Source organism: Geodermatophilus sp. CPCC 205761 (assembly GCF_051383655.1).
GTDB lineage: Bacteria > Actinomycetota > Actinomycetes > Mycobacteriales > Geodermatophilaceae > Geodermatophilus.
Window position 1 is genome coordinate 1 of sequence record NZ_JALPKQ010000002.1, and the last position, 115,343, is coordinate 115,343.

The 115,343-nt window shown below is 73.5% G+C and carries 100 protein-coding genes (1 of these 100 running past the window's edge); 61 read left to right on the forward strand and 39 right to left on the reverse strand.

Going from position 1 to position 115,343, the window contains the following annotated elements:
• Positions 1 to 137 precede the first annotated feature (137 nt).
• Together cofC and MY526_RS01580 are read left to right on the forward strand one after the other, a co-directional pair.
• Positions 138 to 1,007 carry a 2-phospho-L-lactate guanylyltransferase gene (cofC, locus tag MY526_RS01575; protein ID WP_436703073.1) on the forward strand — a complete coding sequence of 290 codons (870 nt, stop codon included), beginning with the start codon at positions 138 to 140 and terminating at the stop codon, positions 1,005 to 1,007.
• 107 nt (positions 1,008 to 1,114) lie between these two features.
• Positions 1,115 to 2,377, forward strand: a complete 1,263-nt coding sequence (locus MY526_RS01580) for a multidrug effflux MFS transporter (RefSeq protein ID WP_436703074.1) — start codon at positions 1,115 to 1,117, stop codon at positions 2,375 to 2,377.
• Between the two features lie 159 nt (positions 2,378 to 2,536).
• Here MY526_RS01580 and MY526_RS01585 read toward each other — a convergent pair whose 3' ends face one another.
• Positions 2,537 to 3,718 carry an MBL fold metallo-hydrolase gene (locus MY526_RS01585; RefSeq protein ID WP_436703075.1) on the reverse strand — a complete coding sequence of 394 codons (1,182 nt, stop codon included), beginning with the start codon at positions 3,716 to 3,718 and terminating at the stop codon, positions 2,537 to 2,539.
• Positions 3,719 to 4,148: 430 nt separating this feature from the next.
• On the opposite strand from MY526_RS01585, the gene MY526_RS01590 reads away from it, so the two are divergent.
• Positions 4,149 to 4,454: a hypothetical protein gene (locus MY526_RS01590; protein WP_436689668.1), complete on the forward strand. Its 306-nt coding sequence runs from the start codon at positions 4,149 to 4,151 to the stop codon at positions 4,452 to 4,454.
• A gap of 926 nt (positions 4,455 to 5,380) precedes the next feature.
• Here MY526_RS01590 and MY526_RS01595 read toward each other — a convergent pair.
• A complete protein-coding gene (locus tag MY526_RS01595; protein ID WP_436703076.1) occupies positions 5,381 to 7,045 on the reverse strand; it encodes a DUF4407 domain-containing protein in 1,665 nt (554 codons plus the stop codon).
• A 240-nt stretch (positions 7,046 to 7,285) separates the two neighbouring features.
• Between MY526_RS01595 and MY526_RS01600 the strand changes: the two genes are divergently transcribed.
• The 4 genes from MY526_RS01600 to MY526_RS01615 all read left to right on the forward strand — a co-directional run bounded on the left by MY526_RS01600 (position 7,286) and on the right by MY526_RS01615 (position 10,049).
• Complete coding sequence (locus MY526_RS01600; RefSeq protein ID WP_436703077.1) at positions 7,286 to 8,053, forward strand: ParA family protein; 768 nt, start codon at positions 7,286 to 7,288, stop codon at positions 8,051 to 8,053.
• Complete coding sequence (locus tag MY526_RS01605; protein ID WP_436689661.1) at positions 8,050 to 8,349, forward strand: hypothetical protein; 300 nt, start codon at positions 8,050 to 8,052, stop codon at positions 8,347 to 8,349. Before MY526_RS01600 ends, MY526_RS01605 begins: the two co-directional genes overlap by 4 nt.
• Before the next feature lie 459 nt (positions 8,350 to 8,808).
• Positions 8,809 to 9,105 (forward strand): hypothetical protein, encoded by a 297-nt coding sequence (locus MY526_RS01610; RefSeq protein ID WP_436703078.1) that lies wholly within the window; start codon positions 8,809 to 8,811, stop codon positions 9,103 to 9,105.
• A 164-nt stretch (positions 9,106 to 9,269) separates the two neighbouring features.
• The gene (locus MY526_RS01615; RefSeq protein WP_436703079.1) at positions 9,270 to 10,049 is read left to right on the forward strand and encodes an FkbM family methyltransferase; all 780 of its coding nucleotides are present in this window, start codon (positions 9,270 to 9,272) and stop codon (positions 10,047 to 10,049) included.
• Positions 10,050 to 10,179: 130 nt separating this feature from the next.
• Here MY526_RS01615 and MY526_RS01620 read toward each other — a convergent pair whose 3' ends face one another.
• On the reverse strand, positions 10,180 to 12,114 hold the full coding sequence (locus tag MY526_RS01620; protein WP_436703080.1) for an acyl-CoA dehydrogenase family protein: 1,935 nt from the start codon (positions 12,112 to 12,114) through the stop codon (positions 10,180 to 10,182).
• A gap of 125 nt (positions 12,115 to 12,239) precedes the next feature.
• On the reverse strand, positions 12,240 to 12,854 hold the full coding sequence (locus MY526_RS01625; RefSeq protein WP_436689653.1) for a hypothetical protein: 615 nt from the start codon (positions 12,852 to 12,854) through the stop codon (positions 12,240 to 12,242).
• A gap of 370 nt (positions 12,855 to 13,224) precedes the next feature.
• Between MY526_RS01625 and MY526_RS01630 the strand changes: the two genes are divergently transcribed.
• From MY526_RS01630 to MY526_RS01645, 4 genes are all read left to right on the forward strand, one after another.
• Positions 13,225 to 14,052, forward strand: a complete 828-nt coding sequence (locus tag MY526_RS01630; protein WP_436689651.1) for an MOSC domain-containing protein — start codon at positions 13,225 to 13,227, stop codon at positions 14,050 to 14,052.
• 152 nt (positions 14,053 to 14,204) lie between these two features.
• Positions 14,205 to 14,675 carry a Fur family transcriptional regulator gene (locus tag MY526_RS01635; RefSeq protein ID WP_436689649.1) on the forward strand — a complete coding sequence of 157 codons (471 nt, stop codon included), beginning with the start codon at positions 14,205 to 14,207 and terminating at the stop codon, positions 14,673 to 14,675.
• Positions 14,672 to 16,891, forward strand: coding sequence for a catalase/peroxidase HPI (katG, locus tag MY526_RS01640; protein ID WP_436689647.1), 2,220 nt, complete (start codon positions 14,672 to 14,674; stop codon positions 16,889 to 16,891). The genes MY526_RS01635 and katG overlap by 4 nt, the downstream gene beginning before the upstream one ends.
• Positions 16,892 to 17,448: 557 nt before the next feature.
• Positions 17,449 to 18,801 (forward strand): diacylglycerol/lipid kinase family protein, encoded by a 1,353-nt coding sequence (locus MY526_RS01645; RefSeq protein WP_436703081.1) that lies wholly within the window; start codon positions 17,449 to 17,451, stop codon positions 18,799 to 18,801.
• Here MY526_RS01645 and MY526_RS01650 read toward each other — a convergent pair.
• A complete protein-coding gene (locus MY526_RS01650; RefSeq protein ID WP_436703082.1) occupies positions 18,798 to 19,205 on the reverse strand; it encodes a hypothetical protein in 408 nt (135 codons plus the stop codon). The two genes, MY526_RS01645 and MY526_RS01650, sit on opposite strands and share 4 nt — an antisense overlap.
• A 10-nt stretch (positions 19,206 to 19,215) precedes the next feature.
• Between MY526_RS01650 and MY526_RS01655 the strand changes: the two genes are divergently transcribed.
• The 3 genes from MY526_RS01655 to MY526_RS01665 are packed head-to-tail and all read left to right on the forward strand — an operon-like array spanning position 19,216 to position 22,582.
• The gene (locus tag MY526_RS01655) at positions 19,216 to 19,941 is read left to right on the forward strand and encodes an amino acid kinase family protein (protein ID WP_436703083.1); all 726 of its coding nucleotides are present in this window, start codon (positions 19,216 to 19,218) and stop codon (positions 19,939 to 19,941) included.
• Positions 19,938 to 20,630 (forward strand): cysteine hydrolase family protein, encoded by a 693-nt coding sequence (locus tag MY526_RS01660; protein WP_436689642.1) that lies wholly within the window; start codon positions 19,938 to 19,940, stop codon positions 20,628 to 20,630. Before MY526_RS01655 ends, MY526_RS01660 begins: the two co-directional genes overlap by 4 nt.
• 50 nt (positions 20,631 to 20,680) lie before the next feature.
• Positions 20,681 to 22,582: an allophanate hydrolase-related protein gene (locus MY526_RS01665; protein ID WP_436703084.1), complete on the forward strand. Its 1,902-nt coding sequence runs from the start codon at positions 20,681 to 20,683 to the stop codon at positions 22,580 to 22,582.
• A gap of 694 nt (positions 22,583 to 23,276) precedes the next feature.
• On the opposite strand, the gene MY526_RS01670 is transcribed toward MY526_RS01665, so the two are convergent.
• From MY526_RS01670 to MY526_RS01680, 3 genes are read right to left on the reverse strand one after another with little or no spacing between them, the layout of a single operon-like run.
• Entirely contained in the window at positions 23,277 to 24,236 is a 960-nt protein-coding gene (locus MY526_RS01670) for a hypothetical protein (protein WP_436703085.1), read from the reverse strand.
• Between the two features lie 11 nt (positions 24,237 to 24,247).
• Positions 24,248 to 25,417, reverse strand: a complete 1,170-nt coding sequence (locus tag MY526_RS01675) for a hypothetical protein (protein WP_436703086.1) — start codon at positions 25,415 to 25,417, stop codon at positions 24,248 to 24,250.
• Positions 25,414 to 27,633: a hypothetical protein gene (locus MY526_RS01680; protein ID WP_436689632.1), complete on the reverse strand. Its 2,220-nt coding sequence runs from the start codon at positions 27,631 to 27,633 to the stop codon at positions 25,414 to 25,416. The genes MY526_RS01675 and MY526_RS01680 overlap by 4 nt, the downstream gene beginning before the upstream one ends.
• A 703-nt stretch (positions 27,634 to 28,336) precedes the next feature.
• On the opposite strand from MY526_RS01680, the gene MY526_RS01685 reads away from it, so the two are divergent.
• The gene (locus MY526_RS01685) at positions 28,337 to 29,056 is read left to right on the forward strand and encodes a hypothetical protein (protein ID WP_436703087.1); all 720 of its coding nucleotides are present in this window, start codon (positions 28,337 to 28,339) and stop codon (positions 29,054 to 29,056) included.
• Positions 29,057 to 29,168: 112 nt separating this feature from the next.
• On the opposite strand, the gene MY526_RS01690 is transcribed toward MY526_RS01685, so the two are convergent.
• Complete coding sequence (locus tag MY526_RS01690) at positions 29,169 to 29,948, reverse strand: alpha/beta fold hydrolase (RefSeq protein WP_436703088.1); 780 nt, start codon at positions 29,946 to 29,948, stop codon at positions 29,169 to 29,171.
• 417 nt (positions 29,949 to 30,365) lie between these two features.
• Between MY526_RS01690 and MY526_RS01695 the strand changes: the two genes are divergently transcribed.
• From MY526_RS01695 to MY526_RS01795, 21 genes are all read left to right on the forward strand, one after another.
• A complete protein-coding gene (locus MY526_RS01695; RefSeq protein ID WP_436689626.1) occupies positions 30,366 to 31,223 on the forward strand; it encodes an AfsR/SARP family transcriptional regulator in 858 nt (285 codons plus the stop codon).
• A 176-nt stretch (positions 31,224 to 31,399) separates the two neighbouring features.
• The gene (locus tag MY526_RS01700; RefSeq protein ID WP_436689625.1) at positions 31,400 to 31,594 is read left to right on the forward strand and encodes a hypothetical protein; all 195 of its coding nucleotides are present in this window, start codon (positions 31,400 to 31,402) and stop codon (positions 31,592 to 31,594) included.
• 139 nt (positions 31,595 to 31,733) lie between these two features.
• The gene (locus MY526_RS01705) at positions 31,734 to 32,273 is read left to right on the forward strand and encodes a Pvc16 family protein (protein ID WP_436689623.1); all 540 of its coding nucleotides are present in this window, start codon (positions 31,734 to 31,736) and stop codon (positions 32,271 to 32,273) included.
• Entirely contained in the window at positions 32,270 to 32,833 is a 564-nt protein-coding gene (locus MY526_RS01710; RefSeq protein ID WP_436689621.1) for a hypothetical protein, read from the forward strand. Before MY526_RS01705 ends, MY526_RS01710 begins: the two co-directional genes overlap by 4 nt.
• A 21-nt stretch (positions 32,834 to 32,854) precedes the next feature.
• A complete protein-coding gene (locus tag MY526_RS01715; protein WP_436703089.1) occupies positions 32,855 to 35,413 on the forward strand; it encodes a phage tail sheath subtilisin-like domain-containing protein in 2,559 nt (852 codons plus the stop codon).
• Between the two features lie 16 nt (positions 35,414 to 35,429).
• Positions 35,430 to 35,876 (forward strand): phage tail protein, encoded by a 447-nt coding sequence (locus tag MY526_RS01720; RefSeq protein WP_436689617.1) that lies wholly within the window; start codon positions 35,430 to 35,432, stop codon positions 35,874 to 35,876.
• On the forward strand, positions 35,873 to 36,340 hold the full coding sequence (locus MY526_RS01725) for a phage tail protein (RefSeq protein WP_436689615.1): 468 nt from the start codon (positions 35,873 to 35,875) through the stop codon (positions 36,338 to 36,340). Before MY526_RS01720 ends, MY526_RS01725 begins: the two co-directional genes overlap by 4 nt.
• Positions 36,337 to 36,534 (forward strand): hypothetical protein, encoded by a 198-nt coding sequence (locus tag MY526_RS01730; protein WP_436689613.1) that lies wholly within the window; start codon positions 36,337 to 36,339, stop codon positions 36,532 to 36,534. The genes MY526_RS01725 and MY526_RS01730 overlap by 4 nt, the downstream gene beginning before the upstream one ends.
• A complete protein-coding gene (locus MY526_RS01735) occupies positions 36,522 to 37,235 on the forward strand; it encodes a CIS tube protein (RefSeq protein WP_436703090.1) in 714 nt (237 codons plus the stop codon). Before MY526_RS01730 ends, MY526_RS01735 begins: the two co-directional genes overlap by 13 nt.
• Positions 37,232 to 38,962, forward strand: coding sequence for a phage baseplate assembly protein V (locus MY526_RS01740; RefSeq protein ID WP_436689609.1), 1,731 nt, complete (start codon positions 37,232 to 37,234; stop codon positions 38,960 to 38,962). Before MY526_RS01735 ends, MY526_RS01740 begins: the two co-directional genes overlap by 4 nt.
• 26 nt (positions 38,963 to 38,988) lie before the next feature.
• Complete coding sequence (locus MY526_RS01745; protein WP_436689608.1) at positions 38,989 to 39,264, forward strand: PAAR domain-containing protein; 276 nt, start codon at positions 38,989 to 38,991, stop codon at positions 39,262 to 39,264.
• Entirely contained in the window at positions 39,261 to 39,680 is a 420-nt protein-coding gene (locus MY526_RS01750; protein ID WP_436689606.1) for a GPW/gp25 family protein, read from the forward strand. Before MY526_RS01745 ends, MY526_RS01750 begins: the two co-directional genes overlap by 4 nt.
• Complete coding sequence (locus tag MY526_RS01755; RefSeq protein ID WP_436703091.1) at positions 39,677 to 42,379, forward strand: baseplate J/gp47 family protein; 2,703 nt, start codon at positions 39,677 to 39,679, stop codon at positions 42,377 to 42,379. The genes MY526_RS01750 and MY526_RS01755 overlap by 4 nt, the downstream gene beginning before the upstream one ends.
• Positions 42,376 to 44,016 (forward strand): hypothetical protein, encoded by a 1,641-nt coding sequence (locus MY526_RS01760; RefSeq protein WP_436703092.1) that lies wholly within the window; start codon positions 42,376 to 42,378, stop codon positions 44,014 to 44,016. Before MY526_RS01755 ends, MY526_RS01760 begins: the two co-directional genes overlap by 4 nt.
• Complete coding sequence (locus MY526_RS01765; protein ID WP_436703093.1) at positions 44,009 to 44,839, forward strand: hypothetical protein; 831 nt, start codon at positions 44,009 to 44,011, stop codon at positions 44,837 to 44,839. Before MY526_RS01760 ends, MY526_RS01765 begins: the two co-directional genes overlap by 8 nt.
• Before the next feature lie 12 nt (positions 44,840 to 44,851).
• Positions 44,852 to 46,906, forward strand: coding sequence for a hypothetical protein (locus MY526_RS01770; RefSeq protein ID WP_436703094.1), 2,055 nt, complete (start codon positions 44,852 to 44,854; stop codon positions 46,904 to 46,906).
• Positions 46,903 to 48,195, forward strand: a complete 1,293-nt coding sequence (locus tag MY526_RS01775) for a contractile injection system tape measure protein (RefSeq protein WP_436703095.1) — start codon at positions 46,903 to 46,905, stop codon at positions 48,193 to 48,195. Before MY526_RS01770 ends, MY526_RS01775 begins: the two co-directional genes overlap by 4 nt.
• Positions 48,192 to 49,520 (forward strand): ATP-binding protein, encoded by a 1,329-nt coding sequence (locus MY526_RS01780; RefSeq protein ID WP_436703096.1) that lies wholly within the window; start codon positions 48,192 to 48,194, stop codon positions 49,518 to 49,520. Before MY526_RS01775 ends, MY526_RS01780 begins: the two co-directional genes overlap by 4 nt.
• A complete protein-coding gene (locus tag MY526_RS01785) occupies positions 49,517 to 54,481 on the forward strand; it encodes a hypothetical protein (RefSeq protein WP_436703097.1) in 4,965 nt (1,654 codons plus the stop codon). The genes MY526_RS01780 and MY526_RS01785 overlap by 4 nt, the downstream gene beginning before the upstream one ends.
• Entirely contained in the window at positions 54,478 to 55,002 is a 525-nt protein-coding gene (locus MY526_RS01790; protein ID WP_436689590.1) for a hypothetical protein, read from the forward strand. The genes MY526_RS01785 and MY526_RS01790 overlap by 4 nt, the downstream gene beginning before the upstream one ends.
• Positions 54,999 to 55,457 (forward strand): hypothetical protein, encoded by a 459-nt coding sequence (locus tag MY526_RS01795; protein WP_436689588.1) that lies wholly within the window; start codon positions 54,999 to 55,001, stop codon positions 55,455 to 55,457. Before MY526_RS01790 ends, MY526_RS01795 begins: the two co-directional genes overlap by 4 nt.
• A 62-nt stretch (positions 55,458 to 55,519) precedes the next feature.
• Here MY526_RS01795 and MY526_RS01800 read toward each other — a convergent pair whose 3' ends face one another.
• Complete coding sequence (locus MY526_RS01800; protein ID WP_436689586.1) at positions 55,520 to 57,661, reverse strand: DEAD/DEAH box helicase; 2,142 nt, start codon at positions 57,659 to 57,661, stop codon at positions 55,520 to 55,522.
• Positions 57,662 to 58,036: 375 nt separating this feature from the next.
• Here MY526_RS01800 and MY526_RS01805 point away from each other — a divergent pair, with 375 nt between their 5' ends.
• The gene (locus tag MY526_RS01805) at positions 58,037 to 58,630 is read left to right on the forward strand and encodes a hypothetical protein (RefSeq protein ID WP_436703098.1); all 594 of its coding nucleotides are present in this window, start codon (positions 58,037 to 58,039) and stop codon (positions 58,628 to 58,630) included.
• Positions 58,631 to 58,648: 18 nt separating this feature from the next.
• Here the strand turns inward: MY526_RS01805 and MY526_RS01810 are convergent, their stop codons facing one another.
• Positions 58,649 to 59,098, reverse strand: coding sequence for a hypothetical protein (locus MY526_RS01810; protein WP_436689582.1), 450 nt, complete (start codon positions 59,096 to 59,098; stop codon positions 58,649 to 58,651).
• A gap of 169 nt (positions 59,099 to 59,267) precedes the next feature.
• On the opposite strand from MY526_RS01810, the gene MY526_RS01815 reads away from it, so the two are divergent.
• The 3 genes from MY526_RS01815 (at position 59,268) to MY526_RS01825 (ending at position 61,825) form a co-directional block, all read left to right on the forward strand.
• A complete protein-coding gene (locus tag MY526_RS01815) occupies positions 59,268 to 59,753 on the forward strand; it encodes a DUF6653 family protein (RefSeq protein WP_436689580.1) in 486 nt (161 codons plus the stop codon).
• Between the two features lie 140 nt (positions 59,754 to 59,893).
• On the forward strand, positions 59,894 to 61,186 hold the full coding sequence (locus tag MY526_RS01820; protein WP_436689578.1) for an MFS transporter: 1,293 nt from the start codon (positions 59,894 to 59,896) through the stop codon (positions 61,184 to 61,186).
• Between the two features lie 93 nt (positions 61,187 to 61,279).
• Complete coding sequence (locus tag MY526_RS01825) at positions 61,280 to 61,825, forward strand: hypothetical protein (protein WP_436689577.1); 546 nt, start codon at positions 61,280 to 61,282, stop codon at positions 61,823 to 61,825.
• 14 nt (positions 61,826 to 61,839) lie between these two features.
• On the opposite strand, the gene MY526_RS01830 is transcribed toward MY526_RS01825, so the two are convergent.
• The 3 genes from MY526_RS01830 to MY526_RS01840 are packed head-to-tail and all read right to left on the reverse strand — an operon-like array spanning position 61,840 to position 64,612.
• Positions 61,840 to 62,118, reverse strand: coding sequence for a hypothetical protein (locus MY526_RS01830; protein WP_436689575.1), 279 nt, complete (start codon positions 62,116 to 62,118; stop codon positions 61,840 to 61,842).
• Between the two features lie 2 nt (positions 62,119 to 62,120).
• A complete protein-coding gene (locus tag MY526_RS01835) occupies positions 62,121 to 63,167 on the reverse strand; it encodes a PD-(D/E)XK nuclease family protein (RefSeq protein WP_436703099.1) in 1,047 nt (348 codons plus the stop codon).
• Positions 63,164 to 64,612, reverse strand: a complete 1,449-nt coding sequence (locus tag MY526_RS01840; RefSeq protein ID WP_436703100.1) for a hypothetical protein — start codon at positions 64,610 to 64,612, stop codon at positions 63,164 to 63,166. Before MY526_RS01840 ends, MY526_RS01835 begins: the two co-directional genes overlap by 4 nt.
• A gap of 247 nt (positions 64,613 to 64,859) precedes the next feature.
• Here MY526_RS01840 and MY526_RS01845 point away from each other — a divergent pair, with 247 nt between their 5' ends.
• Together MY526_RS01845 and MY526_RS01850 are read left to right on the forward strand one after the other, a co-directional pair.
• The gene (locus MY526_RS01845) at positions 64,860 to 65,705 is read left to right on the forward strand and encodes a DUF222 domain-containing protein (RefSeq protein ID WP_436703101.1); all 846 of its coding nucleotides are present in this window, start codon (positions 64,860 to 64,862) and stop codon (positions 65,703 to 65,705) included.
• Between the two features lie 270 nt (positions 65,706 to 65,975).
• Complete coding sequence (locus MY526_RS01850; RefSeq protein WP_436689567.1) at positions 65,976 to 66,167, forward strand: (2Fe-2S)-binding protein; 192 nt, start codon at positions 65,976 to 65,978, stop codon at positions 66,165 to 66,167.
• Positions 66,168 to 66,716: 549 nt separating this feature from the next.
• Here the strand turns inward: MY526_RS01850 and recD2 are convergent.
• Positions 66,717 to 68,966, reverse strand: coding sequence for an SF1B family DNA helicase RecD2 (gene recD2, locus MY526_RS01855; protein ID WP_436703102.1), 2,250 nt, complete (start codon positions 68,964 to 68,966; stop codon positions 66,717 to 66,719).
• Positions 68,967 to 69,148: 182 nt separating this feature from the next.
• On the opposite strand from recD2, the gene MY526_RS01860 reads away from it, so the two are divergent.
• On the forward strand, positions 69,149 to 69,637 hold the full coding sequence (locus tag MY526_RS01860; RefSeq protein ID WP_436689563.1) for a single-stranded DNA-binding protein: 489 nt from the start codon (positions 69,149 to 69,151) through the stop codon (positions 69,635 to 69,637).
• Between the two features lie 38 nt (positions 69,638 to 69,675).
• Here MY526_RS01860 and MY526_RS01865 read toward each other — a convergent pair whose 3' ends face one another.
• Positions 69,676 to 70,965, reverse strand: coding sequence for a hydroxyacid-oxoacid transhydrogenase (locus MY526_RS01865; RefSeq protein ID WP_436689561.1), 1,290 nt, complete (start codon positions 70,963 to 70,965; stop codon positions 69,676 to 69,678).
• Between the two features lie 137 nt (positions 70,966 to 71,102).
• On the opposite strand from MY526_RS01865, the gene MY526_RS01870 reads away from it, so the two are divergent.
• From MY526_RS01870 to MY526_RS01905, 8 genes are all read left to right on the forward strand, one after another.
• Positions 71,103 to 72,068, forward strand: a complete 966-nt coding sequence (locus tag MY526_RS01870; RefSeq protein ID WP_436703103.1) for a cyclase family protein — start codon at positions 71,103 to 71,105, stop codon at positions 72,066 to 72,068.
• An 8-nt stretch (positions 72,069 to 72,076) separates the two neighbouring features.
• Positions 72,077 to 73,747, forward strand: a complete 1,671-nt coding sequence (locus MY526_RS01875) for an AMP-binding protein (protein ID WP_436689557.1) — start codon at positions 72,077 to 72,079, stop codon at positions 73,745 to 73,747.
• 152 nt (positions 73,748 to 73,899) lie between these two features.
• Positions 73,900 to 74,925, forward strand: a complete 1,026-nt coding sequence (locus MY526_RS01880; RefSeq protein ID WP_436689555.1) for a 3-oxoacyl-ACP synthase III — start codon at positions 73,900 to 73,902, stop codon at positions 74,923 to 74,925.
• 62 nt (positions 74,926 to 74,987) lie between these two features.
• Positions 74,988 to 77,531 (forward strand): alpha/beta fold hydrolase, encoded by a 2,544-nt coding sequence (locus MY526_RS01885; protein WP_436703104.1) that lies wholly within the window; start codon positions 74,988 to 74,990, stop codon positions 77,529 to 77,531.
• The gene (locus MY526_RS01890) at positions 77,528 to 78,517 is read left to right on the forward strand and encodes an NAD-dependent epimerase/dehydratase family protein (protein ID WP_436703105.1); all 990 of its coding nucleotides are present in this window, start codon (positions 77,528 to 77,530) and stop codon (positions 78,515 to 78,517) included. The genes MY526_RS01885 and MY526_RS01890 overlap by 4 nt, the downstream gene beginning before the upstream one ends.
• 56 nt (positions 78,518 to 78,573) lie before the next feature.
• A complete protein-coding gene (locus MY526_RS01895) occupies positions 78,574 to 79,338 on the forward strand; it encodes an esterase/lipase family protein (RefSeq protein ID WP_436703106.1) in 765 nt (254 codons plus the stop codon).
• A 128-nt stretch (positions 79,339 to 79,466) separates the two neighbouring features.
• The gene (locus MY526_RS01900; RefSeq protein WP_436703107.1) at positions 79,467 to 79,874 is read left to right on the forward strand and encodes a YciI family protein; all 408 of its coding nucleotides are present in this window, start codon (positions 79,467 to 79,469) and stop codon (positions 79,872 to 79,874) included.
• Between the two features lie 7 nt (positions 79,875 to 79,881).
• On the forward strand, positions 79,882 to 81,027 hold the full coding sequence (locus tag MY526_RS01905; protein ID WP_436703108.1) for an RNA polymerase sigma factor: 1,146 nt from the start codon (positions 79,882 to 79,884) through the stop codon (positions 81,025 to 81,027).
• On the opposite strand, the gene amrB is transcribed toward MY526_RS01905, so the two are convergent.
• Genes amrB through MY526_RS01920 form a run of 3 tightly spaced genes read right to left on the reverse strand, consistent with a single transcriptional unit; the run spans position 81,005 to position 83,490 of the window.
• Positions 81,005 to 81,856 (reverse strand): AmmeMemoRadiSam system protein B, encoded by an 852-nt coding sequence (gene amrB / locus MY526_RS01910; protein ID WP_436703109.1) that lies wholly within the window; start codon positions 81,854 to 81,856, stop codon positions 81,005 to 81,007. The genes MY526_RS01905 and amrB overlap by 23 nt on opposite strands.
• 3 nt (positions 81,857 to 81,859) lie before the next feature.
• Complete coding sequence (amrS, locus tag MY526_RS01915) at positions 81,860 to 82,960, reverse strand: AmmeMemoRadiSam system radical SAM enzyme (RefSeq protein WP_436703110.1); 1,101 nt, start codon at positions 82,958 to 82,960, stop codon at positions 81,860 to 81,862.
• A gap of 35 nt (positions 82,961 to 82,995) precedes the next feature.
• Positions 82,996 to 83,490, reverse strand: a complete 495-nt coding sequence (locus MY526_RS01920; RefSeq protein ID WP_436689540.1) for a hypothetical protein — start codon at positions 83,488 to 83,490, stop codon at positions 82,996 to 82,998.
• 267 nt (positions 83,491 to 83,757) lie between these two features.
• On the opposite strand from MY526_RS01920, the gene MY526_RS01925 reads away from it, so the two are divergent.
• Complete coding sequence (locus MY526_RS01925) at positions 83,758 to 84,750, forward strand: rod shape-determining protein (protein WP_436703111.1); 993 nt, start codon at positions 83,758 to 83,760, stop codon at positions 84,748 to 84,750.
• A 6-nt stretch (positions 84,751 to 84,756) separates the two neighbouring features.
• Here the strand turns inward: MY526_RS01925 and MY526_RS01930 are convergent, their stop codons facing one another.
• The 6 genes from MY526_RS01930 to MY526_RS01955 all read right to left on the reverse strand — a co-directional run bounded on the left by MY526_RS01930 (position 84,757) and on the right by MY526_RS01955 (position 95,188).
• Positions 84,757 to 87,705, reverse strand: a complete 2,949-nt coding sequence (locus MY526_RS01930; RefSeq protein WP_436703112.1) for an FtsW/RodA/SpoVE family cell cycle protein — start codon at positions 87,703 to 87,705, stop codon at positions 84,757 to 84,759.
• Positions 87,706 to 87,723: 18 nt separating this feature from the next.
• Positions 87,724 to 88,881: a hypothetical protein gene (locus MY526_RS01935; RefSeq protein ID WP_436703113.1), complete on the reverse strand. Its 1,158-nt coding sequence runs from the start codon at positions 88,879 to 88,881 to the stop codon at positions 87,724 to 87,726.
• Between the two features lie 174 nt (positions 88,882 to 89,055).
• A complete protein-coding gene (locus MY526_RS01940) occupies positions 89,056 to 91,776 on the reverse strand; it encodes a PEP/pyruvate-binding domain-containing protein (RefSeq protein WP_436703114.1) in 2,721 nt (906 codons plus the stop codon).
• Positions 91,777 to 91,806: 30 nt separating this feature from the next.
• Positions 91,807 to 92,928, reverse strand: coding sequence for a thiolase family protein (locus MY526_RS01945; protein ID WP_436703115.1), 1,122 nt, complete (start codon positions 92,926 to 92,928; stop codon positions 91,807 to 91,809).
• A 20-nt stretch (positions 92,929 to 92,948) separates the two neighbouring features.
• Positions 92,949 to 93,965, reverse strand: coding sequence for a hypothetical protein (locus MY526_RS01950; protein ID WP_436703116.1), 1,017 nt, complete (start codon positions 93,963 to 93,965; stop codon positions 92,949 to 92,951).
• A gap of 74 nt (positions 93,966 to 94,039) precedes the next feature.
• The gene (locus MY526_RS01955) at positions 94,040 to 95,188 is read right to left on the reverse strand and encodes an FUSC family protein (protein WP_436689526.1); all 1,149 of its coding nucleotides are present in this window, start codon (positions 95,186 to 95,188) and stop codon (positions 94,040 to 94,042) included.
• 78 nt (positions 95,189 to 95,266) lie between these two features.
• Here MY526_RS01955 and MY526_RS01960 point away from each other — a divergent pair, with 78 nt between their 5' ends.
• Positions 95,267 to 95,464 carry a hypothetical protein gene (locus MY526_RS01960; RefSeq protein ID WP_436703117.1) on the forward strand — a complete coding sequence of 66 codons (198 nt, stop codon included), beginning with the start codon at positions 95,267 to 95,269 and terminating at the stop codon, positions 95,462 to 95,464.
• A gap of 25 nt (positions 95,465 to 95,489) precedes the next feature.
• On the opposite strand, the gene serA is transcribed toward MY526_RS01960, so the two are convergent.
• Positions 95,490 to 96,701: a phosphoglycerate dehydrogenase gene (gene serA, locus MY526_RS01965; RefSeq protein ID WP_436689524.1), complete on the reverse strand. Its 1,212-nt coding sequence runs from the start codon at positions 96,699 to 96,701 to the stop codon at positions 95,490 to 95,492.
• Between the two features lie 263 nt (positions 96,702 to 96,964).
• Between serA and MY526_RS01970 the strand changes: the two genes are divergently transcribed.
• From MY526_RS01970 to MY526_RS01980, 3 genes are all read left to right on the forward strand, one after another.
• Positions 96,965 to 98,020 carry a Gfo/Idh/MocA family protein gene (locus MY526_RS01970; protein WP_436703118.1) on the forward strand — a complete coding sequence of 352 codons (1,056 nt, stop codon included), beginning with the start codon at positions 96,965 to 96,967 and terminating at the stop codon, positions 98,018 to 98,020.
• A 50-nt stretch (positions 98,021 to 98,070) separates the two neighbouring features.
• Positions 98,071 to 98,241: a hypothetical protein gene (locus MY526_RS01975; RefSeq protein ID WP_436689520.1), complete on the forward strand. Its 171-nt coding sequence runs from the start codon at positions 98,071 to 98,073 to the stop codon at positions 98,239 to 98,241.
• 211 nt (positions 98,242 to 98,452) lie between these two features.
• A complete protein-coding gene (locus MY526_RS01980; RefSeq protein ID WP_436689518.1) occupies positions 98,453 to 99,919 on the forward strand; it encodes an MDR family MFS transporter in 1,467 nt (488 codons plus the stop codon).
• Positions 99,920 to 99,929: 10 nt separating this feature from the next.
• Here the strand turns inward: MY526_RS01980 and MY526_RS01985 are convergent, their stop codons facing one another.
• Together MY526_RS01985 and MY526_RS01990 are read right to left on the reverse strand one after the other, a co-directional pair.
• On the reverse strand, positions 99,930 to 100,676 hold the full coding sequence (locus tag MY526_RS01985) for an HpcH/HpaI aldolase family protein (protein WP_436703119.1): 747 nt from the start codon (positions 100,674 to 100,676) through the stop codon (positions 99,930 to 99,932).
• Positions 100,673 to 101,911 carry a low temperature requirement protein A gene (locus tag MY526_RS01990; RefSeq protein WP_436703120.1) on the reverse strand — a complete coding sequence of 413 codons (1,239 nt, stop codon included), beginning with the start codon at positions 101,909 to 101,911 and terminating at the stop codon, positions 100,673 to 100,675. The genes MY526_RS01985 and MY526_RS01990 overlap by 4 nt, the downstream gene beginning before the upstream one ends.
• 120 nt (positions 101,912 to 102,031) lie before the next feature.
• Here MY526_RS01990 and MY526_RS01995 point away from each other — a divergent pair, with 120 nt between their 5' ends.
• Entirely contained in the window at positions 102,032 to 102,298 is a 267-nt protein-coding gene (locus tag MY526_RS01995; protein WP_436689510.1) for a DUF1876 domain-containing protein, read from the forward strand.
• Between the two features lie 21 nt (positions 102,299 to 102,319).
• On the opposite strand, the gene frdD is transcribed toward MY526_RS01995, so the two are convergent.
• The 11 genes from frdD to MY526_RS02050 all read right to left on the reverse strand — a co-directional run bounded on the left by frdD (position 102,320) and on the right by MY526_RS02050 (position 112,398).
• Complete coding sequence (frdD, locus tag MY526_RS02000; RefSeq protein ID WP_436689509.1) at positions 102,320 to 102,676, reverse strand: fumarate reductase subunit FrdD; 357 nt, start codon at positions 102,674 to 102,676, stop codon at positions 102,320 to 102,322.
• 13 nt (positions 102,677 to 102,689) lie between these two features.
• On the reverse strand, positions 102,690 to 103,121 hold the full coding sequence (locus tag MY526_RS02005) for a hypothetical protein (protein ID WP_436703121.1): 432 nt from the start codon (positions 103,119 to 103,121) through the stop codon (positions 102,690 to 102,692).
• The gene (locus MY526_RS02010; RefSeq protein ID WP_436689505.1) at positions 103,118 to 103,867 is read right to left on the reverse strand and encodes a succinate dehydrogenase/fumarate reductase iron-sulfur subunit; all 750 of its coding nucleotides are present in this window, start codon (positions 103,865 to 103,867) and stop codon (positions 103,118 to 103,120) included. Before MY526_RS02010 ends, MY526_RS02005 begins: the two co-directional genes overlap by 4 nt.
• A 2-nt stretch (positions 103,868 to 103,869) precedes the next feature.
• A complete protein-coding gene (gene frdA / locus MY526_RS02015) occupies positions 103,870 to 105,621 on the reverse strand; it encodes a fumarate reductase (quinol) flavoprotein subunit (protein ID WP_436703122.1) in 1,752 nt (583 codons plus the stop codon).
• Positions 105,614 to 105,841 carry a hypothetical protein gene (locus MY526_RS02020; protein WP_436689501.1) on the reverse strand — a complete coding sequence of 76 codons (228 nt, stop codon included), beginning with the start codon at positions 105,839 to 105,841 and terminating at the stop codon, positions 105,614 to 105,616. Before MY526_RS02020 ends, frdA begins: the two co-directional genes overlap by 8 nt.
• Positions 105,842 to 105,941: 100 nt before the next feature.
• On the reverse strand, positions 105,942 to 106,988 hold the full coding sequence (locus tag MY526_RS02025) for a Gfo/Idh/MocA family protein (RefSeq protein ID WP_436703123.1): 1,047 nt from the start codon (positions 106,986 to 106,988) through the stop codon (positions 105,942 to 105,944).
• Positions 106,985 to 107,998: a Gfo/Idh/MocA family protein gene (locus MY526_RS02030; protein WP_436689497.1), complete on the reverse strand. Its 1,014-nt coding sequence runs from the start codon at positions 107,996 to 107,998 to the stop codon at positions 106,985 to 106,987. Before MY526_RS02030 ends, MY526_RS02025 begins: the two co-directional genes overlap by 4 nt.
• A 34-nt stretch (positions 107,999 to 108,032) precedes the next feature.
• Positions 108,033 to 109,130, reverse strand: coding sequence for a maleylacetate reductase (locus MY526_RS02035; protein ID WP_436689495.1), 1,098 nt, complete (start codon positions 109,128 to 109,130; stop codon positions 108,033 to 108,035).
• A complete protein-coding gene (locus tag MY526_RS02040; protein ID WP_436689493.1) occupies positions 109,127 to 110,101 on the reverse strand; it encodes an intradiol ring-cleavage dioxygenase in 975 nt (324 codons plus the stop codon). The genes MY526_RS02035 and MY526_RS02040 overlap by 4 nt, the downstream gene beginning before the upstream one ends.
• A 117-nt stretch (positions 110,102 to 110,218) precedes the next feature.
• Positions 110,219 to 111,238 (reverse strand): Gfo/Idh/MocA family oxidoreductase, encoded by a 1,020-nt coding sequence (locus MY526_RS02045; protein ID WP_436703124.1) that lies wholly within the window; start codon positions 111,236 to 111,238, stop codon positions 110,219 to 110,221.
• A 116-nt stretch (positions 111,239 to 111,354) separates the two neighbouring features.
• Positions 111,355 to 112,398 carry a LacI family DNA-binding transcriptional regulator gene (locus MY526_RS02050; RefSeq protein ID WP_436703125.1) on the reverse strand — a complete coding sequence of 348 codons (1,044 nt, stop codon included), beginning with the start codon at positions 112,396 to 112,398 and terminating at the stop codon, positions 111,355 to 111,357.
• A gap of 100 nt (positions 112,399 to 112,498) precedes the next feature.
• Between MY526_RS02050 and MY526_RS02055 the strand changes: the two genes are divergently transcribed.
• The 4 genes from MY526_RS02055 to MY526_RS02070 all read left to right on the forward strand — a co-directional run.
• Positions 112,499 to 113,686: a phytanoyl-CoA dioxygenase family protein gene (locus MY526_RS02055; protein ID WP_436689487.1), complete on the forward strand. Its 1,188-nt coding sequence runs from the start codon at positions 112,499 to 112,501 to the stop codon at positions 113,684 to 113,686.
• A 19-nt stretch (positions 113,687 to 113,705) separates the two neighbouring features.
• Positions 113,706 to 114,584: a sugar phosphate isomerase/epimerase family protein gene (locus tag MY526_RS02060; protein WP_436703126.1), complete on the forward strand. Its 879-nt coding sequence runs from the start codon at positions 113,706 to 113,708 to the stop codon at positions 114,582 to 114,584.
• Between the two features lie 80 nt (positions 114,585 to 114,664).
• Complete coding sequence (locus tag MY526_RS02065) at positions 114,665 to 115,084, forward strand: VOC family protein (RefSeq protein WP_436689483.1); 420 nt, start codon at positions 114,665 to 114,667, stop codon at positions 115,082 to 115,084.
• Positions 115,081 to 115,343, forward strand: the 5' end (the start) of a protein-coding gene (locus MY526_RS02070; protein WP_436703127.1) for a dihydrofolate reductase family protein. 307 nt of this gene lie beyond the right edge of the window; 263 of the gene's 570 nt are visible here — the first part of the coding sequence; its start codon is at positions 115,081 to 115,083; the stop codon falls past the right edge of the window. Before MY526_RS02065 ends, MY526_RS02070 begins: the two co-directional genes overlap by 4 nt.

The following is a 115,343-nucleotide window of genomic DNA, read 5'->3' on the forward strand; positions in this document are numbered from 1 at the left end:
CCCGCCCGCCAGCGCACCACCGAGTACGGCACCCCCACCGCCGAGCGGATGGCCACCGCCCGCTCCGACGAGGGCCGGCGCCGACTCACCCTCTCGGTCAGGGTTCTGTGATACCGAGCCGCAGGTGGTCGGTCATCGTGCCGCTGAAGCGCCTGGACATTGCCAAATCACGGCTGGCGGGGCTGCGTCCGCTTCTCCGGAGAAGGCTGGTGGTCGCCATGGCCCGCGATGTTCGGGATGCCGTCCTCGCCTGTCCGGAGGTCGACGAGCTGGTGATCGTCACGAGGGACAGCCGCTGGCCGGAGCTCCTCCACTCCGAGCGGACGCGGTTCGTCGCCGACCTTCCTACGGATTCCCTCAACGACGCGCTACGCCGTGGAGTCGAGTCGAGCGGATCCGCTCGGAGCAATCGGATCGCAGCCTTGCCGGGAGATCTCCCGGCGCTGCAGCCGGCTGAACTGCAGCACGCCCTCGACATTGCCGGGGATACGCCGAACATCTTCGTACCCGATGCTCGAGGGGACGGCACGACCCTGTTCACGGCGACCTCCGTTGTCGGGTTCCGGCCGCGTTACGGCGAGCGGTCGCGAGCTGCCCACCGTCACACAGGCGCGCAGGAGTTGCTTCTGCCGGCGCTCACCGGCCTCCGTCAGGACATCGACACCATGGATGATCTGTCGACGGTCCGGGCACTCGGCCTGGGCGCTCACACGACTGCGGTCACGGCGGCGTTCATGACCGCGACTCCGCGCGATTCAGCGAAGCTACCGGGGCAGTTTCGGAGCAGCCTCAGTTCAACCGCGTCCACTGCTGAACTCGACGAAGCGCCTCGGGCAATCAACCAGGGGCGGCCCGATGACGCGCCGAGGCCGTCAGCTCTCTCGTCGACGAACGCTCGAGCTTCGTCCTCAGGCAGGTCACCTGTGTGGCGAGAGGACCACGAGCTCGAGTGGCAGGTGAGGAGCCCTGCGTCCTCATCGGGCCGGGCATCGACTGATCCCGTTTGAGGAGGGGGAGTCCCGCTGTCCGACAGCCGAGCCACCCAATCCACTTCTCGTCCCAGTCCATCCCAGGGGGAGCCCGGCCGGGCTCATACGCCGGCTTGTGCAGGCACATGACCATCGGCATCGGGCGACTCATCGCAGGACTGCGCGGTCGCCAGCACCGACGTCGCGACAGGGCGTGCGCACGGCGAGACGAGCGGAGAGCCGGGGGCCTCCGCGGTCGAGGCCTGATCGCCCTTCTGGGCGCCCTATCGGCGTTCGGACCGCTGTCGATGGATCTGTACCTTCCGGCGCTACCGTTGGTGCAAGCGGAGTTGGCCACAGGCCAGTCGGCGGTGCAGCTGACCCTGTCCGCGGTGGTGATCGGTCTCGCGGCCGGCCAGCTGATCGCCGGCCCGCTGTCGGACCGGTTCGGCCGCCGCGGACCGGTGCTGTTCGGGGTTGGCGCGTGGACGCTCGCCTCGTTGCTGTGCGCTCTGTCGCCCACCGTGCAGCTTCTGGTGGCAATCCGCCTGCTTCAGGGCTTGAGTGGAGCGGCAGGGATCGTCCTCGCCCGGGCCGTGGTCCGCGACCGCTATGAGGGGACGGAAGCGGCGCGGATGTTCGCCGTCCTCGCCTCCATCGCCGGAGTCGCTCCGGTGCTGGCACCGATCCTCGGCGGGCAGCTGCTGCGGCTGACAGACTGGCGCGGACTGTTCGTGTTCCTCGGCGGTGTCGGGCTCCTGATCCTCCTCGCCGTGGCTCGCCGCCTGCCGGAGACATTGCCGTTCGAGCTCCGAGTCAGAGGCGGGCTGCGGACGACCCTGGCCAACGCGCGAGAGCTCATCGGCCGGCGGGCTTTCCTAGCCGCCGTGCTCGCCCAGGGGCTGGGTTTCGGAGCACTGTTCACCTACATCTCGAGCTCCTCATTCGTGCTTCAGGTCGGCTATGGTCTGTCGGCACAGCAATTCAGCGCAGCGTTCGCCATCAACGCCGTCGGGCTGGTCCTGGGCGGTCAGGCGTCTCGGCTGCTCGTGCAGCGGACCGGCCCCCGCAGTCTGCTGCTCGCCGGCCTCACGCTGCAGGCGCTGGCCGGGGCGGCCCTCCTGATCACCACGCCGATCGGCGCGGGGCTACTGGTAGTGCTGCCTGCTCTGTTCATCCTCGTCTCGGCCACCGGGCTGGTGCTGCCCAACGCGACGGCGCTGGCAATGGCCGAAAGCGCACGAATGGCCGGCACCGCCTCAGCCCTCGTGGGCGTCGGGCAGTTCGCCCTCGCCGGCATGGGGGCCCCACTGACCGGCCTGGGGACGCCCGCCACGGTGTTTTCCATGGCGGTGGTCATCACGTCCTTCGCCATCCTCGGCACCGTCGCCGCAGCGTGCACAGAGTGAGAGGCGCGGCGGCACTGCGGGAGGCAGCCGGCGAGGTGCTCAGCACGTACTGCAGTCGGTTCTCGAACTCAAGCCATGAGGCACGACCTGTCGCGGAGCCAGCGAGTAGCCGCGGGTGCTACTCCCCCACCCGCCGGCTCCGGCGCTCACAGCCGTGGCCTAGCGACGAGGTCCCATGCCGAACTGCATGAGGTCGCGGCCGACGACAACCGGTCGGGACGACGTCTGATGGGCCTCGAGCCAGCGGCTTTCAGGGTTGTCCCCAGGCACCAGGTGGTTCAGGACCAGAGTGCCCGCGTTCACCCGGTCGGCGACCGGGCCGACGTCCTCGATCGTGGTGTGGGAGCCCAACAGATGATCGATGAGGGCCTCGATGGCTGGCGTGTGCGGCTCCGGGAAGCGGCTCTCGACCCAGGCCTCGTCGATGACCTCGTGCACCAGGTAGTCGGTGTCGCGCGCAAGCTCGACCAGGTTGTCGCTGGGCGCGGTGTCGCCGGAGAACGTGATGGAACCGTCCTCGGTGTCGAACCGGAACCCGAAACTGGGGAACACTGGAGCGTGGTTGACCAGGGTCGCCGTCACCCTGACTCGGTCGTCCTCGAACACCGGGAACGGAGCCACTGGCGGCATCGGGTTGGTGTCATGTGGGATGGGCGTGCCGGCCGGTAGGGCGATGTCGTGGGTGATCAGGATGCCGGCCGGGTCGGTGGCCCCGCTGCTGCGGATCCGGTCGTTGAGGTCGGTGGCGAACGCACGGTGGAGGTGCTCGGTCATCTCCACCGTGCCCGGGGTGGGGGACTCGCCGGGCCCGGGGAGCACCGGTGCCTCGGGGCGGGCGCCGAAGACCGGTGGCAAGCCACCTCGATCGCCCGGGCCGTGGATGTGCACCGGCCTCGCGGGATCGTCCAGCCCGTTCCACATGCCGGTGAGCTGCAGCGCCGCGTACTCGGCGATGTGGTCGGAGTGCAGGTGGGTGAGAAAGACCCCGGCCAACCCCTCCATCGGCCGGTTGGAGAGACTCGCTGAGCCGATCCCGGCCTGCACGAAGCGGGTCTGGGAACCGTGCCCGAGGTCGACGAGGTACACCGCGTCCTCGACGACGACGGCGGAGGAGACGCCGTAGCGGTCGGCGTACACGGTGGGTCCCCCGGCGGTGCCGAGCAGGACGAGTCGCGTCCGGCGGCCCTCGGCTCCCTCCTGGTGGGGCAGGTGGGCTCCGGCAGTGGAACCGGCGGTGAGCCCGCCGTAGAAGACGGCGCCGGCCGCGAGCGCGCCGGCCGACTTGAACAGGTTCCGGCGAGAGGTCGACATCTCCACGGCCCGCCCCACGACATCACACATGGGCCCTCTCCTCGCTGCACCGATCGATTTCCATGACGACGAAACGGTGATTTGCGCCCCAGGGGAACACAAGTTACAGGCTCCGTGGCTGCGACAGTGACCCGTGGCCGGGATGGCGGCGAATCAGGGCACCGCCCGGCGAAGTGGTACGCCGCATTGGGCAATGCTGTTCCGGCGTCGACGCGGCGGGGGGAGTCACGCCACGATTGGCGCTCAACGCCGATGGACTTCGTCCAGCTGCCGGATGCCGAGTTGCCAAACCATCGACGCCGATTCGCTGTCGTATTTCGATGATGCGGACGCGGCACGTCCATCGATCTTCTGCGGCGCCCCTGTCAACTCTTGCTGCGGTCCAGTGTCCTCGCGCGCCACGCCGACATCGGGGCATCGGGGCGGAGCAGCTCAAGCAGACGCCGACCTCGAGAAGGGCGTGCTGACCGTTCGTCGCGGCCTGCACCGCGTCGGAGGACGGGGCCTCCTCTACGAGGAGCCGAAGGCCGAGCGCAGCCGGCGCACCCTGGCGCTACCCGGGCGACTCGTCGAGGCCCTCTGCGCCCACCGAGCCGCCCAACGGCAGAAGCGCATCGCCGCCGGTCCCACTTGGGAGGACAACGACCTGGTCTTCGCGCAGGCGAACCCAACCGATCGAGTGGAAGTCGGGTCCGACGGCGTCCATCCCCGCGTCGTCATAGAGGTCCTGGGCCACGCACAGATGCGCACGACCACAGACACCTGAGCCACGTCATGCCGGCCCTCGGCCGCGATGCCGCTGACCGCATGAGCAACGCCCCGTGGCGCCGCTGCACAGGGCGCCGGCCGACGGTGAGCACCCAGCCGGCAGCGGGGCGGGTGTGCACCCCGTCGGGCCCGACGATGGCCACGCCGTCGGGGATCGCCGCGTCCCGTGGGGTCGCTCTCGGGCCGCCGGTAGTCGAACCGGTTGCACCCGATGGTGCTCCTTGCTGACCGGCCGGCTGGCTGGCTGCGAATCTCTCTCGTCCCAGCCTGGTCTCGACCGTCGTCAGGCCGAGCCATGATCGGGAAGGTCACCCCCCGCGTCGGTGCGCGCCGCTCCGGCGGACCTGATAGCAGCTTTTCCGGGCCGGAGTGCGCTGCGAGGCTTTCGGTATGCCGCCCAACACCGCGGGTCCACCGTTCGATCAGTTCCTGGCAACCGCCGATGCAGTCGCCCAGGCAAGTCCCGAGGTGGATCTCGCGACAGCTCGTGAGGTGTTCCTCGAGGTGGCGACTCTGCTCCACAACGGCCTCGCGCTCGACGGTCTCGACGGTCTCGACGGTCTCGACGCCGCAGCCGTGGTTGCCGGTCTGTGCGTCGATCTCGTTGCTGCAGATCCCGGCGCCGCGGTGCGCGCACGGTCCCGAGCGACGTCAGGAACTCCTGGAGATCTGCACGACCCGGAGGGGCGCAGCCGCGGCCTACCTGATCGCTGCAGCGATCCTGCAGCTCTGATCTGCGCGGCGGGGAGAGCGCGTCGGCATCAACCGGGCGCTGCTGGAGTCTCGCCGCGCGCTAGCTGCCCCGCTCGGACGCGGCGGCCCCGCGGTCGGTGACCGCGGGGCCTCCTCCGTCGACGTGACCGACTCGGCCGCCGACTCCTGGGCACGAGGGGCGCCGTCGAGGTTCACGGCGCCCGACCGGCGTCAGACCGACGTCGGGACCCGGTTGGAGGTTCGACGGGTGACCGTCCGGACAGTCCGCACGGCGGCGTCGCGGGCGAAGCCGAACGGGCCCATGTCCCACGGCCAGCGTGCGCTCTCCTCGGCCGCGGCGTCCCTCGCCGCCTGCTGCTCCAGCTCGAGCCTCGCGGCCTCCAGCTCCGCCCTCGCCGCCTCCAGCGCCTCGGCTGCCCGCCGGGCCTCCGCCGCCTTGCGCGCCTCGGCCGCCCTGCGAGCCTCGGCCGCCTTGCGCGCCTCGGCTGCCCGCCGCGCCTCGACGGCCTTGCGCGCCTCGGCCGCGTCCCGCGCCTCGGCCGCGCGCCGCGCCTCCGCCGCCTCCTGCCGGGCGAGGATCACCTGCTTCTGGCGCTCCACCCGCCGCGCCTCGGCCGCCTCGGCCGCCTCGCGCTCCTCGGCCGCCTTCACCGCCTCGGCGGCGTGCTGCCGCGCGAGGATGCCCTGTCTCCTTGTCTCCACCCGTTCGGACTCGGCCATGAGGAGCAGCTCCGCCTGCGCCTGCTCCACCCCCAGCCGCACCTTCTGCTGCAGCCGCATGGCCTCGACGTCGTCGTGGTCGCGCAGCGCGGTGACCTGGTCGTAGGCACTCGGAGGGGCGAAGTTCAGCAGCACCTTCATCAGCACCGGCAGCAGCTCGATGCAGACGAAGAGCAACGAGAGCATCAGGTGTGCCATCTGCAGCGTGCTGTCGCGGTCACTCAGGCGGCTCAGCGCCTGCAGTCGGATCAGGATGCCGTCAGCGTTGTCGTTCGTGGCCTCGAACGTGGCCTGCAGGCGGTCCTGCTCCGCGGTGAGGCCGGCGATCGTGGCCTCGTCGGCGGCGAGGCCGGCCTGTGCCTGTGTGGCGCTGCGAGCCCAGGCACCCTCGGCGGCGGTCACCGCGGCGTCGAGACGGGCCTTCGCGGCGGTGACCACCGCGGTCTGCGCCTCGGCCGCCGCCTTGGCGCTCTGGTAGGCCCCACCATCCCCGGCGTCCCCCGTGCCGCACGTACCGTCCATCTCGCACTGCGCCTTCGCCGCCAGCTGCTGGTAGCCGTTGACCGCCGTGTCGTAGGCGGCCTGCTCGGTCGCCAGGCGGTCGTTCACCGGCTCCAACGCCGGGTCCGCGTGCCCGCCGCTGGCGACGACCGCCTGGTGGGCGGCGATCCGCTCCCGCAGTGCAGGGATCTGCCGGAACCGGGCGTCGGACTCGAGGCCGGTCCTGTAGGCATCTGCCGCCTCGGCCTGGATCGACACGACCTCCGTGTCGATCTCGGGGCCGAACACCCGCAGGGTCAACGGCGTCGCGATGACCGCGCCGAGCACCAGCGCGAGCCCGATCCTCGGCACCGCCAGGACGACGTTCCGCCGGAGCGACGGGTCGTGCGACATCCCCACCAGCAGCATCCGGTCGAGGTTGACGATCACCGCACCCCAGCCCAGCCCGATGAGCAACGCCACCGGCCACGAGGCGCCCAGCGCCATGTGCACCGCGAACGACGCCGACAGGACGGCGAGGGCGCCGGTGCTCAAGAGGACGCCGCCCAGCGCGACGAACCGCGCACGGGCGCGAGGCGCCGCCTCCAGGACATCCGGGTGGGCGCCGGCGAGCACGGCCAGTGCGTTGCCGATCCGCCGGACTGGAACAGTCATCGCTGCGCTCCCCGGGCGACGGAGGTCGAGGGTCGGCCGTCGCCTCCCCTGCCTCATCGGCGGGCAGTGCGGAGAACGTGATCGCGCCTGGGCGCGATCCCGGCTGTGAGCACTCGACAACCCCGCGCCGGGCACCCGCTGGTGGTGACATCGAGCACAGTGCGTCGGCTGGGGCAACGACCACCCCGTCGGCGGCCCGGCACCCGCCCGTGGCCGCGAGCAGTCCGCACACTTTCGCCCATGCGATTGGCTGTCTGTTCCTCCAAAGGCGGTGTGGGCAAGACGGCGGTGGCCGCGAACCTGGCCGTCGCCCTCGCCCGACGCGGCAGGGTGCTCGCCGTGGACGTCGACCCCCAGGACAGCCTGGGTCGAGCCTTCGGGGTCGTTGCCAAGTCCGGCGACGACAGTTTGGCCGCACTCCTCGAGGACCCCTCTGCCGATGCGCGCGCCGTGGTCCGGCACGACGTCACGCCGGGGCTGGACCTGTTGCCGTCCCACCCGTCGCTGGAGACGGCGGCCACCCACCTGGCCACGACCGGCGGGCTGGTGACGAGCGTGCGGCGGGTGCTGCGACCACTGATGGGCGAGTACGAGCACGTCGTCCTCGACACCCGCGGGGACCTCGGTGGCCTCACCCTCGCCGCCGTCTGCGCGGTCGACGCTGTCCTCACGGTCTTCACCAGCGATCCCGGGTCGGCGGTCGGCGTCGCACGCGTCGCGGCCTTCCTGGAGCAGCAGCGCACGTATGAGAACACCTCGGCCGTGCTCGTCGGGGTCGCGTGTGCGGTCTGGGACCAGCACGGTCGCGCGGCTCGTGAGGTCGCCGGTGCGCTCGACGGCACGGACCTCCCCCTGCTCCGGACGCGCGTGCCGCTGTCCCGTCGCGTACCGACCAGCACGCTGGCCAAGCGTCCTGTCGTGCTCTCCCACCCCACGAGCCCGGTGGCGACCGCGTACCTCGCGCTCGCCGACGAGGCCCTGACCGCCGCCGAGAGGGTCCAGCGATGACGACTGCCGACAAGGTCCGTCCACGGGCCAAGCGCCCCGGTGCCCTGAAGGACGACCTGCTCGACGACCTGCGCCGGGCTGCGCCGATGCCCGTTCCGCATCCGGTGCAACGCGCGGCTCCGCCGCCGGAGGAGCGACGCGGCACGGCCTGGGTGCAGACGCCGACGCCGAGGCCGACGCTGGAGGTGCGAGTGACGCTCTGGCAGTGGTCGGCGCCCGGTGTCCGGCGTCTGCGCGGTGGCGTCGTGGTCAGCGCGGGGCCGGTGCGGATCTCCCTGACGGGCCTCGTCCGCTGACCGGCTCCCGCACCGGGTTCGCCGGCCGACATGGCAGGGCGACCGATCGGGTGCGGGCGCACGCGGAGATGCGGACGGCCCGCTTCCAGGACCGGCTATCGGGCTACCACCACGGGGTGTCCGACACCGGACTCTGACGATCCGCCCCTCGGGCTGGGATCACCGCCAGGTCAATCCCTGGATGAACGACTTCTCCCCTGTGGTTCGCTCCTCGACCGGATCGGGCAGGTCAGCCCTCTCCTCACGACAGTCGTGTGCGGATGTAGCGAGTCAGCCCTCCGCGGACCGCCCGGTAGGTGCGCGCGCGGCCACGGTGCCCGCGTCCCAGGTCGACCACCAGCGACCATCCGGACCGTGCGCCGGGATCGACGGCCAGCAGGGTGCGTGCACCGGCGAGGACCGCCCTCGACGGCCGGCGACCGCGTGTCGTCCATGGCGCGCTGCGCTATCAATGGCGTCGTGCACGAGACGGGGTTCGCTCTGGAGGTGCGCGCCTTCCACGTCCTGCCGGACATGCCATCCCCGGAGGGCGAGCGGCGCTCGCACGCCCACCGGGTCGACGTCGTCCTCCGTCGGGACGACCTCGACGAGCGGAGCACGGTGGTCGACCTCGAGCTACCGGACCGGGCGCCGGCGGACCCCGCCGACCGCTGGCTGCACGACAGGCTCCCCGCCGCCTCGGGCGGGCCGCCCGGCGCGACGCCGGCCATGCGGGTTTGGGAGTCACAGGTCGGCGGCTACCCGTCGTGCCCGTGACTCCGGTCGGACGACGCTTCGCCCGAGCCGTCGTCGGTCCGTTGCCGATCCCGCTCGCGGACGGGCTCCGGCGGGCCCTGGCGCCGGGCGCCGGGACGTCCCCGTTGACCCGCCTGCGCCGGGCGGCGCTGCGCGGGCTGTATCAGGGTGGGATTCCTCGGGCGGTGTCGAGCTTCCGCCTGATCGACAACCCGGATCTGGAGTTCCTGGCCATCGACTCGCAGGTCCTGGAGCAACTCTACTGGTGCGGCGAGCAGGGCTGGGAGCCCGAGCTGTTGCCCTGGTGGCGGGCTTTCTGCCGTAGTTCGCAGTCGGTTCTGGAGCTCGGCACCAACATCGGCTACTTCGCCGTGCAGGGCGGCCGAGCTGCGCCGGGTGTGCGTTACGTCGCCGTGGAGCCGCACCCGGTGTCCGCGCAGATCTGCCGGAGACACCTCACCCTCAACCAGGTCGCCTCCGTCGAACTCCTCGAGGCCGCTGCGGTAGCCGACCCCGCCGTCTCGACGGTGTCCCTGCTCGTCCCGGAGGAGCAGGCGGCCACCCCGACGGTGGCATTCCTGCCGGTCGACACCGAACTCCCGCCGGAGATGGCGCGGAACGTCACCAGCGCGCACGAGGTACCGGCGATCGACGTCCGGCGCCTGCTCGACGGCGTGGACTTGATCAAGATGGACGTCGAGGGGCAGGAGCACGCCCTGCTCGCCGCCATGCGGCAGCACCTTCGTCGGAGGCGACCGACTCTCTTCGTCGAGGTGCTGCCCGGAACGGTGAAGCTCCGCGCGCTGCTGGCCGGACTCTGCACCGAGGACGGGTACCGCTGCTACGCCGTCACACCTCGACGGCTGGTCGAGCTGCTCCCGGAGCAGCTGGCGACCGTGCGGCTCAGGGACGAGTTCGGCGGCCAGGACGTCATCCTCTGTGCCGCTGATGCGGCGCTGCCGTGAGGCAACCCCTTCCGCGCCGGCCCAGCCGGGATCACCTCGCCGCTCACGCAGGCGGTGGCCTCGTCGCTGGCCTGGGCGGGATGACCCCACGGGTCGTCCACGCGGGACGCCGGCCCGCCCCGGCAGCCTCCTACCGGGTGACCGTGGCCGCCACCGGGGCCGGAGGCGCCCCGAACTGCTCGGCGGCCGGCGGGGCGTGGGTCGGCATCATCGGACCATCACCGGCCGGGTCGAGCACGTCCTCGTCGAACCATGCATATCGGCCGGAGAGCACCTGCTGCGCGGCCGCGTACTGAGCGGAGTCGTCATTGGCCCACAGCTCCGCGAACAGGCGGTCGGCCCGACGGCGGGCCTGGCCGCAGAACAGGTCGGCCAGTTCCACCGCCTCCTGCCGGCGGTCGGGTTGCTCGCGCCCGATCGTGTGCGCGTAGACGCACGCGCACGCGATGGCGTAGAGCTCGGCTCCGATGTCGACGATCCGGCCGAGCAGGTGGCCCTTCTGCTCGAGGCGCGCCTGGTAGCGACCCATCGCGTAGAAGGTCGACCGCGCGAGCTTGCGGGCGTGGCGCTCGACGTAGCGCACGTGCCTGGCCAGCTCCCCGAACTCGGAGAAGGAGCCGGGACGCTGACCGGCGCCCACGGTCAGCGTCGGGAACCACTTGGCGTAGAAGGCGCCCGCCTTCGCGGCGGCCTTCGCCTTGTCGGCCGGTCGGACCTCGCCGCGCACCAGGTCCCCCGCCACCTTCAGGTGCTCGTCGACGGCCTCACGGGCGATGAGCAGGTGCATGATCTCCGTGGATCCCTCGAAGATGCGGTTGATGCGCATGTCGCGCAGCATCTGCTCGGCCGGTACCGGCTTCTCGCCCCGCCGCGCGAGCGACTCGGCAGTCTCGTAGGCGCGACCACCACGGATCTGGACCATCTCGTCGACGGCGGTCCAGCCGAGTTCCGACCCGTAGAGCTTGGCGAGGGCGGCCTCGATGCGGATGTCGTTGCGCTTGTCGTCGGCCAGCCGGCTGGAGACGTCGAGCATCGCCTCGAGACCGAACGCCGTGCCCGCCAGCCAGGCGAGCTTCTGCGCGACCGGGTCGTGCTTGCCGATCGGCTGACCCCACTGCTTCCGTTCGGCCGACCACTGGCGCGCGATCTTCAGGGAGTACTTGGTCGCCGACAGGCAGAACGCCGGCAGCGACAGGCGGCCGGTGTTCAGCGTGGTGAGCGCGATCCGCAGACCCTTGCCCTCGCCGCCGATGACGTCCTCTCGGGGGACGAGGACGTCGTCGAAGCGCGTCACCGAGTTCTCGATGCCTCTGAGCCCCATGAACTCGTTGCGGTGCTCGACCGTGATGCCCGCGCGGTCGCACGGGCAGAGGAACGCGGTGATACCGCCCCTGTGGCCGTCGGACTTCGGGACGACGGCCATGATCACGACCACGTCGGCGATGGCGCCGTTGGTCGCCCACAGCTTCGTGCCGTTGATCCGGTAGCCGGTGCCGTCCTCGGTCGGGACCGCGGTCGTGCTCATGCGCGCCGGGTCCGAGCCGACGTCGGGCTCGGTGAGCAGGAATGCCGAGACGTGGTCCCTCGCCAGCCTGGGCAGCCATCGGCGCTTCTGCTCCTCGGAGCCGAACAGCCGCAGCGGCTCGGGCAGGCCGATCGACTGGTGCGCGGAGAGCAGCGTCGAGATCGACGAGTGCCACGTGCCGGCCATGGCCAGCGCCTTGTTGTAGTAGACCTGGCTCAGCCCGAGTCCCCCGTACTCCTCCGGGATCTTCATGCCGAGCGCACCCAGGTCCTTGAGGCCCTGGAGGACGTCGTCGCCGATCTTGGCGTCGCGCTCGATCTGCTGCCGGTCGACCTGCTCGGTGAGGAAGGCGCGGAGGCGCTCGAGGAACGCCTCGCCCTTCTCCGTCGCGGCCGCGTCGAGCTCTGGCTGCGGGTGGATCAGGTCGAGGCGGAAGTTGCCGAGGAAGAGCTCCTTGCCGAACGACGGCTTCGCCCACTCGGTCTCGCGGCTGGCCTCGGCGACGTGCTTCGACTGCTCGTACGACGGATGCGACGCCATGCACCACGATCACCCCTGTCGCCTCGTGAGACAACGGAACTCGGCGTCGTCCTGCGCGGCCGCCTGGCGCTCGGGGCGGGTCATCGGGAGGTCACGCGGTCACCCGCGCGGTTGGCAGACGCGCGTCACGACGAGGCCCGCACGAACTCCTGTCCGTCGAAGCGCCAGCGCACGGTGAGGGGCACGGAGGGTCCGGTGGCGTGGGAGTCGTCCGGCCCGTAGTCCATCATCCCCGCCACGATCGCGCCGTCCTGGACCGACAGCCCCGCCGGGTCGTACACGGGGGGCGGCTTCACGCCCCGTTGCAGGGTGAACGGGCTGGGCAGGGCGCCCAGCGGGCGACCGGTCGACGAGAAGACCTGGACCTCCTGGAGGACGCCGTTGGACGGCTGCGGTGAGCAGTCCAGCAGGACGACGGCGTCGGGCGCACCGTCGCCGTCCACGTCACCGCCGGCCGTGGCCCTGACCCGGATGTCGTAGTAGTCGTAGTGCGGGGGGCGGCTGCCCTCGGCGGGGACCCGCGCGCTCCCGTCGACGACGGTCGCGCGGAAGCCGTCCGGGACGATGCCGTCGCAGGTCACGGTGTACGTCGTGTTCAGCCAGTCGACCGCTGCGCGCGCCCGCACCGGCTCGGTACCGGTCCGCTCCGCGGCGGCGCACCCGGTGAGGAGGCAGACGAGGGCGACGACCGTGCGGCCACGGAACACCGCTGCGCCGGAGCCGCTGCGCGACATGGACATCGGCGATCACCTCGCCCGTGACGTACAGGACGGTGGGATCCCCGTCGCCACCAGAGAGTCCCACCGGCGTCGCCCGCCGTGCGTGGGCGGAGCGGCCCGCCGGCGCCGGCGGGCGAGCCGGTGCATCCGCCCGGCCGGGTGACTGCGGACGGTGACGGACCGACCCGCTGGCGCGTCGGACGCGGAGCTGCTGATCCGGAGGGCGTGCGCGCCCAGGCGTGAGCCCCCGAGCGTGGGCGTGTGCACCGGGTCGCCCTCGCGACACTTCCTCGCCCCGGTGTCCCTGCGGGCCGCGGACGAGCCGGGGACGACGCGTCGGGGCACGCTGCTCCCTACGCTCGGTCCTCCACGCACCACCGGAAGGACACCCATGCCCGTCGTCTCGCGCCTCTCGATGACGCCCGTCAAGGGCACCGCCCTCCACCACCCGGCCGGCCTGGTGCTCACCGGGAACGGCGTCGAGGACAACCGGCGCTTCCACCTCGTCGATGCCCGGCACCGGCTGTTCAACGGCAAGCACCACGGCCCCCTGGTCCGGATCACCGCGCAGTACGACGGCCACCGGAGACACCTGTCCCTGCAGATCCCCGGTCGCGAACCGGTGCAGGGGACGACGACCGAGCTGGGTGAGCCGGTCGTCACCGACTTCTACGGGCGCGACGTGGCCGGCCGTCTGGTGAGGGGTCCGTGGTCAGCAGCGCTCACCGAGTTCGTCGGCGAGCCCGTCCACCTGGTCGCCGCCGACACCCCGGGCGACGCGGTCGACGTGCACGCGGTGACGCTGATCTCCTCGGCCACCATCGAGCACCTCCGCAGCGTCACCCCCGGTGGCGAACGGCTGGACCACCGGCGCTTCCGGATGCTCGTCGAGGTGGACGGGTGCGGCGTCCACGAGGAGGACACCTGGGCGGGCCGGCGGCTCCGGCTGGGCGGGGCCACGGTGCGGGTGGTCGGCCCGGTCCCCCGCTGCGTGGTCACCAACGAGAACCCCGACAGCGGCGAGGTGGACTTCAGCACCCTCAGGTCGATCGCGCGCTACCGCGGCGAGCTGGCCGCGGACCTCACCACTCCGGTCGCCCACCTCCCGGACAACGGCGCGGTGGTCTTCGGCGTGTACGCCACGGTCGAGGAACCGGGGTCGATCGGTGTCGGCGACCGCGTCGAACCGTTCGCGGCCGAGCCGACCGACGACTCCTGACCGACCACACCACACGCGGCTCGGCCCCGCGGCGGTCGGGCGTCGGCTCGGCCCCTGGGCGTCTCCTGCAGCCGCGGCACGGGTCCCCTCGCCGGCCGACCTCCCCGGCGCCGTCTCTTGACTCGATCAAGGGAAGCGGGGAAAATCGAGCCGTGCCACCGGACGCCGCAGAACTCGAGCGTGCACTGCGCGCGGCGGGTCTGCGGGTCACCCGGCCGCGCCTCGCGGTGCTGGACGCCGTCCACGCCCAGCCGCACCTCGACACCAAGGCACTGATCAGCGCGGCGCGTGTCCGCCTCGGCGCGGTGTCGCACCAGGCGGTGTACGACGTGCTGCGCGCACTCGAGGACAGCGGCCTCGTGCGACGCATCCAGCCGGAGGGCTCCGACGCCCGCTACGAGGCCCGCGTGGGCGACAACCACCACCACCTGGTCTGCCGCGACTGCGGGGCCATAGCCGACGTCGACTGCACGACCGGCGCCGCTCCCTGCCTGACCCCCTCCTCCGACGCAGGCTTCGTCATCGACGAGGCTGAGGTCCTGTTCTGGGGACGCTGCCCGTCGTGCGCAGCCGACCCTCCTCCCGCCCCCGCCCCCCGCACCGCACAGAGAGGTACGTCGTGACCAACGAGATCGACAAGAACCAGAGCGAGAGCACCAGCGAGAGCGAGAACCCGGCGATCCCCGGGCCGACCCAGGTCACCAACCGGCGGCCGCAGAGCAACCGGGACTGGTGGCCCAACCAGGTCGACCTGTCCGTGCTGAACAAGCCCTCGAAGGACTCCGATCCGCTCGGCGCGGACTTCGACTACAAGGCCGCGGTCGCGACCCTGGACGTCGAGGCGGTCAAGCGCGACGTCGTCCAGGTCATGCGCACCTCGCAGGACTGGTGGCCGGCGGACTGGGGTCACTACGGCCCGCTGTTCATCCGGATGTCGTGGCACGCAGCCGGCACCTACCGCATCGCGGACGGCCGGGGCGGCGGCGGCGAGGGCGGGCAGCGCTTCGCGCCGCTGAACAGCTGGCCGGACAACGCCAACCTCGACAAGGCCCGCCGGCTGCTGCTGCCGGTCAAGCAGAAGTACGGCCGCGCGCTGTCCTGGGCCGACCTGCTGCTGCTGGCCGGCAACGTCGCGCACGACGACATGGGCCTGAAGACCTTCGGCTTCGCCTTCGGCCGCGCGGACAACTGGCAGCCCGGCGAGGTCTTCTGGGGTCCCGAGGACACCTGGCTCGGCGACGAGCGCTACGCCGGCGACGACCCGCTGGACCTGGACGAGGGCCCGCTGGCCAACGTGACCATGGGGCTGATCTACGTCAACCCCGAGGGCCCGAAGGGCCGGCCCGACCCGCTCGCCTCGGCCCACGACATCAAGGTGACCTTCCGTCGCATGGGCATGACCGACGAGGAGACCGTCGCCCTCGTCGCCGGCGGGCACACCTTCGGGAAGACGCACGGCGCCGGCAACCCCGAGCTCGTCGGCCCGGAGCCCGAGGGCTGCCCGGTGCACGGCAACGGCCTGGGCTGGATCAGCCAGCACGGCACCGGCAAGGGTGCCGACACCATCACCAGCGGCCTCGAGGGCGCCTGGACGCCGACGCCGACGACGTGGGACAACTCCTACTTCGAGACGCTGTTCGGCTACGACTGGGAGCTCACCGAGAGCCCCGCCGGCGCCAAGCAGTGGCAGCCGGTGAACCCCGAGGCGCAGGAGCTCGTGCCCGACGCGCACATCGAGGGCAAGAAGAACCCGCCGATGATGTCGACCGCCGACATGGCGCTCGTCAAGGACCCCGAGCTGCGCGCGATCGCGGAGCGCTACCGCAACGACTTCGACCACTTCGCCGACCAGTACGCGCGGGCCTGGTTCAAGCTGCTGCACCGGGACATGGGCCCGAAGACCCGGTACCTCGGCCCCGACGTCCCCGCCGAGGACCTGATCTGGCAGGACCCGCTGCCCGCCGTCGACCACGAGCTCGTGGGCGAGGCGGAGATCGCCGACCTCAAGCAGCGAGTGCTCGCCTCGGGGCTGACAGTCTCGCAGCTGGTGCACACGGCCTGGGCCGCCGCCGCGTCCTACCGCAGCACGGACAAGCGTGGTGGCGCCAACGGCGCCCGACTCCGCCTCGAGCCGCAGATCAACTGGGCGGTCAACGAGGGCGTCCGGGACGTGCTGCCGGTGCTCGAGCGGGTGAAGGGCGAGTTCGAGCAGCAGACCGGCAAGAGGGTCTCGCTCGCCGACCTGATCGTCCTCGGCGGCAGCGCCGCGGTGGAGAAGGCCGCGGCGGACGCCGGCGTGCAGGTGACCGTGCCGTTCACGCCCGGTCGCACCGACGCCTCGCAGGAGCAGACCGACGTCGACAACTTCCGCTGGCTCGAGCCGCGGGCCGACGGCTTCCGCAACTGGATCGCGCCGGGGAGCAAGCTGGAGCCGGAGACGCTCCTGGTCGACCGGGCGTACATGCTCGAGCTCACCGCCAAGGAGATGACCCTGCTGGTCGGCGGCCTGCGGGTCCTCGGCGCCAACACCGGTGGTGTGCAGCACGGCGTCTTCACCGACCGCCCCGGCGTGCTGTCGCAGGACTTCTTCCGCAACCTGCTCGACCTGGGCATCTCCTGGCGGACCTCGGTGGCCACCGAGGGCGTCTACGAGGGGCTGGACGCCGGCGGCGACGTCGTGCGCACGGCCACCGCGGCCGACCTGGTGTTCAACTCGAACTCGATCCTGCGCGGCATCGTCGAGGTCTACTCGGCCGACGACGCGAAGGAGACGTTCGTGCAGGACTTCGTCGCGGCCTGGGTGAAGGTCATGGAGCTCGACCGCTACGACCTGCGGTAAGCACCACCTGTTCGGACGCCCCGGACCGCGCTCCGCGGTCCGGGGCGTCCGCGTGTCCGTCACGGCCGCCGTACCGGGACACGCCGGCGCGACGACGGCGCTCGTGCGCCTCCGCCGGTCGACCGCGCGACTCCGCACGCCCCGATCCGCCCCCGGCGGGTCCCCCAGGCCGGGCCGGCCCCCTGTCGAGGCGGTCGAGCCGGGTGGACACTCGAGGCCGTCCCCTCATCCCGCCCCTGGGGGCCGCCATGTCCGGCACGGAGCCCGGGAATCGGTCCGCCTGTCGGGCCGGCGTGGCTGTTGACCGCGGAGCTGCGCGCGAGCAAGGCGCCCTCCGCGATCGCCGCCGACTGGCAGGCACCGGCGGACGGCCTCGAGCGGATGGCCGACGCGTTCGCCGACGTCGACCTCTCCGATCGCTCGACGCTCGACGCCCTCGACGACGCCGCGGGAGACCTGTCCGCGACCGGCGACCGCATCGAGACCCACCTCCGCGACGAGTGCGGCACCGCCCCCTGGGCGGCCACCGCGCAGCGAGGTGACCGATGGGGGCGTCGATGTCGAGTCCGAGCCGCATGTCGCCGGTGCGCCGGCGCCGCAGCGCCGCCGCGCTGGCGCTCGCCGCCGCGGCGTGGGTCGTCCTGCTGACGGTCATCGTGGCGGTCGACGACTTCCCACGCGGCCTGCTCCTGCTGCTGTGTACCGCCCTGGTCGCGGCCGGTGCCTGGGAGGGGGTCCTGCGGCGGGGCTGGGGGCGCGTGGCCGCCCTCGCCGTCGCCGGCGTCGCCCTGGCGGGCGGGGTCCTCGTGCTGGGTGACGAAGGCTACCGGCAGAGCCTGGTGCAGCTCGGTCTCGGTGCGCTGATCTGGCACGCGGCGGCCCGGGTGGCCTTCCAGCCGGACGTCGTCCTGCCGGCCGCGGCACGACCGAAGCGGCCGGTGCTCGTCGTCAACCCCCGGTCCGGCGGCGGCCGGGCGGCCCGGGTCGGCCTGGCGGCCGCGGCCGGGGAACGGGGCATCGAGGTGGTCGAGCTGCACGCCGGGGCGGACCTCGAGGCACTCGTGCGCGAGGCGGTCGACGCCGGTGCGGACGCGCTGGCCATGGCCGGTGGCGACGGCTCGCAGGCCGTCGTGGCCGCGCTCGCCGCCGAGGCGGACCTGCCCTACGCCTGCATCCCCGCAGGTACGCGCAACCACTTCGCCCTCGACCTGGGCGTGGACCGGGACGACGTCGTGGGGGCGCTCGACGCCTTCGTCGACGGCGGCGAACGGGTGGTCGACCTCGCCGAGGTCAACGGTCGGGTCTTCGTCAACAACGTCTCCCTGGGCGTCTACGCGGAGGCCGTGCAGCAGGAGGGCTATCGCGCGGCGAAGCTGCGGACGCTGCTGGACACGGTGGCCGCCTCGCGGGCCCCGGAGGGCGCCTCGCACGACCTGAGCTGGACCACCCCGGGTGGCCGCACGCTGCGGGGTGCGGCCGTGATCATGGTGAGCAACAACCAGTACCGGCTGACCGGGGCGGCCGGTGCGGGCACCCGGCCGGCCGTCGACCAGGGGCTCCTCGGGGTGACCGTACTCGACCCGCCGGTCAGCGGGGAGCGGCGCCGGCGCCGCCCCTGGCGACAGTGGGTGACACCCGACTTCCGCGTCGAGGCGACCCGTCCGGTGCCGGCGGGGATCGATGGCGAGGCAGCCCTGCTCACTCCCCCGGTCGTGTTCCGCACCCGGCCTGCGGCGCTGCGGGTGCGGGTCGCTGCGCACCACCCCGGTGCCTCACCCTCGGCGATCGAGCCGGTCGGCGCGCTCCCGGCGCTGCGGGCGCTGCTGCGCATCGCCGGCGGTGGCGATCCTCGTGGACGGCGGGAAAGACGGCCGCTCCCGACGCACCCACTCAGCGCCTCTCCGCCCTAGCCTTCCTCCGTGCCCAGGGTGGAAACCCCCTGCCCAGCCAGCCGCGGGTCCCCGACGTCCCTCGCGGGCGGCGAGGTCCTCGGCGAGGCCTGGCGGGCCCACTCCCGGAGATCGGACATCCGGTGAGCCGCACCGCGTTGGTGGCCATCGGCGGAAACGCCCTGGTCCTCGACGGCGAACCCGGTTCCATTCCGCGCCAGCAGCAGCGGGCCGCCGCGTTCGCCGAGCAGGTGGCCGACCTGATCGCCGACGGCTGGCGGGTGCTGGTCACCCACGGCAACGGGCCGCAGGTGGGGTTCATCCTGCGCCGGGGAGAACTGGTGGCCGCCGAGGCCGCGGTCGAGGGCCTGCCGGAGCTCCCGCTGTGGCTCGCCGTCGCCGACTCCCAGGGCGGTGTCGGGCACATCCTCTCGGGTGGCGATCGACAGCGCCCTGGCCCGGCGCGGGATGTCGACCCGGGCGGTCGCCGTGCTCACCCATGCCGAGGTGGCCCGCGACGACCCCGCGTTCGCGGCCCCGACCAAGCCGATCGGCTCGCACTTGAGCCCTGCGGTCGCCCGGCTGCTCGCGGCGAAGGAGGGCTGGACGGTCACCGAGACATCGGCCGGGGTCTTCCGCCGCGTGGTCGCCAGCCCACGGCCGCTGCGGATCGTCGAGACCGACCAGATCCGGTCGCTGCTCGACACGGACGCCGTCGTGATCGCCGCCGGCGGTGGCGGGATCCCCGTCCTGCGTGAGGACGGGGGCTGGCGCAGCGTGGACGCGGTCATCGACAAGGACCGCGCCTCCGCCTTGCTGGCCGCGATCGCCGGCGTGGACACCCTCGTGCTCGTGACCGGAGTGGACCAGGTCTACGTGGGGTTCGGCACCCCGGATCAGCGGGCGCTGTCCGATGTGCGTCCCGACGAGGCCCGCGGCTATCTGGAGGACGGCGAGTTCCCCGCCGGTTCGATGGGCCCGAAGGTCGAGTCCGCCCTGCAGTTCCTCGCCGGCGGCGGGCGCCGCGCGGTCATCACCTCGCTGCCGCGGCTGCGGGACGCGCTCGCCGGCCGGGCCGGCACCTCCATCACGTCGCCGGGCCGGGCCGGTCCGGTGAGTTCCCCGGGCGCCTCGAGCGCGGGCAGCAGGAGATCCGGATGACCACCGTTCCAGCGGAGCCCTTTCCCTACCCGTTCGAACCGGCCTCCGTCGCACTGCTGTGCATCGACTTCCAGCGGGACTTCCTGGAGCCCGGTGGCTTCGGTGAGTCCCTCGGCAACGACGTCTCACGCCTGCGCAGCGCGATCGAGCCGACCCGGGCCGTGCTGGCCGCCTTCCGCGACCGCGGGTGGACCGTCATCCACACCCGCGAGGGCCACCGTCCCGACCTGACCGACCTGTTCTCGGCCAAGCGCGACCGGGGCAACCCGTCGCTGCGGATCGGCGAGGAGGGGCCGATGGGCCGGCTCCTCGTGCGCGGCTCCGCCGGTCACGACATCGTCCCCGAGCTCGCTCCCCACCCGGGTGAGGTGGTTCTCGACAAGCCGGGCAAGGGCTCCTTCTATGCGACAGATCTGGAGACGATCCTCCGAGCGCGCGGCATCACCCACCTGGTCGTCACCGGGGTCACCACCGAGGTGTGCGTCCAGTCGACCGTCCGCGAGGCCAACGACCGGGGCTTCGAGTCGCTGATCCTCTCCGACTGCACCGGCTCCTACTTCCCGGAGTTCCACGAGTCGGCGCTGGCCATGTTCGCCGCGCAGGGCGCGATCGTCGGCTGGGTGTCGACGTCCGCGGACCTGCTCGCTTCCCTCGACCGCATCCCCGTTCCGTCGAAGGGCCCGTCATGAGCAGGAACTCGTCGCCCACCGTGTCGCCGACCGCCGGCCCCAGGTGGTGGGTGAAAGGTGACTGGAACGGCCTGTTCGGCCTCGGCACCAACGTGCTGCTCAACGTGATCGTGCTGACCGGCCTCTGCCTGGCCGTCGTCCACATCCCGAGCGAGACGGTGTACGGCCGCATCCTGCCGGCCCTGGGCATCGCCCTGCCGCTGGGCAACATCTGGTACGCCGTCCTCGCCCGCCGGTTGGCCCGGCGGGAGAGCCGCGGCGACGTGACCGCGCTGCCGTACGGCCCCAGCGTGCCGCACACCTTCATCGTGGTCTTCGTCGTCATGCTGCCCGTGGCCATCGGGTCGGGGAACGCGCTGACCGCGTGGCGCGCCGGGCTCGCCTGGGCGTTCATCATCGGGTGCATCGTGCTGATCGGGGCCTTCTTCGGCCCGTGGATCCGGAAGGTGACCCCGCGCGCGGCACTGCTGGGCGCGCTGGCCGGCATCTCCATCACGTTCATCTCGATGAACCCCGCCGCCCAGATGTGGCAGGCGCCGTGGATCGCCTTCATCGCCCTGGCCTTCATCCTCGTGGGCTGGCTCGGCGGCCGGAAGATGCCGGGGGACGCCCCCGTCGGGCTGGTGGCCGTCCTCTTCGCCACGGCGGTCGCGTGGATCGCGGTGCTCGCCGGCTGGAGCGGCATCCTCGAGCCGAGCGCGGTGGGCGAGTCGATCTCCAACCTCGCGGTGAGCCTGCCGTTCCCCACGGGTGACGTGCTCACCGGCCTCGAGGACATCACGCCACTGCTGGCCTCGGCGATCCCGCTCGGCGTCTACAACTTCACCGAGGGCATGACCAACGTCGAGTCGGCCGCCGCTGCCGGCGACCGGTACTCGACTCGCCAGGTGCTGTCCGCCGACGGTCTCGGCGCGATCGTCGGCTCGTTCCTCGGCTCCCCCTTCCCGCCGGCGGTCTACATCGGCCACCCCGGCTGGAAGCAGGTCGGCGGGCGGATCGGCTACTCCCTGGTGACCGGCATCGTCGTCGCCGTCGTGTGCTTCACCGGTCTGGTCGGCACGTTCCTGGCGCTCTTCCCCATGCAGGCGCTCGTCCCCGTGCTCCTCTACATCGGCCTGGTGATCGGCGCGCAGGCGTTCAACGTCAGCGCCCGGCGGTACGCCCCGGCCATCGTGCTGGCCATGATCCCGAGCCTGGCGCAGTGGGCCACCGGGCTGATCGACAACGCGCTGGCGGCGGCCGGCACCAGTGCCCAGGCCGTCGGGGTCGGCGCACTCGTCGACGGCGGCGTCGTCTACGACGGCCTGAGACTGCTCGGGCAGGGCGCGGTGCTGGTCGGCATCGTCCTCGGCGCCATCGCCTGCTTCGTGATCGACCGGCGGATGTACGCCGCCGCGATCGCCGCCGGGATCGGCGCCGGGCTGTCGTTCGTCGGGCTGATCAATGCCGACGAGGTGGGCTGGAACGCCTCCCCCGGCGTCAGTCTCGGGTACGTCTTCCTGGCGCTGATCCTGGGCGGGTTCGGGTGGTTGTCGCGCCGGGAGGTCGACCGGGCGGTCGACGACGAGCTCCTGTTCGTCAACGGCACCCTGATGCGGGGGCTGGAACTGCACGGCAACCTCGTGGGCGCGGAGCTGCTGGAGGAGACGGCCACCGCGCCGAGGTACCGGCTGCACAGCATCCGCGATGAGCATCCCGGCATGTACGAGGTCGGTGAGGACGAAGACGGGGCCTCGATCGCCGGCGAGCTCTACCAGGTGCCCACCGAGGTGCTGCTGAAGGTCGTCGAGAACGAACCACCCGGCCTCTACCGGGGTCCGGTGCAGCTGGCCGACGGGCGGATGGTGCCCGGCATCCTCTACGCCCGGGACCTGGCCGAGGCGCACCCGGACATCACTGCCCACGGCGGTTGGCGGCAGTACCGGGCCGCGGCGGCACCTTCGGGGCACTGAGGGGAAGAGGGTCTGGCCGGCGGAACGGGCGGGCTCAGCGCGCGTCAGGCGTGAGCGGACATGACGCCCTGAGACGTCTCGGGGCCGTTGACCTACCGGGGCAGGTCGTCGAGGTACGCGCGCAGGTCCGCCGCGGCGTCGTCGAACGTGCACCTGCGAAGCAGCTTGTACAGCAGCCGCAGGTCATCGGCGTTCGCAGAGGTTCCGTGCGACGCCCGCAGGTGCTCGAGACCCTGTCGGACGGCTCGGGTGGCCCCGTCGACCTCATCGAAGAGGACGCTCAGCCGGGCGAGCTCCCATGCGATGTCAGCGGTCGGTGCATCGGCGACCGACGACTGGGCGTCCAGCCTGCGTCCGGCGTTGGACAGGTAGTTCCGGAGCCATCGCACGGGGTCGGGCTCCATGCGGACGACACGGAGCGGACATGTAGACGTGACTCGTGGGCTCCATGCCGCTCCTGCGAAGTCGACGAGAGCACGTTCGTCGTTGATCTGGATGAGCAGACAGCCCCACCGGGGATTCGCCATGCCGGGGACCAGCTGAATCGCCCGGTCGCGCATGCCGAGGGGATTGGGCAGGACCGAGACGAGTTGGCTCGCCCGTTCAAGAGGACCGCGGAACCCCACGACGCGACCTTCCACCCGCCTGGGCGCACTGCCCGGGTCCATGAGCTCTCCCACGACCAGGGGCGGACTCAACCGGATGGACTCGGACCACGTCCGCCCGCCGGCGGTGTGGACGTCGACAACGACGTCGAAGGTGGAGCCGTCGTCGAGGGCGCGGTCGAGGCCGGAGCCGAGCTGCCCGGCGGTGCCGGAGGGGGCGGGGCCGGCGACGGTGACCACCGGACCAGCACCACCACCAGCACGATCACTCCCACCGCCAGGGCCAGCGCCCCGACGAGGATCTTCCGATGACGGAGCTGCGGTGACAGGCCGGCCGGAGGGCCGGCCTCCGCTTTTCCCGGGTCGAGGTCGATCATCGTGGACGGCCCGCCCTCGTCGAGGAGGACTGCCACCGGCCGGTCGAGCGACGCGACGGCACGCCGGGCACCGTCGACCGACGTGAGCGCCGCGGTTGTGAAGGCCCATCCCGGCATGCCGGCGCCGAGCTGGGCGACCCTCGCCCGGAACGCGGCCACGGCGTCGGCGTCGTCGGCCGACCCGATCCAGGACCGCCTCGGTTGCGGTGCTGACTCGGCCGCAGGCCCGGGACCTGCGTCGGCGTCGGCGTCGGCGTCGGCGTCGGCCAAGGTGCGGCTCAACCAGGAACCGAACTCCTCCCCGCACACCGCATCCTCGTCGATGGCGTTCCCACCGACGGCGCTGTCGACGAGGTCGGCCGGGAACGCGGCGTCCAACCTGGCGCCCAGCGCCGCCCGTCGGTGCGCGTCCAACCCGGCCGCGACCAGGCGGGCGAGCAGGGCGGGATCGGGATCGTCCACGACGATGGTGAACCGGATCGCCGTCCCGATGACGTCCCGGCGCGCCGAAGGGACACCGCTGAGCAGCACGCCACCGTGGCCCGGACCGCCGTGCACGAGGACGGCGGGCCGCTCGAGCACGACCAGGTCGTCCAGTGGGGCCCACCACCGCCGCGGTGGCCCACCACCGAGGAACCGGTAGTCGAGGCGACGGGCGGTGCCTCGGGTCATGAGGTGAGCGGTCATCGGGGACCGTCACCGCTCCAGATCTCGACGCGCCGGTCGATGGGCGCGGCCACGAGCTTCTTGGTCGCGTCCGTCAGCTGCCCCCGGCGCAGGCTGATACAGGCGAGCTCCGATGCACTCGTCTGGATCCCCTCATTGACGGAACCAGCCTCACCGGAGAGGTAGTACTCGATGGTGCCCCAGAAGCCCTTGGCTTCGGCCTTGCGCGCCACGTGCCGGTCGTAGGCGCCCTGTGTCGTCTTCTGCTGCTCGGCTTCGGCTGCCTCCTGCCCGGCGAGCACGGCACGAGCGAGTTCCTGCATCACCGTGCCTGCGGCGCGGACGCTGATGCGCGGCGGCCGGCCCCGGAAGCGGTAGTGCGCGGTGAAGTCGGGGAGGTCGTGGCCGGAGACGTTGTGCCAGCGGGCCTCCATCAGCTCCACGCAGCCATACGTGTCGACGGGTGCGTAGACGACGCGGACGGGTTGAGGTCGCTCTCTCGTCTCCGCAGCGATGATCTCGAGGAGTCGGCCGTAGCGCTCCTTGACCTTCTCCCGCAACCGTGCCTCGTCCTGCCCGTGGCCGCCGTTGTCGCTGAAGTACTTCTCGCACTTCAGCGGGGCGAGCACGACCACCGCCGGTTCGTCCTCCTTGTCCGTGGTCAAGCGGCCCTTGGCCCAGGTCCGTCCCACCTCCTCGACGTCGAGCAGCGCGAGCAGCTCACCGACGGCGGCCCGCTGCCGAGGCAGGACTGCCTCCATCAGCACCGCGGCGTCGATGGGGACGAGCAGCATGATGCTGTTGCGGACGTGGTCCAGATAGCCGGGCCAGGCCTCCTTGGCCTGCGGGTTCTGAGCCCGCACCTCCGGGTCGAGCCACTGGCCCGGGTAGTCGAGCAGCTCGAACGGAACCTCGATCGACTCATCGCCCTCGGCCTGCAACGCCACCCGGTAGCGGCTCACCGACTGGGTGCCGCCCAGCGCGGCGGCGTCGAACTCCCCGACCTCGATGGCCCGTCGCAGATCCCGCTGCTGCTTGCGGACCCGGTTGCGTGTGGGCTCGTCCATCGTCACAGAGACCGGGGTGCCGGTGAGCAGCGCGTCCGTGTCGCTCAGCACTGCGGTGAGGAGGGTGGTCTTGCCGACGCGGCTGGGCCCGGTGACGGCGACGCGGAACGACGGGGTCATGCCGCCACCTCCCGCCGGATGCCGGGATCCCCGCCGAGAGCGGTGACCACCGCCTGGAGGAGCCCCACCACACGCTGCACCTTCGCGGTCGCGGTCGCGGGGCCGCTGCGCTCCTCGGGCCACAGCTCGTCCCGATAGGCGTCGACGAGCCTGCGGAACTCGGCGTTCGAACTCGCGGAGCGGATCACCATGTCCTCGAACTGCTCCGCGTACGCCAACAGGACCAACGCCATCGTCTGGGTTTCCTCCTGCAGCAGCCGTCCGCCTTCGTAGATCGCCTGGCGGGCGAGCTCGACGATCTCGGTGTAGAGGTCCTCGGCCCCCGCGGCCGTGGTCGGGACCACGAGCGGGGCGCGGATGTTGCCCGTCCCAGGGTCGATGCCTTCGGGTCGCAGGATGTCGAGCAACCGCCGCATCCGGGGCAGCAGTCGCGTGCGGTAGTCCAGCCGCACGTCGAGGGCGACGTCGACGCTGTGGGCGAGCTGTGGGCACGGGTCGGGTGCCTCGCGCAGGGCCCGTGCGAGGTTGGTCAGCGCCTCCTGCCCGGTCCCGCCCACGAGGAGGCCACTCAGGCGCGGGCTCAAGGCCTCGGCGAGGCCGCGCCAGAACTCCTCCCGGCGCTGCAGGAGCACGTCATCGATGCCGCTGAACCGCCGGGCGATCTCGTTGCGCACCCCGTTCAGCGCGTCCGTGGAGACCTTCGCAGCGGCCCCCGCCTTGCGCATGTCGAGGTGCGCCCGCTCTACCCAGGCGGTGCGGCCCTGGCCGAAGCCGTCCATCGCCCAGCCGCGGATCTCGTCGCACAGGTGGTCGACGCGTTCCAGGAACTCCTCGTCCTCGTACGTGTCACCGGTGCGGCCGCGCAGCTCCTCCACCCAGTCCTGCACGCCGACGAGAATCTCGTCCTGAACGGCGTCAGCGCGCTTGATCAGCTCTTCGACAGCGGTGGGCCGGGCTATCGACCTCACCGTCGTGAGCAGGCGTTGCGTGCAGGCGAGCAGCTCTTGCCGGGCCTGCGCACATGTCGCCATCGCGCGGTCCACCACGGCTGCGTCCATCCGCGGCAACGCATCGGCGAGGTGCGTCAGCACACCACCGAGCACGTCGCGCGCGACGGCGTCACGCTGCGCGGCATCCGCCTGCCAGACCTGGTAGTTGCGGCCGTCCACGCCGTCGTTCAGCCGTCGCCGGATGTCGTCGAGCAGCGCGTCGATGTTGACCCGCTCGCACCCGCCGGTGTTCACGAGAATCGTCATGAAGTCGCGTACCGCCGCCGCGCCGCAGGCCCGACCGATGAGGTCGAGGCTGGCCTGGTCCTCAACGGACCACATCGCGTTGGTGTCAGTGGGCCGCTTGACCACGACGACGAAGTCGACGTCGTTCTCCAGGCCGGCCAGGTGGTGCTCCTCGGCCTTGGGCACCATCTCACCGAGACCGGGCAGGTCGAGCAGGCCGAGCTCGACCACTTCGGAGATCGGGAAGGCCGTGGTGATCACCGCATCCCGGACGGCGAGGTACCGCCGGTCAGGGACGCCGGAGTCCGTAGCGGGATAGGCGACCCAGCGACGGAGGTCCTCGAGGCCGACCTCGCGCACCTCGCCGGTGAGCAGGCTGCGAAACGACGGCAGCGACTCCTGCATCTCCTGCAGTCGCGCCAGAACCGGCCGCAGCCGGTCCACCTGCTCGGCCGGTAGGTCGCTGACCGCCGCGGGAAGGTCGAACCGGGCGAACTCCTCGACCGTGCGCGGCTCGGGGGCCAGGCCGAGCACCTGGAAGTAGGGCCCGACGACCTCGGAGCAGAACGACACGGTGCTGTGCATCGTCAGACGCGCGGTGCGTGCCGTGTCCGAGTGGAAGATGCGGCTCCGCACGGCGGTGACCGGCTGTCCGCGCCCGGTGGGGATCTGCTCGTCGTCCAGCCCGGACAACGACTGCAGCAGTGTGCTCTTGCCGTTGCGGGCGCGCCCGCTGACCCCGATGTTCACCGTGTGCCGGCTCACCCGGGCGCGTGTGACCGCGAGCGCCGCCAGTGCCTCGGCTGCGATGCGCTCCAGGTCGACGGGGTCGACGTCGAAGACGACGGGCGGGGAGCCGTCTTCGTCCGGTTCGGCGGCCTCCGCCAGGGCCACCGTGAGGGCGGAGAGCACCGTCCGCAATCCGGTCCACCGTTCGATCTCCCGCTCGATGACCGGCAGCCTGGCGCGTCTGCTCCGCATGACCGCGTCGATACGGTCGCGCACCTCTCCCACAGGCACTCCCTCCAGCGTGCTCGGCCCGGTTGTCCGCGGGTCGCGCTCGAAGATCAGCCTCACCTCTCGCGCTCTCGAGATCGGCCCAGCGTCGCGTCAGCTGGCAACGCTCCCGTGCGAGCAACACCAGGAGGATCGGGTGCGCGCGTCACTGCACCGTCACGGCGCTGTCACCGCGAGGACTGCGCTCGCCAAGATCGCCGCGTCACCACCAGGACCCCCTCGGAGGCTCACCCCCCGGGCATCCCACGGAGGCGCTCACCGATCAGCCGACCGATCTCCGGCTGTGGCGACAGGCCCGCTGCACCGGTGACCGCGTGCCGTTGCCGGAGGGTCTACCCCGGCGTGACGGCGCGGTGACGGCGACATCAGAGGATGCCGACATGGACGACGCCTCCGTGAAGGCCGTCACGGGGCCGCAGCCGTGACCGCAGCGAGGAGAGCACCACCGCGAGCGCAGCCCGCGAGGGCATGGCGACAGTGACGCCTCGACGCCGGCCGGAGCTCCGATCCCTCGCCTGTTCCGGCCCGTCGTTCGCCTGCTCGCAACCGTCCGGGTGCCTCGTTCGCCTCCGTGGCCGGCGGAGTCAGCCGGGAGCTCGAGACCTCAGCTGGAGACCCAGTGCGAAGACGCCCCGCCGATTGGCAGTTTCTCGCGTGGACCATTGCTGTGGCGATGCTCTTGGTCGGGATCGCTGTGGCCGTCGTAGCGCTGGCCCCCTCGGTCGATGCAGAGAACTTCTGGAGCGAGGTCCCGAGGGCCTTGCTGACCTTGGCGGCCGGGGTCATCGTCGCCGGCGGCGTTGCATCGCTGCTGGCTGCTCACAACCGGGCCGTCGATCAACGCAGAAGTGATCATGACCAGAGATTGGAACTCGTCGCTGAACTCCGCGAGACCCACAACGCGGTGAAGACGGCCGCTCTGCTGATCAATGCGCACCAGTCGGTCCGCACGTATGGACAGCAGGCCCAGGGACTGATAGCCGCCCGCGTGCAGCTGCTGGATGTCGACTGGGCGGCGCGTTCCCGACCGCGATTGTGCGGCGGCGACGAAGCCGTCGAGCTCATGAGCGCTTTCCTGCGGAGGGCCTCGGAGTATCTGGAAGCCGTAATCGAGGAGTATGGCGCCCAATATGGAAGGGTGGCAGCAATTCAGCTTGCCTCATCCAAGTGGAACGACAGAGCAGCAGATGATGCCGCACAGAACTCCTCACCCCCGGATCCGGGTGGCATTGTCGTGAGCACCGTCCCCTGGGCCGAACTGTGCAAACCGGACGTCTTTCCGCGGCTCGCCGATCTCAGGCTGGACACGGAAGCCCACCGCAAGGGCTTCTCGGCACCCGTCAACGAGGCCATCGGGATCTTGGTCCAACAGGACGAGATCCGGTAGGCACAGAGCCTGCCTCGACGAGCAGATCCTCCGTGAGGTCTGCGGAGGAACCCTGGTCTTCCAGAACGTCCGGTCCGGCAGTCGTACCCAGCCTGGCAAGGTCCGGTCCTGGTCAGCTCGAGCGCTCGACGCGCGCGAGCCACTTCGTGAGGAGCGCGCGCAGCAGCTCCGGCTGCTCGTGGGGCAGGGCGTGTCCCGCGTCGTCGAGCACGGCGAGCGAGGCGTGCGGGTGGTGGTCGAGGAGGTCGGTGGCGGCGGCACACCCGACCGTCGAGTCCAACCGCCCCGCCACGACCACGGTCGGACCCGCGTAGGCCGGCGCGTGATCCGGGGTGAGCGCCCACCGTTCGCCGATCCGCTCGAGTGCCGCGTGGTCGACCATTGCGGCGGCCGGGGCGACGGAGCGTTCGTACCGTTCGAGCATCTCGGGGGTCTGGACCACGAAGTAGCTCCGGAAGGCGTCGTCGCCGATCAGCCCCGATCCGACGACGACGCGGTGCTCCGGGACGTCGCGCACCCCGGGCAACAGCGGACAGACCAGCGCCAGACCAGCGACCTGCGCCGGGCGCCTCGCGGCCATCGCCCGCGCGAAGTACGCCCCTGCCGAGTGACCGATGAGGAGGTGAGCGCTCCCGCCCGTGACCACGTCCGCGAAGTCCAGCAGCGTGTCGAGGACGTCGTCGGCGCTGCGCAGTGTCTCGGGAGCGGTCGTCCGGCCCATCCCGGGGAGGTCGGGGTAGAGCCGCCTCAGCCCGGCAACGCCGTCGAGAGCCGGCTCGAAGCAGGCCTCGGCCTCGCGGTGGTCGACACCCGCGCCGTGGAGCACCAGCACGGGCCGACCCGTCCCGTGCTCCACGTAGTGGACGACCACCTGGCCCGCTCGAGCGTCCATCCCCGTCAGCCAACCGCGCAGTGGGCGTGTCGACAACGCCGTCTCGACCGGGGGCGGTTCATGTCGACCCCACGATGGGCACGACCTGCTCTGGATCACGTTCCAGGGCCTCGGAGGCCCTCGTGAGACCCTCGTGGCACTCCGCGCCTCGGATCAGCCGTCGAGTGGCGTGACGGAACGCTCGGAGACGGCCTCCGCCACCGCACCGGTGTGCCGTTCCCCCACCGGAGGCCGCAGACAGACCTGGCGTGTGGTCGGCCGCCGGACCGCCGGACCGCCGGATCACCGGACCGCCGGATCACCGTGAGAGACCAGGTGCGTGACGCACTGGTGACGACGCTGGAGGAACGTGGACGAAGCAGTAATTCCGTTGAGGGTCGCCGCCGCGCCGGGCTCACGGGACGGGGGACAGCAAAGGTGCAAGTCCGACTGGATCTCCTCGGCAAGGCAGCGGTACACCGCAACGGATCTCCCGGAATCGACATCCCACCGAGCCTCCAGCCGTTCCTCGGCTATCTCGGCGTCGAACGACCGTCGAGCTGCCACCGCGAGCGCCTGATCGATGCGCTGTGGCCTCAGCTGACTCCGGACCAGGGTCGCCGCCGGCTCAACACCGTGGTGTGGCGAGCCCGAGCCCTGTTCGGTGGGGCACGCGAGGTCGTGCACACATCGCGCGCTGGACACATCACGCTCGCCCGAGGATGCGTCGAGGTCGACGTCACGTCGACCCTGGCGGCGCTGAGCGACGAGAACCGGTCCGCTGCGGCGCACGCCGATCCCGAGGCGCTCGCCCGGCTCCAGCAGGCGGTCCTTGCCGACGCCGAGGAGTTCCTCGTCGGCTGCTACCACGACTGGGTCGTCCAGGCGCGTCAGCAACTGCACCTCGCGTTGATCGCGGGGATCGAGACCTTGTTGGCCACGGCCAAGACCGCCGAGGAAGCGATGTTCTGGGCCGAGCGCCTGGTGCAACGGGATCCACTGCGCGAGGACACCCATCGCCGCCTCATCCGCCTGTACTCCGACGCGGGCCGGCGCACCGACGCGCTACGCCAGTTCGAAGTGTGCGAGCGGCGTCTCCGGGACGACCTCGGGGTCGAACCGCTCATCGAGACCACCCTCGCGGCGATGGCAGTCCGGGAGGGCGTCCGCCCCCTCGAGGTCGACCACCCGGACCCGGTGTGCGCACTGCGCGAGATGCAGCGGGCCCTGGCGTCGTGCCGTCTGGCCGTGGAGCGGATCGAGTCGGCGATCACGTCACTCTCGACACGCCGCTGACCAGCTCGAGCAGCACCGCAGGCCGGGCCGCAGGCGCGGCGGGGTCGTGCTGAGCAGTTCCGCGGTCCCGTGATCCCGTCGCGATCCACCGGTGATCGCACGGTGATCGCTCGGGCGTAGCAAGGGCGAATGGACGGAGAGCAGTCGCACCTCGTGGTGCCGTGACGAGACGAGAGGTGACGGTGCAGGTGCACGCGTGGCTGGAACACCGGGAACTCCCGGGTCTGGCCCCGGCGCTGCGCGCACGGGTCACTGTCCCGGCGGCCGACATCGTGGCCGGCGCCGGCTCTCTCGAGGCGATCCACGAGACCGTCGACCGGTTCCTGCGCGATGCCGGCCTGATCGGGCCCTGTGCCGGGGACGAGGCCTGATGGCCCTGTCCATCGCGATCGACCTCGCCGGCGTCGACGGGTGCGCGTGTGCGACGGCCCGCGCCTGCCCGCTCGGCTCCGTCCACGGTCACCGCGGGAGCAGACATCCGCTGGGCGAACTCCAGCCGGCGGCCACACCGTGATCCGCGAGGTCTCCGAGACTCTCGTCGACGTCATCGAGCAGGCAACGCCCGACCTCGGGTCGTGGGTCGAGCTCTCCTCGCTGTCCGCTGCCGACAAGGAGCCCACGGCACGCCGTCTCGCGCTCGCGCTGTACGCGGTCGAGGGGCACCCGCACCTGGTCAACCGGCCGCTGGTGTCATCCCCCGCCGGGTACGTCCGGGCCCCCCTCGCCCTTCGGCTGCACTACCTCGCGACGTACACCGGTGACCACGACGAGGCCCAGTCCCGGCTGGCGCGGGTCGTCACCGTCTTCCACACGTCGCCGATCGTCGGCTCGGCCCTCATGTCCCCGACGCTGGCGCAGGAGGTGGCGACCCTCACCGTCCGCCTCGTCACGACAACGGCGGACGAGCGCAACCAGATCTGGGGGGCGCTCGGGAGGTCGGCTCGACTGGCGCTCTTCTACGACGTCGACGTCGCCCCGGTGAACCTCGTCCCCGAGGACGGCGCAGGCACGGTCCGAGCCCACCGGATCGACTACGTGGGGGCGCCGTGACCACCGCGACCACGACGGTTCGGCTCGCCCACCGGGTGCGCCTGCGGCACACCGCGTCCGGTGAGGTGCTCGAGCCGTTGAGCGCGCGCGGTGTCCTGCCCTACGGCTGGGCGATGCGCGTGCGCGGAGGCGACGTCGTCGTGACCGTCCGTGACGGGGTTCCGGTGCCGCCCGCAGCGCCCGTCATCACGGTGGCGATCGCGGACCGGCGACTCGCCGCGCTCGTGCGGACGCCGACCGTCGACGTCACGCTCGACACTGTCGACATCACGGTGGACGTCGACCCGGAGCCGATCACCCTCGACGTCGCGCTGTCCGCGCCGACCACCGGCCTCCCGCTCACGGGCCTCGTGGTGACCGCCCGCGCCAGCTCGGGCCCGACGCCGCTGCCCACCGTTCCGCTCACGGAGTCCGAGCCGGGCCTCTACAGCTCCGGCCCCGTCGTCTGGACCGCCGCCTTCACGCCGCTCGACCTGCTGGTCGCGGGCGAGCTGCTCCGTCGGCTCGTCGTGGACCACACCCGCGCCACCACGCGGATCCGACTCGTCGGCACCACCTGACCCGCGACCCAGGGAGGGCTCGTGACGTACCAATCACCCGGCGTCTACATCGAGGAGGTCCCCTCGGGACCGCAGCCGATCGCCGCCGCGTCCACGTCCGTCGTCGCCGTGATCGGCGACCTGCGCAAGGGCCCACTGCTCACGCCGACCCGGGTCACCGGCTGGTCCGACTTCGTGCGCAGCTTCGGGCCCGCCCACGCCGGTGGGTTCTCGGCCGAGGCGGTGTACGGCTTCTTCGAGAACGGCGGCCCCGCCGCCTGGGTGGTGCGGGTGGACCCGTCCATCCCCGGCGCCTGGGACGTCAAGGACTCGACGCCGACGCTGTCGTTCACCGCGACGGCGACGTCCGCGGGCAGCTGGACGAACGGTCTCGTGCTCACCGTCGCCCCGGACACCAAGGGTGGCGCGGGCACGATGGCGCGTGCCGAGGTGTCCGGCACGGTTGCGGTCCCCGCCGGCACCATCGACATCCCCGTGACGAGCTCCGGTGGCCTGACCGCGGGCGACGCCGTCGTGCTGCTCAACTCCGCCGGGGCCAGCGTCGACGCCACCATCAACACCGTCAGCGAGACCATGGTCAACGCCACCGCCGCCGCCGCGATAGCGCTCGCCGCCGGGGACGTCGTCGCCGCTCGCACCAGGGTGCTCACCACCATCCCGTTGGCCGCCGGCTCCGGTATCAAGCCCGGAGACCTGCTGGTCGCCCAACGCGCGGACGGCTCGCGGGTGACCGCCGTGGTCGCCGGCGTCGCCCGCACCGGGCCACGCATGGTGGTCACTCTCACCGCACCGCTCGGAGCAGCGCTGTCCGCCGCCGGCCTCGCCCGGCGGATCGCCCGGTTCCGCGGGACCATCCCCGGCGGCGCCCCCACGTTCTCGCTCGGCCAGATCACCTGGTCGGTCCACCCTTCCCTCGCCCCGGTCGACGCGGACAGCCAGATGGCGAACGCGCGGGCGACCGTGTCGACCGGTGCGGTCGCGACCTTCACCAGCTCGGGCTTCGCCATGCCGGGCGGACAGAACTCCCCGGCGGGCGCCGTGGACGTCGACGCGCAGGTGCGTGTGGCGGTCTACACCGAGGCGATCAACCTGGTGGCCACGACCGTCTCCGACGTGCTCTCCCGGTTCAGCTTCCTCCCGGTCGGCACCGCGATCCGTCTGACCAACGGCACGCAGACGACGACGGTCACCCGCACCGGTGCCACCACCGCCACGACGACGGGGGACGCGCTCCCCCAGACGTTCACGACAGCGACCTTCGTCCTCCCGGCCAACGCGTCCAACGGCGTCGTCGTGCAGTGCGCGTTGCCTCCGGCCGTCGGGGAGTTCGTCGACTTCGGCACGGACCGGCTGCGGATCACCGCCGTCGACAACCCGACCGGCACGGTCTACGTGCTGCGCTTCACGGCCACGACGGACATCTCGGCCGCGAACAGCACCGCCGACCCCGGCCGCTTCCCGCTCGTGGCCTACACCTCGACGGCGTTCTTCCCACTGCGGTTCTCGCTCACGGTGGCAGAGAACGGGACGGCGATCGAGACCTTCAGCGGTCTCGCTCTCGACCCGGCCCACCCGCAGTACTACGCGCGGGACGGCGTCGTGAACGGCATCTCCGCCTACATCACCGTCGCACGGAGGGCGGCCAGCGCTCCGGCGATCTCCGAGGCCAGCACCCCCGCCTTCGCGGTGTCCACCCAGGCCGGGATCGACAACCCGGCGACCAGCGCCGACTACAAGGCCGGTCTGCTCGCGCTCGAGGCCGAACAGGAACCGGCCATGGTGGTCTGCCCGGACACCGTCACGTTCACCGACCCTCTCCTGCAGGCGGACCTCGTCGGCGCGGTGGTGACCCACTGCGAGCAGTACCGGCGCTTCGCGATCATCGACGCTCCGGACTACTCCACCGACGACGACCTGCTGGACTGGCGCAACACCACGCTGTCCAGCACGTACGCGGCGCTGTACGCGCCCTACCTGATGGTGGTGAACCTCGACCCCGACTCCTCCGACCGGTTCCGCACCGTGCCGCCGTCAGGGTTCGTCGCCGGCGTCCTCGCCCGGACCGACCGGGAGCGCGGCGTCCACAAGGCGCCGGGCAACGAGCGGGTGGCGGGCATCGTGGGGCTGTCCCAGACATACACCCAACGCCGCCAGGACCTCCTCAACCCGGGCTCGGTCAACCTGATCCGGGCCTTCCCGGGACGAGGAACGCGGATCTGGGGGGCACGAAATGCGACCGACGACACGACCTGGCGCTACGTCAACGTGCGGCGGCTCTTCAACTTCGTCGAGAACAGCATCGAGACCGGCACCCAGTGGGTGGTGTTCGAGCCGAACACCTCGGCCACCTGGATGAGGATCAAGGTCTCGGTGGAGAACTTCCTCGACCAGTTGTGGCGCGCGGGCGCTCTGGCCGGCACCTCCCCCGAGCAGGCGTACCGGGTGCGGGTCGGCTACCCCGAGACGATGAACGAGACGGACATCGACCTCGGCCTGGTCATCACCGAGGTCGCGATCGCCCCCACCAAACCGGCGGAGTTCGTGATCTTCCGCTTCAGCCACAAGCGGCTGTCCGAGTGAGTGAGAGGAGCACCCGATGACCGCGTCATACCCCCTGACGACCCTGCACTTCGAGGTCAGCTGGGGGGACTCGCAGAACACCTCGAGCTTCTCCGAGGTCACCGGCCTGACGATGGAGGCCGAGGTCGTGGAGTACCGCGGTGGAGCGGACCTGGCTCTCTCCACGCGCAAGGTGCCCGGGCTGAAGAAGTTCAGCAACGTCACGCTCAAGCGCGGCATCATGCCCGCCGAGGCCGGCAACGGGTTGTTCGAGTGGTACAACACCGTCGTCCCGGGGAGCGTGGCCCGGCGTGACGTGACCGTCAGCCTCCTCAACGAGGAGCGCACGCTGGTGATGACCTGGAAGATCCAGGGCGCGTGGCCGGTCAAGCTCGAGGGCCCAGGGCTGAAGTCGACCGGCACCGACGTCGCGGTGGAGACCGTCGAGTTCGCCTGCGAGAGCATCGCGATCGAGGTGCCATGACATCTCCCGTGTCGGCGCCGTCCCCGCTCCCCTACATCGGCGCCCACTTCGTCCTGGCCGTCGACGGCATCACGTCGGTGAGCTTCTCCAAGTGCTCGGGGCTGGCCGGCGACGTGGGCGTCGAGGAGTACGCGGAGGGCGGCGAGAACCGGTTCGCCCACCGGCTGCCGGTGCGCGGGTCCTTCCCCAACCTCGTGCTCACCCAGGGCGCGGGCCCCTCGACCGAGCTCTGGGGCTGGTTCTTCGAGTACCTCGTGACCGGCCGGGTGGCGCCACGCAACGGTCAGGTCTCGCTCATGTCAACGGTGGAGGGGGTGCTGGCCCCGGTACGGGTCTGGGCGTTCCGCAAGGGCTGGCCGGTCAAGCTGACCGGCCCCGACCTGGACGCGCAGTCCGGGGCGGTCGCGGTGGAGTCGGTCGAGATCGCCCACCACGGGTTGCACCTGACGACGGTCGGTGCGTGATGGCCGTCGTCATCTCCGAGATCCTCACCGAGGTGGTGCTCACCCGGCCCGGGGGCCCCGGCGGCGGCACGGCGGCGGGCGGAACCGGCGGAGACGCGGCCGCGGGCGGCCTTCCCGAGGACGTGATGGACGTCGTCGTGCGGCGCGCCACCGAGCGCGTGCTCGAGGTGCTGCGCCGGGAGTGGGACTGCTGATGCTCGACGTCACCCAGCTCACCAAACTGACCATCGAGCCGTATCGGGACCAGGAGTTCACCGAGGTCGCCGGGCCTCCGTGGCGCACCTTGCTCAACCCGACCGAGCTGGCGTTCTCCCGCAAGAACACCTACCAGGCGACACCGTCGGCCGGGTCGTCGGCGCCACAGCAGTCCTACGGCGGCGGGGAGCCGGACCAGGTCCAGATCGACCTGTTGATGGACGGCTCCGGCGTGATCGAGACGGGGGTGTCGGTCGGCGAGAAGCTCGACCAGCTGCTGGCCTTCACCGAGTTCCAGGCCGACACGCACCAGCCGTACTACGTGCACGCCTACTGGGGCCGGTTCGACTTCCGCGGCGTGCTCACCCAGGTCGACGTCACGTACAAGCTGTTCGACCGGAACGGTGAGCCCTTGCGCGCGACGGTCAAACTCACCCTGAAGGAGGTCGTCGCCCCGGAGGAGCTCGCCGCCGAGGAGCGCCGCGAGTCTCCCGACCTGTACCAGACGTGGTTGGTGTCCGAGGGTGAGCGGCTGGACGCGATCGCCTACCGCGTGTACGGCGACCCGGCCTTCTGGCGGCCGCTCGCGACGGTGAACGGACTGCGCAACCCCGGCGGCATCGCCGCCGGCCAGGTCCTCCGCCTGCCTCCGAAGGACAAGGGTGGGGGCCGCCTGCCGACCGCCGGGGTCCTGCGGTGAGCCGCTACGGCACGGCGGCCACACCCGACCGGCCGGAGTTCGAGGTGCGCGTGGCCGGGACGCCCGTGACGCCGCTGGTGCACGGCGACGTCGTGGAGATCGATGTGGCGGAGGAGGTCGGCCGGCACGGGCGCCTCGCCCTGCTGCTGCAGAACTGGGATCCCGACACCCGCGCCGTGCGGCACAGCGACGACGGCCCGTTCGCACCCGGCGCTGACGTGGAGGTGCTGTTGGGCTACCACGCGCAACTGACGTCGGTGTTCGCCGGAGTGGTCGCCGCGGTGACCACGCACTTCCCGGCAAGCGGCCAGCCGGTCCTCCGGGTCGAGGCGCGGTCCCGGTCCATCCTGCTCGAGCACCCGCCCCGGTCGCGCCAACTCGAGGCCGTCAGCGACGCCGACGTCGTGTCCGCCGTCGCCGCCGACTACTCCCTGACCGCCGATGCCGGCGCGGGCGTCACGCGGGCGGCGGTGGTCAGTGACCGGCGCAGCGACTGGGATCTGCTCACCACGCGCGCTGCCGAGCTCGGCTGGGTCACCTACGTCCGGGGCACCACGCTGGTCTTCCGGCCGCCCGCCGACCCGGTGGGACCGATCGAGCTCGAGTACGGGCGCAACGTGACCGAGCTGCACCTGACCCAGGACCTGACCCGCGCGGTGGACTCGGTGGTCGGTGCCGGCTGGGACGCCGACGTGCTCGAGGCGCTCGAGTCCCAGGTCGGCGCGATCCAGACCGGGCTCGACCTCGGGGACCGCGTCGATCACGGCGCGGCCGTGTCCGACGCCGGATGGCCGCTCCGGGAGGAACGCGTGGCGCGGGCGTCGCTCCCGGCGACCGACCAGGTCGACGCCATTGCCCTCGGTCGCCAGCGCGCCACAGCGCTCCTCCACTACCACGGCTACGGCGAGGTGGTCGGGAACCCTGCGCTGCGCTGCGACGGATGGCTCCGCATCACCGGCGTCGGCGAGCGGATGTCCGGGCCGCACTACACGACTGCAGCACGGCACCGGCTCTCCGCGCGCGGCTACCGGACCGAGTTCCAGGTGGGGAGTCCGCCGGCCCTCCGGCCGCCCCTGCCCGGCCGGCCGGCGCCGCTCACCATCGGGGTCGTCGCGTCGCTGGAGGACCCGGACGGCTTGAACCGCGTGCGGGTCCGGCTGCCCTGGCGCGGGGAGACCGGCGACGGCGTGTGGGCCCGACTCGCGACCCTGGACGCCGGCGACGGCTTCGGCACGGTGTTCGTGCCCGGTGTCGGGCAGGAGGTGCTCGTCGCGCCGTTGGACGGGGAGGACGCGGCCCTCGTCGTCCTCGGCTCCCTGTTCAACGGGACTCAGGCCGCCCCGGTGGCGATGAGCAACGACGACAACCTCGTCCGCGCCGTCGTGAGCCCCGAGGGGCACCGCATCACCCTGGAGGACGGCGACGCCAGCGCGGTGACCATCGAGACCCCGGCCGGCAACGTGCTCCGCCTCGCGGAGGCGGACTCCGAGGTCACTCTGACGCACGGGGAGTCGGGCAACGCGATCCGGCTCTCCGCCGACGGCATCGAGCTGACCGCGGCCAGGGGCGACATCGTTCTCAAGGCCAGCTCGGGAACGGTCGAGCTCGACGCCGGCGGCATCCGGGGTAGGTCCTCCGGCCCCGCCACGCTAGAGAGCTCGGGCACTCTCGACGTCAAGGCCTCCGCGACGCTCGGCCTCAAGGGCGCGCTCGTCACCATCAACTAGCGGACCACACAGCCGAGGAGAGCACTATGCCGGGCGCCGCACGGGTCGGGGACCCGACCGTCCACGGCGGGACCGTCGTCGGTCCCGGGGTGGCGACGGTGATGATCGGCGGCCTGCCGGCGGCCGTCCTGGGCGACGTGCACGCATGCCCCATCCCACCGCCCTCGCACATCCCGTCGTCGCCGTTCGTCGCGGGATCGACGACGGTGATGATCGGCGGCCGGCCGGCGCTGCGCGCCTCGGACGCCTGTGTGTGCGGGGCGAGCGTCGCCGTCGGCTGCGCGACGGTGGTGATCGCATGACCTACGGCGACGATCCGCACCTGGGGTGCGGCTGGGCGTTTCCGCCGCGGTGGGACCTGGCAGACGGGGCAGCGGCGGCCGTGCTCGCCACGTCCGCCGGCGTCGCGCACGTCCAGGAGGCGATGCGGGTGCTCCTGCGCACCGGGGTGGGTGCCCGCGTGATGCGGCCGACGCTCGGCGCCGGCGTCGACCGGTACGTGTTCGAGCCCCGGACGACCGACGTCTGCTACCGGCTCGCGCACGACGTCGAGCGGGCCCTCCTCCTGTGGGAGCCGCGGGTGATCGTCGACGCGGTCGAGGCGGCCCCGGCGGAGGAGTCCGACGAGCGGATCGACGTGCGCATCGAGTACCGCCTCGACCGGCACTCCCGGCCGGACAACCTGGTCATCCCGTTCTTCGTCCAGGAGCCGCCGTGAGCCGCCGGCCCGAGGACGTCCGCGCGGCGCTGGCCAGGGCCGCCGGCCTGGTCGCCTACGACGCCGCCCACACCTGGCGCGACGTCCTGTTCACCGGGCCGGACGAGACCGACCTGTCCCGGCCGGGCGACCCGGACCGGGCGCTGCTCACCGCGCTGACCCAGGAGTACCCCGAGCTCGACGCGCACGCGGACACCCTCCCCGAGCGCGCGCACCTGGACTGGCTCGGACGGATCCTCGCGATCCCGCGGCTGCCGGTTCGCCCGGACACGGTGGTCGCCCACGCGACCGTCGATCCCGGGCTGGCCCCGGCCGTCGTCGAGAAGGGCACGGTGCTGCGGGGCGGAAAGGACGCGTTCGGTGTCGAGCGCCGGTATCGCACGAACGACGCGCTCATGGCGCACGGCGCGACCGTCACTGCGGTCCGGAGCCAGGTGCCCGGCGGCCACCCGACCGGCCTGGCGGGCCTCGTCGCGGAGGCTGACCCCTATCCACTGAGCCCGACGACCGGCGCGGCCGCACCCCACCGGCTGCGCCTGTACAGCCCGGTGCTGGCGTTCGACGGGGGGAACCTGACGGTCCGCGTCACGCTCACCGGGGCGACGTCGGCGGCGGGCCTCGGCCCGGCGGTGTGGCGCTACCCGCGCGCGGACGGGGCCCGCGGACAGGCCACGGGCGACGTGACCGGCAACCAGGTGACGGTCGTGCTGACCGGCGGCTGCGGCCTCGTCGAAGGCGCCACGGGCGACCCGTGGCTGGAGGCGGACATCCCGCCGGATCACGCTCTGCCGACGTCCATCGCGTTCACCGAGGCGAGGCTGCAGGTCACCGGCCGGACACCGATCGTCCCGCAGGCGGCGTACCTGAACGACGGCGCTCTGGACGTGACCAAGGAGCTGCAGCCGTTCGGACCCGCCGCCAGGCGCGGGGACGCCCTCTACCTGCGCAGCGACGAGGCATTCGGCAAGCAGCTCGCGACCGTCACGGTCAGCATCCAGGTGATGCAGGCGGGCGGTGCGCCGCTCGCGTCCGCGAGCGGAGGCAGCGGCATCCCGGTACACCTGGCCGCCGAGATCTCCGAGTCGATGAGCTATCTGCGAACCAGCCTGGTCGGCTCGATCACCGCCGGCGTCCAGAACGTCATCGACCGCATCACCGGACTGGTGAGCACCCGGACGCCACCGCACGTTGAGTGGCAGCGCCGGGTGGACGGCGAATGGCAGACGTTCGAGGACGTCGGCGCACAGCTCACCGGCTTCACCGGCGCGCCGGTCAGCGGCGCGCCGTGCTCCGAGCCGGCGGTGGTCGGAGGCGAGGCCGGCCACCTGGTGCGCGCCTTCCTCTCCGAGGGCGACTTCGGCTGGACCGACTACCAGCGGGAGATCGCGACGTTCGCGACGGGAGCCGTGGCCGGTGACACGCCGACCATGCCGACCCCGCCGGTGCCCCCGATCGTCTCCCGGATCACGCTCTCCTACACGACCGCTTCGGTGGCGGCCACGAAGGTGGAAGCGGTCAACGGCTGGGTCAGGACGCGGCAGGTCGGCTCGGGGGCCTTCCAGCCGTTCACGAGGTCCATCTCCCCGGCCGGCGACACCGGGATGGTGGCTCTGGGCCTCGACCTGCCCGCGGCCGCGATCGGCTCGAGCGTGTCGGTGTACCTCGGGGTGGACTCCGCGTCGCCGTGCGGCTCGAGCACCGACCCCGAGGGTGCCCGATGGGAGTGGTGGGACGGCGCGGCATGGCAGCCGCTGCCGGTCGCCGACGGGTCCCGGCTGCTGCGCGAATCCGGCCTCCTGCGGTTCATCGCGCCGGAGGGCTGGGCCGTCGGGTGCGACGCGGTGTCGGCCGACGCCGGGCGCTGGGTGCGGATGGTCACCGACGCCCCCGAGCGCATCGGGGTCGTCACCTCGGTGACACCGGACGCCGTCGTGGCGACCTACGCCAGCCAGGCGCTCGACCCGGCCAGGGACCCGAGCCCGGCGACCGCCCTGCCCGCGGGCACCATCAAGGGCACGCTCTCCCCCGTCAGCGGGGTCAAGAAGGTCACCAACCTCGGCGGCGTGCGAGGCCGGGGGCCGGAGGACGATGCTTCCTACCGGCGCCGGGCGTCCGCGCTGGCCCGGCACCGCGGCCGGGCGGTGACCTCCTGGGACTACGAGGAGATCGTCGCGGTCGCCTTCCCCGAGGTGGCGGCCGTGCGGTGCCTGCCGCACACCGGTCCCGACGGGGTGCGTCTCGCGGGCAGCGTCGGCCTGGTCGTCCTGCCGGACCGACCGATGGACCCGCAGCCGCGCCCGTCGGTCAGCCTGGCCGGCCGGATCACCGACGTGCTCGCGCCGATGACCGGACTGCACGCCCACCCGACCGTGCTGTGCCCGCTGTTCGCCCCGGTCACCGTGACCGCCGACATCCTGCTGCGCCGCGGGATCACCGCGCTGACCGGCCGGGACGCCGTCGCCGCCGCGCTCGAGACCTGGCTGCACCCCGGGGGCACGACGCCGACCCGGTGGGGCCGCAGCCTGTTCCGCTCCGCGCTGGCGGCGTTCCTCGACGGCCGGCCAGAGGTGGACACCGTCCACACGGTGACGATGCGCGGACCCGACGGGGTGGTCACCGAGCTGGTCGAGGTGGATCCGTGCCGTGGCCTGTTCTGCTCGTCCGCCGCACACACCATCGCCGTGAAGGAGCAGCTGTGAGCGCCGAGCCCGTCTCCTCGTTCACGCCCGTCGCGCCGGATGCCGACTGGGAGGGCGTCCGTGTGCGGCTGATGGCCGCGCTGGCCGCGACCTCGGCCACGACCTGGAACGACCGCAACGCGATCGAACCGGGTGTGACGCTCGCCGAGGCCGCCGCGTTCGGGCTCGCCGACCTGCACTACCGGACCGCCACCCGGCCGTCGGCCTGGCCCCTGGACGTCGCGGCGTGGGAGCCGGCGACCGACCGACACTGGCACGCGACGCTGCCCCCCGGGGAGATCGCAGCCGTCGCCGACGTGCTCGCCCGGAAGGCGCCGGGCGCGGCCGAGAGGTCCGTCGCCCAGGTGCTGGAGCCCCTGGTCCGGGCCTGCCCCGCGCCAGGCGACGCACTGGCCCTCCTCGCGGAGGCACCCTGGGGCGGCACCTTCACGACCCGGCAGACCCCGGTGGCCGTCACGCTCCTCCGGGCCGGGCTGGTGCGCGGCCTGGCGCACGAGCTCACGGACCTCGTCGCGTCGGCCGTCGACGCCGCGCGGACCGTCGGAGGGACCGTCGCCGCGCAGGATGCACGCGCCGCCGAGGCGCTGGCCACGGCACTCCCGTTGTGGCCGGACGAGCTGGCCGCCGTCGTGCGCCGCGAGCGCCGACGCCGGTCGTCCACCGCGATGCTGGAGCACCTGGACGCGATCCTCGCCGCGACCACCCTGCAGGCGGTGAGCGCGGTGCGCGCCGATCTCGGGGCCGCCGGCCTGTCCTCGGACGAGGTGGAGGTGGCGATGGCGGCCGCCCCCGTTCCGCTCCACACCCTGCCCGAGTGCCTCGAGGAGACCGACGGTGCGTCCCGGGTGTGGCCGCCGCACCCGCTGCAGGCGCTCACCTGCGAGCCGGTGACCGACGTCGACTACGCCCGCCGGGCGCGGCAGCACCCTGAGGTGCTCCGGGCCTGGGCGGTCCCCGGACGCCTGGCCGGCATCGGGTGGGACGGCCGGCCGGTGACGACGGCCGTTCCCGCCAAGGGCACGGTGACACTCGTCGTCGAGCGCGCGGCCGCGCCCGAGGTGTCCGCGTCGGTCCGGGCCTCCGCGCCGGTGTTCCTGACCGAGGTCCTGCGCACGGCGATCGGCACCGAGGTCGACCAGCCGCACCCGACCTGGCAGGACACCCTCGACCCGCTCGACCCTCGCCGGATGATCTGCGACGAGGTCGGCGCGACGCTGCTCGACGTGTGCCCGGTGGTCCTTCAGGGCCGGCTCGTCACCCGGGTCGGTGCGGACCGCGAGGCCACCGTCGGCGGCGCGCTGGCCCGGGTGGCCGCGCACTTCGCCGCCGGCCGCCCGGAGAGCCGGCCGACCCCGGCTACCGGCCCCGTGATCGACGGCCCGTGGCCCCGCGTCGACCAACCGGAGGAGGGCTGGACCCCGGGCGAGGCCATCCGGTTCACCGAGGTCGTCACGGCCATCTCCGCCGACCCGGCGATCCTGGGCGTCGAGAAGCTGGCGATCAAGGTGGGGACCGGGCCGTTCGTCGAGTCCGCCGACGGGTCCGTACCGCTTCCCCCCGTCTGCGTCCCCGAGCTGGCGGACATCCAGTGCCTGCGGGTTCGGTTCGTCCTGACCGGGGAGTGCTCCGATGCCTAGCGCCGACTACACCCGCCTGGCACGGCACCTCCCCGCCGTGTACCAGGACGACGCGGCGTCCTTCGCGCAGCTGGACGCCTTCCTCGGTCTGGCCGACGAGCTCAACCACGCCTACCTCGAGCGGCTCGACGACCTCTCCCTCGTGCTCGGCCCTGACGCGGCCCTGCGCTGGCCCACCGACCTGCCGTACGACGCCGGCGGGGACGCTCTCGTCGAGGCGTATCTCACCGTGTACGACGAGGTGGCGACCTGGGCGGCCTTCGCCTTCCCCGCCTCGTGGAGATCGGACGAGGGGGGAGTCGTGCAGCGCCGCACGTTCCTGGCGAAGGCGGCCCGGATCTGGCGGCGACGTGGCACGCCACGAGGGTTCCTGGACTGGTTCTGCCTGGCGTTCGGGATAGCCGCCGGCGCTCGCCCCTATCTGCTCGAGCACTTCAAGGTGGCCGGTCCCCGGATCCCGGACCCGGAGCTCACCGGCACCCTCTTCGTCCCGTCGACGACGCAGTTCGAGGACTACCGCAGACGGCACGAGGCGATGGAGTTCACGGACTGGTACGCGCCGGCGCACGTGCGCCTGCGGGTCTGCTGGACCCGCCCGGACTTCGCCGTGCCGGACCCGCCCCAGCTGCCCCCGGACCCGACACCCGAGCAGGTCACGGCCTTCGAGCAGGCCGTCGACGCGTACCGCGAGGACCTTCGCACCCTGCTCTGCTCCATCACGTCGTTCATCGACCACGCGAACGGCATCCGGATCTGGGAGTGCATCGACGAAGGCCGCACCATCGACCGGCTCGACGTCGGGCACCTGCCCAGCGAGGACTGAAGGAGCGACACCATGCCCGGCAACCAGTACCCGGTCTTCGAAGGCGGACAGACCCTCACCGCCGCGGAGCTCAACCAGCTGCACGCCTTCAGCCACTTCCGCGACCGCCTGCTCGGCCGACTCACCGGCTTCGGCGTCAACGGCGGGCTCGGCGGCACGGTGAGCGGCACGACGCTCACCATCGGTCCCGGCCTGGCGATCGACCAGGTGGGCGAGCCGCTGATCCTCCCCGCGTCGCAGACCGTCGCCCTGCCGCCGACGACGTCCACCGGCTCCTTCGACTTCGTGGCCGCCGGACCCGGCGGGTTCTCCGTCGTCCTGGAGGCGACCGACGTCGCCGAGCCGGCGCCGGACTGCGGCGAGACGGACTGCGAGGGTCACGCCGAGCTGCACACGCGCGCGGTCGCGCTGCGGGTCGTCGCCGGCCGGATCACCGGACCCCGCTTCGACTTCGCCGGTGAGACGCTGCTGAGCGTCGAGCCGCTGCGGCTCTCGCTCACCTCCGCGCCGCAGGGGTCCTACGTCACGCTGCGGGACGCACTCGTCACCCGACTCCGCAACAGCGGGGGTCCGCTGATCGACCCTGCCCTGATCACCGCGCTCCAGGCCACCTCGATCGCCGCGTCGGACCTGCCCGGGGTCAAGGGATACAAGGCGGGCTTCCTCAACCAGGTGCTCTTCGCGACCCTCGACCTGCTGCGTTGCCGTGCCCTGATGGCCACGACGAGCGACCACAGCAGCACCCGGCCCGGCGTCGTGCTCGGCTGGGTGCGCCTGGTGGGTTCGACGTGGGTCTGGGACTGCGCGTACCGCCATGCGTGGGAACCGCCCAGCGGACTCAGCCTGGCCTTCACCGGTGGTGGCTGCACCTCCCCGTGTGGCGTCTGGGTCGACCTGCTCGAGGGACTGATCTCGGGGTACGCCCCGCCGGAACCGCCACCGATCGAGGACGACGACGACGATCCGATCGTGGTCTTCCCCTACTGCGCTCATGGCAGGGTGCTGAGCGGCGGGGAGTGCGTGCCGTTCTACTTCCCGCCCCGCGAGATCCCCGAGGGCTGGTACAAGCACTGGGACATCGACCCTCTCGGGCCCATCTGGAACCCGCCGGACGTCTACGCCCACATCGACGACGTCATCGAGGAGATCTACGCCACCGACCGGTGGGACTACTTCGGCAAGGGAGTGATCGACGGGCTGCCGGCCCTGGGCCGGGACGCCGGGATCGCGAAGACGTCGCTCGAGGCGCAGGTCGAGGGCCTCGGCGGAACGCCCAACGTCCAGGTCCTGTCCGCCGGCGAGGTCACGGCCCTCCCCGGGTACCAGCCCGGAGCGACCTTCAACGTCGCCGACACGGTGGTGTTCACGGTGGGGACGAACAACAAGGTCACCGCCATGGGCCGGGTCCCCGCGGCGCACAGCGCACGCGAGCTCGGAACCGCCCTCCCGGCCGCGACGGCCAAGGCGACCGAGGCGCTCGCGGCGACCGAGGTCCACCAGGTCGGGCTGGACAAGGTCACCGAGCAGGTGGGCGGCCTCACCGTCGACGTCCAGGGGTTCAAGGGTTTCGAGCAGGCGACCGTGCAGTGGCGCACCGAGGTGGACCAGGCGATCCGGGGCGTCGGCCGGGCGATCGAGGCGGAGGTGAAGGGCCGCGTCGACCTCGAGCTCAGCGGTGTACCGCTCGAGGACATGCAGCAGCGGTTGTCGACGGCCGAGGGCCAGCTCGACGTGATCGTCAGGGGTGTCGGCATCCGGGGCCCGAGGCAGCTCGACACTGGCGTCGCGCGTGGCCTGGTCGAGTTCGCCGGGAGCCTCACCAACGGGCTCGCCTCCCTCGTCACGCCGAAGGACAAGGCCGCGCTCGGGCGGCACATCGGCGCCGCGACACGTGCGACGGCGACGCTCGAGGAGGCGGCCGCCGGCGGGGAGCCGCAGGCGATCGGCAACGCCACCATCCGGCTGCTCAGTACGTTGCGCACCGCGGTCAAGTCCGCAGGGATCGATCCGTCCCTCGGCAACCAGCTGGACGCCCAGCTCAACGCGGTGAGGGACCTGCTCGGATGACCGACGTCGTGGTGGACCGGCTGCGCATCCGCGGAACGGACGCGCGCCGGCTGGCCACGGTCGCGGCCAGGGCGTTGCCCCATGCACTCGAGCGCGCGCTGGCCGACCTCGCGGACGTCGACCTCGACCGGCTGACGGTGCGGCTCACCGACCCGGCCGACCACGACGACGCGACGCTCGCGGTGCTGTGGGCGGACGGGATCCGGCAAGCGGCCCTGGCCGCGGGCGCCCGGCCGCGGGCGAGGGGTGTCGGTGTCGCCGCAGGGAGGCTGGTGCCCGAAGCTTCGGGCACGCCCACGACGGCAGGCGCCCGCACGACGCCCGGCGCCAACGCGACGGCCGGCGCCGCCGGGACGTCGGGCGGCGGCGAGGTCGCTGGAGCCGGCGCGGTGACGGACGTCGTCGAGGTCGCGAAGGCGGTGTCGGGATGGCTCGCACGAGTCGACCCCGGTGCGGTACCGGTGCCGAAGGCGGTCACCGCACTGTCCGACCCCCGGATCGCTGCGGCCGTGCTGCACCGGATCGGCGGCGAGCGGGCCGAGACGCTCGTTCAGGCGCTGATCGCCGCCGCCGGGTCGCTCCGGACGCCCCGACAGCCTCCGGTCACGCGCGCGCGGGGATCCGCGGCCCCACTCGCCCACCCGCCGCACGAGCGGCACGCCGGCGTCGTGCCCGGCTCGAGCGGGAGTTCGCCGTCGAGCGGGACCGCCCCACCGGCACTGGCGGACCGGCTGGCCGAAGCAGCCCGGGCGGTCAGACCGTTGCTCGAACCGTCCGTACCGGTGAGCGTCGACCCGGCCGCGGCGACCCGGGCGGCCGGCGTCGTGCTGGCCTATCCGTGGTTGGCCGACCTGTGCCGCGAGGCCGTGGATCTGCACGCGAGTGCTGAACCGAGCCTCCCGCGCCGCGTCGCCCTCGCCGCTCTCGCCGACCCGGCAGATCCGGGCCTCGTCGACGACCCGCTCGTCCGCTTCCTCGCCGGGGCACCGGAGGACGCAGCGCCCTCCGCGGGTCTCGCGCCGCTCGATGCCCTCGACCGGATCCGAGTCGCTGCCGAGGACGTCCTGCGCCGGTTCGTCGCGCTCCTGCCTGGATTCCAGCGGTCCTCGGCGCGGTTCGTCCGCGACAGCTGGCTGATACGGGCGGGCATCCTCGACCTCGGACACGATCCCGCGACCCTCCTCGCACAGACCGCTCCGCTCGACGTCGTGCTGCCGCTGCTCCCCTACCCGGTAGGCCTCCTCCGCCTGCCGTGGACGCCCGTCCTGACCGTGCGGTTCCGGCCGTGACCGCGCCCGCGTCGACCGGCACGCAGCCGGCCGAGTACGCCGCAGAGCTCAGGTCAGCCCTGGAGATGCTCGAGGCGGTCGTCGCGATCCGCATCGAGGAGCGCCGAGGGAGCCCGTCCAGCCGGTTGCTCGGCCTCGACGGGCCCGACGAGGGCATTCCTCCGCTCTCCCGCTACCGCGGCAGGGCGCCGCTCGCCCGGGTCGTCGCGGACGCCGGCCTGACGGCGCCGGAGGCCCTCGTGCTGGTCGCCGCGATCGCCCCGCACGTCGACGAGAAGTTCGACCGGTTGTACGCCGAGCTGACCGACCGGCCGGGTGCGGTCGGGCTCACCGGAGAGGTCGCCCGCACCCTGGCTGCGCGCACGTTCGGCGGCCGGCTCGAGGCCGCCGTCCAGCTCAGCAGCGGCGCGCCCCTGCTCGCGTCCGGCCTGCTGTCCCTGGACCCGGCAGGGGACCTGTCGGGCCGGCTCCGCGCCGACCCGGCGTTGGTGCGGTGGGTGCTCGGACTGCCGCCCGAGCCGGTCACCGTGTCCACCGACTTCCCGGCCCGCCCGCTGACCACCGTGCACAGCCTGGACGACGTCGTCCTCCCCGGCCCGGCACGCCGGCGGATCACCGATCTCGCGAACCGCATCTCCCACCGTGACCTGGTGGTCGAGACCTGGGGGTTCGGCCGGCACCACGACAACACCGCCGGCCTGCTCGCCCTGTTCCACGGCCCACCGGGCACGGGCAAGACGATGACGGCGGCGGCGCTCTCCCGGTCGACGGGGCTGACCGCGTACCTCGTCGACCTGTCCGCGCTGGTGTCCAAGTACATCGGCGAGACCGAGAAGGCACTGGCCAGGGTGTTCGACCGGGCGGTCCGCGAGCGTTGCCTGCTCGTGTTCGACGAGGCCGACGCGGTGTTCGGGAGGCGCACCGAGGTCAGCGACTCCCACGACCGCTACGCCAACCAGGAGGTCTCCTACCTGCTGTCCCGCATCGAGGCGCACCCCGGCGTCGTCATCCTGACGACGAACCTCCTCGCCAACATCGACGAGGCCTTCCAGCGGCGCATCCACGTGATGGTCGAGTTCCCCGAGCCGGGGCCTGCCGAGCGCGTCCGGCTCTGGCGGGCGGTGCTGCCACCCGAGCTGCCGGTAGCCGACGAGGTCGACCTCGATGCGCTCGCACAGCGGTACCCGCTGTCCGGGGCACAGATCCGGGACGCGAGCCTGGACGCGGCCTACCTCGCGGCGGCCGACGCGTGGGTGGTGACCCAGGACTACCTGGTCAGCGGCATCCATCGGCAGTTCGAGAAGGCGGGACGGACCGTCCGGTGAGCGCACCGGCCCCCGTCGCCGCCGTCCCCGAGTCGGAGCACGGTGCGGCGACCCGGACGACGGTCCGAGCCGGCGCCGGGGCCGTCGGGCCGGCGTCCCCCGAGCCGGAGCCGCTGCGGACGGTCCCCCGGCCCGCGCCCGACGAGAGCGTCGTCGACCTCGGTGTCCCGGCGGGCGGGCTGACCGCGCGGTACGCCGAGTGGGGGGTGGGTGGCGGGGAGGTGCTGCTCACCGGCGCCGCGCCGTTCGTCGACCTGACCGGCCGAGCCGGGTTCCGCTCCGACGGGACCCTGGACGGCACGGTGACGATGCGCGGCGTCGTCCGCCTCCTCGGACTCCGGATCGCGGAGACGACGTGGTCCGTGGCCGGTTGGGAGGGCGCACCCCTGGCCGCCCCGGCGGTCAGCCTGCGCGGGACGACACTCGCGATCGACCTCACCCCGGTCGGCACCGAGGTGGCGCTCAGTCCGGCGCAGGGGCTGACGGTGACCCGCACCGGCACCGGGGCGACCGTCGCCCTGCCCGACGGCGCCCTGCCACCCGGGCTGCCCCTGGAGCCGAGGGTCGTCGAGCTCTTCCGCGGGCTGCGCGGTTGGGACGTCACCGGCCTGCGTGCGCACCCCGACTCCCCGGTCGAGGGGGCACCGGCGTTCGTCTCGAACACAGATCTCTTCTTCGCGCCGGGGCGGTACGGCCCGGACAGCCCGGAGACCGCGGCCCTGCTGGACGCCGCGGTCCGGGCGGCGGTCGCCGGCGCCGTCGGGCCGGTGACACCGACGCCACCGGCGCCACCGGCGGAGCCGGCACCCGACGCCGGTTCCCGTCCGACTGCCGACAGCGACGCGGTGCCGGCGACCGTGGTGCCTGTGCCGCCCGTGGAGCCCGTGGCCGGGCATGAGGTGGCCGGCGGGGCAGCCGCGGCGGGTCCAGCCGGTGCCGGCCCGGCGCCCGAGGCCGCGGCCGGCCGGGGCGGGCTCGGCGGAGGCGGGGCCGGAGGAGCACCACCTGCGCCCGCGATCACGGTCGAGCTCCTCATGCCCCCTGCTCCCGCCGAGCCCGGGCCCGCCGCCACCGCGCGGGCCGGTGAGGTGGCCGCCGCCGCCGGCGGGGCTGCGCGCGCCGCCGCTGACCTGCCGTCCGCGGAGGAGAACGTCGCCGAGGCCCGGGGCGCAGTGACCGAGCCCGCCGCCGAGACCGCCGCGCGGGCCCGGGAGGGCCTCGCCGCTGCGCTCGGTGATCGCCCCGCCCCGAGTCCGGAGATCGTCGAGCTGTGCGAGCGGATCCGCGTCGCGATCGCCGAACAGCGCCCGGTCGACGAGGACGACCTGCTCGGTGCCGACCCCACTCAGGCGGCGCAGACGGCGGGGGCCACCGTCTCCGGCTCGGTCGAAGGACAGGTCGGCCAGGTCCAGGCCGGCTACGCCGACATGAACGACCCCCCGAGCGGAACGCCGGCGCTGACCCCGACGCCGGTCGAGCACCCGGACCCGTCCGGTCCGGGCATGGGCGTCGATGCCGCGAGCGCCGCCCCGGACCCCATCCCGCCGGAGAACCTGTCCCTGGACGCCGACGTCGCCGCGACCGACCAGCGGATCGCCGGTTCCGGGATCGACACACCCGTGACGCAGGAGATCCCCGACGCCCCGTTCGCGACGGTCCGGGACTCACGCGGGGAGCTCGGCGAGATGGCCGCGCAGACCCCGGAGCAGCTGGCGGCCGAGCAGAACGCCGCGATCGAGACCGCACAGGCCGACATGGCCACGCTCCAGGCGCAGGCGACGGAGGCCCTGGTGGCCGCCCGGGCCGGAACGGTGGGGGACGTCGCGGGCGGCCAGACCCGGGCCGTGCGGAGCGAGGAGCAGACCCGCGACTCGGTCTCCCAGCGTGCGCAGACGATCTTCACGACCGCCCAACAGCAGGTCACGGCCCTCCTCGAGCCGCTGAGCCGGACGGCCATGGCGCGCTGGACCGCCGGCCTGACCCGGCTGTCGCAGGAGTTCCACGACTCCCTCGACCGCGTCCAGGCGTGGATCGACGAGCGGCACTCCGGCGTCGAGGGCTTCATCGTCGGAGTCGGCGACGCGGTCTTCGGCCTGCCGGCCTGGGTGGAGGAGGAGTACGACCGCGCCGAGAAGCAGTTCGGCGACGGCATCTGCGAGCTCCTGCTGGAGATCTCCACCGACGTCAACGGTGTCGTGGCCGCCGCCCAAGCGGTCATCGCGCAGGCCCGGGAGGACATCGACGCCGCCTTCTCCGCGATGGAGGAGCAGTTCCCGGAGTGGGCCGCCCAGGAGCGCACCCGGTTCTCCGGCATGCTCGACGGGCTCAGCCAGCAGGTCACCGCGGCGCGGACCAGCTTCGTCCAGGACGTCTCACGGGCCGCCCTGACCGCCGTCGCCGAGGTGCAGGCAGCGGTCGAGGAGCGGCGACAGGCGGCGCGCGGCGTCCTCGGCCGGATCGCGGCGGCCATCCAGGCGTTCATCGACGACCCGGTCAAGGCCATCATCAACGGACTCCTGACGCTGGTGAACATCCCGCCGGGGGCGTTCTGGGCCCTGGTGGCGCGCATCCAGCACGTGGCCGCGGACATCGCCGATGACCCGATGCGCTTCGCGAACAACTTCATGGCCGGGGTGAGGCAGGGCTTCCAGCAGTTCTTCGACAACTTCGCCCTGCACATGCTCCGCGGCTTCTGGAACTGGCTGTTCTCCGGCCTCGAGGCGCCCATCCCGATGCCGACGGACTTCTCCCCCACGTCTCTGTTCTCCTTCGCCCTGCAGCTCATGGGGATCACCTGGGCGCGGGTGCGGGAGATCCTCGTCCGGCACATCGGCGAGCAGAACGTGGCGATCATCGAGGCCGCCTGGCAGCTGATCTCGCTCCTCATCCAGCAGGGCCCGCAGGGCATCGTCGACATGATCAAGGAGCAGCTGACCCCGGAGATGATCGTGCAGACGATCCTCGAGGCGGCGATCGAGTACCTGGTCGACACCCTGATCACACAGGTCGTCATCAGGGTGATCGGACTGCTCAACCCCGCCGGCGCGGTCGCTCAGGCCATCAAGGCGATCTACGACGTGTGCGCGTGGATCTTCCGGAACGCCGCGCGCATCTTCCGGTTCGTCGAAGCGGTGGTCAACGGCATGGCCGATGTCATCGCCGGCAACATCGCCGGCCTCGCCAACGCGGTCGAGCGATCGCTGGCCATGCTCATCCCGCCGGTCATCGACTTCTTCGCCGGGCTGCTCAGCCTCAGCGGTCTGCCGAACCAGGTCGCCGACGTGATCGTCGCGCTTCAGGCCCGCGTCTACCAGGGGATGGACATCGTGATCGGCTTCCTCGCCGAGCGCGGCCGAGCGCTGCTGCGCGCGCTCGGACTGGGCGGCGACGAAGACGAGGGGAACGGGAGCGACGACGAGGAGCTCGGGACGACGGTCCGGTTCACCGCAGGCGGCGAGTCGCACCGCGTCTTCGTGCAGACGGAGGGCGCGACGGCGACGCTCATGGTCGCCTCCGCGCCGCTACCGATCGAGAACAAGATCGCGGAGTGGCGAGGGCGGATCGGAGAGCTCCCCGAGGGCATCCAGGGCTCCACGACGACGAAGCTGGACGCGCTCGCCGGCGCGGTGAGCGCGGCTGACACCACCGCCGACACGCTGGCCCCCGAGTTCGCCGCGGCCTCGACGAACCCCAGCGACGACGTGGAGCCGCCGTCGGACGCCGACCTCGAGGGTCAGCAGCGCTCGATCGCGACGATGCTGGACGAGCTGTTCGAGATCTTCGAGGGCGAGGTAGCCACCGAGCAGTGGCTTGCGGACATGGCCGCTCAACTGCCGCCCGAGGGGACGAGCCGTGCCGGCGACGTGGTAGCGGGCTGGCGGAGCCGTCTCCCGGAGTTCACCATCGGTAACCAGCCGACTGACACCCGCCTGTGGACCGACACGGTGCTGGACGGGACAGAGGCCGGCGCACAGGCTGTGGTGGCCGACCCCGGCCAGCACCGGCTCCTGCTCCCCTACTTCCAGTCTGCCCCTGGGCAGCGGACGGTGGCGTCGGAGCCGTTCCTGTCCTACGTCTTCACCCAGACGAGCCCCCCGCACTCGGTCCAGCGCAACTTCCGGCAGGCGTACGGCCAGGCCGCGGTCAGCAACCTCAAGACGGAAGCCCTGAGCCGGATCGCGGCCGCCACGATCGTCGGGGCGACAGTTCAGGAGCGTTGGCGCACCAAGGTGAACGAGATCACCTTCCGCTGGAGCGCGCCCGGTGGCGGGAGCATCGCCTGGCCGACCGGCCGCGTGCCGGACCACGATCGGTTCAAGCCCAGGAAGATCACATACCAGGACGTGAACGGTGTGCGCACCATGTCCTACGACACCGAGGCCGGCCAGCGGTTCACCGTCACCCGCGACACGAACGCCGGCCTGGCGATCACCGTGAAGGGCGAGAACCTGCGTTTCAGCTCCGAGCGTGGTCGGGGGGTGACTCAGGACTCGCCGGCGTTCCGCTCGAACAACGGCTTCGACCGGTCGCACATCATCGCCGACGAGTTCAGCGGGTCAGGGTGGACGGTCGGCGGGAACCTGGTGACCGCCAGCGCTCACTACAACCAGAACGTGATGCGCGTGGCCGAGCGCTTGATCGGAACCCAGATCGAGGACTGGGCCGAGGACCACCAGCTGGACGCGACGAAGGTGTCGTTCACCATGACCGTGCGCGTGTCGTTCGGCGCCCTCCTCGACCCCGCGGCGCTCGCCGAGATCAAGCAGGCCACCTGGTTCCCCGCGGCCGACGCCGGGCGCGACCTCGACGCGGAGATCCGCGCCAAGATCAACGCGGGGCAGGTGCACCCCGACCTCATGCGCATCACCGGCGTCGTCTACACGTGGGAGTTCACCGACCCCGCCGGGCCTGGTGGCTCGTACCCGATTGGAGCGGACCTGTGGCTGCTGATCGACGGTTGACGGATGTCGTGGCCTTCGCCGAGGCGTTCCTCGACGCGGACACCGCGGTGCTGCGTGCGGCGCTCGGGGAGCCCGACGACGACGCGTACCTCGCAGCCGTGCGGCGGGCGTCGTCCTTCTATGCGCCCGGCGAGGGGCTGCCGCTCGGTCCGCAGGCCGGCCGCTCCGCAGTCCCGGGCGGGAGGTCGACCCAGGCGACGGCCGACCCCGGCGAGCGAGCCGGGGCGGCTCTGTTCGGCGTCGCGCGGATCACGGCCCCGGATGGCTGGTTGGCGTTCGTCAGCGGCGCGTACGACACCCGGGGCAGGTCGCTCGGAGCCGCGCTACTCGTCGAGCTCGTGGACGGGGAGCTCAAGGTCACCGGTCGCGCCGACGCGGACCCGTTCGTCGAGGGGGTCGCATGGGCGGACTCCGGTGGCAGGGCGGTGCCGATCGATGCACCCGTCCAGGAGTCCAGCACCCTGCGGCTGCCGCGGAACCCCGAGCAGGCCGCGTGGCTCGGGGAGCGCTTGGGCCAGTGACCGAGCACGGGCCGGGCATCACGTGGCTGGCGGGCCGCGTCGGCTGCACGCCGGAGGACCTGCTCGCCGACCCGCGTCGGCTGGCCGTCGCACTGGCCGACGCCGGCCGCGCGCTGTGCAGGCTGGCCCTGGACATCCGGTCCGACGACGCCGCTGTCCACGCGGACGCCGAGCGGGAGGCTGAGCGGCTGCGCCGGAGCTTCGACGCCGCCCTGACCCCGGGCGAGCGATTCCGGACCACGGTCCTCGGTGCGCTGCGGGACGCCACCGCCCGGGTCCGCACGGCGAGTGCCGACGCTAACGGTCGCCCGGACACGGACGACGACCACGGCGGCCGAAACCGCGACGCCTCCTCACCGTCGAACGAGGTGCCGGCGAACGACAGCCGCGCCGCGTCGGCGCGGACCACGGCGACGGACGCCCGCGCACCGTCGAGTGCGCGACGTCGAGCCTGACCAGTACCGGCCCGGGCTACGGCTCCGCCCGCAGGGCGCCGTCTGCGGTTGAGGCCCGTCGGTCAGGCCGCGCCCGACTGCGGCACCGCCGCCAGTGCGTCGGTCAACAGCGTGACCAGGGCCTCGAGCTGCACGTCGGCCGACGACGAGACCTCCTCGTCCGACCCGTCGAGCGCCCGGGCGGCGAGCCCCGCCTTGCTGTCGATCAGCTCGGCGATCCGGGCGTCGATCGTCTGCGCGGCGATGATGCGCCACGCGGTGACCGGTTCGGTCTGACCGATCCGGTGGCTGCGGTCGATGGCCTGGGTCTGCTCCGCGTCGGTCCAGGACAGCTCGGCGAGCACGATGTTCGAGGCGACCTGCAGGTTCAGGCCCACGCCGGCCGCGGTCAACGAGCAGACCGCGACGGCCACGTCCCGGTCGTTGACGAAGGCGTCGATGTTCCGCTGCCGCGACGCGGGCGTCTGGTCGCCACGGATCGACGAGAACCGGACACCCTGCCGGGCGAAGGTCTCCTCGGCGGCGTCCATCACGTCGACGTGCTTGGCGAAGAAGACCACCTTGCCGGCGCTGCGGGCCAGCTGTGCCGCGTAGTCCGCGGCGAGGGCGGCCTTCGCCTGGCCGATGCGCCGCATCATGCTGAACACGTTCTCGCCGGCCTGCGCGGTGGTCGCGTCCTTGAGCTCCCAGCGGGCGACCCGGCGCACGAGGTCGTGGTCGATGCCCTCGACGTCGGCGGTGGACGCCTGGTTCGCGACGGCGGTCTCGTACCGCGCCACCATCCGGCGGGCGAGCTCCCGCTCGGCCGCCCGGATCGACCGGCCGGCCGGCCCGTCCAGCTCGACGGGGAGGTCGGCGATGCGGCGGGCAGGGATGTCGGCGGCCACGTCCGCCTTGCGCCGGCGGACGATCCCGAGGTCGATGACGCACCGGCGGGCGGCGGCGTAGAAGCCCGGGTCGGCAGGCGTCAGACCGGTGTCCTCGAGCGCGTCCATCAGCTCGCCGAGCGGCTTGGCGCCGTCGATCCAGCCGAGGAACTGCCAGATGGCCCGGAAGTCGTCGATGTCGTTGATCAGCGGGGTGCCGGTGAGGGCCATCAGCAGGGGCCGCGGCGTGCGCGACCGGATGCGGTCGGAGAGCTCCAGCACGTGCTGGGAGCGCTGGGACGTCCGGTTCTTGATGAAGTGCGCCTCGTCGACGACCATGCCGCGGAAGCCGAAGTCGCCGAGCCAGCCCACGTGGCGGTCGAGGACCTCGTAGTTGACGACGATGATGTCGGCGAAGCCGTCGACCGTGTCACCGTCGCCCTGGACCACGGTGGCCGCGCGGTGGGGGGTCCAGCGGCCGGCCTCTCGAGCCCAGTTGGTCTTGACGACGTTCGGCACGACCACGAGCAGCGGGTAGGCGTCCGCCGCGTCCGCAGCGAGCAGTGCCTGGGCCGTCTTGCCCAGACCCGGCTCGTCAGCGAGGAGGAACCTGCGGTGACCGGCGGCGGTCGCGGCGACGAGCTGGGCCTGGTGCGGCATCAGCTCCAGACCCTGCGGCGCCCTCCGCGACGACGGCGCGGGGAGGGGCATGCACGCCGAGTCCCCGCCACCGGCGCGCTCGAAGGAGCTGAGGAGGGGTCCGATCAGCTCCCAGTCGGCCAGGCGGCGCGGACGGGGAGCCGGCTGCCGAGCGGCGGAGAAGTCGGGTGCGAGGAAGGGGTTGGCCAGCTGTCGGGAGATCACCGACTGCGGCACGACGCGGCGCTCGGGAGCGGCGGGAGCAGCCGGGGGCTCCGTCGGCGGGACCTCCTCGGGGGGCGGCTCGACGCCGACGGCCTTCAGCATGTCCCGCTTGAGCGCCCGGGCCGCGTCCGAGGCGACGGCGTCCTCGGCGAGCAGGGCCAGCAGCCCGACGTCGCGCACCGCGGTCGTCGCGAGGATCGTCGCGATGCCGTCCAGGCGCTTGAGCTGCTCGGCCCGATGACCGTCGCTGACGGCCGCGTCGGCCTGGACGCGGGCCCGCTCGTCCCGCAGCAGCAGGGCGACGGCCTGGAACTTCGTGCGCACGGCAGGCGTCACGCGGCCGCGCTGGACCGCCGCCTCGACCTCACGGACGGTCCGGGCGAGCACGGCGACGACGTCGCCGCGGCGGACCCGTCGCTGGTCCCGCGGGGCGGTCCGGCGACCGCCCGCCTGGCGCTGGCCTGGTCGAGCCACAGACTCCTCCTCTGGAATGCCGGCCACGGTGGCCTCGGCATGCCGTACGGTCCCGCGGGCGGGGCGAGGAACGCCCCGGAGCGAGGGACCTGGTCCTCCGAACGCCGAGCCGGCCTGCGGATCTCCGGAGATCGACGCCGCGGGCCTCGACAGGCTCCCGAGGGCGGACCCGGAGCCGCCGGCGGTGGGCTCGTGGACAGGGACCACGGTAGCCGACGTCGGACGACCGGCTGCGGTCTCGGCGTCGGCACCTCGGTCGTGTCAACGTGTGCGAGGGCGCGCCATTCCCGGCCGGTCGCTCCAGCGGTGCCGCCGCCCACACCGGCCCGAACGAGATCGGGCCGGTCACGGGGGCGTGCCTGCAAGACTGCCCCGGTGCACGTGGGCGTCGCCGATCACCTGGGATGGGCCGTCACGGTGACGACGTCGGCCGACCACGAGGTCCTCGATCGTCGGCGGATCGAGCTGGTCGGGACCGGCCTCCCGGTCGCGCCGATCCACCACGAAGGCGGCGCGTGGCCCCAGCACACGTCGCGGCGTCTCGATGACGCGGCCCTGGCGTCGCTGGTCGCGCAGGTGCGGGCGTCGGCCGCCCTCGCGACGGCGGAGTCGCTCGACCGCCTGGCCGCCGACCTGGCGGGGCCGATCCTGTCGATCTCCCTGCGGGCCTCCCGATCCGGCCTCCCGGCCGACATCGCCGCACTGCGCCGCCCACCGTACGAATCGCGCGCCGACGCCGTCATGTACCGGCACGTCCTCGCCGAGGTCGCCGAGGCGAGGGGCTGGCGGGTCCACCTCTACGACCCGAAGCAGGTCCTCGACCTGGCCACCGCGCGCCTCGGGGCCGACGCCGGCCGAGTCCTCGACGGCCCGCGCGCCAGGTGGGGCCCACCGTGGACGCGAGACCACCGGACCGCCGTCGCCGCGACGGTGGTCGCCGCGAAGGGCTGCCCGGACGGCTCGCCGTGACCGTCGAGGGCGCAGGGCTCAGGCGGCGCGGGTCATCGTCGACGCGTAGCCCCCGCCCGGCCACTGCCAGGCTCCGGAGTTGGTCGTGCCGTCGGCGCTGAACCGCCCCTCGAAGCGGGCCGGGGAGTCCGTCCCGCCGAACCAGATGCGGAGGACGTCACCCTCGAGCCGGTAGGTGTACTCGAGGATCTCCCCGCCCGCGCCGAAGAAGTGGGACCGCAGCTCGCCGCCGGCCTCGTCGTACCCGATGTACTCCACGCCGCGGGTGTGCTCGCCGGCCGAGTGCAGGTCCACGTGCTGGACCAGGAAGCCCCCGCCGTCCATCCACTCGTAGCGGACCTCGCCGGTCAGGCCGTCGGGGCCCGAGACGGTCCAGGTGCCGACCAGGCGGTCGAGGGTGCGCAGCGCCTCGGCCCGGGGACCGGTGGCCCGGGTGGTCGTGTCGTTGGTCGTCGTGTCGTTGGTCATGGTGCGCTCCTGCGCGAACGGGGCCCGGCACGGTCCGCGAGGCCACACGAGGAGGACCGACTCGCGCGCACGACCTCATCGGTGCGCACCAGGGTGTTGTGCCGGCACACCCGGGGTGAGGACCCTGACGACCACGACCTCGACGGCGTGCACGCAAGGGGAGATCGACATGTCCCTGGACACGAGGATGGCCAAGGCATTCGGGCTCGAGGGGGACAGCTGGCAGCGCCATGCCAATCCGTGGAGCGTCTACACGCGCATGCCCATCCCGCCACTGATGGCCGCGGCGATCTGGAGCCGCCACCGGATCGGCTGGTGGTCACTCGTGCCGGTCGGACTGGTCGGCGCGTGGACCGTGATCAACCCCAGGGCGTTCCCGCCACCGCGCTCGCTGGACCACTGGGCGTCCAGAGGCGTGCTGGGCGAGACCTACTGGGGGAACCGGAAGGAGGTCCCGGTCCCCCCGCGGCACCGGGTCGCGCCGAACGTCCTCGGCGCCATCAGTGCCCTGGGCGTGCCGTTCATCGCGAGGGGCCTCGTCGTGCGGGACGGCTGGATGGTCCTGTTCGGACTGGCGGTCCAGATGGCCGGCAAGACCTGGTTCATCGACCGCATGGCCATCCTCTACGACGACGTCGCGCCTGCGGGGTCCTGAGCACCACCCGGTGGGACGGCGCGGATCTCCCTTGTTGCGCGCAGCCGGGGTCGGGTCTGTGCTGAGGCTGCTCCGACCGCGGACGAGTTCCAAGGGAGATCCCGATGCCACCCACCGCCAGCACAGCCCAGGCCTCGTCCGTGCGTCGCGTCATCGTGGCCAGCCTCGTGGGCACCTCCCTGGAGTGGTACGACTTCTTCATCTACGGCACGGCCGCCGCGCTGGTGTTCAACCAGATCTTCTTCCCCAGCTTCGACCCGCTCGTCGGGACCCTGCTCGCGTTCACGACGTACGCGGTCGGCTTCGTGGCCCGGCCGCTGGGCGGGATCGTGTTCGGCCACTACGGCGACAAGCTCGGCCGCAAGAACGTGCTCGTGGTGACGTTGCTGATCATGGGCGTCGCCACCTTCCTGATCGGCGTGCTGCCCACGTACGAGTCGATCGGCGTGTGGGCCCCGCTGCTGCTGGTGGCGCTGCGCTTCCTCCAGGGTCTGGGGCTCGGCGGGGAGTGGGGCGGCGCGGTGCTGATGACGCTCGAGTCCGGCTCCGCGCACCGGCGCGGGCTCAACGCCAGCTGGCCGCAGGTGGGGGTGCCGATCGGGTTGCTGCTGGCAAACGGGGTGCTGTCGCTGATGGGAGCGGTCACCTCCGAGTCGGCCTTCGTCGACTGGGGATGGCGGATCCCGTTCCTGCTCAGCGGCGTCCTCGTGCTCGTGGGGCTGTGGATCCGGCTGACGATCGCCGAGAGTCCGCTGTTCCGCGAGGTCGAGGAGCACGACGCCAAGGTGAAGGCGCCGATCGTCGACGTGCTGCGCCGGTACCCGTCGCGGGTGCTGCTCGCGATCGGCGCGCGGATCGGTGTCGACGTCGCGTTCTACACCTTCATCCTGTTCATCACCACGTACGTCGCGACGTACCTGGAGCTGCCGAGCAGCTACGCGCTCAACGCGGTCCTGATCGCCGCCGCGGTGCAGGTGTTCCTGATCCCGTGGTTCGGCGGGCTGTCGGACAGGTTCGGACGCCGGCCGGTCTACCTCTTCGGCGCGGTCGGCGCCGCGATCTGGGTCTTCGTGTTCTTCGCCCTGCTGGACACCGGCCGCTTCGCGCTGATCGCCCTCGCGACGGTGATCGCGCTCGTCTTCCACGCCGCGATGTACGGCCCGCAGGCCTCGTTCATCGCCGAGATGTTCCCGACCAGGGTCCGGTACACCGGCGCCTCGATGGGCTACCAGCTGGCGGGGATCCTCGGCGGAGCCCTGGCCCCCATCATCTCGGTGGCCCTGCTCGACCGCTACGACACCTCCCTGGCCGTGTCCCTGTACGTGGTCGCGGTGCTGGTCCTCACCACGGTCTGCGTCCTCCTGGCGCCGGAGACGTCGCGGATCGACCTGCACGCCGACCCGGCCGTCAGGACGGGGCGGGACGACCGGTGACCGGCGGCCATCGACCTCGCGTGCCACTCGACCCCCGACGCGGCCGGGCGCGTCGGCCGGAGAGAGTCAGCAGGGGGCTCTAGCGTCCGCGGCGTGACCGACGGCTTCGACGCGGACGACGAACCCGGCGCCCTCGCGGAGCTGACGGCCTACGAGCTGTGGGACCGCACCCAGCGGTGCGGGCAGCGGGTGGCCGCCGCGTACGGACGGATGGCGGGCGCCCGGTCGGCGCCGGCGCGGGTCGCCGTGGCACCGGAGTTCCTGCGGCGGGTGCGTCAGCTGCTGGCGCTGCGGCTCGTGGCGGTCGCCGGGGACCGGCGGCGGGCCTTTCCGCAGAGCGTGCCGCCGGCCGGTGGCCACGGCGTCGCCGCGTTGTGGGCGGAGGTGTTCTGGACGGCTCGCGCACGGTCTCCGGACGACGACTCCGGTGTGCTCGAGGCGGCCGACGCGTCGATCCGGGGGCTGCTGGCCCTGGAGCCTTCCGACCTCGCCGACCCGGCCGCGCTGCAGGCCTGGTGGGAGCGGCTGCAGCTCGTCGAGGAGACCTTCGGCGGGCTCGAGATGGAGGCCCAGGCGACGGTGGACAGGCTCCGCGCCGCCGTCGACGACGAGCGGCAGGTGCACCGGGAGTCGTCCTGACCGGCGCCTCCGCGTCACACCACGACGCGCGCGGGAGCGGGTGCGGGTGCGCCCGGCCCGGGCCCGGCCACGATCCAGCTGGTGCGCCCGTGCAGCGGCGGGGTCTTGGTCCCGTCGGTGAACCACACGACCACTCCCCCGTGGGCCCGGCAGCGCGAGCGCACGACCCGCACCCGGCTGCCCTGTCTGCTCCTGGTCGGCCGGACCAGCGGCAGGCCGAAGTCCGTGCCGACGACGTCGCTGGTCAGGACCGGCTCCCCGGCGGCCAGGTGGCTCGTGGAGACGGTGGTCATGACTACCTCCCGGTGCCGTTCCGGGTGACCCGGATCGTCTGCGGGGTGCGGATCCTCCGGGTGGGCACGTCCTCCCCCAGCTCGGTCAGCCGCTCGACCGCGGCGTCCTTGTCGACCTGCGTGCGCAGGCCGCCCCCGGACCACTCGCAGTACAGGTCGTCCGCCGGCCCGGACCGGCCCCGCAGCCGCTCCCGCGCGAACTCCTTGTGCCGCCTGGCCTCGTTCTCCGCGGCGCGCCAGGCGTCGTAGTCGTGGACGGCGTCGGCGTAGTCCTCGTCGGTGACCGTCAGGCGGGACTGGCGGGAGCCGTCGCCCTCGGTCTCCGGGTCCACGGGCGGGCCCCAGCACAGGTCCAGGAACGGGCACCAGTCGCACATGGTGTCGACTCCGGGCCCGAACCCGTCGCGGGGAGCGGCCTGCTCCCCCTCGTCCTCGACGGTGGCGTACACCTCGGTGAGCCACAGGAGGGCCTCGGCGGTCAGCGCCGGGTCGTGGTCGGCCTCGAAGACGACGTCCTCGCCCGAGTCGCGGGAGAGGTAGCGGATGCGCAGCCCCTCGACGTCCTGCCCGTCGCCGGCCGGGAGCCGCCGGTCGTGGATCTGCCCGGTGCGGAGGAGCCAGGCGTAGACCGCCACCTGGAACCAGTGCTTGGCGGGCACCCCACGGGTGAGGATCCGCTCGAACCCGAACCGGGACGTGGTCTTGAGGTCCTCGACGACCGGGGCGTGCCACCAGTCGCAGCGGCCCTTGACCTGCTCGCCCCGGAGCGCGACCTCGGTCAGCCCGCCGTACTGGCGGCGCAGCGCGCGCAGCACCCCACGGTGCAGCTCGGTGCCGAGGAAGGCCTGCAGCCCGGTGCGGGTGTTGGTGGGCCGGCGCCGGGCGACCCGGTAGGCCGCCCGGCGCCGGCACTCGCCGAGCTCGGAGGCGCCGATCATCCGCTGCCGGGAGCGGGCCCGGCGGCGGTCGAGGTCACGGACCGCCGCGGCCAGGCTCGGGGCGGCCCGCCGCTCGGCGGCGCTGGGGCGGGCGGGCAGGACCGCGGTCACGCGGAGATCTCCTGCTGCCCGGCCAGACCCGCCCGCTGGGTGGCGATCACCTCGCGGACGAGGGCGGTCAGCCGCTTGGTGGCCACGTGCTCGACGGGCCGGCCGAACCGCTCGCCGATCTGCTCGTCGGTCATGCCGAGGGACTCGAGGCTGGCGAGCACGCCCCGGCGGGCCGCGGTGAGCCGGCGATCCCGCGGGTCGTCCGGCGTCGGCGAGGCCTCCAGCAGCGGGTTCGCCGGCGCGTCCTCCCCATCGGTGGCGGCCGCGGCCGAGGCGGCGGCCCGGGCGGCCGCCACGACCGCGGCCGGGGTCGTCGGCGCGGGCGGCGTCGAGGACGCCTCGCCTCTGCGGCGACCAGCGGGGTGGGCCTGCACCGACGCCTCGAGGAACTCCTCGTGCCGGGCCTGGATCAGCTCCCCGACGGTGTACGAACCGTCGGCGGTGGGGACGTCGACCTGCAGCAGTGCGCTGCGGTTGGCCTCGGCCCACGCCTCGCGCAGGTCGTCGTCGTCCACGGCGTCCCGGATCCGGGCGACCAGGTCGGCGACGTCCGGCTCGCTCCGCTGGCTCGTCCGGCCGGTCCTGGCCTCCTCGGTGCGCTCGTGCTCGAGCAGACCGCCGCCGTGGAAGGGGACGAGGTCCCGGACGTGCGCGGTGCCCGGGTCGCACCTGAGGGCGTCGAAGACCAGCCACTCCAGCAGCCGGCCGTTCGTCCTGGGGTCGGTGACCTCCTTGGCGGGGTCGTCGTTCGGCTTGATGCCCACGTGCACGCTGCGCGCGCCGACGATCAGCGGGCGGCGCCCGCGACGCAGGCGCACCCAGACACTGGCCGCGTAGGGGAACTCCCGGTGGGTCTGCACCGACCAGGTCTTCTGCCCCTCGATCGGGCGGCCGTTGGCGTCGACCTCGGTGACCTCCTTGCCCCGAGCGGTCACCACCACGATGCCGGGGAAGGTGAGCAGCTCCGTCTGCAGCTTGCGCCAGCGGGCACCCGCGTCGTTCCACAGGTTCTGGCTGATGACGATCTCGGCGTTGGGGTCGCGCTTGAGCAGCTCGCGGTTGCGGGTGGACTTGGCCGCGCGGGCGCTGGCCCAGTCCTTCAGTCCGTCCCAGACCGCCGATCCGGTGTCGATGCCGAGCACCACCGGCGGCTCGCCGGCGTCGGCCGCGCGGCGCGCCTCGGCCTTCACCGCCTGGACGGCGGCCAGCACCTGGGCGTAGGAGCCGTCGTGCTCGACCACCTGGTACTTGGTGCCCGGGATCGCGCCGTACTCGTCGGCGGCACCCTCGTTGAGGTCGATCCAGTACAGGGCGCCGATCTTGGTGCTGGCGGAGAACTGCGCCAGCGCGTAGGACTTGCCGGCCTTCTCCTCGCCCTCGAGGAGGATGCACGGCCACGGGACGCGGCCGGTGGGCTTGCGGGTCTTCAGGCCGTTGAGGGCCATCGTGAGCTCCTTGTCGACACGGGGAAGATGTCGACCCGAAAGCTATGAGGGGGTGCTGACACATCTGCGCCGTCTTGGGCAAGCACATCGCGGCGTCAGAGACGAAATCCCAGGTCAGCCGGGAGAGGGGCGTGTCGTCGTTCGCTCGCGGCGTAATCCGGCCGACATCGACCCACCACCACCGGTCCTCGGGCGAATCCCCTGCTCAGCGCCCGGAACTGTCGGACCCCCTCCGTGTGTTCGCCTCATGACGCGGATCGGGGGCCAGGAGTCGGTCGAGGGGCTCCTGTTCGACTGGTCCGTGGCCCAGCCACTGCCCGACCGCGCGCTGCCCGTCGGCCTGCTGAGCAGCGAGCAGAAGGCGGCGGAGTTGCAGCGGGTGCAGGCCCGGCGGGCGATGGACGCCGCCTACGAGGCCGAACTCCTCATGGCCCTCGCCGACGACACCCCGGACACCCTCGACCCGCCGCCCGGCCACCCCGGCGCGCGAAGGGGTTCCTGGGCCCCGGACACCGAGCTCCCCGGGGTGTCGGAGTTCTTCTGCGCCGAACTGGCCGTCGTGCTCAACTGCGGCCGAGGCACCGCCTCCCACCTGGCCCACCGGGCGTGGGTGCTCCGGACCAACCTGCCGGCCACCCGGGCGGCGATGGCCGACGGTGTCCTCGACGAGCCGCGGGCGAAGGTGCTCGCCGACGTCCTCGCGCACGCCTCATCCGAGATCGCCCGGCAGATCGAGGCCCGGCTGCTGCCCGAGGCCACTCGGCCGCCGACCGGGCGGTTGCGCCGCCGGGCGCTGGCGCTGCTCCTGGAACTCGACACCGACGCCGTGGATGCGCGCCGGGAGGACGCCCAGCGGCAGGCCGACGTGCGCTCCCACCCCTCGCACCTGGAGGGGATGAGCACGCCGGCCGCGGATCTGCCCACGCCGGTGTCGGCGGAGTGCCTGGACGCCGTCGACCGGCTGGCGGCGATGCTCGAGGCCGACGGTGACCCCCGCCCGATCGGCGAACTGCGGGCGGCAGTGCTGGCCGATCTGATCCGGCGGCCGTGGGACGCCAGCACGCCGCCGAGCCGAGACCCGTGCCGGCGGTGACACGCGAGAGCACGGCGGTCCGGAGCCAGGAAGGCTGAGCAGCACTCCCCTCCTGCCACGATCCGGAAGCGATCTGGGCGGACGCGCCGACCGACGGCACCGCGCGATCAAGCCCTGCCCTGCGGGCGGTCCGACCCGGCCGGCGCGCGTCCTCATTCGTCACGGACGGCGTCCGGATCGGTACAGCGGGGCGCATGCTCACGCCGGATGCTGTGGAGAGTCCCCCGCCGGATCCCAGTGGCCGGAGGCCTCACCCCGGGAGAGCACGCCGTGTACGTCTGTATCTGCTTCGCCGTCAGCGAGTCCGAACTGGCCCAGACCATCGACGCCGGGGCACGCACGGAGGAGGAGGTCGGCGACGCCTGCGGTGCGGGCACCGGGTGCGGCAGCTGCCTGGATCAGATCTGCGACCGGCTGCGCGTCGCCGAGCCGCTGCACGGGCTGGCGATCGCCGCCGCCTGACGCAGACGGCCTCGCGGGTCCCTCAACAGAGAGGAGGGCTTCAGTGGTCCAAGTCGTGGCGAGCCCCGCCGGCGTCCAGCGCCGGTGCTTGGGAGCCAACCTCTGCCACATCGCCTTCGGTCCCCGGAACAGGCCAGCTTCTGCGGGGACTCGACCCTTGCGGAGACCGTCGCATCGACAAGGGGAGCCCGTCGACGATGGGGTGGCCACCTCACCGCCTCACCTCCGGTGGGAGCCGGCGTGGTGTCCCTGAACGGGCCGCCGAGGGACAGAGTGCGACCTCAGGGACACCCGGTGGCCCTTCTCCGACAACCCGGCTTGGTGTCCAGCCGGGACGGGCTCCTCCACGAGTGGTGGGAGGGCCTGCGCCGCCGGGTGGATGAGCTCGTCGAGGCCGTCGATCCAGAGGGACTGCTGACCCTGGGCGTACCGAGTGACGACGGCCCCAGGCGTACGCCTGCGGTGTCCCTGGCGGGCCACTCAAGGCGCCGTGAACGGTCGGCGCAGCGGATCCGCAGAACGGGCCCCGGCCAGCTGGGTTCCGCCCGGTCAGACGGCGAGTGAGAACGGTGCGGGGTCGTCGTCGCTCGGCCGGCCGCGGAGGCGGGAGGCGAGGGCGGTGTGCCGGCGTCCCGAGCCGGTGGCGCGCACGGCCTGGCCGAGGGCACGGGTCGAGCCGACGAGGACCACGAGCTGCTTGGCGCGGGTGACGGCGGTGTACAGCAGGTTGCGCTGCAGCATCATCCAGGCGCTCGTGGTCAGCGGGATGACGACGCAGGGGTACTCGCTGCCCTGGGAACGGTGCACGGTGACGGCGTAGGCGTGCACCAGCTCGTCGAGCTCACCGAAGTCGTAGGCGATGCTCTCCCCCTCGTCGGTGACGACGGTGAGGGTCTGCTCGACGCCGTCGACGGCGGTGACGACGCCCTGGGTGCCGTTGAAGACCCCGTTCGCGCCCTTGTCGTAGTCGTTGCGGATCTGGCTGACCTTGTCCCCGACGCGGAACACCCGGCCGCCGAACCGCTTCTCGGCGCGGTCCGGCCGAGCGGGGGTCAGCGCCTCCTGGAGCAGCTCGTTGAGCGCGGCGGCGCCGGCCGGTCCGCGGTGCACGGGAGTGAGCACCTGGACGTCGCGGCGCGGGTCGAGGCCGAAGCGGGCCGGGATCCGGCGCACGACGACGTCCACGGTGAGGCGGGCGGCCTCCTCGGCGTCGTCGGTGCTGAACAGGAAGAAGTCGTCGAGGCCGCGGACCTGGGGCCGGCTGCCGGCGTTGATCCGGTGCGCGTTGATCACCACCCCCGACCGGCTGGCCTGGCGGAAGACCTGCGTGAGGCGCACGTGCGGGATCGGGGTGCCCTCGGCGAGCAGATCGCGCAGCACCTCGCCGGCGCCGACCGAGGGCAGCTGGTCGACGTCGCCGACCAGGAGGAGGTGCGCACCGGGCGGAACGGCCCGCACCAGCTTGTTGGCCAGCAGCAGGTCCAGCATCGAGGACTCGTCGACGACGACGAGGTCGGCCTGCAGCGGCCGCTCCCGGTCGAAGGCGGCGTCCCCGCCGGGACGGAGCTCCAGCAGCCGGTGCACGGTCACCGCCTCGACCCCGGACAGCTCGGTGAGCCGCTTCGCGGCCCGGCCGGTCGGCGCCGCGAGCACGATGCGGGCGCCCTTGGCCGCCGCGAGGGCGACGATCGAGCGGACCGTGAAGCTCTTGCCGCAGCCGGGACCACCGGTGAGGACGGCGACCTTCTCGGTCAGGGCCAGGCGCACCGCCTCCTGTTGGCCGGGCGCCAGCTCCACGCCGGTGCGCCGGAGCAGCCAGCTCAGCGCGGCGTCCCAGTCCACGCTCGCGAAGGCCGGCATCCGGTCGGCGTCGGCGGCCGCCAGCCTCCGCAGTCCCGCGGCCAGGGAGACCTCCGCCCGGTGGAAGGGGACGAGGTAGTACGCGACCGTCGGGGGCTCCCCGTCCGCGCCGGGGAGCTCCTCGCGGATCACGCCCTGTTCGGCGACCAGCACGGCGAGACCGTGCCCGACCAGGGCCCCCGGTACCTGCAGCATCTCGACCGCCCGGGCCACCAGGTCTCTCTCGGGCAGGAAGCAGTGCCCCTGCCCGGTCGCCTCGGAGAGCACGAACTGCACCCCCGCCTCGACCCGCTCCAGGCTGTCGTGCGGGATCCCCACGGCGGCGGCGATCGTGTCGGCCGTCTTGAACCCGATGCCCCACACCTCTCCGGCCAGGCGGTAGGGCTCGGCGCGGACCACGCCGATCGAGGCGCCGCCGTACTGCCGGAAGATCCGCACGGCCAGCGAGGTGGAGACGCCCACTCCCTGCAGGAAGACCATCACCTCCTTGATGGCCTTCTGCTCCTCCCAGGCCGCGGTGATCAGCCTGGTGCGCTTGGGGCCCAGGTTCGGCACCTCGGCCAGCCGCTCCGGCCGCTCCTCGATGACCTGGAGCGCGTCGGCGCCGAAGTGGTCCACGATCCGCGCGGCCAGCCGCGGGCCGATCCCCTTGACCAGCCCCGAACCCAGGTAGCGGCGGATGCCCTGCACGGTGGCCGGCAGCACGGTCGTGTAGTCCTCGACGTGGAACTGCCGGCCGTACTGGGGGTGCGCTCCCCACCGGCCCCGCAGCCGCAGCGTCTCCCCCGGCTGGGCACCCAGCAGTGCGCCCACCACGGTGACCAGGTCACCGCCCCGGCCGGTGTCCACCCGGGCCACGGTGTAGCCGGTCTGGGCGTTGGCGAACGTGATCCGCTCGAGCGTGGCCTCCAGGACCGCCCCGGTCCGCGCCTCCCCCACCCTGCCGTCCCCTCGCCGACGCACCGTCCGACGAACGATCCTCACACCACCCGGGGACACTCCGCGGTCCTCGGCGCCCGGGAGGCCGCCCGCGGCCCGGACGAGCCGGAAAACGTCAGTGGCTCTCCCTAGCCTCCAGGTGCTCACCCGAGCGAAGCACCGACAACACGGAGGACCGGATCATGGCCGGCGATACTGTCATCACCGTCATCGGGAACCTGACGAGCGACCCCGAGCTCCGCTGGACGCCCTCGGGCGCCGCGGTCGCCAGCTTCACCATCGCGTCCACCCCGCGGACGCTGGACCGCCAGACCCAGGAGTGGAAGGACGGCGACGCGCTCTTCCTGCGGTGCAGCGTGTGGCGGCAGGCGGCGGAGAACGTCGCCGAGTCGCTGACCCGCGGCTCCCGGGTGATGGCCCAGGGACGCCTCAAGCAGCGCTCCTTCGAGACCAAGGAGGGCGAGAAGCGCAGCGTCATCGAGCTGGAGGTCGACGAGATCGGGCCGTCGCTCCGCTACGCGACGACGACGGTCACCAAGACCGCCCGATCCGGCGGGAGCTCCGGCGGCGGGTCCGGGGCCGACGACGGTCCCACCGGGGCCGGGCGGAGCAGCTCCCCCGATCCCTGGGCGGCGCCGGTCGGGGGCGCCGGCGAGGAGCCGCCCTTCTGAGCCTCACCCGGACGCGGGCCGCCCACACCGGCCGCGGGTCACCACAGCGTCATCGACCGGGCGAAGATGCCGGCGACGTCGTCCTCGGTGACCTCGCGCGGGCAGGTGGCCAGGAGCCGCTGCTGCTTCATCGTCCCCTCGACGAGGTCGGGGATGTCGCCCTCGGCGAAGCCGACGGCGGCGATGCCGTTGGGCATGTCGATGTCGCGCATCAGGTCGGTCAGCACCATCGGCAGGAACTCGGCATCGCCGGTCGGCCGGCCCGCGTTCGGGGCGAGGAGCTGGGCGGCACGCACGTGCCGCTCGGGAGACGCCTCGAAGGTGAACCGGAAGGCCTCCGGCGCGGTCAGCGCCACCGACATCCCGTGCGGCACCATCGGCTCGTCGGCCGGGTAGTCCTTCGGGTGGAAGTCCTTCACCTGACCGGCGATCGGATAGGCGTTGGCGTGCGGGATGTGCACACCGGCGTTGCCGAAGCCCATCCCGGCGAACGTGGCCGCCATCGCCATCTCGCCCCGCGCACGGGTGTCGTCGCCGTGCCGGACCGCCCGCCGGAACGAGCCGGCCAGCAGGGTCATGGCCTTCTCCGACCACATGTCCGAGATCGGGTTGGCCCCGCAGTAGGGCACCCGCTGCTCCGGGCTCTTGCGGTCGTAGGTGGTGTACCAGCGGGCGGTGTAGCTCTCGAGGGCGTGGCAGAGGATGTCCATGCCGGCGGCCGCGGTGACACCGGGCGGCTGGGTGAGCGTCAGGTCCGGGTCGACGACCGCCATGGTGGGGCGCAGCCGCGGGGAGCTGATGCCCGTCTTGACCCGCAGCGCGAGCACGTCGAGCACGCAGATCGTGGTGCTCTCCGCGCCGGTGCCGGTCGTCGTCGGGACGGCGACCAGCGGCTTGAGCGGCTCGCTCGGCTCCCTCCCCTGGCCGACCGGCACGTTGAGGTAGTCCATCAGCTCGCCGGGGTTGGTGGTGAGCAGGTTGATCGCCTTGGCGGTGTCGATGCTCGAGCCGCCCCCCACGGCGACGAAGGCGTCCCACGGCCCCGAGGACCGGGCCTCCTCGACCGCCGCGTCGAGGCTGACGTCGGTGGGCTCGACGTGCACCCCGTCGTAGACCCGCGCCTCGATGTCGAACCGCGTCATCTGGTCGGCCACCCGCTGCGGCAGGCCGGTCGCCGCCACCCCGGCGTCGGTGACCACGAGCACGCGGCGCACACCCAACCGGCTCAGGTCGAACCCGATCTCCTCCGAGGCTCCGCTGCCGAACTTCAGCTGCGGCGCTCCGTAGGTGAACACGGACTCGGCCGGGGCGGGTGACGTGCTGCTCATGGCGTCCCTCTCGGTGGCGGGCGGTGCGACGCGCGCGGGTCGCCCCGAATGTCGCACGTGGTTGTGGTCTGCACCACAGAGCCGCGATAGTCGTCGGGACCCGGCACGCCAGCCATCTCCCAGCCCTGGAGGCACCCGTGACCACTCCCCCCACCGACGTCCCCTCCCTCGACGACCTGCTGAAGGACTCGCCGTCGAACTGGGGGAAGTGGGGGGACGACGACGAGGTCGGCTCGCTGAACTACCTCGGGCCGGAGCAGGTGCTGGCCGCCGTCGGACTGGTCCGGCAGGGCAAGGTCTTCACGCTGCAACGGCTGATCGGTGACCCGAAGGGCGACCCGGTCTGGCCGGGCCGCACCCCGGCGGAGCGGACGCAGATCCTCGACGAGTCCACCTGGGACTCGGCGGACGCGCCGCAGTACCCCGGCGGCCTGCACTACGCCGACGACAAGATCAACACGTTCCTGCAGGGCTCGACCCAGTACGACGGGCTCGGACACGTCTGGTACGGCGGCAAGATCTGGAACGGGTACGACGCTCGCACCACCGTCGGCGGCCTCGACAAGGCCAGCGTGGAGCCGATCGCCCAGCGCGGCGTCGTCGGCCGCGGGGTGCTGCTGGACATGGCCCGCTTCCGCGGGAAGTCGAACCTCGACAAGGGCGAGACCTTCACCCACGAGGACCTGATCGCCTGCGCCGAGGCCCAGGGCACCGAGATCCGCAAGCGCGACGTCCTGATGGTCCGGACGAACTTCCTCCAGCTGTTCTTCGAGCAGGGCGAGGCGTTCTACGAGGGCTTCAACGAGCCCGGCCTGGTCTACAGCCCGGAGCTGGTGCAGTGGTTCCAGGACATGGAGATCCCCAACCTGGTCACCGACACCATCGCCAACGAGGTCACCTTCGACCCGAACAACGGCGTGGCGCTGGTCCTGCACAACGCGCTGATGCGCAACCTCGGGGTCACCCTCACCGAGATCGCCGACCTCGAGCGCCTGGCCGCCGACTGCGCCGAGGACCGCCAGTACGAGGGTCTCTACGTCGCCGCGCCGCTCAAGGTCGCCAAGGGCAGCGGGTCGCCGGTCAACCCCGTCGTTCTCAAGTAGTGGGCGGCATGAGCGTCTACGACGAACGGCCCTGGACCGCCCTCTACGGCGACCAGCCGGCCGACATCGACATCGAGTTCGAGGACGCGCTCGCGATGTTCCGTGCCGGGGTCGAGCGGGACCCCGACGGCGTCGCACTCGCCTACTTCGACGGCAGCCTGACCCGGCGGGAGCTCGACGAGCTCAGCGACGGGCTGGCCGCCGGCCTGCTCGCGAACGGGTTCACGGCCGGTGACCGGCTCGCCGTCTACCTCCAGAACGTGCCGCAGTTCGTGATCGCGATGGTCGCCGCCTGGAAGGCCGGCGGGATCATGGTGTCGATCAACCCGATGAGCCGGCAGCGGGAGCTGGCGTACCTGCTGGAGGACTCCGGGGCGACGGTGCTCGTCTCGCTGGAGGCGCTCTACGCCGAGGTGGCCCGGCAGGTCGTGCCCGACACCGGCGTGCGCCTGGTCCTGACCACCAGCGAACTGGAGTTCCAGACCCGCGACGACGAGCGGCTGTTCGCCGGGATGTCCCGGCAGCGGCACGAGGGCACCACGGACCTGCTCGAGTTCATCGCCGAGCACCGCGGCCAGACACCGCCACCGGCCCGGTTCGCGCCCGACGACGTCGCCTTCCTGACCTACACGTCGGGGACGACGGGCGTGCCCAAGGGTGCGATGAACACCCACCGGAACGTGACCTTCACGGCGCAGGTCTACCGGGACCGGGTGCACGCCGGACGCGACGGCGCGATCTTCGGCATCGCGCCGCTGTTCCACATCACCGGGCTGATCGGGCACATCGCGGTCAGCATGCTGGTGCCCGCGCCGCTGGTGCTGGCCTACCGGTTCGACCCGAACGTGGTGCTCGACGCCTTCCTCGAGCACCGTCCGGCGTTCACGATCGGCGCGATCACCGCGTTCAGCGCGCTGCTGAACGCACCGGCCTTCACCAAGGACCACTTCGCCTCGTTCACGTCGCTCTACTCCGGCGGCGCGGCGATCTCCCCGACCGCCGAACAGGGCTTCCTGGCGGCGACCGGCAAGCAGGTGCACAACGCCTACGGCCTGACCGAGACGACGTCCCCGATGACGCTGACGCCGTTCGGCTCGCCGTCCCCGGTCGACCCGACGTCGGGGGCGCTGTCGGTGGGCGCACCGGCCCCGAACACGATCGTCCGCATCCAGGGCGACGACGGCCAGGACCTGCCGCTGGGCGAGATCGGGGAGATCGTCGCGGAGGGTCCCCAGGTCGTCGCCGGCTACTGGGGCAAGCCGGAGGAGACGGCAGCCAACCTCCCCGGTGGGGCACTCAAGAGCGGCGACGTCGGCTTCATGAGCCCCGAGGGCTGGGTGTTCATCGTCGACCGCAAGAAGGACATGATCAACGCCTCGGGCTACAAGGTGTGGCCACGCGAGGTCGAGGACGTCCTCGCTGAGCACCCGGCCGTCCGGGAGTCCGCCGTCGTCGGCGTCCCCGACGAGAAGCGTGGCGAGACGGTGAAGGCGTACGTCAGCCTCAAGGCCGGGGCGAGCGCCACGCCCGAGGAGCTGATCGCGCACTGCAAGGAGCGCATGGCCGCCTACAAGTACCCGCGCAGCGTCGAGCTGCTCGACGAGCTGCCCAAGACGGTGACCGGCAAGATCCTCCGCCGTGAGCTCCGCGGGCAACCGCCCACCCGGACGGCGCCGTGACGCACGGGCAGCCGCACGCACCGCGGGACCATGACGGCCGACCGCCCGCGCCGGCAGCAGACGAACGCGGGTGGAATAGCAGTGTCCAGGTCGGGTAACGCCTGGTGGACCAGGGCGGCGCGGGAGTCAGCCCTTTCGAGGACGGACTCCACATGAGCGGCAGCGCCAACCACCGGTTCACCAACACGGCTGTCCTGACCGTGCAGATCGCGGACGCGACGAGGGTGGTCAGCTCCGACTCCTTCGACGACGTGCTCGTCGACACCTACCGGCGGGTGGGGCTGAGGCCGGGACTGCTCGAGCGCCTCGCCGGCATCCAGCAGCGCCGGTGGTGGGCCGAGGGCGTCACGTTCGTCGACGGCGCCGCCATGGCCGGCGCGAAGGCCATCAGCGAGAGCGGGGTCGACCCGGCCGGGATCGGCGTGATGATCAACACCTCGGTCAGCCGCAAGTACCTCGAACCCTCGACCGCGGTCGCGGTGCACCACGCGCTGGGCCTCCCGCGCTCGTGCCGGAACTTCGACGTCACGAACGCCTGCCTCGGGTTCGTGAACGGCATGGAACTGGCCGCCGCCATGATCGAGTCCGGGCAGGTCGACCACGCCCTGATCGTCAACGGCGAGGACTCCCGGCCGGTCCAGGAGCGCACCATCGACCGGCTGAACCGACCGGAGACCACGTCCGGGGACGTGCTGGCACAGTTCGCGACCCTGACCCTCGGCTCCGGCGCCGTCGCCATGGTGCTGGGCCGCGCCGACCGGCACCCGGAGGGACACCGGCTGGTCGCGTCGGTGAGCCGGGCCGGGACCGAGCACCACGAGCTGTGCGTCGGCGACAACGACATGATGCAGACCGACCTCAAGGGCCTGCTCGACGCCGGGTTGGCGCTGTCCACCGACCTCTGGGCCGACGCCGGGTCGGAGTTCGACTGGGCCGGGGGCATGAGCCGCTACATCGTCCACCAGGTGTCGAAGGTGCACACCAAGGCGATGTGCGACCGGTTCTCGATCGACCCGTCGCTGGTTCCGACCACCTTCCCGACGCGGGGCAACCTCGGCCCCGCGTCGGTCCCGTTCACGCTGGCCGTCGAGCAGGACTCGCTGGTCGACGGCGACCGGGTGCTGCTCATGGGCATCGGCTCGGGCCTCAACGCCTCGTGCCTCGAGATCGCCTGGTGACGGCGGGGCCGGCGCGCCTCCCGCCGGCGTTCCCGGGCCTGGACCCCGCGTGGTCCCGTCTCGTGACCGTCGCCGACTCCACCGGCGTCGAGCACACCTGGCACGTCCTCGACAACGGCGTCCCCGACCCCACCGGCACCCTGCTGTGCGTCCACGGCAACCCCACCTGGTCCTACCTGTGGCGCCGGCTGCTGGCCGCTCCACCGCCCGGCTGGCGGGTCGTCGCCCCCGACCAGCTGGGCATGGGCTGGTCCGACCGGCTGCCCGGGCCGCGGTCGCTGCAGCAGCGCCTCGCCGACCTCGACGACCTCACGGCCGCGCTCGGCGTCACCGGCCCGGTGGTCACGGTCGGGCACGACTGGGGCGGCGCCATCTCCCTGGGCTGGGCCCTGCAGCACCGCAAGAGCCTGCGCGGCGTCGTGCTGGCCAACACCGCCGTCGCCATGCCCGACGGCGACCTGGGGCCGGCCCTCATCCGGCTGGCCTCCGCACCCGGCGTGCGCGCGGCGGTCACCGTCGGCACCCCGGTGTTCGTCCGGGCGACGACGGCCCTGTCCCGGCCGGCCCTCCCGGCCGACGTCCGGGGCGCCTTCGCCGCCCCCTACCGGTCGCGGGCGCGCCGCCGGTCGGTCGGTGACTTCGTCGCCGACATCCCCTTCGCGCCCGACCACCCGTCCCGCCCGGTCCAGGAGGCGGTCGCCGAGGGCATCCGCACGCTGGACGTCCCGGCCCTGCTGCTGTGGGGGCCCCGCGACCCCGTCTTCGGCGAGCGGTACCTCACCGACCTGCGCAGCCGGCTGCCCCGGGCCCGGTTGCACCGCTACGAGGGCGCCTCACACCTGCTGCCCGAGGACGCTCCGCAGTACGCCGACGCCGTGGTGCAGTGGGTGGCCGACCTCGACGCCGCCCCCGCCGGCCGGCGGGCGACGGCGACCACCGACGGCGCCGGACGCCGGCTCTGGTCGGCCCTGCAGGAACGGTCCGACGACGACGCACCGGCGATCGTCGAGGTCGGTGGCGCGACCGTGACCTGGTCCCGGTTGGCCGACCGGGTGTCGGACCTGGCCGCCGGGCTCGCCGCGTCCGGGATCCGCCCGGGGCAGCGCGTCGCGATGCTCGTCGAGCCGTCGGCCGACCTCACCGCCGCCGTGTACGCCGTGTGGCGCGCCGGTGCCGTCGTCGTCGTCGCGGACAAGGGGCTGGGGATCGCCGGGATGCGCCGGGCCCTGCGCAGCGCGGCGGTCGACCACGTCGTCGGCAGCCGTGCGGGCCTGGCGGCGGCACGCCTGATGGGCCTGCCGGGGTCCCGCATCCTCGCCGGGCGGACCGGCCGGACCGGGGTGACCGGCCGGGCCACGCCGGCCGCCCTGGGAGCCGCGCACACGCTCGATGAGCTGGCGGCCCTCGGCCGGTCCGCACCCGCACCCGCCGAGTGCCCGGTGGACGCCGACTGCGCCGTCCTCTTCACCTCCGGGGCCACCGGCCCGGCCAAGGGCGTCGTCTACACGCACCGCCAGGCCGCCGCCCAGATCGACCTCGTCCGGACCACCTACGGCCTCACCGCCGGGGACCGGCTGGTCGCGGCGTTCGCCCCCTTCGCGATCCTCGGCCCGGCACTGGGGATCGGGTCGGCGGTCCCGGACGTCGACGTGACCCAGCCGGGCTCGCTGACCGCGGCGGCGCTCGCCGAGGCCGCGGCCGCCGTCGACGCGACCGTCGTCTTCGCCTCCCCCGCGGCGCTGCGGCGGGTCGCGGCCACGGTCGGGGACCTCTCGGCGCGGCAGCGCGAGGCGCTGGGCGGTATCCGGCTGCTGATGTCGGCGGGCGCACCCGTCCCGGCGTCCCTGCTGCGGTCGCTGCGGGCGGTCCTCCCCACCGCCGACCCGCACACGCCGTACGGCATGACCGAGGTCCTGCCGGTCACGGACGTCTCCCTGTCCGGCATCGAGGCGGCCGGCGGCGGCGAGGGCGTCTGCGTGGGCCGGCCGCTGCCCGGCGTCGCCGTGCGGATCAGCCCGCTGTCGGCCGAGGGGCTCGCCGACGGCCCGCTCACCGACCGGCCGGGCGTTCCCGGCGAGGTCTGCGTGCAGGCCGCGCACGTCAAGGACCGCTACGACGCGCTGTGGGCACTCGAGCGGGCGACGTCCCGGGACCCCGGCTGGCACCGGACCGGCGACGTCGGGCACCTGGACGCGGACGGCCGGCTCTGGATCGAGGGGCGCCTCGCGCACGTCATCTCCACGGCTGCCGGACCGGTGACCCCCGTCGGGATCGAGCAGCGGGTGGAGGCGCTGCCCGGCAGCTCGGCGGCCGCGGCCGTCGCCGTCGGGCCGGCCGGGGCGCAGGTCGTCGTCCTCGTCGTCGTCCCGTCCGGGACCCCGGGCAGCCCCGTCCGGTCCCGTGGCCGGGGCACCCGCCTGCGCCTCGCCGGCACGGACACGGCCGACGCGGTCCGGGCGGTCGCCGGCGTCGACGTCGCTGCGGTGCTGCTCGCGCCGCGGCTGCCGGTGGACGTGCGCCACCAGTCGAAGGTGGACCGGGGCGAGCTCGCCCGCCGGGCCGCGCGGGTCCTGGCCGGGGCGCCCCGGCGCCTCCGCCGACCGTGAGGGTCCTGGTCACCGGCGCCAGCGGGATGCTCGGGCGGGCCACCGCCACCGGGCTGCTCGAGCGCGGCGACGAGGTGACGGTGCTGCAGCGTCGCCCGTCCGGCCTGCCGTGTCGCGAGGTGCTGGGGGACGTAGCCGATCCGGCCGTCGTGCGGTGGGCCGCCCGGGGCCAGGACGCCGTGCTGCACCTGGCCGCGAAGGTCGACGTCACCGGGCCGTGGGCGGAGTACGCGCACGCCAACATCGAGGGCACCCGCACCGTCGTCGACGCCTGCCGGACCGCGGGCGCCGGCCGGCTGGTGCACGTGTCGTCCCCGTCGGTGGCGCACGCCGGGGCGGCGCTGGCCGGGGTCGGCGCCGGGCCGGCCGACGCCGGACGTGCCCGCGGGCGCTACTCCCGCTCGAAGGCGGTGGCCGAGGCGGATGCGCTGGCGGCGGACTCCCCCGCCCTGGCCGTCCTCGTCGTCCGGCCCCACCTGGTGTGGGGGCCCGGGGACACCCAGCTCGTCGCACGCATCGTCGAGCGGGCCCGCGCCGGGCGGCTGCCGGTGATCGGCTCGGGCGCGGCCCTCATCGACACCACGTACGTCGACAACGCCGCAGCGGCCCTGATCGCCGCGGTGGACGCGTGCGGACCGGTACACGGCGAGGCCCTGGTCGTCTCGAACGGGCAGCCGCGCCCGGTCGCCGAGGTCCTCTCCCGGCTCTGCGTCGCGGCCGGGGTCCGCGGGCCGCGCGGGCGGGTGCCGTTCCGGGCGGCCTACGGCGTCGGTGCCGCTGTCGAGGGAGTCTGGGCGGCGACCCGGCGACGCACGACTCCTCCGCTCACCCGCTTCCTGGCCGAGCAGCTGGCGACCGCGCACTGGTTCGACCAGCGACGGACCCGAACCGCGTTGCGCTGGCGGCCGGCCGTGTCCCTCGACGAGGGGTTCGCCCGCCTCGGCGCCTGGTACCGCGCCTCGCCTGCCCCGCCCGGCGGAGGCTGAGGTCTGCTCAGGGGGCCAGCCGGCGGCGGCCGGGCGCCGCCGGGGATGCTGTCCGGGTGCCTGCCGCCAAGCGCCTCCCCTCACGGGCCGCGCTGCTCACCGAGCCGCCGCGCGCGGGACTGGACCTCGCCGCCCTCGTCGCCACCTGGCCGGTGCTCGCGGCCGCCCGCCGCGGTGACGGCCACCCGGTCCTGGTGCTGCCCGGCCTGATGACCGGCGACCCCGCCACCCTGGTGCTCCGGACCGCGCTCCGCGCCCTCGGCCACAACGTGTCCGGGTGGAGCCTGGGCCTCAACCGGGGCCCGACGGGCCGCGTCGTCTCCACGTTGCGCGCCCACCTCGAGCGGCTGCACCGGACCTCGGGACGGCGGGTCAGCCTGGTCGGCTGGAGTCTGGGCGGGCTCTACGCGCAGGAGCTGGCCCGAGCCGCGCCCGGCAGCGTCCGCGGACTGGTCACCCTCGGCACGCCGGTGGTGCGCTGGGCTCCCTGGGTCCGCACGGCCTCGGGGATCGTCGACGGCGCCACCGGCCTCCTCGCCGGTGGGGCGGCGATGCCCCGGCCGTGGGCCGAGCGCGGCTCACTGCGCGTGCCCGCGACGTCGGTCTACACGCGGGCCGACGGCATCGTGCCCTGGTCGTCGTGCCGGTACGAGGTCCGCGCTCGGCGGGAGAACGTCGAGGTGCGCGGCAGCCATCTCGGCCTCGCCTGCAACCCGGGGGTCCTGTGGCTGCTGGCCGACCGGCTGGGGATGGCCGAGGGCACCTGGACGCCGTTCCGCCCCCCGTTCGCACTCCGCCCGTTCTTCCCCCGCGGTCGATGACACCGGCAGCGCGCGCAGTTCTCGGAGTCCGCCGAGAGAACTCCGTCGAAGATGTCGAGAACCCGGGCGCGGCTCCGTCCCCGCAGTGCCACGGCCACACTGGGCCGAACCGCACCGAGGAGAACACGATGGCCAAGTACCTGCTGCTCAAGCACTACCGCGGCGCGCCGGCGCCGGTCAACAACGTGCCGATGGACCAGTGGACGCCGGAGGAGGTCACCGCCCACATCCAGTACATGCAGGACTTCGCGGCCCGGCTCGAGGGCACCGGCGCGTTCGTCGACGGTCAGGCGGTCTCCATGGACGGCATGTGGGTCCGCTCCGACGGCGAGGGGCGGCCACCGGTCACCGACGGCCCGTTCGCGGAGACCAAGGACCTGATCGCCGGCTGGATGGTCATCGACGTGGAGACCCAGGAGCGGGCGGTGGAGCTGGCCGGCGAACTGTCCGCGGCTCCCGGTGCGGGCGGGAAGCCGATCCACGAGTGGCTCGAGCTGCGCCCGTTCCTGCACGCGCCGCCGACCATCACGGAGTGACGGCCCGGTGGACGAGGCCCTGCTGAGGACCCTCACCCCCACCGTCATCGGGATCCTCGGCCGCCGCGGAGCCGACTTCGCGGCGGCCGAGGACGCCGTCCAGGACGCCCTCGTCGAAGCGGTGCGGGTGTGGCCGGACGACCCGCCGCGGGACCCCAAGGGCTGGCTGGTCGCGGTCGCGTGGCGCAGGTTCCTCGACGCCGCCCGCGCCGACACCTCCCGACGGCGGCGCGAGGTGCTGGTCGAGGTCGAGCCGGAGCCCGGGCCGGCCGAGGACGTGGACGACACGCTCCGGCTGTACTTCCTGTGCGCCCACCCGTCCCTGACCCCGGCCTCGGCCGTCGCCCTCACCCTGCGCGCGGTCGGCGGCCTGACCACGCGGCAGATCGCGCAGGCCTACCTCGTGCCGGAGGCGACCATGGCCCAGCGCATCAGCCGCGCCAAGCGGACCGTCTCGGGCGTCCGGTTCGACCGGCCCGGGAACGTCGCCACGGTGCTGCGCGTGCTCTACCTGGTCTTCAACGAGGGCTACTCCGGCGACGTCGACCTCGCCGCCGAGGCGATCCGGCTGACCCGCCAGCTCGCGGCCCGGATCGACCACGAGGAGGTGGCGGGCCTTCTGGCCCTCATGCTGCTGCACTCCGCGCGGCGGCCCGCACGGACCCGCCCCGACGGCAGCCTCGTGCCCCTCGCCGAGCAGGACCGCAGCCTGTGGGACACCCGGCTGATCGCCGAGGGCGTCGAGGTGCTCCAGGCAGCACTGGCCCGCGACCGGCTGGGCGAGTTCCAGGCCCAGGCCGCCATCGCCGCCCTGCACGCCGATGCCCGGACGGCCGAGGAGACCGACTGGGTGCAGATCGTCGAGTGGTACGACGAACTGGTGCGGCTCACCGACAGTCCGGTGGCCCGCCTCAACCGGGCCGTCGCGATCGGTGAGGCCGACGGTCCGCGGGTCGGCCTGGCCGCCCTGGCGGAGCTCGACCCCGCGCTGCCCCGCCACGCCGCCGTCGCGGCCTACCTGCACGAGCGGAACGGCGACCCGGTCACCGCGGCACGGCTCTACGCCGAGGCCGCCCGGAAGGCGACCGACCTGCCCGAGCGCGACCACCTCACGCGCCAGGCCGCACGGCTCAACGCGGAACTGCGCGGTTGAGTGGCGGGCGGCCCGCCGGCGCCTCGTCCTCCGGCCGCCCGTGCACGAGGAACGCGCCGTACCCGACGACGCGGGCGCGGTCCGCTCCGCTGTCCGCGGACGTGGCCAGGCGGAGCAGCTCGACGGTCAGGCAGCGCGCCGCGGCGTGGTGCAGCAGCCCGCGCAGGGGGTGGTAGCCGCAGGCGTCCTCCGGTCGCAGGGCTGCGGCGTCCCGGGCCAGGACCGCCCCGGCGGTGCGCCGGTCCCGCTCGCGGGCCGAGCGCTCGTCGAGGAAGTGGCTGAGGTCGGTGGAGACGACGGCGAGGGCGCCGTCGACCGCGAGCAGAGCGGTCAGGACCGCCGCCACGGACTCCGGCAGCGCCCGGCCGACCAGCACCGGCAGCACCGGCACCTCGGCACCGAGGACCCGCTGGAGGAACGGCAGCTGCGTCTCCAGGGAGTGCTCGCCGCCGTGCGGCCGGTCGTCCACCACCACGCCGGGCAGCGCCGTGGCCGCCGTCCGGGCGTCGTCGTCGACCGCCGCGGCGCCCAGCGGCGTGGCGAAGGCGTCGACGGCCGGCACCGCCATCCCGTCGAGCGGGAAGACGTGCGCCGGCCCCAGCAGCACGATCCGGGTGACGGCGTCCGCTGCGCCGGCGACCTGCGCGTGGGCGGTCGCGGCCACCGCGCCCGAGTACGTGTACCCGGCGTGCGGCGCGACCACGGCAGCGGGTCGCACCGCCCCCGTCGGGCCGGGGGCCTCGCCGAGCAGCCGGTCCACCAGCTCGCGCAGTTCCCCCGGATCAGCGGGGTAGAACCGGCCGGCGACCGCGGCGGGGCGCACGCGCACCGGTCAGCTCCCGGCCAGGAACACCGGCAGCCGCCGCGCTCCCCACCGGCCGACCGGCCCGTCGTAGCGGCCCGGGACGGCGGCGCCGCACGAGGCGCAGCGACCCTCGTCCGTGAGCCGGTAGCGCCCGATGACGTACCAGTCCCGCTCCACGACGGCCTCCCCGCAGGCCGGGCAGGTGGTGCGGCCCCCGTCGGCGTCGTGCACGTTGCCCGTGTAGACGAAGCGCAGCCCGTGCTGCTGCGCGATCCCCCGCGCGCGGGACAGCGTGGCCGGCGGGGTGGGCGGGACGTCGCGCATCTTGAAGTCCGGGTGGAAGGCGGTGAAGTGCAGCGGGACGTCGAGGCCCAGGTTCTCGGCGATCCACGCGCACTCGGCGCCGATCTCCGCGTCGGAGTCGTTGTGCCCCGGGATGAGCAGCGTGGTGATCTCGAACCACACGTCGGTCTCGTGCCGCAGGTACACGAGGGTGTCGAGCACCGGCTGCAGCCGCGCGGCCGACACCCGCCGGTAGAAGTCGTCGGTGAACGCCTTGAGGTCGACGTTCGCGGCGTCGACGTGCGCGTACAGCTCCCGCCGCGCGTCGTCGTTCACGTAGCCGGCGGTGACCAGGACGGCCCTGATCCCCCGCGCCCGGCAGGCGTCGGCGACGTCCACCGCGTACTCGAGGAAGATCGTCGGGTCGTTGTACGTCATGGCGACGCTGCGGCAGCCCAGCCGCTCCGCGGCCGTGGCGATGTCCTCCGGGCCGGCGGCGTCGGAGAGCCGCTCGATCTCCCGGGACTTGGAGATGTCCCAGTTCTGGCAGAACCGGCAGGACAGGTTGCACCCCGCGGTCCCGAACGACAGCACCGCGCTGCCCGGCAGGAAGTGGTTGAGCGGCTTCTTCTCGACGGGGTCCACGCAGAAGCCGCTCGACCGGCCGTAGGAGGTCAGCACGACCTGGTCGTCGACGCGGCCGCGCACGAAGCACAGGCCGCGCTGGCCCTCGTGGAGCCGGCACTCCCGAGGGCAGACGTCGCACTGCACGCGACCGTCGTCGAGCCGGTGCCAGTACCGGCCCGGCACCGTGAACCGGTCGGAGAGACTGATGTCGGCCACCATGGCGCCTCCCCCACCCACGATAGGCGTGCCGGACGTCAGCCGGGGCCGGGCGCCCGATCACGACCGGTGGCTCGCGCGGCGTGGCCGAGGCCGACCGGGCGCGCGCCGGCCAGCTCCAGCGCCTCCACCGCGCCGATGTCGTCGAGCCCGTCCCGGCCGGTGAGCTCGAAGAGCTCGACCTGCTCCTCGATCCACCGCTGGTGGCCGTTCCACGCGGTCAGCGGCGTGGTCCCGAGCACCGCGGCGATCCGCTCCCACGAGGCCCCGGCGCGCAGGGCGGCACGGATGCCCCGGTGCTGCGCGTCGTAGGCCTGGCGGGCGACGACGACGCCGAGGTCGAGCAGTTCCAGGGACTCCTCGAGCTCCAGCGGTTCGACCTGCCCGCGCAGGTGGTCGGTCCAGGAGTGCACGGGCCGGACGGCGGGCCGCTGGACCGCCGCCACGCTGTCCCGCCGGCTCAGGAAGTCCAGCCGGGTCACCGCGGTGACGATGGGGATCCCGAGGTCGAGGAGTCCACGCCTGCCCGTCATGGCGACCGAGGATCCACGGCCCGACGGCAGGGCTCGTGCCGACCCGTGCGTGTCGCCGAACGGGCCCGGACCGGACGGCTGGGCATCACTCTCCTCACCGGGGAGGGCACCGAGCGTCAGCCCCCGTGCCCGGACCTCGCCTCCGCGCCCGACGGGAGGAGGGGCGGACAGCGCGCAGTTCGCTCCGGACGGCGACGGCGGCTCTGGACCGAGCACCGGTGCCGCCCCCAGACTGGTGCGGCAGCCCGGCGGTCAGGAGGGCACTCGGTGGGACTCGGCATCGATCTCGGCACCGCCACCACGGTCGTGAGCGACGCGCGACGGGGCATCGTCTTCGACGAACCGTCCGTCATGCTGCTGCGCCGGGGCGGGAGCCGCCGGGAACGGGTGCTCGCCGTCGGCCAGGACGCGGCCGATCTGGTCGGTCGCGCCCCCTCGGCCAGTTTCAGCGCGGTCCGGCCGCTGGAGGACGGGGTGGTCACGGACCTGGAGACGGCCCGGTTGTACCTGCGCTCGGTCCTGCACAAGGCGGGACGGCGGGTCTGGGAGTTCCCGATCCGCGCGGTGATCGGTGTGTCCGTCGGTTCCACCGCACTGGAGCGTCGTGCGCTCCTCGAAGCCGCGGACGAGGCGGGCCTCCGCCCGGTCACGGCACTCGACGGGTCGATCGCCGGTGCCGTCGGCTGCGGCATCGACCCGCTGGAGCGGCGGGTGCACATGGTCGTCGACGTCGGGGGTGGGACCGCCGAGGCGGTGGCGTTCTGTTTCGGCGGGGTGCTCGCCCACCGGACCAGCAAGCTGGCCGGGGACGAGATGACGCTGGCCGTGTCCCGCTACCTCCGCGAGCAGCACCACCTCCACGTCGGCGAGCTCGAGGCGGAGGACCTCAAGATCCGCTCGTCGGCGGACGAGAACGGACCGCTCGTCGTGCAGGGCCGCGACGCCGCCACCGGGCGGCCGCGGCTGGCCACCGTGCAGTCCCCCGAGGTGGCCGACGCCGTGCGGCCGATCACCGACGAGATCGTCCGGACCCTCACCGCGTGCCTGGACGACCTCCCACCGCAGGCGATCGCCGACGTGCTGGCGGAGGGCGTCCTGGTGTTCGGCGGGTCCGCCCGGGTCGACGGCCTCCCCGGGGAGCTGGAACGGGGTCTCGGCCTCCCGGTGAAGCTCGCCGAGAACCCCACGACGTGTGTGGCCGAGGGCGCCGCCCGGGCGCTGCGGAACCGTCCGCTGCTGGCGGCCTACGGCCGCGGCTGACGACCGTCAGAGCGCCTGCACCGGCCCCGTGCCGAGGACCTCCGGCCGGTGGTCGAGGTAGTGACGCAGGCCGTCGGCCACCACGTTCCGCGCGCTGTTCCCGCCCGTTCCCGGGCCCTGCACCATGGCGGTCAGCACGTTCTCGGGAGCGTCCATGGGGGCCACGGCGGAGATCCAGTTGTCGTACTCCCCCTCGGGGAGGCCGCCGTCCTGGGCCGTGCCGGTCTTCGCACCGACGGGCACGGGCAGGTCCGCCAGCCGGGTCGCGGTACCGGCCGTCACGGCCCTGCGCATCCCCTCGCGGACCGGCCCCAGCTCGGCGGCGAACGGCACCGGCGTCGCGGCCGGCGCCGGCAGCGCGGTGTACGCGGCTCCCTCCGTCCCGATCGCCATGCCGAGCCGGGGGGTGACCGTGCTCCCGGTGGCGACGGCGGCGGTCCAGCGGGCGTTCTGCAGCGGAGTGACCTGCAGGTCGCCCTGGCCGATGCCGAGGATGACGGTGGACCCGCCGTACCACGTGCCCCCCTCCGCCTCGGCGGACTCCGGTGTGCCGAGGTGGCCGGCGGACTCGCCGGGCAGGTCGATCCCGGTCGGCGCGCCCACCCCGAGCGCCCGGGCGGCGTCGATGATCGCCTCGGCCCCGAGCGCGACGGCGAGCTTGTAGAAGTAGACGTCATTGGAGATGGCGATCGACTCCACCAGGTCCATCGGCCCCATCGGCTTCCAGTTGCCGAAGGTGTGGCCGCCGTAGGTGAAGCTGGCCCCGGTGGGGATGGCCCGGTGCGGCGCGAAGACCGGATGGGCCTGGTTCGCCGCGGCCACGACCAGCTTGAACGTCGACCCGGGCGGCGCGACCGCCTGGGTCACGTGCTCGAGCAGCGGCGACCCCGGCGCCTCGGCCAGCGCCTGCAGCGCCCCGGTGTCGATCGGGGGTCCGTAGACGTTGTTGTCGAACGACGGCGTGCTCGCGATGGCGAGGACCTGCCCCGATCTCGGGTCCATCGCGACGGCGGCGCCGATCCTGTTCCGGGGCCGCGGCTGCGCGCGCACGGCCGCGGCGAGGCCGGCGTCCAGCCGCTGCTGGAGGCCCAGGTCGATCGAGAGCCGCAGGTCGGCACCGGGCACGGGGTCCCGCCGCTCCCCGAGCGCGACCGGCACGCCCGTCGGGTCCACGTACACGCACTGCTGCCCGTTGATCCCGCGGAGCACCGCGTCGTACTGCTGCTCGAGCCCGGCACGGCCGACGATCTCACCCGACGGCAGGCCGGGCCAGCGGGCCTCGTCCTCGGGCGTGGCCACCCCGACGAAGCCGAGCACCGGCCCGAGCAGCGCCCCCTGCGGATACCAGCGGCGCGGCTCCGGGAGCACGAACACCCCGGGGATCCCGGCCGCGGTGACCGCGGTGCCGACGTCGCGGGGCACGTCGGCCACCGGCAGCGACAGGGTGGTGCCCTCCGCCGCACCGATCTGCGCGGCGAGGTCCTCGACCGGCCGGCCGGTCAGCCCAGCCAGCCGGTCGATGTCGGCGGGCCGGGTGCGCACCAGTGCGGGCACCACGACCACCCGGTCGACGCCGCCCCCGACGTCCACGGCGTTCACGGCGAGCGGCGCGTCGTGCCGGTCGGTGATCGAGCCACGGGCGGCCGGCAGCCGGAAGCAGCGGGTCATCTGCTCGTCGCCGACCGCCTGGAGCGCCTCGCCACGGGTGCTCTGCAGCCGCCATCCGTAGACCCCGAACGCGATCAGCAGGACCGAGACACCGAGCGCGGCCAGCCTGATCAGCCGCGGCCGGGGGTTGCGCCAGCTCGGCAGCGCCCACAGCCGCCTGCGGGCGCCGTCCCGGCGGACGGCGAGGACGACCCCGATGGCGGCCAGGTGCACGACGAGTGCCGTGCCGCCGTAGCTGAGCAGGGGGAACGGGACGCCGGCGAGCGGGAGCAGCCCGAGGTTGGCACCCACCGAGACGACGGTCTCCACACCCAGGAGGACCGCCAGCCCCCCGCCCACGAGCGCGCCGTGCGGCGTGCGGGGCACCCGGCTGGCCAGCGCGAGCCGCCACACGAGGATGATCGCGGCGAGCACCGCTGCCGCGCCGGCGACCAGGCCCCACTGCCCGACCAGGCTGGCCAGGGCCAGGTCGGTCTCCCGCTCGGGCAGGTACTGCGCACGCAGGCCCCGGAGCGGGTCGTCGGTCCGCCCGAACAGCCCTCCGGAGCCCACGGCGATGTGCGCCTGCCGCACGGCCCAGCCCGAGCCGGTCGGGGACTCGTGGGCACCGACCAGGAAGCTGCCGAGGCGGACGAGCTGGTAGGGCCGCAGGAGGCTGATCATGAGCGGCGCGGAGATCACCACCGCGGCGGCCAGCGGCAGGAGGAACCGCGCGGGCACGCGTCCGATCACCAGCATGGTCCCGGCGAGGACCGCGAGCAGGGTCGTGGTGCTGAGGTCCGGCTGGAGCACGGTGAGCCCGATGGGCACGACCGAGAGCAGCACGGCCGCCGTGAAGCGCTGCCACGCCGGCCGGCCCGACCCGAGGACGGTGGCCAGGACCAGCAGCAGCCCGAGCTTGGCGAGCTCGGAGGGCTGGAAGGTGAAGGAGCCGATCGCGATCCACCGGGTGGCGCCGTTCGCGGACAGGCCGACCGTGAGCACGCCGACGAGGAGGACGGCCGCGCCGTAGGCGGCCCAGCCCAGAACGCGGAGGTACCGGGCCCGGACGCGCCAGAACACCATGAGGGCCAGCACCCCGCCGGCGGCGATCACGCCCTGCCGCGCCGCGAGCTCGGTCGCGCCGATGAGGTGCAGGTTCGCCAGTCCGAGCCCGACCAGCGTCAGTGCGGCCACGATCGCGAGCAGGTCGAAGGCCCCGCTGCGTCGGTTCCTGCGCTGCTGCCGGGTCCGGCCCCTGCTCTCCCGCCCCGGCGCCGGCGGCCCGGCGGGTCCGGTGATCGGCATGTCGCACCCCCCGTGGGCTCAGCCGGACTGTCCGTCGGAGCGGCACGAGCCGGCGAACACCGGTGGAGAGGCCGCGGCTGCGGGGAGGTCGGTGACGGCGACCACCGCCACGGCCTGCAGGGCCGGGAGCGGCACGGTGCCGGCAGCAACGGCCCGCTCCCCCTCCGGCGGCACGGTGACGGTTCCGCCCGGTGCGGTCTCCGTGGCCCCGGTGCAGCGGTCGACGATCCGGTACGACCAGGTCACCACCTGCGGCTCGGGTCCCGGGACGAGCCGCACCAGGAGCCGGAGGTCGCAGGGCGCGCCCGGCGCGCACTGCGCGAGGAGGCGCAGGTCGACCGCGGTCACGGTGCCGGCCGCCGCGGGGGCCGGTGGCACGATCGGCGGGCCGTCGGGCTCCGGCGCGGCGGACGGCGTCGACCCGCTGCGCCCCGCGTCCAGGAGCAGGCGGATGTCGACGGCGATGTCGTCCCGCAGGACGGCGACCTCCACCGAGACGACCGCGGCGAGCACCAGTGCGGAGAGGAGCCACGCGCCGATCCGGCGGCGCGTGGTCCGGGTCGCCCCCTGGGGGTCGAGTCCCGCCGGGGCGGCTCGGACGGCCGGGGACGGGTTCCTGATCGGCCCGGCGGCCGGCCCCGCTGCCCCGCCGATCGCCGCCACCAGCGCGGCCAGCTCGGCGCGGACCGCACTGCGGTCGACGGCGCCGGCCGCCTCCCCCAGCATCCGGGCGACCGCGGGGACGCCGGAGACCGGCAGGAGCGTTCCGGCCCGGTCGAGCGCGTCCAGCAGCTGGTCGGCGGCCGGATCCGGACGGCGACCGCGGAGCCGGGCGGCACCGGCCAGGTCCGCGAGCACCGCCTCGACAGCCGCACCACCCGGTCCTCCGGGGCCGAGGACCACCCGCCCGTCGGCACCGACGACGACCGGACCGATCTCGAACCGGTCGCTGTCCGGGCTCCCGCCGTCCGGCTCCGCCCGCCGCGCCGCCTCCGCCAGCACACCGGCACCGATCTCGAGGGCCTGCGGCGGGGTGAGGCGGGCCAGGCCGATCAGCCGGGTCAACGCCACGCCGCCCGACGCGGCCGGCGGCGGATCGCCCGGCTGCTGCTCGTGGGGGTCGGACGGACCGGCAGGGTCGAGCTCGATCGCCCGTTCGGTTCTCAGGTCCGTCACCGACCGCCACCCCCGCCCAACCGCCTCTGACTGGGCCAACCCCCGCGACAAGTAGGGCAGATGCTGGGGCCGGGACGACCCCGGTGTCACGGGGTTCCCGCGCGGGCGCGCGGAAAGAAGCGCACCCACCACGGCCGACACGCCGGTCGGCCCGCGTCCGCCCGCGTCCGGGGATCAGCGCCCGCCCTCCTCCACGGCGGCCGTGACCAGGCCACGGGTCCCGTCGACCGTGAGCTGCTGACCGGTCGTGAACCGGCTGGTGGCGTCCGGTACGCCGACGACCGCCGGGATGCCGTACTCGCGGGCGACCACGGCACCGTGGGAGTTGGCCCCGCCCATCTCCATGACGAGGGCGCCCGCGGTGAGGAACAGCGGGGTCCAGCCGGGGTCGGTGGACGGCGCGACGAGGACCTCGCCGGGCACGAGGTGCGCCGTTCCGGGGTCCAGGACGACGCGGGCGGGACCGGTGACGACCCCCGCGGATGCCGGGGTGCCGGCGAGGGCACCGTCTGCCGCCGGCGCGACACCCACGAGCGCCTCCGGCTCGGTGCCGTCGCTGAGCAGCACGCGGGGCACGTGCCGGCGTCGCAGCTCCCGGTCGTGGTCCGCCCGCCGGCCGGCGACGACGTCCCGGAGGTCCCGTCCCTCCAGTCCGGCGGCGACCTCGCCCAGGTCGAGGAAGAACACGTCCTCGGCCCAGACGAGCCCGCCCGCGGCGGCCAGGTCCGCTCCGATCCCCAGCACCTGCTGCCGCACCCGCGCGAGGACCACCACGATGAGGGACTTGGGCAGCTCACGGATGCCGGCGAGCTGCCGGGCCCGGTCCAGGGCGAGGCCCACGGCCCTCCCCCGCAGCCGGCCGCGCCGCCGGGCCCGCTCCGTCAGCGCCGCGACCATGGCCTCGGCCTCTCCGGCGCCACGGGCGAACACCCGGTCCGGGGCCCGGTCGGGGTCCTCGAGCCGCAGGTAGGTGGCGAGGACGCCGAGGACCGGGGCCGGGTCCTCGCCCCAGCGCGGCACCCCGACGTCGATCTCGGCGACGGCGCGATGGCCGTAGCGTTCGAGGAAGCCCGCCAGCCCGTGCTGCAGGACCGGTGGCAGTGCCCCGGTCCGGTGGGCCCGGGTGAGCTCTCCGGCCGACTCGCGCCGCACCGCCGCCGCGGCGTCCCGGTCGGCCCGGACCCGCGTCGCCAGGCTCCACAGCTCGAGGTCCATCTCCGTCGTCACGTTGTGCGGGAGACCGCGCAGGACGGTTGCCAGCTCACCGGGCCGCAGGTCGGGCCCGAGCAGCCGACCGGCCAGTCCCAGCATCGCGAAGCCGGCCGCCGCGGGCGGCATCACCCGTGGCACCACCTGGACGACGGCGTCGCCGAGGAGCCCGACGACGTGGTCCAGCCGGTCCGCGGGCGCGGCGGACGCCGGCGGCACCGGGCGCTCCCGGAGGCGCTCGCCGAGGCGGGCGAGGCGCCGCCGTGCCGCCGCCGGCCGGGCGACGGCCTGCGCCACCTGGAGCGGGACGCCGAACCGCGCCGCCACCCACGCGAGCCGCCGGACGACCGGCCACCACGAGGAGTGCACGACGGACAGCCGGGGATCGTCGAACAACGCGCGCAGCACCGTCGCCGAGCGCGCCTCCATCACGTCGAGCACCCGCGGGAAGACGGCCCGGCCGGCGGTGCTGCGCAGGATCGGCGTGATGTCGAAGAACAACCGCCCCGCCGCGTCCCGGACCCCCGGCGGGCCGGCGACCGGGTCGACCGGCGGGCGGCCGTAGAGCCGGGCGACGGACGACCCGATCACCCGGATCGCGGACAGCCCCATCGGGGTCAGCGGACGGGTCAACCCCTGCGCCAGGCTGAAGCAGAAGTAGACGCGGCACCCGTCCTCCGCCGGATCGCCGTCCGGGATCGGGAAGAGGGTGGTGACCGGCCGCGCCTGCGTGAGCCACAGCCCGCCGGCCCCGTCGATGGCCCACTCGGTGTCCTGCGGTCGCCCGAAGTGCTGCTGGACGCGGTCGCCGAGCCGCACCAGCGCGCGGAGCTGGTCGTCGGACACGCAGGGGGCGTCGGACGCGGGCAGGGGGACCGCTTCGGTCCCGCCCTCCGCGCGGGTCCGGACGACGAGGCGCTTGTCCCCCAGCCGCCGCTCCAGCACGGCGCCGGTCCTGCTGTCGAGCACGAAGTGGTCGGGGTTGACCGCGCCGCTGACCACGGCCTCGCCCAGGCCCGGGCCGGCGTCGACGACGGTCTCCCCGCGCCGTCCGGTCACCGGGTTGACGGTGAACATCACGCCGGCCACGGCCGCGTCCACCATCCGCTGCACCACGACGGCCAGCCGCGTCACGGCGTGGTCGACGCCGTTGCGGACGCGGTACACGACCGCCCGGTCCGTCCAGAGCGACGCCATGCAGCGGCGGACCGCGTCGAGCACGGCCGCGGTCCCGGCGATCCCGAGAAAGGTGTCCTGCTGCCCCGCGAAGCTGGCGAAGGGCAGGTCCTCGGCGGTGGCCGAGGACCTGACCGCCACCACCGCCGTGTCACCCAGTGCCCGGTAGGCCGACGCGATCGCGTCCGCCACGGGAGCGGGCACGGCGACGGACAGGATCCGGTCCCGTGCGCGCCCGGCCAGCGCGACTGCCCGGTCCCGGTCGTCCGCCGCCACGCCGGCCAGGTCCGCGAGGACCTCCGTGAGGTCGGCGACCGCGGTCAGCTCGAGGTACGCCTCGGTGGTCACGCAGAAGCCGTCCGGCACCGGGAGGTCCGCGCCCATGAGCTCGCCCAGGTTCGCGGCCTTGCCCCCCGCGATGCCCACGGCGCCCGCGTCGAGATCCCGCAGTCCGACGACGAACGGGGGCCTGCCCTCGTGGTCCCGAACCAGCTGCGACGTCGCTGCCACGACCCTCTCCCGCCGTCGTCCCGGCCTGCCTCAGGCGCAGGCTTCCACCACCAGGGCCACGCCCTGTCCCCCGCCGACGGCGATGGCGGCGAGCCCGTACCGCCCGCCGCCGCCCCGCAGCAGCTGGGTGAACAGCCGGACGACCAGCACCGCGCCGGAGGCGCCCCAGGGGTGGCCGAGGGCGAGCGCTCCCCCCTCCGGGCAGACCCGCTCGGGATCGAGGTGCAGCGCCGTGCAGCAGGCGAGCACCTGTCCGGCGAAGGCCTCGTTGAACTCGATGACGTCCATGTCGTCCAGCGTCAGCCCCGCCCGGCCGAGCGCCGTCCGGGTGGCGGGCACGATGCCCAGCCCGGGCCGGTTGGGGTCCACCCCCGCCGTGGCGGTCGCCAGGATCCGCAGGGCCGGGACCCCCATCCGCCGGTGGCTGCCCGCGTCGGCCACCGCGACGACCGCGGCGCCGTCGTTGATGCCGCAGGAGTTGCCGGCGGTCACCGTGCCACCGGCCCCGAAGGCGGGCCGCAGCCGGGCCAGCCGTTCGGCGGTGAACCGCTCCCGGGGTCGCTCGTCCCGGTCCACACCGGCGACCGGGACGATCTCGGCGGTGAACCCGCCGGCCCGCTGGGTGGCCACGGCCCGGGCGTGCGAGCGGGCGGCGTAGTCGTCCTGGCGGGCACGGGAGACGGCGAAGTCCGCGGCGAGCGCGTCGGCGGCCGGGCCCATGTCCGGGTCCCCGGTCTCGGCCGGCGCGAACGGCGCCCGCGTGTACCTCGTCGGCTCCCCGCCCGGAGCCGGCGGCCAGCACCGCCACGGCGCGGTCGACGGCGACTCCACTCCCCCGGCCAGCACCAGCCCGGCCTCGTCGCGCGCGGTCGAAGCGGCCTGCACGATCGCGGCCAGGCCGCTGCCGCACTGCCGGTCGACCGTGAGCCCGGGAACCGTCACCGGCAGGCCCGCCTGCAGGGCGGCGACCCGGGCCAGGTTGCCCCCCGGGCCCATGCAGTTGCCGAGCACCACCTCGCGGACGGCGGCGGCGTGCTCTCCGAGCCCGGCCGCCACGGCGTCGATCACCGGCGCGGCGAGGTCGGCCGCCGAGGCCGAGCCCAGCGACATCCCGGCCGTTCCGATCGGCGTGCGGAGCGCCTGCACGATCACCGGCCGGTCCTCGCGCCGGGTCACCCCGCCCGCCCGGGAGGCGGCAGACCGGTCAACGCCCGCCGGGTGACCAGCGCGGCCAGCGCGGCCCGGTCGATCTTCCCCGCCGCGGTCAGCGGCAGCTCCGCCGCCAGATACCACCGGACCGGGCGGTGGCTGCGGGACAGCCCGCTGCGCGCCGCGGCGAAGGCCCGGGCGTGCACCTCCCGGTCGGCGACGACCGCGACCAACTGGGCACCCAGGCGCGGGTGCTCGACCCCGAGGACGAGGAGGTCACCGCCGGTGGCCCGGCGCAGCGCCTGCTCCACGTCGGAGACCACCACCGTCGCGCCGGCGGTGACCACGGTGCCCTCGTCCCGGCCGGTCACGGCGAGCACGCCGTCGCGCAGGCGCCCGCGGTCACCGACCGTCGCGTATCCGTCGGCGGCGATCCGCAACGGCCCCGGCTCGCCGGCGTACCCCTGGCTCAGCCAGGGCGAGCGGGCCCAGACGCACCCGTCCCGGACGGACACCTCGACGCCGGGGAAGGGCCGCAGGTCCGCCTCGTGCGTCCCCCAGGCGACGAAGGACAGCTCGGCGGCGCCGTAGTAGTGACTCGTGCGGACCCCGGCCGCCGCCGCCCTCCGGGCCGGCCCCTCCCCCAGCCGGTCACCGGCCACGACCACGTGCACGCCGTCCAGCGGCGTGCCGGCGTCGAGTGCCGCCGCCAGGGCCGCCGGGGTCAGCTGCGCGTGCGTGGCGCCGTCCGGAGAGCCGGTGACCGCGGCACCGATCCACCGCGCGTGGACCGCCGCGAACAGGTTCATGGTGGCCGACAGCGGCCCCGGCACCCAGACCCTCGCGCCGGCGTCGATCCCCGTCAGGCCGGAGAAGGCCGGGAACGAGTCGACCCACGACGCCGCCGTCCGGACGACCGACCGGGGCCCGCTGGTCGTGCCCGACGTCCGCAGGGCGATCGACGCCCCGCGCGCATGCGCGTCCAGCACCACCGCGACGGGATCCGCCGCGGCCATGACGTCGACGATCGGGGCGGGCATGCACTCCCTCCCCTGCGCGCGACTCGATGCGGTGCCGTCCGCCTGTCATGGTGCCCGCCGGACGGGCCGGGCGGTCAGTCGGGCTCGTACGCCTCGAGAGCCATGAGGCCGCGCTGCACCCCGACCACCACGGCACTCAGGGACATCAGGGACCGGTGCCTGGGGAGGGAGCTCAGCCGCTCGACGATCCGGTCCAGCGCCTCCCGGGCGGCGTCGATCTGCTCGGTCCTCGGGTCGGGCGTCGTCCCGTCGCCGGAGTGGTAGGGGTTCCGCAGCACGCCGGCGAGCCCGGCGAGGGCGTCGCTGAGGAGGTGGGCGGTGCCGACGTCGGTCCGGTCCCCGCGACGGTGCGGCTGCCGTTCGGAGACGAGCGCGGTGAGGTCGTCGATGAGGACGGCCACGCGGTCCAGGGCCCGCGACTCCGCGCGGATGCGCGCCGCGGCCTCCTGCCAGCGGCGGGCTCGCGGGTTGGCCTGCCGCGCCCGCTCGACGAGGGCCTCGGCGCGGCGCATCCGGTCCAGCTCGGGGCCGAGCGCCGCCATCCACCGTCGCTCCTCGGCCGGCGAGGGGACCTGGTCGCGGGCCAGCCGGGCGGCCATCTGCTCCAGGTGCCCGGCCAGCATGTCCCGGGTGCGGTCGATCTGCTCCACCGCCTGGGTCAGCTGCAGCGGCGGGAACAGGACGGTCGTGACGAGGACCCCGACCACCGCGCCGATCAGGGTGAGCCCGGCGTAGCGCAGGACGTAGGAGCCGGGGTCCTCGGCGCCCACGGTGAGCATGAGGACGGCGGCGAAGCTGACCCAGCCGGCCTGCTGGCCGAGCAGCCGCCACTTCTCCACCCCGATCGCGAGGGCCACCAGCAGCGCGATGGTGAGCGCGCCGGGCAACGACGGCGTCGCCTCGTAGACCACGACGGCGAGGCCGAAGCCGAGCATGATCGCGAGCACGGTGCGCCAGGCCGCCCCGGCCGAGTCGGCCACGGTGGGGTGGACCGCGATCACGGCGCCCAGGGGGGCGTAGTAGGCGTAGTCCGACAGCACCGGCGGCAGGAGGACGGCGACCTGCCACGCCAGCCCGGCCGCGATCGCCGCCCGGATGCCGCGCTGGACCGCCGGCCGGCGCAGCAACGCCCACGCGTGGCCGGGGGTGGCCGGCATGGCCGGGAGCGCCACCGCCGGGCGCCGGGTGGGCAGCAGCCGGCCCCACCCCGTCCTGTCCGTCATCACGACCTCGCAGCCTGCCTCAGCACCGCCGCCGGCGAGCCGGGGGCCGGGCGCCGCGGCCAGGCGGCGCTGACCAGGGTGCGCGAGGCCGCCGCCGCTGCCGGGGTCGCCGCCGGGATCCACACCGACTCGGGCGAGCAGGCCACCCAGCGCCTGACCGAGGGGTTCACCTTCGCGACCGTCGCCTCCGACCTGGTGCACCTGGCGCAGGCGACCGCTCACCTCGCGACCGCGAGCGGGACGGCGTCGGCTGCGGGATCCACCACCGGCAGCTGACGGATGCCCCTGCCCGACCGCCGGCTCAGGGTCGCTCGGGAAAGACCGTCAGGCGGACGGTCTCGGGCAGCGCCTCGAGCGAGGCCTGCAGGGCCGAGGGCAGTGCGCCGTTGACGTCGGTCACGACGTAGCCGAGTTCACCGCGGGTGGCCAGGACCTGACCGTCGACGTTGAGGCCGTGCTCGCCGATCAGCGCGTCGACGCGGGCCAGGACACCCGGCACGTTGCGGTGCAGCAGCGCGAAGCGGGCCGCCGAGGACCCGTGCAGGGCCACCGCCGGCAGGTTCACGCTCAGCGTCGTCGTCCCGGTGACCGTGTAGTCGGCCAGCTTGCCGGCGACGAACCGCCCGATGTCGTACTGGGCCTCCTGGGTCGACCCGCCGACGTGCGGGGTGAGGATGACGTTGGGCAGCCCGCGCAGCACCGAGGAGAACTCGTCCCCCTGCTCCTTGGGCTCGTCGGGGAACACGTCGACGGCCGCGCCTGCGATGTGGCCGCTGAGGATGTGCTCGCGCAGCGCCTCGTGGTCGACGACGAACCCGCGGGACAGGTTGAGGAACAGGCTGCGGCGGCGCATCCGGGCGAACTGCTCGGCGCCGAACAGCCCCGCGTTCCCGGCCCGCCCGTCGACGTGCAGCGTCACGGTCTCCGCTCGCTCGAGCAGCTCCTCCAGGCTGCCGCAGGCCTCGGCGTTGCCCAGGGCGAGCTTGTCCTCCAGGTCGTGGAACAGCACCCGCATGCCCAGGGCCTCGGCCAGCACGGACAGCTGGCTGCCGATGTTGCCGTAGCCGACGATGCCGAGTGTCCGGCCGCGGATCTCGTGGCTGCCGGTGGCCGACTTGTCCCAGATCCCGGCGTGCAGCGCGCGGTCCCGGTCGTTCAGCCGCCGGGCCAGGCTGATGATCTCCGCGATCGCCAGCTCGACGACGCTGCGGGTGTTGGAGTACGGCGCGTTGAACACCGCCACCCCCGCGGCGGCCGCCGCGGCGAGGTCGATCTGGTTGGTGCCGATGCAGAAGGCGCCCACCGCCGCCAACCCCGGACGTTCCTGCAGGACCCCCTTGGTCACCTGCGTCTTGGACCGGATCCCCAGCAGGTGGACGCCGTCCAGCGCGGCGGCCAGGTCCGCCTCGTCCAGTGCTCCCCGCACCGACTCCACCTCGTAGCCGGCCGAGGACAGCAGCTCTACCGCCACCGGGTCGATGTTCTCCAGCAGCAGGGCTCTGGGGCTGGTCAACGGATCCTCCTCGGGCAGCGGGGTCCCCGGCTCACGGTCGGTCGCGGCGGGACTGGCCGAGTGTGGTCCCCCTCCGTGCCGGAGCTCCACCGGGGTGGGATCGGGGCCGTCCGACCGACGCGGCGCGGTCCGGACTCGACCCGTTTGTACTGACAAAGTGTTGACCTGCGCCGCGGTGTCGCGCAGAGTCGGAAGCCGCCCCGCAGGACGCCGCCCGGGACGGAGTGCGCCGTGGAGAACCCCTGTGTCGCCGTGGCGGTCGCATGAGCGCGCCGCCGGTGCGGATCGGCCTGGTCGGCTACGGCAAGGGCGGCCGCCTCTTCCACGCTCCGCTGATCGAGCACGCCGAGGGCTGCGAGCTGGGCGGCGTCGTCGTCCGGTCGCCCGAACGGCGCGCGGCGCTCGCGGCCGACCTCCCCGGCGTACCGGTCGCGGGCAGCCTCGCCGAGCTGGCCGACGCCGGCGTGGACGCGGTCGTGGTCACCACGCCGCTCGACTCGCACGTCCCGCTCGTGCACGAGGCGATCGACCTCGGGCTGCCGGTCGTCTGCGACAAGCCGTTCGCCCGCGACGCGGCGGCAGCGCGGGAGACCGTGCTCGCCGCCGAGCGGGCCGGCGTCCTGCTGACGGTCTACCAGAACCGGCGGTGGGACGCGGACTACCGGACCGTCCGGGAGGTGGTCGCCGCGGGCACGCTCGGGGAGGTCCTGCACGTCGAGTCCCGGATGGAGCAGGCGCCGCAGCCGGAGGGCCTCCCGGTGACCGGCGGCGGCGCGCTGCTCGACCTGGGCAGCCACGCGGTCGACCAGGCGCTGCACCTGTTCGGCCCGGTCCGGTCGGTCTACGCCGAGTTGACCATGGCGCCGGGTGTGGACGGGGTCGACGCGGGGTTCTTCGTGGCCCTCCGGCACGACGGCGGGGTGACCTCGCACGTGACCGGCAACTGGGCGCGGCAGGGGGACGTCGGCTCGCGCTTCCGGGTCGACGGCGCCGCGGCCACCCTGGTCGTACCCGACGACGACGGACAGACCGCGCCGCTGATGGCCGGCCGGACGCCCCGGTCGGAGGGCGCCGCGTGGGGCACGGTCCCCGAGAGCCGGTGGGGTGCCGTCCACCGCGGCGGCGTCGCCGTCCCCGTGCCCTCGCAGCGCGGGGACTGGAGCGCCTTCTACACCGGCTTCGCCCGCGCCGTCCGGGGGGACGGGCCGCCCCCGGTCGACCCGTGGGACGCGGTCAGCTGCCTCGCGGTGCTCGAGGCCGCACGGGCGAGCGCGGCCCGAGGGCAGGTGGTCGCGCCCGCTGCCGGCCGGCCGGGATGACGGCGACGGGAGACTCTCCGATGCCGCGACCGCGCTGGTTCACTTCTCGCATGGTCGCACCCCTGCCGGAGCCGGGTCCGGAGATCGATCCCGACCAGCCGGTGCCGGACGATCCGGCCGAGCTGCTCCCCGACGCCCCCCAGCCGCTCCCGCCCCCGCCGATCGAGTCGACACCGGACGATCCCGGCGGCGACCCCGGAGGCGTGCCCGAGCCCGCCTGACCCGCGCACCGTCCACGGAGCGGTCCCCGAGGCCGACGCGCTCCTCGCCGACCGGCCGTTCGACGTGCGCTCGCTGGTCAGCAGCCATCTGCGGTTCCAGCTCCGCCCCGCCGGGATCGTCGGCATCCTGGACGGCCTCGCCGGGTGAGACCCCGCCGGCGGCGTCGAGGCGGCCCAGTGGGGATGCCTCCGCCGCCCTAACCTCGGAGCGGTGAGCGTGGAGCGGGCCGCAGCGTCGTCGGGTGTCGGCTTCCGGTCGGAGCGTGGCCCGGTCCTCGTCGGGATCATGCTGTCCACCGCCCTGGTCGCCATCGACGCGACCGTGATCGCCACCGCCGTCCCGTCGATCGTGGCCAGCCTCGGCGGCTTCGCCGAGTTCCCGTGGCTGTTCTCCGTCTACCTGCTCGCGCAGGCGGTGACGGTCCCGGTCTACGGCAAGCTGGCCGACGTCTTCGGCCGCAAGCCGGTGATGCTCGTCGGCATCGGCCTGTTCCTCCTCGGTTCGATCCTCTGCGGCCTGGCGTGGAGCATGGGCGCCCTCATCGCGTTCCGGGCGGTGCAGGGCCTGGGTGCCGGCGCGGTCCAGCCGATGGCGATGACGATGGTCGGGGACCTGTACTCGCTGGAGGAGCGGGCGAAGGTGCAGGGCTACATCGCCAGCGTCTGGGCCGTCTCGTCGGTCGTGGGCCCGACGCTCGGCGGCGTCCTCTCCCAGTACGTCAGCTGGCGGTGGATCTTCCTCGTCAACATCCCGCTGTGCCTGATCGCCGCGGCGGCGATCGGCCTGCGGTTCACCGAGCGGGTCGACCGGCGCCGTCCGCGGATCGACCACGCCGGGGCCGCGACGCTCACCGTCGCCCTCACCCTGCTGATCCTCGGCCTGCTCGAGGGCGGCCAGGCCTGGGCGTGGCGGTCCCCGCAGAGCATCGCCGTCCTCGCCGGCGGCGCCGTCCTGCTCGGGGTGTTCGTCCTCATCGAGCGCCGGGCGGCCGATCCGGTCGTCCCGCTCCGGCTGCTGCGGAACCGGCTGCTCGTCGCGACGAACCTGGTCGCCGCCTGCGTCGGGGCCGTCCTGCTCGGCCTGACGTCGTACGTGCCGACGTTCGTCCAGGACGTGCTGGGCACGGGTCCCCTGGTCGCCGGCTTCGCGCTGGCCGCGCTCACGATGGGCTGGCCGATCTCGGCGGCGCTGTCCGGCCGGGTCTACCTGCGGATCGGCATCCGGTCCACCGCGCTCATCGGCGCCGCCGTCGTCGTCCTCGGCGCGGCGCTGCTGCTCCTGCTCGACGGGTCCTCCAGCGTGGTCCAGGTCGGCGCGACCTCGTTCGTGATCGGTCTGGGCATGGGGTTCACCGCGGCGCCGACGCTGATCGCCGCGCAGGCGGCGGTCCAGTGGCACCAGCGCGGGGTGGTCACCGGCTCCAACATGTTCTTCCGCTCCGCGGGCAGCGCCGTCGGGGTCGCCGTCTTCGGCGCGATCGTCAACGCGACCCTCGGCCGGTCGGGGGTGGAGGGCGACCGGGTGGCGCCGGAGGCGCTCACCACCGCGGTGCACCACGTCTTCCTGGCGACGACGGTGCTGGCCGTGGCGATGCTCGCCGCGGTGCTCCTCATGCCCCGCGACCGTGGCCGCCCGCAGACGCCGGCGCAGGAGGCCACCGGGGTCGCCACCGGCTGACCCCGGCCGGTCAGTCGGGGGTCGGCCCCGACCGGCCGCGGGCGACACCGAGGTGGTGCGCGACGGCCGCGCCCAGGGCGGCGGCGTCGGCGGCGACCGTGACGATCGTCGCCCCCTCGGCCTCGTAGCCGGCAGCCTCCTCGCCGCTGTGGGCGTGGACGCCGACGGGCACGCCCGCCGCTGCGGCCCGCGCGATGATCGAGGACAGGATCCCGCGCAGTTCCGCCCGGTGCTCCGCACCGGTCAACCCCAGGGACAGCGAGAGGTCCCCCGGCCCCACGTAGATCCCGTCCACCCCCTCCACGGCGAGGACGGCGTCGAGGTCGTCGAGCGCGGTCGCGGACTCCACCATCACCACCACCAGGGGCTCGTCGGCCCCACCGGAGAGCCGCCCGATCGACCGGCCGCCGGCCGGGGCGTACCGGCCGGCGGCGACGACCTCCCGCGCGTGGCCGGCATCGCGCACGTTGGGCACGATGACGCCGCGGGCGCCCAGGTCCAGCGGGCGGCCGACGTCGGCGAAGTGGGGGCTGCGGGCCCGGACGAGCGGCACCGAGCCCGCTGCGGTGACGGCGGCGGCGACCCCCGGCAGCTCCGCCTCGGTCCGGGCGCCGTGCTGGAGATCGACGACGACGAAGTCCGCGCCGGTCCGCGCCAGGACCTCTCCGGTCACCGCCCCCGGCAGCACGCTCCACACGCCGTGGCACGCCCGGCCCTCGGCCCACCGCTGGCGGAGGTCGACCTCGCTGATCGTCATTCCAGGACCCCTCGTCGTCGGACACCCGCTCGCCGCGGGCGCGAGAGCACCGTCGTCGCGACGAGGGCCGAGCACACGGCGGCGACGGTGACGACGACGACCGCGAGCCCGACGGCCCCCGCCGCGAGGGGCACGAGGAAGACGACGACGGCGGCGCCCAGGATCAGGACCGGAGGGATGACCGGCCGGCGCACGATCGGGGCGTGCACCGCCCACAGCAGGACGAGGAACACGGCCACGGGGACCGCCACCGCGTAGCCGACGCCGGTCTCGGACACCTCGAGGTGGTGGCCGGTGGACTCCACCGCGACCTCGAGCCCCGCGCCGACGGCCGCGAGCGCCGCGAAGATGCCGTAGTGGCCGTACCCCCAGACGAAGGACCGATGGCGCCGGGTGGCGAGCCCCTCCCCCGCCGGCTCCAGGAAGTACAGCCACCAGAGGGCGAACAGCAGGACCAGCCCGCCCAGGGCGATGGCCACCAGGGACCGGCTCACACCCGACCCCGCCGCTGATGCCGCCTGCACGCCGGTCGACGCGGCCAGCACGCTCTCCCCGAGCAGGATGATCGTGAACAGGCCGTAGCGCTCGGCGATGTGGTGCGGGTGCCAGCTGGTGGACCGGGCCCGCTCCGCCCACCGCGGGACCGCCAGCTCGAGGACGACCAGACCCAGGAACACCGGCAGCAGCGACGCCTCCGGCAGCACCCCGGTCTCCGCGAGCACGAGGCGGGCGAGCCAGCCGACCTGGACGACCGAGATCCCGAGCGCGTAGCGGACGGCGGTGCGCCGGCTCGCGGGGTCCTCCCTCCCCGCCCGCAGCCACTGCGCGACCAGGCCGACCCGCATGACGAGGTAGCCGATGGTGATGGCGCGGTAGTCGGCGTCCTCGAAGGCGACCGGCACCCCCGCCGCGAGCACCAGCACGCCCGCCATCTGGACCATCGTCAGGAGCCGGTAGGGGACGTCGTCGGTGTCGTAGGACGAGGCGAACCAGGTGAAGTTCATCCACGCCCACCAGATCGCGAAGAACACCTGGAGGAACGGCGTCAGGTCGTCCAGGGCGTGTCCGGTCGCGATCCCGTGGGCGAGCTGCGCCGTGATGCTCGCGACGGCGACGACGAACGTCAGGTCGAACAACAGCTCCAGCGGGCTGGACGCCCGGTGCGGCTCGTCGGTCGACCGTTCCCTCATCGGGACGTGCACGTGGCTGCCCGACGGTCCTGCCTCATCCGTCACCGGGCCAGGCTAGGGAGTCCGGCACTGCCGGGGCGAGGGCCGACGCGGATGGAGTCGACCCGGTCCGCCGGCGCTCCCCGGCAGCACAATGGAACCGCTCCCCCGACCGATGGGATCGCCATGGACGCCGTCAAGACGTGGACCGTTCAAGTCGACATCGACGAGCACGAGGGCCGCACCCGCGCCGTCGCCCGGCTGCGCACCGAGGGCCAGTCCCTGACCGGGACCGGGCTCGCGCGGCTCAACCCCGGGGACCGCGACGTGCCCGAGATCGGGGACGAGCTGGCGGTGGCCCGGGCGCTGTCGGAGCTGAGCCACCTCCTGCTCGACACGGCCGCTCGGGACATCGAGCAGACCAGCGGGGTGCCCGCCCATCCCGCCCTGTGACGCCCGGGCGGCCGGCCCCGCTCATCCTCCGGCGGCGCCGAGGAGCACGGCCAGCGTGGCGACCGAGCCCACGATCGCGGCGCCGTAGCAGAGCACCGCGACCGTCCGCTTCTTCTTGATCTGGAGCCCGTCGTACAGCGTGTACCGGAAGCGGTGGGCGCTGTGCACCAGCAGCAGCACGAACGCGCCCACGAGGACCACGACAGTCACCGGGTGGCCGACGACGGCGAGCACGTCCCCGTGGTCCGGCGGGTCGAGCCAGCCCAGCGGGAGGGCCAGGCCGAACACGAGGATCAGGCTCGGCAGGAACACCGCGGCCAGCACCCCGCCGGCGCTGAACATCAGCCACACGAGCGGCTCCACCCGCCGCCTGGTCACGGCGTCACCCACGTCATCGCGTCACCAGCCAGAGCACGAACCCGGAGACCACCACCAGGCCGGTGTACTGGCCGGCGATGATGTGGAAGTCCGGCACCTTCTGGCCCGCGACCCGCACCCCCATCGCCTGCGGGGTGAGGCTGAACCAGGTCACCGTGTGCAGCAGCACGAAGACCAGCGCGACGACGTTCAGCGCGGTCACCCACGGCGAGGAGGCCCAGTCGAGGAAGCGCTGGTAGGCCGCCTCCCCCCGACCGACCGCGTAGAGGAACAGCACCAGGTAGACCACGAACCAGGCGATGAAGACGCTGCTCAGCTCGCGCAGCACGAAGACGAGGTAGGTCCGCTTCCTGGTCCACCACCAGGTCGAGATCCGGGGGCGGTAGGGGCGCAGGCCGGTCGGCGTACCCCCGGAGGGAGTCACCGCGCCCGCGGAGGGAGTCACCGTGCCCCCCGCGGGAGCAGGAACGCCTTCACCGTCTGCAGCGCCGCCTTGAGCTTGTAGCGCTGGATGGCCGACGCGGGGTCCACGTGCTTGGGACAGACCCGCGTGCACTCGCCGACGAAGGTGCAGCCCCAGACGCCGTCGTGCTCGATGAGCACGTCGAGGCGCTGCCGGTTCCCCACGTCCCGCGAGTCGAGGTCGTACCGCTCGGCGAGGGCGATCGCGGCCGGGCCGATGAACTCGGGGTCGAGGCCGTACACCGGGCAGGCGGCGTAGCAGAGCATGCAGTTGATGCACATGCTGAACTGGCTGTAGGCCTCCAGTTGCTGAGGCGACTGGAGGAACTCCACGTCGGGTTCGACGTTCCCGTGGTCTTCCTTCGGGATGATCCACGGCTTGACCCGCGGCAGCTTCTCCATGAAGTCGGTCAGGTCGACGACGAGATCCCGGATCACGGGGAAGTTCGACAGCGGCTCGATCGTGACCGGCCCCGGTGCGTAGTCGCTCAGGAACGTCGCGCAGGTCAGCTTGGGTTCGCCGTCGACGGTCATGCCGCAGCTGCCGCAGATGCCCATCCGGCACGACCAGCGGAACGACAGGGTGGTGTCGACCTCGTTCTTGACGTGGTTGAGGCCGTCGAGGACCGTCCACTCCTTCCGCAGGGGGACGTCGTACTCCTGCCAGTGCGGCTCCGAGTCCTCGTCGGGCCGGAACCGGGACACCCTGAGCCGGATGCTGTCCGCCATGTCTACCTGCCGTAGACCCGCTCGCCCGGGGGCCAGCGGGTGATGGTCACCGGGAGGCGCTCGACCCGCGCCGTCCCGTCGGGATCGCGGAGAACCAGCAGATGGGTCAGGAAGCGTTCGTCGTCGCGGCCCGGGAAGTCGGTGCGCTGGTGCGCCCCCCGCGACTCCTCACGCTGCATGCCGGACTGGAGGACGCACTCGCTGATGTCGAGCATGTTGACCAGCTCGAGGGCGGCCGTGAGCTCGGTGTTGAACGCACGGCTCGCGTCCGCGAGGCCGACGTTGCCGACGCGCTCCTGCAGCTCGGCGAGGGTGTCCGCGCCCTTGGCCATCGCGGGTCCGGTCCGGAAGATGCCCGCGGCGTCCTCCATCGTGGCCTGCATGGCGTCGCGGATCGCGGCGATGCTCTCGGTGCCCGGTCCCTTGCCGAGGAGGTCCCGCTCCAGGCGGCGCACCTCGTCGGCCGCCTGGGCCTCGACGACGGACGGCGTCCCGCCCGCGGTGGCGGCGTACTCGGCCGCCGCCCGACCCGCCCGCGCGCCGAACACCAGGCACTCGGGCAGCGAGTTGGAGCCGAGCCGGTTGGCTCCGTTGATGCTCACGCACGCGGTCTCGCCCGCGGCGTACAGCCCTCCGAGGGGGGTCGCTCCGTCGATGTCGGTGGAGACCCCGCCCATCATGTAGTGCACCACCGGGCGGACCGGGACCAGCTCGTGCACGGGGTCGATCCGCTCGTACTTCAGGCAGAGCTCGCGCACGAAGGGCAGCTTCGTGTCGATGAGCTTCTCGCCCAGGTGCCGCAGGTCGAGGTGGACGATCGGGCCGTAGGGCGAGTCGGTGGTGCGGCCCTTCTCGACCTCGTGCACGAAGGCCTGTGACAGGCGGTCGCGGGGGCCGAGCTCCATGCTCCTGAGCTCGGGGGTCGGGGTCGGCTTGCCCAGGTCGTAGTCCTGCAGGTAGCGGTAGCCGTCCTTGTTCAGCAGCCAGCCACCTTCGGCACGGGCGGCCTCGGTGATGAGGATGCCGGTGAACGGCAGACCGGTCGGGTGGTACTGCACGAACTCCATGTCCTTCAGCGGCGCGCCCGCGCGATAGGCCAGGGCCATGCCGTCGCCGGTGTTGATGTTGGCGTTCGTGGTGAACGGGAAGACCTTGCCGCAGCCGCCGGTGCACAGGACGACGGCCTTCGCGGTGATCGCCTGGATCCGCCCGGTCATCAGCCCGATCGCCACGACGCCGTGCACCCGGCCGTCGTCGACCAGCAGCCGGGTGACGAACTCCTCGTCGTACCGCCGGACCTCGCCGTACTTCAGCGACGTCTGGAACAGCGCGTGCAGCATGTGGAACCCGGTCTTGTCCGCGGCGAACCAGGTGCGCATCTTCTTCATGCCGCCGAACGCGCGGACCGCGACGCGGCCGTCCGGACGCCGGCTCCAGGGGCAGCCCCAGTGCTCGAGCTGCAGGAGCTCCTCGGGGGCCTCCCGGACGAAGGCCTCGATGGCGTCCTGGTCGCCGAGCCAGTCGCTGCCCGACACCGTGTCGTAGCAGTGCTCGTCGAGGCTGTCGTCGGCGGCGATGACGCCGGCGGCGCCGCCCTCGGCCGACACCGTGTGGCTGCGCATCGGATAGACCTTGGAGATCACGGCGACGTCGAGCCGGGCGTCGGTCTCGGCGAGGGCGATGGCAGCCCGGAGGCCGGCTGCGCCTCCTCCCACGATCAGGACGTCGTGCGCGGCGCGTACGACGTCACTCACCTCGCCACTCCTCGTCGGCCAGCACCTTGCCGCTGTGGTGGACGACCATGCGGTGGACGCTGCCGTCGTGGAACTCCTCCCTGGTGCTTCGGCAGCCGCAGGAGTAGCGCAGGTCCTCGGTGATCAGGCCCTGGTGGTCCTCGGTCACGTACTGCTCGCCGCCGTGCCTGCGTCCACACGGTGCGAGCCTCGGCTCGAAGACGGCGGCGGCTGCACTCACGGCTCACCTCCCCCGGCGCTGGGACAGTGATCTGCAGCGTGCTCCCCACCCGCCGGGTTGTGAAGTGCTCCCGGCCCGGGTGCGCCCCTCCTGGGCGGGCCTACCGAACCGGGTGCGCGCCCGTCGCCCCCAGCCGCGGCCGGGGCCGCAGTCCGGCGGCCACGTAGCACGCGTCGATCAACCGCATCGTGGCGACGGCGTCGTCGGCGTCGATCGGCATCGGCACCCCCTCCCGAACGGCCCGGACGAACGCCTCCAGCTGGTAGGTGTACGACGACCGCGTGCCGTGGCGCTCCACGTGCCGGCCGGCCGGCGTCTCGATGACCAGCCGGTCGTCCAGGTGCGGCTCGACGAAGTTCGCGACGAGCGCCTCGCCGCGGCTCCCGACGACCCGGTAGGTCATCTGCCGGCGGTCACTGGCCATGTGGCAGCGGGCCACCCCGGTGGCTCCCGAGGGGAAGCGCAGCCGCGCCTCCAGCCACTCGTCCACCTCCGGCGCACCGGGCCGCTCCCCCGCCCGGGCGTCGACCAGTTCCGGTTCCCCGCCACCCCACGGCGCGAGGACCCGCTGGGCGTGCAGGCTGTAGCAGCCGAGGTCCATCGTGGCGCCGCCGGCGAGGGCCAGCGACCAGCGGGGGTCGTCGGCCCCCGGGTCGCGGATCTCCAGCGTCGTCTCGACGTGCACCAGCTCCCCCAGCTCCCCGGAGGCCAGGAGCTCGTGCAGCCGGCGGGTCACCGGGTGGTGCAGGTAGTGGAAGCCCTCGACGACGACCAGGCCGCGGCCGCGGGCAGCGGCCGCGACGTCGGCCGCCTCCTCGGCGTTCGCGGCGAACGGCTTCTCCGACAGCACGTGCTTGCCGGCGTCGATCGCGGCTCGGTTCCAGGTGCCGTGCAGCGCGTTGGGCAGCGGGTCGTAGACGGCCTCGACCTCGGGCGCGGCGACGACGTCGGCGTAGGAGTCCAGCGCCTGTTCCACCCCGTGCTCCGCCGCGAACCCCGAGGCGCGCGCCCGGTCGCGGGCGGCGATCGCCACCAGGCGGGTTCCGGTCGCCCGGGCCGGCCCGACGATGGCCAGCTCGGCGATGCGGGCCGCGCCCAGCACGCCGATCCGGAGCGGTTCACCGGGCTCGGCACCGGTGCCGGTCATGCGATGCGCACCTCGTCGATCCGCACCGGCCGGTGTTCCTTCCACGACCGGGCGCAGGCCTCGGCGATCCAGTCCGCCTCCAGCCCGTCGGCGACCGTGCACGGCGAGGGCCGCTCCCCGGCGACGACCTCGAGGAAGGTCTCGAACTCCGCCCGGAAGGCCGGCTGGAACCGGTCCATGAAGAACCGGTGCGGCGGGCCGGCCGGGAAGCCGATCCCGGGTTCGGTGGCGCGGATCGGCCACCCGTCGTCGACACCTGCGGCGACGCTGTCCTCCGAGCCGTGGACCTCCAGCCGCACGTCGTAGCCGCGCCCGTTGTAGCGGGTGTTCGACACGACCCCGAGCGCGCCGTCGGCGAAGGTGACGATGGCGGCGGAGGTGTCGACGTCGTCGTAGCGGCGGAAGAAGTCCGCGCCCCGGTTGCTGCCGGTGGCGTACACCTCGACGGCTTCCTGGCCGGTGACCCAGCGGATGGCGTCGAAGTCGTGCACGCCGCAGTCGCGGAACATCCCTCCGGAGACCGCCACGTACTCGGGAGGCGGCGGCTCGGGGTCGAGCGTGGTGGACCGGATCGTGGTGATCCAGCCGAGCTCCCCGCTGACGACCGCAGCCCGGGCCGCGGCGATGGCGGCGTCGTACCGGCGCTGGAAGCCGATCTGGACCGGCACGGTGGAGCCCTCGAGCCGGCGGAGCAGCTCGGCTCCCGCCGCTCCGGTCTGCGCCACCGGCTTCTCGCACAGCGTCGGCAACCCGGCCTCCACGCAGGCGAGGACCAGCTCGGGGTGCGCGTCGGTCCCCGCCGCGATGACCACCCCGTCGACGCCGGAGGCGAGCAGCGCCGCCACGGAGTCGACCCCCTCGACCCCGTCGGCCCGGTGGCGGTCGACCACCTGCTCGGTCTTCGCCGGGACGAGGTCGGTGACCACGAGCGACTCGATCGCCGGGATCCCGGCCAGCGTGCCGGCGTGGAACGCCCCGATCCTGCCGAGCCCGATGAGTCCGATCCGCATGCTGCGCGCCTCTCTGTCGATGGTGGACGGGCCCTCAGCCGCGTGCTGCCGGTGCCGTGGTGGGGTCTGCCGGGGGTGGTGCCCCGGTCCACGCGGCACGGAGCAGGGCCTCGACGCCGTCGCGAGTGACCGGCCGGGGGTTGGCGTACGGATCGGCGACGGCGAGGTCGGCGATCCGCGGGATGTCCGCCTCCGCCATGCCCAGCTCGCGCAGCGAGCGGGGGGCGCCGAGCCGGCCGGCCAGCTGCCACAGCTCGGCGGCCGGGTCCGGCACGCCGCCGAGGGCGCGGGCCAGCGCGGCGACCGCGTCCGGGGCGGCGGGCTGGTTGTAGGCCAGCGCGTGCGGCAGGACGACGGTGTGCGTCTGGGCGTGCGGCAGGTCCAGCGTGCCGCCGAGGGTGTGGCAGAGCTTGTGGTGCAGCGACATCGTCGTCGCGGCCAGCACCGCGCCGCACAGCCAGGCGCCGTACTGCGCCTCGCCGCGGCCCTCGAGGTCGGACCCGTCGGCCACGACCCGGGGCAGGGCGGCGGCCAGGGCGCGCACGCCCTCCTCGGCCATCAGCGAGACGATCGGCGTCGCGTCGGGGGCGTACAGGCCCTCGACGGAATGGGCGATCGCGTTCATCCCGGAGGTGGCCGACAGCTGCGCGGGGAGGGTGACCGTCAGCTCCGGGTCGTAGAGCACGCTGCGGGGCAGCACCCGCAGATCGCGGCCGGTGCGCTTCTGCCCGCCCTCGGTCAGCCCCCACACCGGCGTCATCTCCGACCCGGCGTAGGTCGTCGGGACGGCGATCACCGGCAGGTCCTGCTCGAGGGCGATCGCCTTGCCCAGCCCGACCGCCGACCCGCCGCCGACGGTGACGCAGCCGTCGGCGCCCCGCTCGGCGGCCACCTCCCGGGCTCGGCGGGCGACCTCGACCGGCACGTGCATCCGCGCCTCGGCCAGCACCCCGGCGGCCTTGTCGCCCAGCGCGGCGGCGACCTGCTCGCCGGTGGCCTCCTGCTCCGGGGAGCACAGCACCAGCACCCGGGTCAGCCCGAGGGCCTCGACCTCGCCGGGCAACGAGGCCAGCGAGCCGGCGCCGAACACGACCCGCATGGGCAGCGCCTGGTAGGTGAACGGGCCGATCACGACGGCGCTCCGCGCACCACGGTCGGCTGCACCTGCGCCGGCTGCGCCGCCGGCGGGGCGTCGCCGGCCCGCAGCAGGGACAGGTCGAACGTCAGCGTGCGGAACGGGTTGGGCAGGCCCAGCTCCGCCGCCCGGGCCGGGTCGTCGACCTCGGGCACCTCGCGGATCAGGCTCTCCTTCACCCCGAAGACCGCATCGGAGTCCAGATAGGGGCTGTCGGCGACGAACACGTGCGTGGTCACCGGCCGGTAGCCCTGGGCTGCGACGATGAAGTGCAGGTGCGCCGGCCGGTTCGGATGCCGGCCGGTCGCCGCCAGCAACTGCCCGACCGGGCCGTCGTCGGGGATCGGGTAGAACCGCGGCACCACCGACCGGAACCAGAACCGCCCGTCGGCGTCGGCGGTGAACAGCCCGCGCAGGTTGCCCGCCGGCTGGATGCCGGGCTGCTGGACGTCGTAGAAGCCGTCCTCGTTGGTCTGCCACACGTCCACGCTGGCGCCGGCCAGCGGCTCCCCGTCCGGACCGGTCACCCGCCCCGACACCAGACACGGCGTGCCCTTGCGGTCGAGGTTGATGTCGTCGCCCAGTTCCCGCTCCGGGGACGCCACCATGTGGAACGGACCCAGCACCGTGGACTCGGTGGCGGTCCCCCCGGTGCGGTGGTTGATCGTCTCCACCAGCATCGAGACGCCGAGGACGTCGGACAGCAGGATGAACTCCTGCCGCACCTCGTTGCTCATCTGCCCGGTCCGGGTGAGGAAGTCGATCGCGACCCCCCACTCCTCCTCGGTCAGCTCGACGTCCTTGACGAAGGCGTGCAGGTGCCGCACCAGCGAGGTCAGCACCTGCCTCAGCCGCGCGTCCGGGGTGGCCGCGAAGCTGGCGGCGACCACCTCGGCGGAGCCCTCCTCGGTGAACAGCTCGCCGCCTGATCGGGCGGAGAGCGCGGTGTCGCTGGGCGCATCGGGCATGACGGGCCTCCGGAGGTGGGGCGTCGTGATCGGGTCAGCCGGCCGCGAGGCGCTCCGTGGCGGCCGGTGCCCGCATCGTGGCAGCACGGGCGCGGTCGGACCTCGGTCCGGGGGGCGTCACGACGTCGGAGACGCGTACAGGTCCGGGCGGGGCGGCAGCTCGACCGGGACCCGGCCGCCGGAGTGCAGGGACCGCAGCGCGGCATCCGAGACGACCTGCGCGACGTAGCCGTCCCAGGCGCCCGGTCCCTGCGGCGGCTGCGCGGCGGCGGCGGTGCCCGCCCACTCCCGCAGCTCGACGTCGTAGGAGAGGGCGAAGCGCTCCCGCCAGTCGCCGGGGACGAGGCCGGCGACGGCGCCCTCGCGGCGGATGGTCACCGGCGCGGGGTCGGCCAGCTCGACGGTGCCGGTCTCCCCGGACACCTCGCAGCGGATCTCGTAGCCGTAGTGGACGTTGACCGACACCTCGACGTCGACCAGCACGCCGTCGGACATCTCGAACAGCACCAGCAGCGGGTCCTGCAGCTCGCCGCCGCGGCTGCTCTTGCGCGGGGTGAGCACCTGCACGGCGGCGATCTCGCGGCCGAGCAGCCAGCGCAGCTCGTCGATCTCGTGGACCGCGGTGTCGGCGATCGACATGTCCCGCGTGTAGTGCGGGGGCACCGAGGCGTTGCGGTGCGCGCAGTGCACCAGCAGCGGAGCGCCGATGGCGCCGCCGTCCAGCGCCTGCTTGAGAGCACGGTGCGCCGGGTCGTAGCGCCGGTTGAAGCCGACCTGGACCAGCCGGCGGCCGGCGGCGACCTCCGCGTCCACGATCCGGCGGCAGGCCTCCTCCGTGGTGGCCAGCGGCTTCTCGCAGAACACCGGCTTGCCGGCGGCGACGGCCGCGAGCACGTACGGCTCGTGCGTCGGCCCCCACGAGGTGACGACGACGGCGTCGACCGCGTCCGAGGCGATCAGCTCCTCGCCGGTGGGCAGCGCCTTCGCGTCCGGGAGCTGCCCGGCCACGGCGGCGGCGCGGTCGGCGTCCGCGTCGGCGACGGCGACCACCCGGCTGCCGCCGGGGCCGCCGTCCAGGCGGCGGATGTGCTCCTGGCCGATCATGCCCACCCCGATGACCCCGACGTCCAGCCCCACGACGGCCTCCCCGACTCCCTGGCCGGCCCGCCGGTGCGGGCCGCGTCGGGGTCAAGGCTGTGGCCGCCACCACAGCAGCGTCAACGTCGCCGATCCCTCAAATACCCATCAATGCCTCAGCGCCCGGACAGGGCATCGGCGGGCACGTTGTGCGGGGTGACCACCTGGACGCCGGAGTACCAGGAGCGCGGCGCGCCGGGGAGCGCACCGTGGGCCTGCATGACCACGTGGCAGGCGCGGCGCAGGTCGAGGGCGAGGTCGTGGTGCAGCACCGCCGACAGCCGCCCCTCCTGGAGCAGCGCGAGGTTCTCGGCGTCCAGGTCGTGGGCCACGAACGCGCGGCAGCGCCGCCCGGCGTCGGCGAAGGCGGCGAGGGTCGCGGCGTTGCCGCCGGTGGCGTACAGCGAGTAGGCGGCGGCGATCTCCGGATCGGCGTCGAGCGCCTCGCGGACCAGACCGCGCAGGACCTCGTCGTCCCCGCTGGGGTCGACCAGGTCGACCTGGCGCCGGCCGGGCCGCACCTGCCGCAGGGTCGCGCGGAAACCCATCTCGCGGTCGTCCTCGCCGCGGAAGGAGCCGGTTCCGCGGGTGACCAGCACCGCGCCGCCGTCGTCGCCGAGCCACTGGTCGAGCAGGTAGGCCGCGGTGGCCCCGGCGGCCCGGTTGTCCAGGCCGACGTAGCCGACCCGGCGGCTGGTCGGCAGGTCGGTGACCAGCGTGACGACGGGGACCCCGGCCTCGGCCAGCCGCTCCACCGCCGCGACGACCGGCGGGGTGTCGGGGGCCTTGAGGACGACGCCCTGCGAGCCGCGCCGCGCGATGCCGTCCAGCGTGGCCACCAGCTCCGGGATCGGCGGGGCCTCGGCGAGGTGGAACCGCGCGCGGAAGGTGGCCGGGCGCACCAGCGGCAGCTGGGACTCCAGCGCGGCCCGCACCGCCTGCGAGAAGCGGGCGGGCGCGTCGACGACCACGTCGAGGAAGAACGTCCGGCCGGTCAGCCGCACCTGCGACCGCTGCCGGTCCAGGTCGGCGATCGCGCGGTGCACCTCGTCCACCGTGCTCTGCCGGACGCCGCCGCGCCGGTTGAGGACACGGTCGACGGTCGCCTCGGACAGGCCGGCCTGCCGGGCGATCTCGCGGATCGGGTACGGGTGCGGCACGGGGCCATTCTGAGGGGGAAATGATGGCCCGGCGAGGTTGTGGGTCCGTCGCCGGCTCCGTCAGGCTCGGTCCACCCACCCCCTCCGGAAGGACGCCGTCATGCCCGCACCGGCCACCACCCGCACCGGCTCCGGCTGGTTCACCGCCGAGGACTGCCGCCTGACCGACTTCCGCGCCGTCGTCGAGACCCCGACCGACCTGGCCGACCACCCCCACGCCGACGAGGTGCGCGAGAACGTCCTGGTCTACGGCTCCCGGCTGCGCGAGCACGCCGCCACCCCGGAGGGGCGGCGCGAGGTCCAGGCCGAGCTCGCCCGCGCCCTCACCGACGGGCCCGGCATCGTCGTCTTCGCCGGCGCCTTCCCCGATCCCGCCGTCGTCGACCGGGCCACCGCCGTCTTCGAGTCGATGATCGCCGAGCAGAAGGCGGCGGGCGTGGTCGGCGGGGACCACTTCGCCACGCCCGGCGCCAACGACCGCGTCTGGGGTGCGCTGGACAAGTTCGCCGTCCGCGACCCGGAGGCCTTCGCCGCGTACTACGGCAACGACGTCATCGCGCTGGTGTCCGAGGCGTGGCTGGGCCCGAACTACCAGGTGACCAGCCAGGTCAACGTGGTCAACCCCGGCGGGAAGGCCCAGGTCGCGCACCGCGACTACCACCTGGGCTTCATGTCGGAGCAGCAGGCGCTGGCCTACCCGGCGCACGTGCACCGCCTCTCCCCCGCCATGACCCTGCAGGGCGCGGTGGCGCACTGCGACATGCCGGTGGTCACGGGCCCGACGATGTACCTGCCGCACTCGCAGAAGTACGCCCCCGGCTACGTGGGGTTCCACCAGCCGGAGTTCACCGCCTACTTCGACGAGCACTTCGTGCAGCTGCCGCTGGAGAAGGGCGACGCCGCGTTCTTCAACCCGGCGCTCTTCCACGGCGCCGGCACCAACCGGTCGGCCGACGTGCGCCGCATGGCCAACCTGCTGCAGGTGTCCTCCGCCTTCGGCCGGGCGATGGAGACCGTCGACCGGACGGCGATGGTCCGCGCGGTCTACCCGACGCTGCTGGAGCTGGCCGGCCGCGGCACCGACGAGCGCACGCTGCGCAACGTGGTCGCCGCCGCCGCCGAGGGGTACGCGTTCCCGACCAACCTCGACCGCGACCAGCCGATCGGCGGCCTGGCGCCCGAGAGCCAGGCCGAGCTGGTCCTCCGCGCGCTGCAGGCCCGCTGGACCCCCGACGCGCTGGACGCCGAGCTCACCGCTCACACCCAGCGGCGCGCCAGCGCCCTCTGACTGAGGACCACGAGCGGAGATGGACGACGGAACCGCCGCCGAGGAGCTGCTGGCCACCTGCTGGACGACGGCAGGCGACGCTGCGCCGTCACGGGAGGACTGGCGCAGCCCGGTCCCGCTGCGGGAGCGGATCGAGGCGGCGGCCGCCGCGGGGTTCACCGGCTTCGGGGTGCTCGCCGTCGACCTGGCCGTCGCCGAGCGGGAGCACGGCCTGGCCGGCGTCCGGGCGATGCTGGCCGACAACGGCATCGTCCACCTGGAGCTGGAGGGGCTGCCCGACTGGTGGAGCGAGGGCGCGGAGCGGGCCCGGTCGGACGGGCTGCGCCGGTTCGTCCTGACCGCCGCCGAGGCGCTCGGCGCCCGCCACCTCAAGGTCACCCCCGACACCAGCGGGGCGCCGTGGGACCCCGGGCACTGGGCGGCCGAGTTCGCGCTGCTCGCCGCCCAGGCCGCCGACGCCGGGGCCCGGCTGGGCATCGAGTTCCTGCCCTGGTCCAACATCCCGACCGCCGCCGACGCGCTGCGACTCGTCGAGGAGGCCGGCCACCCCGCAGGCGGGGTCGTCGTCGACGTCTGGCACGTCGAGCGTGCCGGCACGCCGGCGGCCGAGCTCGCGGCGCTCCCGCTGCACCGGATCGTCGGCGTGGAGCTCGACGACGCCGACGCCGACGTCGTCGGCACGCTGTTCGAGGACACCGTGGACCGGCGTCGCTACTGCGGCGAGGGGTCCTTCGACCTGCCCGGCGTCGTCACCGCCCTGCGCACCGCCGGCTGGCGCGGCCCCTGGGGCGTCGAGATCCTCTCCACCGGGCACCGCCGGCTCGACGTCCGGCAGGCCGCCGCGCACGCCGCGACCACCGCCCGGACGCTGCTCCAGGCCCCTCCCGTCCAGCGGTGACCACGGCCGGACCGATGAGCACCGGGGTCCCGGCCGGTCTCCCCTCTCGTCCGGCCCACCACGACGACGGGAGCACCCCGATGAGGACCTCGCACCTCGGACTCCGGGTGGCCGACCTCGAGCGGTCGCTCGCCTTCTACACGGCCGTCGGGTACGAGGTGGTGGGGACCGTCCCCGAGACCGAGATCGGGCACCTGACCATGCTCAAGCTGCCCGGCGACGACGTCGTCACCATCGAGCTGGTCCACGATCCCGCCCGGGGTGAGATCGGCCCCGGTACCCGGCTCAGCCATCTCGTGATCTCGGTGGAGTCGCTGGACACGACCATCGCCGACCTCGCCGCCCGGGGCGTCGACGCGGAGCCGCCCGGCTCGCCGGACGGCTCGGGCGAGCTCCGGACGACGTGGATCACCGATCCGGACGGCAACCGGATCGAGCTGGTCCAGTGGCCACCGGGTCACCCCCAGGGCCTGACCGCCGCCGACTGGCCGGACCGATGACCGCGCCCATCCGGCTCTACATGTCGATGTCGCTGGACGGCTTCATCGCCGGACCGGACGACCGGCCGGGGCAGGAGCTCGGCCGCGACGGCGGGCGGTTGTTCAACTGGCTCGACGACCGCATGTCTCCGGGGCCGAACGGGCAGGTGTTCGCCGAGGCCATGGCCACCGGCGCCGTGATCTCCGGACGGCGCACCTTCGAGCTCGCCGGTCGCTGGAACGGCGACCACCACGACGGCGTGCCGATCCACGTGCTGAC

Coding starts and splice junctions, on each gene's coding strand:
- MY526_RS01930 (WP_436703112.1), bottom strand. CDS start 87,705: ATGCCGATCACCGGACCCGCCGGGCCGCCGGCGCCGGGGCGGGAGAGC.
- MY526_RS01920 (WP_436689540.1), bottom strand. CDS start 83,490: ATGACGGGCAGGCGTGGACTCCTCGACCTCGGGATCCCCATCGTCACC.
- MY526_RS01660 (WP_436689642.1), top strand. CDS start 19,938: ATGACCACCGTTCCAGCGGAGCCCTTTCCCTACCCGTTCGAACCGGCC.
- MY526_RS01775 (WP_436703095.1), top strand. CDS start 46,903: ATGACCGACGTCGTGGTGGACCGGCTGCGCATCCGCGGAACGGACGCG.
- MY526_RS01840 (WP_436703100.1), bottom strand. CDS start 64,612: ATGGCCCTCAACGGCCTGAAGACCCGCAAGCCCACCGGCCGCGTCCCG.
- MY526_RS01600 (WP_436703077.1), top strand. CDS start 7,286: ATGCGATTGGCTGTCTGTTCCTCCAAAGGCGGTGTGGGCAAGACGGCG.
- MY526_RS02055 (WP_436689487.1), top strand. CDS start 112,499: ATGCCCGCACCGGCCACCACCCGCACCGGCTCCGGCTGGTTCACCGCC.
- MY526_RS01585 (WP_436703075.1), bottom strand. CDS start 3,718: ATGTGTGATGTCGTGGGGCGGGCCGTGGAGATGTCGACCTCTCGCCGG.
- MY526_RS01900 (WP_436703107.1), top strand. CDS start 79,467: ATGGCCAAGTACCTGCTGCTCAAGCACTACCGCGGCGCGCCGGCGCCG.
- MY526_RS01690 (WP_436703088.1), bottom strand. CDS start 29,948: ATGGACGCTCGAGCGGGCCAGGTGGTCGTCCACTACGTGGAGCACGGG.
- MY526_RS01720 (WP_436689617.1), top strand. CDS start 35,430: ATGACCGCGTCATACCCCCTGACGACCCTGCACTTCGAGGTCAGCTGG.
- MY526_RS01750 (WP_436689606.1), top strand. CDS start 39,261: ATGACCTACGGCGACGATCCGCACCTGGGGTGCGGCTGGGCGTTTCCG.
- MY526_RS01645 (WP_436703081.1), top strand. CDS start 17,449: ATGTCGAGTCCGAGCCGCATGTCGCCGGTGCGCCGGCGCCGCAGCGCC.
- MY526_RS02030 (WP_436689497.1), bottom strand. CDS start 107,998: ATGCGGATCGGACTCATCGGGCTCGGCAGGATCGGGGCGTTCCACGCC.
- MY526_RS01950 (WP_436703116.1), bottom strand. CDS start 93,965: ATGCCCGCCCCGATCGTCGACGTCATGGCCGCGGCGGATCCCGTCGCG.
- MY526_RS01830 (WP_436689575.1), bottom strand. CDS start 62,118: ATGACCACCGTCTCCACGAGCCACCTGGCCGCCGGGGAGCCGGTCCTG.
- MY526_RS01880 (WP_436689555.1), top strand. CDS start 73,900: ATGAGCGGCAGCGCCAACCACCGGTTCACCAACACGGCTGTCCTGACC.
- MY526_RS01765 (WP_436703093.1), top strand. CDS start 44,009: ATGCCTAGCGCCGACTACACCCGCCTGGCACGGCACCTCCCCGCCGTG.
- MY526_RS02065 (WP_436689483.1), top strand. CDS start 114,665: ATGAGGACCTCGCACCTCGGACTCCGGGTGGCCGACCTCGAGCGGTCG.
- MY526_RS01995 (WP_436689510.1), top strand. CDS start 102,032: ATGGACGCCGTCAAGACGTGGACCGTTCAAGTCGACATCGACGAGCAC.
- MY526_RS02010 (WP_436689505.1), bottom strand. CDS start 103,867: ATGGCGGACAGCATCCGGCTCAGGGTGTCCCGGTTCCGGCCCGACGAG.
- MY526_RS01970 (WP_436703118.1), top strand. CDS start 96,965: ATGAGCGCGCCGCCGGTGCGGATCGGCCTGGTCGGCTACGGCAAGGGC.
- MY526_RS01595 (WP_436703076.1), bottom strand. CDS start 7,045: ATGACTGTTCCAGTCCGGCGGATCGGCAACGCACTGGCCGTGCTCGCC.
- MY526_RS01630 (WP_436689651.1), top strand. CDS start 13,225: ATGCCCGTCGTCTCGCGCCTCTCGATGACGCCCGTCAAGGGCACCGCC.
- MY526_RS01975 (WP_436689520.1), top strand. CDS start 98,071: ATGGTCGCACCCCTGCCGGAGCCGGGTCCGGAGATCGATCCCGACCAG.
- MY526_RS01860 (WP_436689563.1), top strand. CDS start 69,149: ATGGCCGGCGATACTGTCATCACCGTCATCGGGAACCTGACGAGCGAC.
- MY526_RS01865 (WP_436689561.1), bottom strand. CDS start 70,965: ATGAGCAGCACGTCACCCGCCCCGGCCGAGTCCGTGTTCACCTACGGA.
- MY526_RS01580 (WP_436703074.1), top strand. CDS start 1,115: ATGACCATCGGCATCGGGCGACTCATCGCAGGACTGCGCGGTCGCCAG.
- MY526_RS01815 (WP_436689580.1), top strand. CDS start 59,268: ATGTCCCTGGACACGAGGATGGCCAAGGCATTCGGGCTCGAGGGGGAC.
- MY526_RS01745 (WP_436689608.1), top strand. CDS start 38,989: ATGCCGGGCGCCGCACGGGTCGGGGACCCGACCGTCCACGGCGGGACC.
- MY526_RS01675 (WP_436703086.1), bottom strand. CDS start 25,417: ATGACCCCGTCGTTCCGCGTCGCCGTCACCGGGCCCAGCCGCGTCGGC.
- amrS (WP_436703110.1), bottom strand. CDS start 82,960: ATGGTGGCCGACATCAGTCTCTCCGACCGGTTCACGGTGCCGGGCCGG.
- MY526_RS01770 (WP_436703094.1), top strand. CDS start 44,852: ATGCCCGGCAACCAGTACCCGGTCTTCGAAGGCGGACAGACCCTCACC.
- MY526_RS01620 (WP_436703080.1), bottom strand. CDS start 12,114: ATGGCGTCGCATCCGTCGTACGAGCAGTCGAAGCACGTCGCCGAGGCC.
- MY526_RS01810 (WP_436689582.1), bottom strand. CDS start 59,098: ATGACCAACGACACGACGACCAACGACACGACCACCCGGGCCACCGGT.
- MY526_RS01985 (WP_436703119.1), bottom strand. CDS start 100,676: ATGACGATCAGCGAGGTCGACCTCCGCCAGCGGTGGGCCGAGGGCCGG.
- MY526_RS01670 (WP_436703085.1), bottom strand. CDS start 24,236: ATGACCCGAGGCACCGCCCGTCGCCTCGACTACCGGTTCCTCGGTGGT.
- MY526_RS02040 (WP_436689493.1), bottom strand. CDS start 110,101: ATGCCCGATGCGCCCAGCGACACCGCGCTCTCCGCCCGATCAGGCGGC.
- MY526_RS01605 (WP_436689661.1), top strand. CDS start 8,050: ATGACGACTGCCGACAAGGTCCGTCCACGGGCCAAGCGCCCCGGTGCC.
- MY526_RS01680 (WP_436689632.1), bottom strand. CDS start 27,633: ATGCGGAGCAGACGCGCCAGGCTGCCGGTCATCGAGCGGGAGATCGAA.
- MY526_RS01625 (WP_436689653.1), bottom strand. CDS start 12,854: ATGTCCATGTCGCGCAGCGGCTCCGGCGCAGCGGTGTTCCGTGGCCGC.
- MY526_RS02060 (WP_436703126.1), top strand. CDS start 113,706: ATGGACGACGGAACCGCCGCCGAGGAGCTGCTGGCCACCTGCTGGACG.
- MY526_RS02025 (WP_436703123.1), bottom strand. CDS start 106,988: ATGACCGGCACCGGTGCCGAGCCCGGTGAACCGCTCCGGATCGGCGTG.
- MY526_RS01725 (WP_436689615.1), top strand. CDS start 35,873: ATGACATCTCCCGTGTCGGCGCCGTCCCCGCTCCCCTACATCGGCGCC.
- MY526_RS01875 (WP_436689557.1), top strand. CDS start 72,077: ATGAGCGTCTACGACGAACGGCCCTGGACCGCCCTCTACGGCGACCAG.
- MY526_RS01955 (WP_436689526.1), bottom strand. CDS start 95,188: ATGACGGACAGGACGGGGTGGGGCCGGCTGCTGCCCACCCGGCGCCCG.
- MY526_RS01845 (WP_436703101.1), top strand. CDS start 64,860: ATGACGCGGATCGGGGGCCAGGAGTCGGTCGAGGGGCTCCTGTTCGAC.